Consider the following 115111-nt stretch of genomic DNA (forward strand, 5'->3'; position numbering starts at 1 on the left):
GGCGGCCGGGCTCCGCCCGTCGTGGCCGAGGTAGGCGTGCAGGTGGGCTGCGGGGGCGTTGCGCGGGCTGCCGGAGTCGATCACCAGCACCGAGCGGCGGGCCCGGACCAGGGTCAGTGCTCCGGCGAGCCCGGCGGCTCCGCCGCCGACGACCACCACGTCGAACCGCTCCGTCATCGTGTCCTCCTTCTCGCTGTCCATACCGGCGAGGATCTTCCGGCCCGCCCCGACTTGACAAATGTTGTTGCCGAAGCGGCAAATGGGAACCATGGCCACCGAGAAGCAGGACGAGGAACTCGCCGGCGTGCTCACCGCCGTCGGGCCGCGGCTGCGCGCCCTGCGCCAGGAGCGCGGCACCACCCTGGCCCAGCTCAGCGAGGCCACCGGCATCTCGCTGTCCACCCTGTCCCGGCTCGAGTCCGGACAGCGCAGGCCCACGCTGGAGCTGCTGCTCCCGCTGGCCAAGGCACACCGGGTGGCGCTCGACGAGCTGGTCGGCGCGCCCGAGACCGGGGACCCGCGGATCCGCCCGCGACCCCTCGTCCGCCACGGCACCACCATCCTGCCGCTGACCCGCCACTTCGGCGGGGTGCACGCCTTCAAGCAGGTCTTCCCGGCCGTCGAAGGCACTGCGCCCCTGCCGGAACTGCGCGTCCACGAGGGCTACGAGTGGCTGTACGTGCTGTCCGGGCGCATCCGGCTGCTGCTGGGCGAGCACGACCTGGTCCTCGGCCCCGGGGAGGTCGCCGAGTTCGACACCCGTACCCCGCACGCCTTCTTCAACGCGGGGCCGCACGCGGCGGAGTGCCTCAGCCTCTTCGGGCCGCAGGGCGAGCGGATCCACATCCGCGCCAGGCCCACCACCACCTCACCGGAAGGACGTCCATGAGCGCCACCGACCAGCGCCCCGAAGGCCCCGAACGCCCCGAGCGGGCCGCCCCGCAGCCCAACGCCGTTGTCGGCGTCGGCCTGGTCGTGGTCGGCCGCGACGGCCGGATCCTGCTCGGCCAGGCGCACGACGGCCGCTGGGAGCTGCCCGGCGGCAAGGTCGACCCCGGGGAGGGCTTCGAGCAGGCCGCCGCCCGTGAGCTCATGGAGGAGACCGACCTGCGGGCGGACCCCGAGGGGATCCGGGTGCTGTCCGTGCAGATCGACGCGAAGGCGGGCCTGACCCGGCTGACGGCGGCCGCCGTGACCACGACGGCCCACGGCGTGCCCGCCGTCACCGAGCCGCACAAGATCGTCCGCTGGCAGTGGTTCGCCCCGGCCGACATCCCCACGGCCCTCTACGCCCCGTCCGCGGGCGTGCTGCGCATGTGGCGCCCCGACCTCACCACCCTGCCGCACGCGCCCTCGTACGCCTACCCGACCGCGACCTGACCCGACGCGACCTGACCCGACCCCGACACAGGCCCGACACCGGGAACCCGACCAGCCCCGGACGCCGCCCGCCCCCCGGACCGCCTCAGCTCGTCGCCGCGAAGACCGTCACCGTCGTGACCGCCACCATCGCCGCCTGCATGTCGCGGATGGCGGCCCGCACGCTCTCGGCCGCCCATTGGCCGGCGGCTATCTCCGCCATCCGGGCCGCGACCTGACCGCGCGGCAGGTCGGGGAAGGCCAGCCGGTGCAGCTTGGCCGCGTGCAGCAGGGCCACGAGGCCCGCCGTGCGCTCGTCCGGTTCGGCGCCCCCGATCACCACGGCGGCGAGCCGCTCGCGCAGGGCCCGCTCGACCGTGCCGTCGGCCTCGGGGTAGCGGCGGCGCGGGAACACCCCGAAGACCTTGCTCTCCTCCACCGAGACCACGCCCCGCGCGCACAGCCGCTCCACCGCGGCGCCGACCGCCTTGGCCTGGTCCTTCGTCAGCCAGTCCGTCACCCGGCGCTTGCTGCGCCCGCGCAGCCACGTCCCGATCGACGTGAGACGGCCGTCGAGCAGTTCCTCCCCGGTGGGCGTGTCGTCCGCCGGCTCCAGGTACTTGCCCCTCACCGTCACCCGCTCCGCCAGGACGAGTTCGAGCAGGATTCCGCCCGCGACGGCCCAGCCCACCGCCTGCCGCTGCCTCGCCGCCCCGGACTCGTCGTCCAGGGAGAGCAGCATGATCTCCTCAGCCAGCGTGACGGCCATGAGCGACACCCCCGTTGTCCGTGTTCCCCGCAGAGAAGACGCCCGGCGGCCCCCGGAGGTTCCCGCCGTCCCTCCCGCTCCGCCCCCGGCCTCCTACGCCCGCGCCCGCCCCAGCGGCGCGAAGTTGCCCTCGCCCAGGTCCTCCGCGAGCAGCCGCTTCGCGATCGCGTCCGCCGCCACCCGCAGCTCCGCGCTCCGCGGCCGGCCGCGGTCCTTCTCCAGCTCGTCCCCGAGCCAGCCCGCCCACGCCGTCGAGATGACGTCGGCCTCCCGCTGTCCGCCCGGGGTGAGCGTGAAGAAGTTGCCCTCGCGGCTGAGGTATCCCTCGTCCACCATCCGGTCGAAGACCGGGAGCAGCACCTCCGGCGGCACGGAGCGGCGGCCGGCGATCAGGCCGAGGCTGGCCGCGCCCACCGTCCGGGTCATGAGCTCCACCTGCATCACGGCCCACGCGCCCGCCATGTCCAGCCGGGTGTCCGAGGCCCGCACGATCGAGCGCGCCGTCTCGGGCCCCATGCTCCGTACGAGTTTGCCGACCGCCAGTTCCAGCAGCTTGGCCGAGTTCCCGCTGGCCGTGGCCGGCGAGGCGAAGCCGTCCCCCATGTCCGTGGACCCGGCGCGGGCGCTGTCGCGGAGCTTGACCTGCTTCAGGAACAGGCCGACGACGAACCCGAACACCGCCACCGGCACGGTCCACAGGAACACCGTGTGCAGGGCGTGCGCATAGGCGTCGATGAGGGGCGCCGCGGCCGCCGGATCGAGCCGGTGCACGCCTTCCGGCGTCGAGACGGCCTCGGCCAGTCGCGCCGGGTCCTGGCCGGTGAGCCGCGCCGACTCGGCGATCCCCGCCTTGAGCTCGGGGCCGAGGCTGTTCGCGTAGATCGTGCCGAAGACCGCCGTCCCGAAGGCGCTGCCGAGCGTGCGGAAGAAGGTGACCCCGGAGGTCGCCGTGCCGAGGTCGGCGTAGTCCACGGTGTTCTGCACGGCGATCGTCAGCACCTGCATGGACAGGCCGATGCCGGTGCCGAGCAGGAACATGTACAGGGACTCCAGCAGGGTGCTGGTCCCCGGCTCCATCCGCGACAGCAGGTACAGGCCGAGGCCCATGACGGCGTTGCCGACGATCGGGAAGATCCGGTACCGGCCGGTCTTGCTGGTGACGTTGCCGCTGAAGACCGAGGCGAGCAGCAGGCCGAAGACCATGGGCAGGGTCCGGACGCCCGAGACCGTGGCGGAGTCCCCGTCGACGTACTGGAGGTAGGTCGGCAGGAAGGTCATCGCGCCGAGCATCGCGAAGCCCACGACGAAGCTGAGGGCCGAGCACACGGAGAAGACCGGGTTGCGGAAGAGCCGCATCGGCAGCATCGGCTCCGCGGCCCGCGTCTCGGCCAGGCAGAACAGGGCCAGGGCGACGGCGCCGCCGGCGAACAGGCCGATGATCGTGGCGGAGTTCCAGGCGTACTCGTTGCCGCCCCAGCTGGTGGCCAGGATCAGGGCGCTCGCGCCGACCGCGACGAGGGCGATGCCCAGGTAGTCGATGACCGGCTTGCCCTCGGCCCGTACGGCGGGGATGGTCCGGGCGGCCGCGATGACGACGACGATCGCGATCGGCACGTTGACGTAGAAGCACCACCGCCAGGTCAGCTGGTCGGTGAACAGCCCGCCGAGGAGCGGTCCGATGACGGTGGCGACGCCGAAGACGGCACCGATCAGGCCCTGGTACTTGCCGCGTTCGCGCAGCGGCACCACGTCCGCGATCAGCGCCATCGAGGTGACCATCAGCCCCCCGGCCCCGATGCCCTGGACTCCGCGCCACAGGATCAGGAACGTCATGTTGGGCGACAGGCCGCACAGGAAGGAGCCGGTGATGAAGACGATGGCGGAGATCTGGAAGATCAGTTTTCGGCCGAAGAGGTCGCCGAACTTGCCGACCAGCACCGTCGCCACGGTCTCCGCGAGCAGGTAGGCGGTCACCACCCACGACATGTGGTCGCCGCCGCCGAGGTCCCCCACGATCGTGGGCAGGGCGGTGCCGACGATCGTCTGGTCGAGGGCGGCCAGCAGGACGCCCAGCATGATCGTGCCGAAGATGACATTGCGCCGCCGCCGGTCGATCACGGGCGGCGCGGGGGCCGTGGCGGGGGCAGTGGTCACCCTCGCACTCTCACAGCGCGCCCGCCGCTCCGCATGCGGCACTGGGCCGTACGGGCGAGCCGGAGGCCCCCTCGTGCGCGGCTCCCTCGTACGCGGTCCCGAACGCCGGGCGTCAGCGCAGGTAGGCCAGGCCCGGGTGCGCGGACGCGTACCCCTCGAGCAGCCGCCGGGCCACCGCCACCGAGTCCACGAGCGGGTGCAGGGCGAAGGCCTTCACCGCCGCCGCCCGCGAGCCGCTCGCCGCGGCCGCCAGGACCTCCCGCTCGACGGCCTTGACCGCCGTCACCAGCCCGACCGCGTGCAGCGGCAGCGGGGCGACCCCCACCGGGTGGGCGCCGTTGGCGTCGACCAGGCAGGGCACCTCGATCACGGCCTGCGCGTCGAGGACGGACAGGGCCGATCCGTTGCGCACGTTGAGGATCAGCGTGGCCCGCTCGTCCCGGGCGATGGCCCGCATCAGCGCGAGCGCCACCTTCTCGTAGCCCCCGGACTCCAGGTCGCCCTCGTCCCGCTCGCCGACCCCCGCCGCCTCGCGGTTCTCGGCCATGTACGTGGCCTCGCGCTCGGCCCGGGTCCGGTCCCAGGCGGCCAGCGCCGCCCCGGCCGGCAGCCCGGACCGGCCCGCCTCGGCGTAGAACCCGCGCTGCTGGTCGCGCAGGAAGGCCCCGCGCGTCTGCTTGGCCTCCTGATAGGCGCGTACGGTGTCACGGTTGAAGTAGTAGTAGTGCAGGTACTCGTTCGGGACGGCTCCGAGCGAGCGCAGCCACTCGGCGCCGAAGAGCCGGCCCTCTTCGAACGACTCCAGCGCCTCGGTGTCGGCGAGCAGCCGGGGCAGTTCGTCGCGGCCGTCGACGCGCAGCCCGCGCACCCAGCCCAGGTGGTTGAGGCCGACGTAGTCGATCCAGGCGTCCTGCGGCCGGACCCCGAGCAGCCGGGCGACGCGCCGGCCCAGTCCCACGGGCGAGTCGCAGATGCCGATCACCCGCTCGCCGAGCTCCTCGGCCATCGCCTCGGTCACGAGGCCCGCCGGGTTGGTGAAGTTGATGACCCAGGCGTCCGGAGCGGCACGGGCGATCCTGCGGGCGAGTTCCCGGGCCACCGGCACGGTCCGCAGCCCGTACGCGATCCCGCCCGCGCCCACCGTCTCCTGGCCCAGCACTCCCTCGGCCAGGGCGATCCGCTCGTCGGCGGCCCGCCCCTCGAGCCCGCCGACCCGGATGGCCGAGAACACGAAGTCGGCCCCGCTCAGGGCCTCGTCGAGGTCCCCGGTGGCCGTGACGGCCGGGGCGTCCGGCACCGCGGCGGCGGCCGCCTGGTCAGCGAGGACCCGGGCCATGGCGCCGAGCCGCGCCGGATCCTCGTCGTACAGGGTCACTTCGGTCACCCGGCCCTCGGCGCGGTCGCCGAGGAGTGCTCCGTAGACGAGGGGAACCCGGAACCCGCCCCCGCCGAGGATCGTCAGCCGCACGCCCTTACCGCCCTTCACCGACACCAGTGCCACGATCGGTGACACGGGACCGGCAGGGCACCCGCGGCACGCGACCTACGGGGACAGTCTCCCCCGGCCGCTCACTCCCCCAGCGACGGCACGGCGCGCAGCCGGGCGCCCTGCTGCTGGGCGAGCCCGCCGCCCCGCACGGGGCCCGCCGGCGCGCCCTGCGGCGCCGAGAGGATCAGGGTGATCCGGGTCAGACCCATCCCGTCCAGCATCCGGCTGGTCTCGGCCACCATGCGGCAGCGCACCAGCCCCCGCCGCGGGTCGGGGTGGCGCACGGTCCGCACCGCCCCGTCCTGTTCGGCCGCCTCGGCTCCGCGCATGCTCAGCCAGTGCGGCACGCCGTAGCGGTAGGCCGCCTCCATGAAGGGATCGCGGGCCACCTCCTGGCGGATGCTGGCCAGCCCCTCGTCCTCGGGGGCGGCGGCGAGCGCGGTGGCGAACTGGGCCAGCAGCGGTACGCACCAGGCCGGTTCGTGGTCCTCCAGCACGGCAGCGGCGTCCGGGTGGAACAGCACGAAGCGCAGGAAGTTGTCGTCCGGCAGGGCCGTCGGGTGCGGTCTTACCGACTGGAAGAGCTGGTCGAAGGCGGAGTTGGTGAGCGCGACGTCCCAGCGGTGGTCCACCAGGAAGCTCGGGTAGGGGACGGCCTCCATGAGGGCCGCGTAGTCACACAGGTAGTCGCGCTGCGCGGGGTCCTCGGGCAGCCGGTTCTCCTCGGCCGCCCGCCAGGTGGGCGGGGGGTCACGGTCGACCATGACGCGGAAGAGCCAGAAGCACTGCCGCTCGCTCATCTCCAACGCCTCTGCCAGGGCCAGCAGTTTGCGGTCCGTCCACTCCTTGACCAGGCCGCGTTCCCAATTGCCGTACGCGCGCACGCTGATGCGCAGCCGGGCGGCGAGGTCCTCCTGGCTCAGCCCCAGTTCCTCGCGGCGCTGGCGCAAAATCTCCTTGCGTCGCTCCGACCGCACGGCGCCGCGTGCGGGCTCCTCGCCCGCCAGGCGCTCCTCACCGGCTCGGGCGAGGCCATCGGCCGGGCCCACCGCTGCGAGATGTGGCACCGAGAGCTCCCCCTCCTCACGGTCTGGATCTTCATTTCCGTGTGGCGATCCTGCTACCGACTTCATTCGAGTGTCAACTATTGTGGCAATTCCAGCCTCTTGACAGCTCATTCCCGCCACAGCTGTGGCACGTTCTAGCCCTTCGGTGCGATAGCGGCTAGATTCCAGAAGCCGACCATGTGCCCGTACCGACTTCGTGCGAACTAGGAGAACCCCTGGTGACAGACGGCTTCCCGGCTCCCGTCGCGGTGGCCCACGCACCCCTGGCAGCCACCGTCACGCGCGTCGCCGAACTCGCGGGCAAGATGGGCCGCGACCTGAACCAGGTCTTCGACCTGCGGCGCCTCTCCGAGGCCTCCGGCGTGCCCACGGACGTGGTCAGGATCCTGCTCGACGGCAGGCCCGCCGGCGAACCCGATCTCCAGACCCGCTTCCTCCAGCGCCTCGACCTGCTGCGGCGCACCCGGGTCAAACCCAACGGCCGCCGCTACACGCAGCAGGAGATCGCCGACGGCGCCGGAATGTCCCGGCAGCAGGCCGGAGCCCTGATCAACGGCGACCGCCGCCCCACGATGGAGCACTGCGACGCGATCCAGCGCTTCTTCGGGGTGCACGCCGGATTCCTCACCGCCCACGACGCGGACGCCCTCACCGACGCGCTCCAGCGGACCGAGCAGCAGCTGCTCCAGGACTTCGCGGGCCGCGCCCGGGAAACCGTACCGGCCGCGGCCGCTTCGGCAGGCGATCCGCTGGCAAGACTCCTCCAGAACCACGGTGTGCGGGGCATCGCCTGGAGAGCCGCCCAACTGCCCAGCGACAAGCACCGGGACAAGGTGACCGAATGGCTGGACATGCTCCTCGAAAGCGTCAAACCGAACGAATCCTGACCCAGTCGAACATCTGGGTCTGATCCTTGAGTCCTGATCCGGATCCGCGCCGACGGGGAGAACGGTGAGCATAGGCAGAGAGCAGCGGCGGTTGTGCGGGGAGCTGGTGGCCGGGATCCGGCTGACCGCCCCCGTGGAACCCGTGGACCTCTACGCCGCCCTCTGCGAGGGCATGAGCAGACACCGCGGCCGCCGGGTGGACTTCCGGATGGCCTCGTTCCCGCCGGGGACGGCCAGCGGCCTGTGGCTCGACATGGCGGACCGCGATCTCGTGGTCATCGAGGAGCGCACGGCACCCGACCACCAGTTGGTGATCCTGGGCCACGAGTTGTGGCACATGAAGGCCGGCCACTGCAGCCACCACGTCGACGGCGCCGCCGTCGCCGCCCGGCTGCTGTCCGACGAGGCCGACATCGGCGAGACCGTCCGCCGCGTCGCCGCGCGCACGCGTGCCGACGTACGGGAGGAGAGCGAGGCCGAGACCTTCGGCTTACTGCTGGGGAGCCGGTGCCGGACCTGGCTCGCCGGTTCGGCGAGCCACCGGGCTCCGGCACAGCGCGACCATTTGGCGGGCCGGATCGAGGCCGCGCTGGGCTACCGGGGGCACAGGAACGATCGTTGAACGGCCAGGACTACTACATACCGGCAGCCGCGATGGCGGTCTCGCTCGCCTTCAAACTGCCGGCCCTGCGCCACAACTGGCGCGATCCGCTGCTCCGGTCGGTCTGCGCGCTGCTGCTGCTGGCCGGCGCCGTGTTCGCCTTCGCCGCCCCGCCCACCATCGCGGCGGTCAACCGCTGGACCGGGGTGCCCAACATCTCCGCTCCGCTGGTGTACTGCCTGATCACCGCGTTCAGCGCGTCCTGCCTGGTCCTGGTCGTCAACTGGCGGGGCGGGCCGCCCGAGGAGACCCGCCGCGTCTCGCAGCGCTGGATCCTCGGCTACAGCGTCGTCATCGTGGCCCTGATCGTGCTCTTCGCCCTCGGCGACGCCCCCGAGGAGCGGCTGCGCGACCTGGACACCTACTACGCGAACACCCCGTACATCCGCGAGATGATCGCCCTCTACCTGGTGGCGCACAACGTGGCCGCGGTGGTGATGGTGGCCATGTGCTGGCGCTGGTCCCTCCAGGTGCGCGGCTGGCTGCGGGTAGGCCTGATGATCATCGTCGCGGGCTACATGTTCAACCTCAGCTACGACGCCACCAAGGTGACCGCGGTCATCGCCCGCTGGACCGGCCACGACCTCGACTTCCTCAGCACCCTCGTCGCCCCGCCGCTGGCCTCCGTCGGAGCGCTGATCAGCGCGATCGGATTCGTGCTCCCGCTCGTCTGCCAGCGGATGTCGGACAACTGGCAGACCTGGGCGACGTACCGCAGGCTCGGTCCGCTGTGGCAGGAGGTGCAGATCTCCGCGCCGGCCGGCACCCCGTCCGTGCAGATGGCCTGGTGGTCCGCCGCCGAGCTGCGCGTGATCCAGCGCGAGTCGGACATCCACGACGGGTTCCTGCACCTGGGCCCGTACTTCGACCGGAGCCTGCGCGACCGGGCGTACGAACGCGCCCTCGCGGAGGGGTCGGACGAGGCAGCCGCCCGCGCGGTCGCCGACGCCGCCATGGTCGCGGCCGCCGTACAGGCCCGCTCGGCGGACCCCGAGGGCAAGGTCATCGGCGCCGGCGAGGAGACCGTGCTGGACACCGCGGACGGGCCGCGCGACCTGCTGCGGATCTCCCACGCCCTGCGGCATTCGCCGGTGGTGCAGGCGGTCCGGCAGCAGGCCGCGCTGTCCGGGAGCGGGGCCGCCTGAGCCGCACGGCCGACCTGCGCCGTGCGGCCCGGCGGGGCCCCCGGACGCGGGCTCAGCGCGCGGCGGCCACCGCCGTCGCCGGGAACAGGTCCTGGAAGGGGCCTGCCGAGTCGATCCCGTCCCGCCCGTAGGGCGCGTCGAAACTCCACACCATGAACAGCAGGAACACGATCAGCGCGCTGAACAGCCCGGCCAGCAGCAGCTCCCGCCCGGAGCGGCGGATCTGCAGGGTGAAGATCAGCCCGACCGTGACCACCCCGCCGACCAGCAGTCCGAACCACACCACGCTCGGCAGCGTGGACTCCGAGCTCTGGGTGCGCGAGTGGCGGGCGTCGTCGGCCGCGGCGATGTGGTCCAGCAGCGGCTGGTAGGCCTGCGCCTGGAGTTCGGTGGCGGGGCTCTGGTGGGTGACGTCGCTGCGCAGCTTGCCGAGCAGCTGCCCGCCCTCGGCCGAGGCGCTCTCCCCGGAGGTCAGCAGCGGCCAGTCCACGGCGACCGTGTGGGAGACGTACGCGTCCACCTCGCCGCGGATGCGGTCGCGGACGGCGGCCGGGTAGACGTCGGCGCGCTGGGTGACCTCGTACAGCGCCTGGGCCTCGCGGCGGACGCTGTCCTCGGCGGCGCCGCGGGCCTCCCAGACTCCCGCGATGGCCAGACCCAGCACGATCGCGTAGACCACGCCCACCATCATGGTCATGTACTCGATGACATCGGGGGTTTCGCTGGTGTCCTCGTCGTCGGCGGCCCGGCGGTGCCGGATCAGGGTGATGGTGAGGACGAGGGCGCAGACGAGCGCCATGGCGATGGCCAGGACCAGCCATTCGGACACGTGGATTCTCCCGTGGTGGATCGTGGGCGGATCGGTGGGTGGGGCGGTGGGTGGGGCGCTGTGCGGATCGGTGGACGGTTCGGTTGACGGATCGGCCGTCGGATCGGGCACGCGGACGTGCGGTGCCGGCGGCGGTTGCGGAGGCCGTCAGCCGCGGCTCTTGGAGCGGGGGCGCAGGGCCGCGGCCGCCAGGACGGCCGGGGTCGTGACGACGACCATGAGCATCACCGTGGACATCCCGCCGGGGCCGCGCCGCTGCAGGGCGACAGAGCGGTACGGACGCACGTGGAAGGCGCTCACGGGCGCGGCGGCGGCCCTGGGCCGGGGCGGGGCGGGGGCGTCCGCGCGGACCGGTCCGGGACCGGGCCCGGGATCCGGCGCGGGCACCGGCGGCTGCGTCCCCGCGGCCCGGGCCTCCGCGGAAGGCTCCGCCGGACCCGGCGGCTGCGGCACCCCGGGCGGCGGCGCCGGCTCGGGCCGCTCCGGGGCCGCGGCCACGGGCGGCCCGGGTGGCCGTCCCGGGTGGTGCACGGTGGGCCGCTCGCCGCCGGGTACCCCGGTCCGTACCGAGGGCGGCCGGAACACCGGCCGCCCCGGCTCGCCGCCCGGCACGCACAGGTCGACCCGGGCGCCGCGGCCGTGCCCGTCGCCCGCGACCGCAACGTGGCCGTGCAGCGGGCACAGGGCCGCCACCAGGCCCGCCCCGGCGAGGTACTGCCAAGCGGTCACCGCGTGTCCTCCCGATTCCGCAGCCCGGATGAGCTTCATGAGGTTCATGAGGGTTACGGCTGAAGAAACGATCACGGCCCTGCTTCGACACGCGGCGGACCGGACGAGATCGCCGCCGAGCGGATCGGACCGGGTTCGGCGCGTCACGTCATGAATACGACAATCCGAGCGCAGGATGCTCCCGTGGACACGGACGTCATCACCGTCGGCGCCGAGCCGGCTGCCCAGGGGGCGGTGCCGGCATGAGCACCCCGCGCGAGGACCTGTCGCCGGGGGTGCGCCGGATCGTCCTGGACGCCCGCGGCACCGCCCTGTCCGCCCTGCTCTGCGAACCGGCCGGGGGCCCGCCGCGGGCCACGGTGGTCGCGGTGCACGGGGCGGGCATGAGCGCCGGATACTTCGACAGCCAGGCCCTGCCCGACTTCTCCCTGCTCACGCTGGGCGCCCGCCTCGGGTACACGGTCGTGGCCGTCGACCGGCCGGGCTACGGCCGGTCGGCCGCCGCGCTCCCCGAGGGACAGCCGGTCGCCGAGCAGGCGGCCGCCCTCGCCGCCGCGGTGGGCGACTTCGGCGCCCGGTACCCGACCGGGGCGGGCGTCTTCCTACTGGCCCACTCCTTCGGCGGCAAGGTCGCGCTGCTCACGGCCGCCGACCACGCCCCGCCGGACCTGCTCGGCATGGAGATCTCCGGGTGCGGCCACCGCTACGCGCCGGACGCCTTCAGCGGAACGGGTGCCTCCAGGGGCGGCCGGCGCAGCTGGGGGCCCCTGCGCCTCTATCCGCCGAGCACCTTCGCCACCTGCGGCTCGATCGTCGCCCCCGTCCCGCCCCGCGAGCAGGCGGACATCGTCCGCTGGCCCGAGGCCTTCCGCGCCGTCGCGGGCCGCGTCCGCGTGCCCGTACGGTTCACCTTCGCCGAGCACGAGCCGTGGTGGCGCTACGACCGGGACGCGCTCGCCGAGCTGCGGTCGCGGCTGACCGGAGCCCCCCGGGTGCACATCGACCGGCAGCCGGAGGCGGGCCACAACATCAGCCTGGGCTACGCCGCCCGCGCCTACCACCTGCGCTGCCTCGGCTTCTTCGAGGACTGCCTGGTGCGGGGAGCGGTCTCCTACCCGCCGCTGGACCCCGACGGCGACCAGGAGCTGAAGGCCGTCACCGCCTGACGGGCGGTTCACCCGTCCGGCTCCGTCCGCCACGGCGCCCCCGCCCGCCGCGCCCCATGATCGGAGCACCAGCAGCGGAGGGACGTGGCGGATGGAACGGGATGCCCGAACCAGCCCGGTGAGACCGCCCGGCCGCGGCCCGGCCGCCGGGTTCCCGGGCGGCCTCGCTTCCGGCAGCCGGGAACCACACGGCCCCGACCGCCTCGAGTTCAGGGCCGACGCCCTGATGGACGGACTGCGGGCGGATCTGGAGCGGCTGGCCGCCATCCCGTCGGTCGCCTTTCCCGGTTTCCCGCCCGAGCCGGTCCTGGAGGCGCACGACCTGATCGTCTCCCTGCTGCGCGGGGCGGGCGTGGCCGACATCGAGCGGATCGACCTCCCCGAGACGGCCCCCGTGATCTACGCAAAGATCCCTCCGCCGGGCCCGGACGCCCCCACCGTCCTGCTCTACGCGCACTACGACGTCCAGCCGGCCGGCGACGAGGCCCTCTGGCTCTCCCCGCCCTTCCGCGCCACCCCGGTGCCCGGCGGCGGGCTGCGGGCCCGCGGCGTCGCCGACGACAAGTCGAACGTGATCGCCCTCCTCGGCATGCTGCGGCTCTACGGCGGCCGGCCGCCCGTCGGGATCAAGCTGGTGATCGAGGGGCAGGAGGAGTACGGCAGCCCCTTCGACGACCATCCGCCCTCCGACCCGGGCCGGTTCGCCTGTGACGCCATGGTGATCGCCGACCTCGGCAACCTGCGGCCGGGCACCCCGACGCTGACCACCGGGCTGCGCGGCTCCTGCGAGGTGGTGGTGGAGGTGCGCACCCTCGACGAGCCCCGGCACAGCGGGGCGTTCGGCGGCGCCGCCCCGGACGCCCTGCTCGTCCTCCTGCGGGCCCTGGCCACCCTGCACGACGCCGGCGGGGACGTGGCCGTGCCGGGCCTGCGCCGCGACCCCTGGGACGGGACGGCCTACACCGAGGAGGAGTTCCGCGAGCTCGCCGCCGTCGGCGACGGGCTCCCCCTGATCGGCACCGGCTCGCTGGGCGAACGGCTCTGGAGCGGTCCGGCCGCCACCGTCATCGGCCTCGACGCGCCCGGTGTGGACCACGCCGCGTCGGCGGTGGTCCCGTACGCCCGGGCCAAGGTGAACCTCCGCTTCCACCCGCTCCAGGACCCGTACGAGGCACGGGCCGCGCTGGTGCACCACCTGCGCGCGCAGCGCCCCTTCGGGATCCCCCTCACCGTCACCCCGGGCGACACCGGCCCCGGCTTCGAGGCCCGCACGGGCGGGCCCGCGTACCGCGCCGCGCTCACCGCGCTGAAGGAGGCCTGGGGCACGGAGGCCTCCTTCGTCGCGACGGGCGGCTCGATCCCGCTGGTGAACGGCCTCGCGAAGGCGGCTCCGGACGCCGAGGTGCTGCTCTTCGGGGCGCAGGACGGCAGGTACAACCTGCACGCCCCCAACGAGCGGGTGCTGCTGTCGGAGCTGCGCAACACGGTGGTGGCGATGGCCGCGTTCGTGCGGGAGTACGCGGCGGACTTCGCGGCCGGCCGCGCGGCGGGAGGCCCCCGGTGACGACCGCGCCCCCGGTGCCCGCGCCCGGGGCCGAACCGCCCGCGCCGCCCCGGAAGTTCGCCTTCCCCAGTGCCCTGACGATCCTGGCGGTCGTCACGGTGGCGGTCTGGCTGCTGGCCTTCCTCGTCCCGGCGGGCCAGTACGACCGGGGCGAGAACGGCGCCCCCGTCTCCGGCACCTACCACCGGGTCGACGACACCCAGGGCTTCACGCAGCGCCTGAACGACCTCTTCCTCTCCCCCGTCAACGGCCTGTACGGCATCCAGGACCCCGAGACCGGCGAGGTCGGCCCGAGGTTCGCCGGCGACCTCTACGGCAGCGCGGGCGTCTTCCTCTTCGTCCTCGCCATCGGCGCGTTCATCACCGTGGTCTTCGCCACCGGCGCCCTCGACCGCGGCATCGCCCGGCTCGCCCACCGGCTGCGCGAGCGCGGCGCCCTGCTGATCGCCGCCGTGATGCTGGTGTTCTCCGTCCTCGGCACGGTGGAGGGCTTCGCCGAGGAGACCCTCGGCTTCTACGGCCTGCTGGTGCCGATGATGCTGGCCCTCGGCTACGACCGGCTCGTCGCCGTCGGCGCCTCGATCCTGGGTGCGGGCATCGGCGTGCTGTGCTCGACCGTGAACCCGTTCGCGACCGGGGTGGCCTCCTCGGCCGCCGACATCTCGCTGGGCGACGGCATCGTGCTGCGGTTCGCGATGTGGGCGGTGCTGACGACGGTGACGATCCTCTACGTCGTCCGGTACGCGCGGCGGGTCCAGAGGGACCCGGCCGCCTCCCTGTGCGGCTTCCTCCCGGGCGACCGCGAGCAGAAGGCCACGGGCGCCGACGAGGTGGAACCGGAACTGACCCGCCTGCACCGGACGGTGCTGGTCCTGCTCGTCCTGGTCTTCACCTTCATGATCTTCTCGGTGGTCCCGTGGGCCGGCGCGCTGACGGGCGAGGCGGAGGCGGTCCCGTACTCCTGGGAGCTGGGCTGGTCCTTCCCGGAGCTGTCCGCGCTCTTCCTCTGCGCGGCGGTGCTGGTGGGCCTGGTGGCCCGGATGGGAGAGGCGAAGCTCAGCTCCACGATCATCCAGGGCGCCGCCGACTTCATCTCGCCCGCCCTGGTCATCATGCTGGCGCGCGGGGTCACCGTCATCATGAACAACTCGAAGGTCACGGACACGGTGCTCCACTCCATCGAGGGCGTGGTCAAGGGCACCTCGTCCGGCGTCTTCGCGGTGATCGTCTTCGTGGTCAACCTCCCGCTGGCCTTCCTGATCCCCTCCACCTCGGGCCACGCCACCCTCGCCATGCCGATCCTGGCCCCGCTCGCGGACTTCGCGGGCGTCCCCCGCGCGCTGGTGGTCACGGCCTGGCAGTCGGCCAGCGGCTGGATGAACCTCTGGGTGCCCACCACGGCGGTGACCATCGGCGGCGTGGCGCTGGCCAAGGTGGGCTACGACAAGTACCTGCGCTTCGTCTGGCCGCTGCTGGCCATCCTCTCCGTGCTGATCTGCGGGTTCCTCGTGCTGGGCGCGGCGATGTGAGGTCCGGGCGGCGGCCGCCGGGTACGCCGGAGGGGCGCGACCGCGGTCGGTCGCGCCCCTCCGGTCGTCAGACGGGTGTCAGCCCGCTTCGGTGCCGCCGAACCGCTCGCGGTAGGACTCCAGGTCCTCCTCGGTGACCCGCGCGAAGAGCACCGGCGGCACGGTGAACGGCGTGCCGGCCGGGACCGCGTCCAGGGACCTGGCCCGCTCCGGGGTGATCCAGGCGGCCGTGTCGTCGGCGAGCTCGAAGGAGGAGCGCATGGCGCGCGCCGAGGCCGGGATGAACGGCTCGGAGACCACCGAGTAGAGGTGGATCAGGTTCATGGCGGTGCGCAGGGTGAGCGCCGCGCCCTCCAGGTCGGTCTTGACCTCCAGCCAGGGGGCCTTCTCGTCCAGGTAGGCGTTGCCGGCCGACCACAGGGCGCGCAGCGCGGCCGCCGCCTTGCGGTACTGGAGGGCCTCCATGTGGCCCTCGTACTCGGCCAGCAGCTCGGCGATCTGCTCGCCCAGCTTGGCCTCGACCTCGCCGGCGGGGCTGCCGGCGGGGACCTCGTCGCCGAACTTCTTGCGGGAGAAGGTCAGGACGCGGTTGACGAAGTTGCCGAGGGTGCCGCCGAGGTCCTTGTTGACCGTGGCGGCGAAGTGCTCCCACGTGAAGGACGAGTCGTCGGACTCGGGCGCGTTGGCGATGAGGAAGTAGCGCCAGAAGTCGGCCGGGAGGATCTCCAGCGCCTGGTCGGTGAAGACGCCGCGCTTCTGCGAGGTGGAGAACTTGCCGCCGTAGTACGTCAGCCAGTTGAAGGCCTTGACGTAGTCGACCTTCTTCCACGGCTCGCGGGTGGCCAGTTCGGTGGCGGGGAACATCACCGTGTGGAACGGGACGTTGTCCTTGGCCATGAACTGCGTGTAGCGGACGTCCTCGGCCTCGTACCACCACGACTTGTAGTCGCGGTTCGCCGGGTCCAGGTCCGACCACTCCTTCGTCGCGCCGATGTACTCGATCGGGGCGTCGAACCAGACGTAGAAGACCTTGCCCTCGGCGGCCAGCTCCGGCCAGGTGTCGGCCGGGACGGGGACGCCCCAGTCGAGGTCACGGGTGATGGCGCGGTCGTGCAGGCCCTCGGTCAGCCACTTGCGGGCGATGGAGGAGGCCAGCTGCGGCCACTCCTCCTCGTGCTCCGAGACCCAGGCCTCGACCTCGTGCTGGAGGTTGGACTGGAGGAGGAAGAGGTGCTTGGTCTCGCGGACCTCCAGCTCGGTGGAGCCGGAGATGGCCGAGCGCGGCTCGATCAGGTCCGTGGGGTCGAGGACGCGGGTGCAGTTCTCGCACTGGTCGCCGCGGGCCTTGTCGTAGCCGCAGTGCGGGCAGGTGCCCTCGACGTAGCGGTCCGGCAGGAAGCGGCCGTCGACCGGCGAGTAGACCTGCCGGATCGCGCGCTCCTCGATGAACCCGTTCTCCCGGAGCCTGCGCGCGAAGTGCTGGGTGATCTCCCGGTTCTGCACGGAGGAGCTGCGGCCGAAGTAGTCGAAGGACAGCTCGAAGCCGTCGTAGACCGCCTTCTGGGCGTCGTGGGCCTGCGCGCAGAACTCGGCGACCGAGAGGCCGGCCTCCTTGGCGGCGAGTTCGGCGGGGGTGCCGTGCTCGTCGGTGGCGCAGATGTAGAGGACGTCGTGGCCGCGCTGGCGGAGGTACCGGGAGTACACATCCGCCGGAAGCATCGACCCGACCATGTTGCCCAGGTGCTTGATCCCGTTGATATAGGGAAGCGCGCTGGTGATCAGGTGTCGAGCCATCCTCGGATGCTCCATTTCGTCTGTGCGGTACAACGTGACGTGACGGATTGTGAGTGCGGTTCATCGTATCGAACCGCCGAAAGGCCCCGCGCCGCATTTTGTTCTGGGTGGACGTAACGCAAAAGCGAGGGTGGTGACCTCTGCGTCACGGCCCTCGCAATGGCGCCCATGCTACAGCGGGCCGGCCGCGCGCCCGACCGGCGGGGGCTGCGGGCCGTCGTCGTCACGCGTCGTGCACTGCCATCTGCGACCGGCATATGCATACGCGCTGGTTGAACGCCTGCGTGATCGCCATCGATCACGACTCGATCATCACCGAACGTAATATTTCCAGGTTTCTTCTCTGCGCCCTCCGAGTGCGCCCGCGCTGATTTCCTGGTGCGCGGCACAGGGGATGAGGTGGAACGGTGAGCGATGGCGGACCGGAGGAGTCCGGTGGGGCCGTGGGACTGCCGAGCCGGCGCCGGCGGCCGACGCCCATGAGCCAGTGGGATCCGACGGCGCGCCTGTCGTACTGGGCCTTCCACGCCAACCGGCGGCCGGCGTACATGCGCTTCGCGTACCTGCAGCTGGGTTCCGACGAGGCGGCCGAGGAAGCGGTGGACTCCGCCTTCGACTCGATCATGGGCGAGTGGCTCCGCATGCTCCACATGGACCGGCTCGACGCCTACGCGTGGACCGTGCTCAAACAGTGCCTGGTCGAGCGCCAGCACCAGCGCCGCCCCTGGCACCCTCAGCGGCCCGAGCCGATGGACTTCAGCGCCTTCGAGGCCGCCCTCAAAGAGGCCCACGCCGACCGCTACGAGGTGCTGACCGACGCCATCCGCTTCTACTCGGCCGTCTCCCGGCTGGCCGAGCGGCAGCGCGACGCGATCCTGCTGCGCTACGGACTCCAGTGCTCCCCCGGCGAGGCCGCCGCCGTGATGGGCGTCGACGAGGCCACGGTCCGCTCCTACCTCGGCCAGGCCCACCGGCGGCTCGCCCGGCTGCTCGACACCCCCGTGGACGCCGCCGGCCCAGCCGAATCCGCCGAATCATGAGGCACGACGGACGCCGGCGACCGCAGGACGGCGAACAGACCCCCCGCTCCCTGGCCGAGTTCCTCGCCCGGGCGGGCGTCCGCGACCGCTATCCGCACTACGACCTGGGCGCGGCCGAGGCCCGGCTGCTGCGCGCGACCCCGCACACCCCCGCCGCCGGCCACCGGGCCCGCCGGCGGTCGGTGTTCGGCTGGAGCGACCCCGCGCGGGACTGCCCGCTCGACTCGGAGCGGGCCCGGCGCGACCTCAAGGCCGCCTGCCTGGCCTCCGTGTGCGCGCCGAAGGCCGAGGCGCAGCTCGACTCCTTCCTCTCCAGCGCACACTCCGACCTGGCCGGCGCGGTCGTCTTCGGCTGCCTCCTGCACCTGGCCGGGCTGCGCGAAGGCGCCCGGTTCTGGTGGCAGTTCGCCGCCGGTTCGGGCCGTGCGCGGACCGCCGCGGCCGCGTACTGCCTCTTCCTCGACCACTCCCGGCGCGGCGAGCACCACGACGCCCGGCTGTGGGCGCGCGAACTGGGCCGCCGCGGCTTCCGTCCGGGCGGCCGGCGGGACCTGCGGGAGGTGCGGCTCTGCGCGCAGGCCGCGGTCCTGCGGTACGTGGACCAGTTGGACGACCCCGACCTGGGCCCGGTGCCGCTGCCCAGGGCCGGGCTGCCCGGCGTACTGGCCGCGTTCCGGCCGCCGACGGCCCTGGTCGCCGCCGCCCCGGCCGTCTCTCCCGCCCCGGCCGTCCCTCCCACCACGCCCCCCGCCCGCACCCACGCCCAGGCCGCCGGCTCCGCCCGGCCGGCCGGCCCCACCCCGGCCCCCACCCCGGCCCCCTTCCCGGCGGCCCTGGCCGGACCGGCCCTCGCGGCCGGCCCGCTGCGCCACCCGGCGCTGACCGCCGCGGCCCGCGGGAGCGTCGTGCAGGCCGGGACCGGCGAGGCCCTGGCGGAGGCCCGGCGTGCGCTGGCCGTCGTACGGGTCCTGGAGCAGCACCCCCTGGGCGTGCGGGCCGCCCGGCTCGCGCGGGCGTCCGGCCTCACCGCGCAGGAGCTCGGCCCGCTGCTGTCGATGCTGTGCGAGGAGGAGTACGCGTACCGCCCGGCCGCGGGGGTGTACGCGCGCGGACCGGCCCTGGACCGGCTCGCGGCCCCCGGCGGCCACGGTCTGGCCGGCCAGCTCCAGCGCACCCTGGCCCTGGCCCGGGACAGCGCGGGCGCCGCCGTCTACCTGAGCCGGTACGCGGAGGGCGAGGTCCGGATCACGCAGATGGCCGACGGCCCCGGCACCCCGCCGGTGCGGGAGTGGGTGGACTTCCGCGCCGCCGCCCACGCCAGCGCCGTCGGCAAGTGCCTGCTGACCCAGCTGGACCACGACCGGCGCGCCGACCACGTGGCCCGGCACCGGCCGGCCCGGCTCACCCCGCGGACGATCACGGACAGCCGGGCCCTGTTCAGCGCCCTGGACTCGGTGGCGCCCGGCGCGCCCGTCTTCGACCTGCTCGAGTACTCCCCCGGTGTGGTCTGTTCGGCGATCCCGATCGCCACCGGCGACGCCGCGGGAAGCCTCGCCCTCTCGCTGCCCGCGGCCCATGCGCACAGGCTGGCCCCGGCGACCGCGGCACTGCGCCGCAAGGCCGTGCCGGTGCTGCTCGCGCTGCTGCTGTCGGGCGCGATCCCGCCGGACGCCCCGGCCGACCCGGCCGCCACGCAGGCCCCGGCGGCGGGCGCTGCGGATACTCCGGCCCCTTCCGGCGCGGAGCCGTCGGCCTCGCCGCCCCGGCCCGAGCCGGGCCCGGCCCCGCTCACCCCGGAGACCCTGCGCCACCTGCGGCGGCTGTTCCGCACCCAGCTGACCGGGGCGACCGGCTCCCCCGCGGGCCCCCACCTGGTCAGCGACACCACCTCGGCGGCGGCGTACCTCTTCGAGGCCCTCCCGGACACCGACCGGCCGTGCCTGTCCCTGCCGCACACCTTCACCCAGGTCGCCCCGGGCACTCTGGCCACCCCGACGGGACTGGTGGTCCTGGGCCCGTGATCACGGGCTCCGGCCATCGGCCATCGGCCATCGGCACGACGAATCGGCACAACGAAAAGGACCCCGCCGGAGCGGGGTCCTTCTTTTGTGTCCGAGGGGGGACTTGAACCCCCACGCCCGATAAAGGGCACTAGCACCTCAAGCTAGCGCGTCTGCCATTCCGCCACCCGGACCAGGTGGTCGGCCCCGGTTTCCCGCGGCGACATGGACAACAATAGCAGGGGATCCGCGGGGCTCCGACCACTTATCCGAGCGGCTGCCGTCCGCCACGCCGTGCTGACCTGCACGCATGCACCGGCGGAGCTGGCGAGACGGTACGTCTCGCACAAGGTCACGGGCAGCGGATGACCTGGCCGGCGTAGGAGAGGTTCCCGCCGAAACCGAAGAGGAGCACGGGGGCGCCGGTGGGGATTTCGCCGCGCTGCACCAGCTTGGACAGCGCCATCGGGATGCTGGCGGCCGAGGTGTTGCCCGAGTCGACGACATCGCGGGCGACGACGGCGTTGACGGCGCCGATCCTCGCGGCGAGCGGCTCGATGATCCGCAGGTTCGCCTGGTGCAGGACGACCGCGGCCAGCTCCTCGGGGAGGACCCCGGCCTTCTCGCACACCTTGCGGGCGAGCGGCGGGAGCTGGCTGGTGGTCCAGCGGTAGACGGACTGGCCCTCCTGCGCGAAGACCGGCGGCGAGCCCTCGATGCGGACGGCGTTGCCCATCTCGGGGACCGAGCCCCACAGCACCGGGCCGATGCCCGGCTCCGCGGCGGCCTCGACGACGGCCGCGCCGGCGCCGTCGCCGGTGAGCACGCAGGTCGAGCGGTCGCTCCAGTCGGTGATCTCGGTCATCTTGTCGGCGCCGATGACCAGGGCGCGGGAGGCGGAGCCGGCCCGGATGGCGTGGTCGGCGGTGGCCAGGGCGTGCGTGAAGCCCGAGCAGACGACGTTGATGTCCATCACGGCGGGGCCGCCGCCCATGCCCAGCTTGGCGGCGACGCGCGCGGCCATGTTGGGCGAGCGGTCGATGGCGGTGGAGGTGGCGACCAGTACCAGGTCGATGTCGTCGGGGGTCAGGCCGGCGCCGGCCAGGGCCTTGCCCGCCGCCTGGAAGGCCAGCTCGTCCACCGGTTCGTCCGGACCCGCGACGTGGCGCGTCTTGATGCCCACCCGGGACCGGATCCACTCGTCGGTGGTGTCGACCATGGCCGCGAGGTCCTCGTTGGTGAGCACTTTCGCGGGCTGGTAGTGCCCTAGCGCCACCACGCGTGAACCGGTCATGGGCGGGGTCCCCCCTCGTACGGAAGTCAGGATCACCCAGCTTCGCCTGCTACTGATGGGTACGGGGGCGCGTGACCCGACAGGATTCCGGGGCCGGAATTTGGAGATTCCCGAGGATCCGGCAGCCGGGGGCGGTGCGGGAAGCGGAACCGCGACAATGAGGTTGTCGGACACGGACAGGAACCGAGAGCAAGAACCGAAGGGGTGGGCTGATCGCCATGGGACGGGTCACCGAGCGTCGTCGCGTCGTCCGGATCCGGAACGGCGCGGTGGGGGTCCGTCCGGACACGCTGGTCGCCGAGGAGCCGCTGGAGATACGGCTGAACGGCAAGCCGCTGGCGATCACGATGCGCACGCCGGGGGACGATTTCGCCCTCGCGGTGGGCTTCCTGGCGAGCGAGGGCGTGCTCGCCGGGGCCTCGGACGTGCGGGCCGTCACCTATTGCGAGGGGGCGGCCGAGGACGGGACCAACACGTACAACGTGGTCAACGTGCAGCTGGCGGCCGGGGTTCCGGTGCCCGACATCACGCTGGAGCGCAACGTCTACACCACCTCCTCCTGCGGCCTGTGCGGAAAGGCCAGCCTGGACGCGGTGCGTACGGCGACCCGCTTCCCGGCGGCCGGCGCCGACCCCGTACGGATCTCCGCGGACGTCCTGTGCGCGCTGCCGGACCGGCTGCGCGCGGCCCAGAAGGTCTTCGACCGCACGGGCGGGCTGCACGCGGCCGGCCTGTTCTCGGCGAGCGGGGAGCTGTTGGACCTGCGCGAGGACGTGGGCCGGCACAACGCGGTGGACAAGATCGTCGGAAGGGCGCTCCAGGCGGGCGGCCTCCCGCTGGCCGGCTCGGTCCTGCTGGTGTCGGGCCGGGCCTCCTTCGAACTCGCCCAGAAGGCCGTGATGGCGGGCATCCCGGTCCTGGCGGCGGTCTCGGCCCCGTCCTCCCTGGCGGTGGACCTGGCCCTGGAATCGGGGCTGACCCTGGTCGGCTTCCTGCGGGGGCCGGACATGAACATCTACGCGGGCGAGGAGCGCATCACGATGTGACCGCGGGGCTCGGCGGCCGCCGCCCGCCGCTGCCCCGTGCGCGGCGACGGCCGCCGCCGCGCCGCTGCCCCGTGCGCGCCCGCCGGCGCCTCAACGCCCGCGGCGGGTGCGGCGGGTGGTGCGCGTGGCCGGGGCCGGGGCCGGGGCCGGCGGCGTGATGCGGTGGAGGTCCAGGGTGGGCGGCACCGGCGTGGTGCCGGGGCCGCCCGCTTCGGCCCAGGCGATGATCTCGTCGGTGGCGGTGTCGTCCAGGGCCCAGCCGAACCAGGCCGCGCGGGCTCCGCGGCGGCGGGCCTCGGTGGTCGGCTGGACCACGATCACGTTGGCCTGGGCGCAGGGGCCGAGGCATTCGCTCGTACGGACGGCCAGCCGGCCCCCGGAGGCGGCCGCGGCCTCGCGCAGCCGGGCGAGCTGCCCGGCGTGGTCGGTCCCGGGGTTCTTGCGGGGGTCGCCGCAGCAGCAGCCGCGGCAGACCACCAGGGTGCAGGGGCGTTCGGCGTGGGCGCCGTTCGGGCGTATCCAGGTCACCACCGAACGTTATCGGGCCTGACCCGTGGGCTGTTGAGACGCGGGCGAGACCTCCGCCACACGGTCGGCGCCGGGTTCGGTATCGACCGGGTCGCCGGCGCGGCGGCGGGCGAGGACCGCGCAGACCATCAGCTGCATCTGGTGGAACAGCATCAGCGGGAGCACCGCGAGGCTCGCCTGCGGCCCGAACAGCACGCTGGCCATGGGGAGTCCGGCGGCGAGGCTCTTCTTCGACCCGGCGAACTGGATGGCGATGCGGTCCGCCCGGCCGAACCCCAGGCGCTCGGCCCCGTACCAGGTCGCGAGCAGCATGACGGCGAGGAGGACGGCCTCGACCGCCATCAGGGCGCCCAGGCGCAGCGCGCTCACCTGGTGCCAGATCCCGGCGGCCATGCCCGCGCTGAAGGCGGCGTAGACGACGAGCAGGATCGAGCCGCGGTCGACGTAGCCGAGGACCGGCCGGTGGCGTGCGAGGAGGCCGCCGACCCAGCGGCGCAGGAACTGCCCGAGGAGGAAGGGCAGCAGGAGCTGGAGGACGATCTTGAGGACGGAGTCCGCGGAGAAGCCGCCCGCGGCGTTGCCGAGCAGGCCGGCGGCGAGGAGGGGGGTGAGGAGGATGCCGGCGAGGCTGGAGAAGGAGCCGGCGCAGATCGCGGCCGGGACGTTGCCCCGGGCGATGGAGGTGAAGGCGATGGAGGACTGGACGGTCGAGGGGACCAGGCACAGGAAGAGCAGGCCGCTGTAGAGGGGCGGGGTGAGCACGCCGGGCACCAGCACCCGGGCGGCGAGGCCGAGCAGGGGGAAGAGGAGGAAGGTGCAGGCGAGCACGGTGAGGTGCAGCCGCCAGTGGCGCAGGCCCTCGAGCGCCTCGCGGGTGGACAGCCGGGCGCCGTAGAGGAAGAAGAGCAGGGCCACGGCCGCGGTGGAGGCGCCGCCGGCGACGGTGGCGGCCGGGCCGCGGGCCGGGAACAGCGCGGCGAGGCCGACGGTGCCGAGGAGCGCCAGGACGTACGGGTCCAGGGGCAGCCGGGCGGGGAGGTGCGGGCGGCGCATGTGCGGGGTGCTCACTTGCTCTCGGGGGCGGTCTCCTTCCCCATGGTCGGGGCTGTGCGGTGATCGGGAAACCTGCATACGGCACTCACTGTCATCACGACCCGTGATGACACCGGCTAGGATGGGCGGTATGTACGACCCCGTCCAGCTGCGTACGTTCCTCACGGTGGCGCAGACGCTGAGCTTCACCCAGGCCGCCGGGCGGCTCGGCGTACGGCAGTCCACGGTCAGCCAGCACGTGCGGCGGCTGGAGGAGGCGACGGGCCGGCCGCTGTTCCTGCGCGACACGCACAGCGTGGAGCTGACGGAGGACGGCGAGGCGCTGCTGGGCTTCGCGCGCACGATCCTCGAGGCGCACGAGCGGGCGGCGGCCTTCTTCACGGGGACCCGGCTGCGGGGGCGGCTCCGGTTCGGGGCGTCGGAGGACTTCGTGCTGACGCGTCTGCCGGAGATCCTGGAGGGGTTCCGCCACCAGCATCCCGAGGTGGACCTGGAGCTGTCGGTGGAGCTGTCGGGCACGTTGCACGAGCGGCTGGACGCGGGGCGCCTCGACCTGGTGCTGGCCAAGCGGCGGGGGCCGGGCGACGAGCGCGGCCGGCTGGTGTGGCGGGACCGGATGGTGTGGATCGGGGCGGAGGGCCTGCGGGTGGACGCGGAGCGACCGGTGCCGCTGATCGCCTTCCCGCCGCCGGGGATCACCCGCGCGCGGGCCCTGGAGGCGCTGGAGCGGGAGGGGCGGCCGTGGCGGGTCGCCTGCACGAGCGGGAGCCTGAGCGGGCTGATCGCGGCGGCCCGGGCCGGGCTGGGCGTGATGGCCCACGCCCGGGGGCTGATCCCGCCGGGGCTGGTCCGCGTCGGCGGGCTGCCCGAGCTGGGACCCGTGGAGTTCGCGCTGCTGCGCGGCGCCCGCGTCCCGGCCTCCGCCGGGGCCCTGGCCTCGGCGATCCTCTCGGGGGCGGACCGCCTCAGCCGCACGGCCTGACCCGGGCGCGGAACACCGCTGAGGAGGTCTTGTGGAGGTGTGCGCGGGCTGATCAACTGCCGTCCGGCGTGGGGTACCGTCGCCGCGCCGCACGGAGAGGAGCGGGGCCTTGCGCGAGTTCACCGTCCCACCCGTCATCACGGGCGCGCCCGTCGGCGGCCTGGCCGACACCGTCTTCCAGCATGCTCACGAGGAGCCGGGCCGGGTGGTGCTCGGCCGCAAGACCGGCGGTGTCTGGCGGGACGTGACCTCCGGGGAGCTGGCCGCCGAGGTGCTGGCGCTCGCCAAGGGGCTGCTGGCCCAGGGGGTGCGGTTCGGGGACCGGGTGGCCGTCATGTCCCGCACCCGGTACGAATGGACGCTCTTCGACTTCGCGCTGTGGGCGATCGGCGCCCAGCCGGTGCCGGTCTATCCGACCTCCTCCGCCGAGCAGGTGCAGTGGATCCTGGCCGACTCCCGGTGCACGGCCTGCGTCGTCGAGAACGAGGACCAGGCCATGACGGTGGGCTCGGTCGTCGACCGGCTCCCCGAACTGCGGCTGCTGTGGCAGCTCGACGCGGGGGCCGTGGACGCGCTCGTCGCCGACGGGCGCGGGGTCTCCGAGGACGTGGTGCACCGCCATCGCCGCGCGGTGACCCCGGACGCGGTCGCCACCGTCATCTACACCTCGGGGACCACCGGGCGGCCCAAGGGGTGCGTGCTCACCCACGCCAACTTCATGTTCGAGGCCGACACGATGGTCAGCCGCTGGGAGTCCGTCTTCCAGGCGGGTCCGGGCGAGCAGCCGTCCACCCTGCTCTTCCTGCCGCTGGCGCACGTCTTCGGCCGGATGGTGGAGGTGGCCGCGATCCGGTCGCGGGTCAAGCTGGGGCACCAGCCCGTGCTGACGGCGGCCGAGTTGCTGCCGGACCTCGCGGCGTTCCAACCGACCTTCGTGCTCGGGGTTCCGTACGTCTTCGAGAAGGTCTTCGCGGCCGCCCGCCGCAAGGCGGAGGCCGAGGGGCGCACGGGTCCCTTCGACCGGGCCGTGGAGACGGCCGTCCGGTACGCGGAGGCGCGCGAGCAGAAGGCCTTCGGCATCGGGCCGGGACCCTCCGCGGGGCTGCGGGTGGAGCACCAGGTGTTCGAGAAGCTGGTGTACGCGAAGGTCCGCGCGGCGATGGGCGGCCGGGTGCGGCACGCCATGTCGGGCGGGTCCGCGATGTCGCGCCGCCTCGGGCTGTTCTTCGACGGCGCCGGGATCACGATCTTCGAGGGGTACGGGCTGACCGAGTCGAGCGCGGCGGCCACGGCGAACCCGCCGGGGGCGACCAAGTACGGCACGGTGGGCCTGCCGATCCCGGGCGGCACGGTGCACATCGCCGCCGACGGGGAGGTCTGGCTGCACGGCGGCCACGTCTTCTCCGGGTACCTCAACGACCCGCGCGGGACGGCGGAGGTGCTGCGCGGCGGCTGGCTGGCGACCGGGGACCTGGGGCGGCTGGACGAGGACGGCTACCTCACCATCACGGGCCGCAAGAAGGAGATCCTGGTGACCTCCAACGGCAAGAGCGTGCAGCCGGCGGCGCTGGAGGAGCGGGTCCGCTCGCATCCGCTGGTGGCCCAGTGCGTGCTGGTGGGCAACGACCGGCCGTACATCGCGGCCCTGATCACCCTGGACCCGGAGGGGATGGCGCACTGGCTGTCGATGCGCGGGCTGCCGCAGCGGCCGTCGGCGGAGCTGGTGCACGACCCGGACCTGTCGGCGGAGGTGCGGCGGGCGGTGGTGGCGGCCAACACGCTGGTCTCGCAGGCGGAGGCGATCCGCACCTTCCGGGTGCTGCCCGAGCAGTTCAGCGAGGAGCGGGGGCTGCTGACGCCCTCGCTGAAACTCAAGCGCCGGGCGATCGAGAAGGCGTACGCGATGGAGGTCGCGGCGCTGTACCAGTCGTGAGCAGGCCGGTTCCGGGGCCGCCGCGCCCCCTCCAGCAATTCTGACGGTTCGTCATATCGCTACTGCCGCCGATATTGACGATCCGTCAGGCCGCGCACAGAATGCGGGGATTCCGACCCGAGGGGATCCCCAGATGTTGCGACCGATCCGCACCCTTGCCGCCGCGGCAGCAGCCCTCGCACTCGTCTCCGCCTGCAACTCCGCCTCCACCGACGGAAACGACATCGGCCGGCCCGGCGACATGCCCGGGGACCGCCGCGGGGTGACCGCCGAGTCGATCAAGGTCGGCGGCATCGTGTCGATGACCAGCGCCGGCGGCTACAGCAAGAAGGACACCGATCTCGGCGCCAAGGCGCGGTACATGAGGGCCAACGCCGAGGGAGGCGTCAACGGCCGGAAGATCGACTACCTCGGCGCGGAGGACGACGGCCAGGACCCCGCGAAGAACATGGCGGCCGCCCGCAAACTGGTCCAGCAGGACAAGGTGTTCGCGGTCGCCCCCATGAGCTCGGTGACCTTCTCGGGCGCCGACTTCCTGGAACAGGAGAAGGTCCCCACCTTCGGCTGGGGCACCCTGCCCTCCTTCTGCGGGCCCAAGTACATCTACGGCTTCAACGGCTGCCTGGTCCCCGCCCCCGGGGGCACCATCAACCAGACCTGGCCCGAGGGCATCGGGCAGCTCCTCGGCGGGGCCCGGGGCAAGTCCGTCGCGATCATCGCCAACGACAGCGACGCCGGCAAGTTCGGCATCCGGACCTTCCAGCAGGGCTTCGCCAGCGCCGGGTTCACGGTCTCCTACGCCAAGGCCTCCGTGCCCGCCACCGCCGTGCCGAGCGACTGGTCGGCCTACGTGAAGGAGATCCTCGGGAGCAACGGGGGCAAGGCGCCCGACGCCGTGGTCTCCGTCATGCAGACCCCGAACAACATCGGCCTGTTCACCGCGCTCAAGCGCGGCGGATACAAGGGGCTGCTCTCCGACCCCACCGACTACGACCCGGGCCTGCTCGCCAAGGACGCCACCAGGCAGGCGCTCGACGGGGTGCACGTACTGCTCCAGTTCGAGCCCTTCGAGTCCGACAACCCGAAGATGGCCCGGTTCAAGGCCGACATCAAGGCCGCGGCGGGCGGGCAGGACGTGCCGCTCAACATGCACATGCTGACCGGGTACATGTCGGCCGACCTCTTCGTCTCCATCGCGCAGAAGGCCGGCACGGACCTGACCGTCGAGTCCTTCCAGGACGCCGCGCAGCGCTTCTCCGACACCGGCACGCTGGTCGGCGACCGGGCGGAGCCCAAGGGGCAGAAGGACAGCTTCGGCTGCGGGGCGCTCGTACAGCTGAAGAACGGCGCGTACGAGGTGTCCGTCCCGTTCAAGTGCCACGAGCCCATCCCCTTCAAGTAGGGCCGCGGCATGGGAGATCTGCTCGTCTTCGTACTGAGCGGCCTGGTCTCCGGGGCCCTGTACGCACTGCTCGCCACCGGGCTGGTGCTGTCCTACTCGGCGTCCGGGCTGTTCAACTTCGCGCACGGGGCCACCGCCTACCTGTGCGCCCTCACCTTCTACGAGCTGCACTCCGGCCTGGGCTGGCCGGCGGTCCCCACGGCGCTGCTGGTGGTGCTCGTCCTGGCCCCCGGCCTCGGCTGGGGGCTGGACCGGCTGATGTTCCGGCGGCTCGCGCGGGTCGGCGAGACGGCGCAGATCGTGGCGACCATCGGGCTGCTGGTCGCGCTGCCGGCGGCCGGACTGTGGGCCGTGGAGCTGCTGGCGGACGCGGGGGCGCCGGTGAAGCCCGCCGAGAACCAGTTCGGGCTGCCGGGGGTCGGGCCGAGCCCGGCGAAGTCCTGGCAGCTCACCGAGGGCGTCGGCATCGACTCCGACCAGCTGATCACCTGGGTGGTGACGGCGGTGGTGGCGGTGGCCCTGTGGGTGCTGATGCGGCACACGCGGCTCGGGCTGCTGCTGCGGGCCGCCGTGGACAACCGCGCGCTGACCGAACTGCGCGGGATCAGCGCCGACCGGCTCTCCTCGGTGGCCTGGATGATCGCCTCGGCGCTGGCCGGGCTGGCGGGCGTGCTCGCGACGCCGCTGCTGGGGCTGTCCGCCCACGACTTCACCCTGTTCCTGTTCGTCTCGGCGACGGCGGCGGTCATCGGAAGGTTCGCGTCCGTGCCGCTCGCCTTCGCGGGCGGGCTGGGACTCGGGGTGCTGCAGAACCTGGTGGCCGGATACGCCTCCTTCGCCGAGAGCATCACCGGCTTCCGCACGGCGGTGCCGTTCCTGATCCTCTTCGCGGGCCTGCTGGTGCTGACGCGCAGGGCGCGGACGGCGGGGGTCGCGGCCGTGGACGCGCCGCCGGTCGACCATCTGGCCGGGGCTCCGTGGGGGCGGCGGTGGGGGGTGTGGGCGACGGGCGCGGTGGCGCTGGGCCTCGCCTTCTACACCGTGACCAGCCCGTTCTGGAGCGGGCTGCTGGCCCAAGGGCTCGCCATCGGGCTGGTGTTCATGTCCTTCACCGTGGTGACCGGGCTGGGGGCGATGGTCTCGCTGGCCCAGGGCACCTTCGTGACCGGGGCCGCGCTGGTGGCCGGACTGCTGATGAGCCGGGGCTGGCCCTTCGTGGCGGCGCTGGCGGTCGGAACCTGCGCGGCCGCGGTGCTGGGGGCGCTGGTCGCCCTGCCGGCGCTGCGGCTGGGCGGGAGATCGCTGGCACTGGCGACCCTGGCGCTGGCCTTCCTCGCCGACCAGGTGCTGTTCCAGCTGCGGTGGCTGCGCAACGGGGACTCAGGGTGGCCGGTCCCGCGGCCGGTGTTCGGGCCGGTGGACCTGTCCGACGACCGGGCGCTGGGAGTGGCCCTGGTGGTCCTGGTCGCCGTGGTGGCCGCCGGGCTGAGCGCGCTGCGGGGCTCGCCGTCGGGCCGGGCGATGCTGGCCGTGCGGTCGGCGCCCGCGGCGGCGATGGCCTCGGGGGTGTCCGTCCTGCGGACGAAGCTGCTGCTGTTCACGCTGTCGGCGGGGCTGGCCGGGTTCGGCGGCGTGATGTACGCGTCGTTCAACACCCGGATCACGGCCACGGACTTCACGGCGATGACGGGGCTGGTGTGGCTGGCGGTGGTGGTGGCGGCGGGTGTGCGGCGGCCGCAGTACGCGGTGGTCGCGGGGCTGGTGTTCGCCGTTGCTCCGCGGGTGCTGGCGGACTATGTGACTCCGTCCGCGCATCTCCCGGTGATCCTGTTCGGCCTCGCGGGGCTGGCCTTGGCCAATGACCCGGACGGGTACTGCGCGGCGATCCCGGTCCGGCTCGCGAAGCGGCGGGCCTCGCGGGTCCCTGCGGGGCTCTCCCCCACCCCGCCCCTTCCCGAAACCGGTCTCCGCCCGGACCCGTCGGGGGCTGCGCCCCCGGCCCCCCGCGCCTCCATCGCCGGCGAGGCTGATCTTCCATCCCCTCGGGCATTTGAGGAGCGGGGTCCGGGGCGGAGCCCCGGGAGCCCCGCAGGGGCTCCGCCGCCCGCGCTGGAGCTGCGTGGCGCAACGGCCGGGTACGACGGGGGCCTCGTCCTCCACGGAGTGGACCTGGCCGTGCGCGCCGGGGAGATCCTCGCCGTGCTCGGGCCCAACGGCGCCGGCAAGAGCACCGCCTGCCGAGTCGCCGCCGGCGCCCTGCGCCCCGCCGGCGGCGCGGTCCTCGTGGGCGGCCGCGACGCGACCCGCGAGGACTCCGTGCGCCGGGCCCGGTCCGGAGTGGTGCTCGCCCCCGAGGGGCGGGGGATCTTCCCCGCGCTCACCATCGAGGAGAACCTGGCCCTGTACCTGCGGGACCCCGCCGCCCGCGCCGCCGTGTACGACCGCTTCCCGCGGCTCGCGGAACGCCGCGGGGTGGCCGCCGGGGCCCTGTCCGGCGGGGAGCAGCAGATGCTGGCCCTGGCCCCGCTGCTGCAGCGCCCGCCCGAGGTGCTGATCGCCGACGAGCCCTCGCTCGGGCTCGCCCCGCGCGTGGTGGAGGAGGTGTACGCGCTGCTCACCGAACTGCGCGACGCCGGGACCGCGCTGCTCCTGGTGGAGGAGAAGGCGGCGGAGATCCTGGGGATCGCCGACACCGTGGCCTACCTCTCCCAGGGCCGGGTCTCGTGGTGCGGGCCGCGCGCCGACGTGGAGGCGGACCGGCTCACCGAGGCCTACCTGGGGATGGCGACATGAGCGGCTACGTACTGGAGGCCCGGGGGGTCGGCGTGCGCTTCGGCGGGGTCCGGGCGCTGACCGGCGTGGACCTCGGCGTCCGCGCGGGCGAGGTGTGCGGACTGATCGGGCCGAACGGTGCCGGGAAGACCACCCTGTTCGACGTGCTCTCCGGGATCCGGCGGCCCGACCAGGGGCGGATGCTGCTGGACGGGGTGGACATCACCCGCCGCTCCCCCGTCTGGCGGGCCCGGCACGGCATGCGCCGGACCTTCCAGCGCCAGCAGTTGTTCGGCCAGCTCAGCGTGGCCGACAACCTCCTGGTCGCGCAGGAGTGGCGGGGCGGCGGGGGCGGACTCGCCGCCGACCTGGTCGCCTTCCCGGCCCGGCGGGCCCGGGAGCGGGCGCGCCGGGAGCGGGGCGAGCGGGTGCTGGCCGGCTGCGGGATCGGCGCGCTGGGGGCCTCGTACGCCGGCGGGCTGCCCGTCGGGCAGGCCCGGATGGTGGAGCTGGCGCGGGCGGTGGCCGATCCGCCGAGGGTGCTGCTGCTAGACGAGCCGGCGTCCGGGATGTCGGCCCCGGAGCGCGAGCGGCTGGCGGCGGTGGTCCGGCGCCTGGCGCGGGAGGAGGGCTGCGCGGTGCTGCTGGTCGAGCACAACGTGGCCTTCGTGATGGACCTGTGCGCGCGGGTGGTCGTCCTGGACCTCGGGGCGGTGCTCGCCGAGGGTCCGCCGGGAGAGGTGCGGGCGGACCCGCTGGTGCGGGAGGCGTACCTCGGGACGGCGTGACCCGTTCGGGGATGGCGGGAATACGTCGTACGGGGGGCCGGTTGTCGCCCCTCGTACGACGCCGCCCATCGACCCGAGGGAACGACCAGACGTGAACCAGGTCCCCACCGTCAAGCTCAACAACGGCACGCTGATGCCCCAGCTCGGCTTCGGCGTCTGGCAGGTGCCGGACGCGGAGGCGGAGCGGGCCGTCGCGACCGCGCTGGAGGCGGGCTACCGCAGCATCGACACGGCGGCCGTCTACGGCAACGAGGCAGGCACCGGACGGGGCCTGGCCGCCTCGGGGGTGGCGCGCGAGGAGCTGTTCGTCACCACGAAGCTGTGGAACGGCCCGAAGCGGCCCTGGAACCGGGACGCGGTGCTGCGCGCCTTCGACGACTCGCTCGCCAAGCTGGGACTCGACCACGTCGACCTGTACCTGATCCACTGGCCGCGCCCGATGCGCGACGACTTCCTCTCCATCTGGCAGGCGTTCGAGGAGATCGCGGCGAGCGGCCGGGCCGGGGCGGTCGGCGTGTCGAACTTCCGCCCCGCCGACCTGGACCGGCTGGCCGGGGCGAGCGGGCTGGTGCCGGCCGTGAACCAGATCGAGCTGCACCCGCTGTTCCCGCAGGACGAGCTGCGCGCGCTGCACGCCGAGCGCGGCATCACCACCGAGGCCTGGTCGCCGCTGGGCCAGGGCAAGGAGCTGCTGACGCTCCCGGCGGTGGCCGCGATCGCCGCCAAGCACGGCCGCAGCGCCGCGCAGGTGGTGCTGCGCTGGCACCTCGGGCACGGGCACGTCGCGATCCCGAAGTCCGTGACACCGGCCCGGATCCGGGAGAACCTGGACGTGTTCGGCTTCGAGCTGGACGCCGGCGACGTCGCCGCGCTGGACGCCCTGGGCGCGGGCCCGGCGGCCCGGCGGATCGGTCCGGACCCGGCCGTCTTCGACGTGTGAGCGGGGCCCGCGTGAACCTTTCCGAGGGGCTCTACCGGATCCGCAACGTGGACAGCGGCCTGGTGCTCCAGCTGGAGGGCGCCTCCCGGGTACGGGTCGGCCCCGACGGGCCTCCCGCACCGGAGGCGGCCCGCCGGTGGCGGATCTCGCCGGTGCACAGCGGCGGCGGGATCTACCACGTGGTGAGCGAGGACAACGAGCGCCGCCTGGACGTCGCGAACGCCTCCACGGACAGCGGAGCCCGGGTGCAGGTGTGGCGGGCCAACGCCTTCGGCGCCCAGGAGTGGATCGTCGAGGAGCACCTCGACGATCCGGGCGTGGTCTCCCTGATCGCGTGCATCAGCGACCTCGTCCTGGAGGCCGACGACCAGGGCCGCGCCCGCCAGGGCGAGGACACCGACTCCCCGTCCCAGTGGTGGCGCCTGGAACCGGCCTGACCGCACCGGCACGGCCGACGACGTCGAAAGCCCCGGCGAACGCCGGGCTTTCGCGTCACAGGTGCGTCACGTCTCACACGGCGCCTCCCCGGCCCGGCGACCATGGGCCGATGCGCACACACCGCACCATCGCCCTGCTGGCCCTGGCCGGCGGCCTCGCCCTCACGGGCTGCCAGGAGGCGCAGGACCCCGCCGGCGGGCCGCCCGCGGCACCGGCCACGGCGTCCGCTCCTTCCCCACCTCCCGGGAGCACTGCCCCCAGGACCGCGACCCTCCCCGACCTGGTGGGCAAGGGCCTCCAAGCCGCGCAGGACGAGGCCCAGGCCGCCGGATTCCGCACGCTGAAGTCCCACGACGCCCTGGGCCGCGGACGACTCCAGGCCATGGACCGGAACTGGAAGGTGTGTTCGCAGGAGCCGAGGGGCGCAGCCGCCGTCTCCACGGACACGTCCGTCGACTTCGGCGCGGTGAAGCTGGAGGAGACCTGTCCCGCTCAGGACGCGACCGCTCCGCCCGCGGCCGGCGGGAGCATGCCGGACTTCGCCGGGAAGTCGCTCAAGGCGGCCCGGGGGGCCCTGCCCCCGAACTCCGGCATCTCGGTGAAGGACGCCGCCCAGGGGCGGATGGTGCTCCAGGAGTCGAACTGGAAGGTGTGCACGCAGAGCCCGGCCGCCGGAACCCCGCTCACCGGTCAGCCCGTCGCGTTCACCGCGGTGAAGTTCGAGGAGACCTGCCCCTGAGCCGCGGGGCGGGCTTCACGGAGCCGCGTACCGGACCTCGGCCGAGGTCCGGCAGGCGGTGCGCCGTCAGCTCGCGCCGTGGGCCGGGGCGAGGGATTCGACGCGCTCGGCGAGCGTGAAGTCGTTCGCCGTCACCACGCCGCCCGCGTCGTGGCTGTTCACCGACAGGCGGACGGTGTTGTAGCCGAGCGTCAGGTCGGAGTGGTGGTTCAACTCCTCCTGCACCGAGGCGATGTGCGCGACCAGGGCGCTCGCCGCGAAGTGCGTGCCCAGCCGGTAGGTGCGGAAGATCCGGTCGTCCTCGAAGGCCCAGCCGGGGAGTTCCCGCAGCCGGTCCTCGATCTCCTTCTGTGACAGCGGTTCACTCGGCATCCACCGGCTCCTCTTCCCGTGACGTGGAGTCAAGGTTCCCACAGTGCGCGCCGGAGCGACCCTTTCGCGCCATAGTGCGCTCGGGTACTTTCCGAGCCTTCCGCGCCCCACCCGGCCCCCCTATGCTCCTGCGCCGGACGTGACCGTTACCACCGGTAACAAGGGGACGAGGGGGCAGCACCTCGATGGTGAGCACAGGAAGTTCCAGACGTACGTTCATCGCGGGCACCGCGGCGGCGACGGCAGGCGGCGCCCTGGCGGCGGGCCTGGCCGCCGCACCGGCGGCGGCCGCGCCGGGGACGGGCGCCGGGGCCGCGCCGAACGGCCGGCGCGTGGCCGTCCTCGGCGGCGGGGTGGCGGGGCTGACCGCGGCGCACGAACTGGCCGAACGCGGCTACGCCGTCACCGTGTACGAACGCCGCGCGCTCGGCGGCAAGGCCCGCAGCATGGACGTGCCCGGCAGCGCCCGGGGCAGCCGCCGGCCGCTGCCCGCCGAGCACGGCTTCCGCTTCATCCCCGGCATCTACCACAACCTGCCCGACACCATGCGGCGCATCCCCTTCCCCGGGAACGCGAACGGGGTGTGGGACAACCTCGTCGCCCCGCGCGAGATGATGTTCGCCCGGGCGGGCGGCCGCGAGGACCTGCGCGGACCCATCCCCTGGCCGGAGCACTCCCCCGCCGAGCTGACCCCCGAGGAGATCCGGCGGGCCCTCACCGGCATCCTGCAGTCGCTGGTGCGCCTCCCGCTCCACGAGACGGCGTACTTCGTCAACCGCGTGCTGGTCTTCCTCACCAGCTGCGACGAGCGCCGCAACGAGGTCTGGGAGCACACCCCCTGGTGGGACTTCGTCCGCGCGGCGCGGATGTCCAACGAGTACCAGCGGATCCTCGCGGTCGGCATCACCCGCAACATCGTCGCCACCAAGGCGGAGGAGGCCTCCACCCGCACCGTGGGCACCCTCGGCGAGGCCTTCGTCTTCAACCTGCTGGGCCGCGGCGCGGACGGCCCGCCGGACCGGATCCTCAACCTGCCCACCAACGAGGCGTGGATCGACCCCTGGGAGGCGCACCTGCGCGCGCTCGGCGTGGAGTTCAAGATCGGCTGGACCGTGCGGGAGGTGCAGTACGGGAACGGCCGGGTGAGCGGGGTCACCGCCTCGGACCCGTCCGGCGCGCGGCAGACCGTCACCGCCGACCACTACGTCTCGGCCCTGCCCGTCGAGCACGCCCGGCGCACCTGGAGCGCCGCGCTGCGGGCCGCCGATCCGATGCTGGGGCGCTGCGACAGGCTGGAGACCGACTGGATGACGGGGATCCAGTTCTACCTGACCGAGCGGGCACCGCTGGTGCACGGCCACCTCAACTGCATCGACTCGCCCTGGTCGTTGACGGCGATCCAGCAGGCCGAGCACTGGCCCGCCCGGAACTTCCCCGCCGACTACGGCGACGGCGCCGCGGTGGACTGCCTGTCGGTGGACATCTCGGAGTGGGACAAGCCCGGGCTCCTCTACGGGAAGACGGCCAAGCAGTGCACCCGCGAGGAGGTGGCGCGCGAGGTGTGGGCCCAGCTGAAGGCCTCCCTCAACGACACCGGCAAGACGCTGCTGAGCGACTCCGCGCTGCACTCGTGGTTCCTGGATCCGGGCGTGGACGGACTGGGCACCCCGAACCCGACGAACGAGGACGAGCTGCTGATCCACCCGACCGGGACCTTCCACAACCGTCCGAGCGCGGGAACCCGCATCCCGAACTTCTTCCTCAGCGGGGACTACGTGGCGGTCGACATCGACCTGGCGACGATGGAGGGGGCCAACGCCTCCGCCCGGGCCGCCGTCAACTCCCTTTTGGACCGCGATGGTTCAGCGGCCGCACGGTGCACGGTCCGGCCGCTGTACCGGGCCCCGGAGGTCGAGCCCGCCAAGCGGCACGACCTGTGGCGCTACCGCATGGGGCTGCGGAACGCCTTCGATCTGGGCTGACCCGGGCGGCGTCCGGCACGCTCGGCTACCGTCGGGGCATGACCACCACGAGGCCCGCGGTCGGCGCCCTGCTCCGTACGTGGCGGGAGCGGCGCGGCATCAGCCAGCTGGAGCTGGCGGGCCGCGCCGACTCCTCGTCCCGGCACATCAGCTTCATCGAGACCGGGCGGTCCCGGCCGAGCGAGGAGATGGTGCTGAGGCTCGCGGACCGCCTGGAGGTGCCGGTGCGCGAGCGCAACGCCCTGCTGCTGGCGGCCGGTTACGCTCCGCACTACGCGCAGACCGCTCTGGACCACCCGTCCATGGAGGCGCTGCGCGAGGGGATCGAGCGGCTGCTGACCGGGTACGAGCCCTACCCGGCACTGGTGGTGGACGCCACCTACGACGTCGTCGCCGCCAACCGGGGCGTCCTGATGCTGCTGGAGGGCCTGGCGGAGCACCTGCTGGTCCCGCCGCTGAACGCCATGCGGATCACCCTGCACCCCGAAGGGCTGGCCCCGAGGATCCGCAACCTCGCGGCGTGGCGCGGGCACCTGCTGGAGCAGATGCGGCGGCAGATCGCGCTGGTCCGGTCCGAGCCGCTGCGCGCGCTGTACGAGGAGGTCTCGGCCTACCCGGCTCCCGAGCGCCCGGGCGACGACGCCGCCGGACCGCAGGAGCCCGTCCCGTACATCGCGCTCCCCCTCGTCATCGAGCACGACGGCCACGTGCTGTCCTTCGTGTCGTCGATCGCGACCTTCAACACGCCGATGGACGTGACCGTCGCCGAGCTGGCGATCGAGACGATGCTCCCGGCCGACCCGGCGACGGTGAAGTACCTGCGCTCACTGGGCGGCTGAACGCAGGGCGAGCTGCTGGAGCAGGGCGAAGCCGGCGACGACGAGGCCCTGCACCGGGATCCACACGGCCCCCGCGGCGGTCGGCGAGAACCAGAGGGCGAGCGAGGCCAGGCTCAGGGCCGCCCAGGCGTAGTTGGTCTCGATCACCAGCTTGACCGGCAGGACGGGCGGCCGCCCGCGCGAGGCCAGCAGGCCCACGGCGGCGCCGTACGCGACGAGCAGGATCCCGAGCCCCAGCAGCAGCCCCTGCCCGACCCCGAGCAGCCGGCCCAGCGGGGCCGAGAAGGCGGCGTACGCCAGGCCGTTGCCGGTGGTGACCACGGAGTCGAGGGCGAGGAAGCGGCGCAGTGCGGCCTGCGGCCGGGCGGTGCGGGCGATGCCGCCGATCAGGGTTGCGGACATGGGGATCAGCCTCCGTCGAATGCGCTGACGCGGATGGGGGATACGGGCCCCGGAGCCGAGTGCGCGGCCCCGGAACCCGACGCCCACCACCTTGCCGCCCGGCCCGGACGGGGTCGATTACCCGGGAGGTAAGGGCGGTCCCGGGCGGTCCGTTCGGCGCGTCGAAGGGCTTACCGATCAGTAGCTTTGGGTGGGTTGGGCGCGACTCGGGCCAACAGGTGCCTCCGTGACCGAAATGAGATGTCATTCCGCTTCCTGGAATCGATCACTTCGCACGCTTGGTGCCGATTTTTGATCTTGTAGGGGCGGCTACTTTCAAGCCAGTGATCGCTTGCGACGTGCAGGGCGGTCGAATCGTCATCCCCTGGGGGGATCTTGCGTTACCGAAGAAGACCGGACGGGCCCGTGGGGCGCGTCCGTTCGTCGTTCAGGGCACCGGCCGGGCTGAGCGCCACGGCCGCCGCGCTGGCTGTCGTGATGACCGTGTCGACGATCTACGGAGCCGAGGCCGCCCTCGCCGCTCCCGCGGCCGACAAGGCGCAGCAGGCCAAGGAGACCGCGCAGTCCGCGGCGGACATACCGTCCGCCCGGGTGGCCGCGCGTCTGTACAAGCACCGCGTCGAGGCGCTCTCCGAGCGGTCCGAGACCTCGACGACCTGGGTGAACCAGGACGGATCGCTGACCACCGAGGTCGCGGCCGGCCCGATCCGCTTCAAGGACGCCGCCACGGGCGAGTGGCGCGACGTCGATGTGAACCTCACGGCCGCGCCCGACGGTTCGGTCTCCTCCAAGGCCCACCCGCTTGGGCTGCGGCTGTCCGGGAAGACCGCCGAGAAGGTGTCCTTCCTGAAGGGCGCTCCGCCGGCCGAGGCCACCGACCTGGTGACGCTGGGCACCGGCGACGAGGCGATCACGCTCCAGTGGCGCGGCGGCCTGCCGGCCCCGAAGCTGGACGGCACCCGGGCCACGTACCCGGGCGCGGTGCCGGGCGCGGACGTGATCGTCGAGGCCACCCGTACCGGCTTCGAGCAGTTCGTCGAGGTCAAGGCCAGGCCCGAGGCGGGCTTCGGCTACACGCTGCCGCTGAGGACCAAGGGCCTGAAGGTCGAGCAGCAGCCGGACGGCAGCGTGCTGTTCACCGACAGGAAGTCGAAGAAGACCGCGACCATGCCGGCCCCGGTCATGTGGGACGCCACCGTCGACGCCGCCTCCGGTGAGCACACCCGGCGGGCGAAGGTCGGCATGAAGGTCGTCAAGACCAAGGACGGCGTCGACCTCGTCATCACCCCCGACGCGGCCTTCCTCGCGGACCCCGCGACGAAGTACCCGGTCACCGTCGACCCCTCGACCTCCTCCCTGGGCAACCTCTTCGACACCTACGTCCAGCAGGGCGAGACCGTCGACTGGTCCAACGACACCGAGCTGGACCTCGGCAACCCCGGCACGAAGAACGCCGACGGCACCTGGCGCACCGCGCGTTCCTTCATCACCTGGAACACCGCCCCGGTCGCCGACGCGCTGATCTCGGACGCGAAGCTGTCGCTGTGGAACTTCCACGCCGGCAACACCGACTGCACCGCCCAGCCCTGGGAGGTGTGGACCGCCAACAACGCCTCCACCGCCTCCCGCTGGACCAACCAGCCGGCCATGGTCACCAAGATGGCCACCTCCACCGAGACCAAGGGCAACCCGGGCTGCGCCTCGCAGCCCGACGGCTGGATCAACGCGGACGTCACGAGCCTGGTCCAGCACTGGTCCAACAACAAGTGGGCGGTCTCGGGCATGGGCCTGCGGGCCACGGACGAGAACAACACCAAGCAGTGGAAGCGGGTGAACTCCTCCAACGCCGCCTCCAACGTCCCCAAGCTGACGGTGACCTACAACTACCGTCCGCGGACGGGCACCAAGCAGGAGGCGGGCCCGCCGTTCTTCTCCTACGGCGGCGCCTACACGGTCAACACCCTGACCCCGACGCTGCGCGACACCTTCGTGGACGCCAACGGCGACCAGGTCAACGGCACGTTCCAGATCTTCGACTCGGCCACGGACACCCAGGTCGGCAACGTCATCGTGTCGCCGTTCGTCGCCTCCGGCGAGGCGGCCTCGGTCACCGTTCCGGCGGGCGTGCTGACCAACGGCAAGACGTACAAGTTCCGTTCCAACCCCTACGACGGAACCCACTACAACACCGGGTGGTCGGCCTGGAAGACGTTCACCGTCGACACCACCGCCCCCTCCGCCCCCACCGGGCTGACCTCGACCGACTACCCGTCCAACGCCTGGGTCAAGGGCGCCGGCCAGGCCGGCGGCTTCACCGTCTCCCCGCCCTCCGGCACGGACCACCAGTGGCTCGAGTGGTCCCTGGACGGCGCCGAGTGGACGCGCGTGCCCACCAACGGCACCGCCGGCACCCGGACCCTGTCCGTCGCCCCGCCCTCGGACGGGACCCACACCCTTCAGGTGCGCACCGTCGACAAGGCCGACAACGAGTCCGAGAGCGTCGAGTACGCCTTCCACGCCGGCCCGGGCGGCTTCGTCCAGCCCGAGGACGGCGAGCGGACGGCCCGACGGCTCCCGCTGACCGCCGAGGCCGACGGCGCCGCCTTCAACGCCGCGTCCTTCTCCTGGCGCCGCTCCGAGGCCGACCCCTGGGTGCAGATCCCGGCGGGTCACGTCACGAACGGCGGCACGGCCCTGACGGCGTGGCCCGTGGCGATGACCGCGGGGCGCACCCCCGCGCTGGTCTGGAACGCCACCGACACCGTCGACCCGGACGGCAGCGTCCAGATCAAGGCGGACTTCACCGGCCCCGGCGGCGCGACCGGCGCCACGCAGCCCCTCGCCGTGGTCGTCGACCGCAACGCGAGCGGGGCCGCCACCACCCCGGTCGGCCCGGGCACGCTGAACCTGCTCACCGGCGACTACGAGGTGACGGCCACCGACGTGTCCGCCTTCGGCATGTCCGTCTCCCGCACCACGTCCTCGCGCGACCCGCACAAGGGGGCCGAGCAGGAGGGCCAGGCCGCGATCTTCGGCCAGGAGTGGGCCTCCGGCACCGCGGCCGAGATCGTCCAGTCCGACTACTCGCACGTCGCGAGGATCTCGGACACGGCCGTGGACGTCGTGACCACCTCGGGTGACGCGCTGCACTTCACCGCCAACGCGGCCCGCACCGGCTGGGTCTCCGAGCCCGGCGCCGGCACCATGACCCTGACCGGCGCCGTCACCGGCTCGTTCACGCTCACCGACGACAGCGGCATGGTCACGGAGTTCACCCGGGCCGACCCGGCGATGACCACCTGGCAGGTCTCCGGCAACCTGGTCAGCGGAGTCGAGAACTCGACCACCACCGTGGTCTCGGAGACGGTCACCGTCGACACCAAGAAGCTGGCCCGCCCCAAGCGGGTCGTCGCCCCGACCTCCGCCGCGAGCGCCTCGGCCTGCGCCACCACCCCGCAGACCAAGGGATGCCGCTCGCTGGAGTTCGTCTACGCGTCGGCCACCACCGCCACCGGGTACAGCGCCTCCGCCGACTTCGGCGACTTCGCCGGCCAGGTGAAGGAGATCCGGCTGTGGTCCACGGCGCCCGGCGCCGCCAACGCCACCTCGAAGGCGGTCTCCACCTACCGCTACGACGCCGGCGGCAACCTCCGCCAGCAGTGGGACCCCAACCTGGCGCAGAGCACCCAGGCGCAGTACGCCTACAACGCCGCGGACCGCATCGACTGGCTGCAGACCAAGTCCGAGCTGCCCTGGTCGTTCACGTACGGCCAGGCGGGATCCTCGCCCACGGCCGGTGACGGCATGCTGCTCAAGGCCTCCCGGGCCGGCCTGAAGCCGGGCACGGCGGGCGAGGAGCAGGGCACCGCGGCCACCAGCATCGTCTACGGCGTCCCGCTGAGCGGCGGCACGGCCCCGTACCCGATGGGCTCGGCCGACGTGAAGGCGTGGGGGCAGACCAGCGCGCCCACCGACGCGACCGCCGTGTTCCCCGCCGACGCGGTCCCCTCGTCCCACTCCGGTGCGTCACTGGCGGCCTCGGCCTACGCCCGGGCGTCCCTCACCTACCTGGGAGCCTCCGGACGGCCCGTCAACAGCGCGGCGCCCGGCGGACACATCACCACCACCGAGTACGACCGGTACGGGAACACCGTCCGCGAGCTCTCGGCCCCCAACCGCGCCCTGGCCCTGGGCACGGGCCCCGCGGACCAGGCCGCACAGGCCAACCTGGGCATCGGCCAGCTCACCAGTGCCGAACGCGCCCACCAGCTGAGCTCCTCGACCGTGTACGACGCGGCCGGAGTGCGAGTGCTGGCCAAGTTCGGACCGCTGCGCCGCGTCGACCTGACCGCCGACCTGAAGAACGGAGCGGCCCTGCTGGTTGCGGCCGGCACCTCGGTGACGGCCCGCGACTGGTCGGTCCTCGAATACGACGCCGGGCGGCCCACCAACGGCACCGCCAGGGTCAAGGACCAGGTCACCAAGGCCACCGTCGGCGCCCAGGTCCGCGAGCACCCGACGGTGCTCGGCGAGCCCCGCGCCACCGAGACCGTGTACGACTGGGCCAGGGGCCTGCCGACCCGGACCGTCAGGGACCCGGGCGGCCTGGCCATCACGGAGACCACCGAGTACGACGCCAAGAACCGGGTCTCCAAGCAGCTCCTCCCCGGCGCGAACGGCAGCGACGCCACCACCCGCGTCACCACGTACTGGTCGGCGACCGGTACCGGCACCTGCCAGGGCCGCCCCGAGTGGGCCGACCTGGTCTGCACGGTCGGGCCGGCCGGCGACATCACGGGAGGCGGCTCGAACCCGTCCAAGCTGCCGACCACCACCACCGAGTACGACTGGTGGGGCAACCCGGCCAAGCGGATCGAGACGGTGAACGGGTCCACGCGGACCACCACCACCGAGTACGACGCGGCCGGACGGACGACCAAGGTCACGACGGCGGGCGGCTCCGGCCAGGCCGCCCCGGAGGCCACCACCGAGTACGACGCGGTGACCGGCCGGGCCGTCAAGAACACCTCGCCCACCGGCGGGACCATCGTCAAGCAGTTCGACAAGCTCGGCCGGCCGATCTCCTACACCGATGCCGACGGCGGTGTCACCACCACCGAGTACGACCTGCTCGACCGGCCGACCAAGATCACGGACAACGTCCCGTCGACCGTCACCTTCACCTACGACCACACCGCCGAGCCCCGCGGCCTTCCGACGAAGACCACCGACTCGGTCGCCGGCGAGTACCGTCCGTCGTTCGACGCGGCGGGAGCCGTCCGCAGCGAGAAGCTGCCCGGCGGGTACACGCTCGACATCAGCACCGACCCGGGCGGTGACGCCACCAAGCGCAGCTACGTGCGCGACAGCGACTCGGCCGTCGTCTACAGCGACACCGTGAACGAATCCGTCCACGGCCAGATCACCACCCACTCCGGTCTCTCCGACCAGCGCTTCCGCTACGACACGGCGGGCCGCCTGGCCTCCGTGGAGGACACGGCGGACACCGTCTGCACCCGTCGCAGCTACACCTTCGACGGGCGTTCGAACCGCACCGCCCTGACCACGGCGGCCGGCGCCCCCGGCGCGGACTGCCCGGCCACCGGCGGAACCACCACCACCCACACCTACGACAGCGCCGACCGGCTCGTCGACAGCGGTTACGCCTACGACGAGTTCGGGCGCACCACCGCCGTCCCGGGCCACGGGACCGTCGCCTACTACAACACCGACCGCACCCGCCAGCAGACCCTGTCCAACCAGCGGCAGACCTGGGGCCTCGACGCCGCCCAGCGCTACCGCGGGTGGACGAAGGAGTCGTACAACGGCTCGGTCTGGACCCAGACCGCGTCCCGCGTCAACCACTACGGCGACGACGCGGACAACCCGCGCTGGATCGTCGAGGACACCACGACGGGTGCGGTGACCCGCAACGTCGCCACCGCGGGCGGCCTGACCACCACCGGCAAGACCGGGGACGTCGTCCTGCACCTGACGACGATCTCGGGCTCCGTCGCCGTCCAGCTCCCGCTGAACGTCGCGCAGGCACCGGTGGCCCTGGACGCCGACGAGTACGGCAACCCCCGCGCGGGGCAGGCCTCGGCCCGCTACGGCTGGCTCGGCGGCCACCAGCGCTCCAGCGAGACGCCGAGCGGTCTGACCCTGATGGGCGCCCGTCTCTACAACCCGTCCACCGGCCGCTTCCTGTCCGCGGACCCGGTCTACGGCGGCAGCGCGAACGCGTACGAGTACGCCAACGCCGACCCGGTCAACCAGCAGGACCTCGACGGCCGGATCTCCAAGTCCTGGCGTAAGAAGATCATCGAGGCCAACGCCTGCATGTCGCTCGGATGGCGCGGCTGCGCCCTCGCCTCGGCGATCTCGGGCGCGCTGCTCGCGACCTTCCGCAAGGGCCGGGTCAACAACGCGATCCGGCACTTCATGTGGCAGGCCAGCCTGACCTTCTTCTTCGGCGCGCGAGCGGCCAAGCGGCTGGGAGACGCACACGAGTGGGGCCAGACCGGTGACGACACCAAGATCGACCAGCACAACAACAACGTCGCCCGGCACTTCGCCGTGCGGAACGCGTGGAGCATGCTGAGGTGGTACTTCTCGGGCTGGTTCTGGACGAACCTGCTCCTCTACGCGATCCACTACATCAACAAGGGCTACCTGAAGACGAAATGGTGAACCCTGTGACACCGGCACAATCATCGCGCCGCGGGCTGTATCTGGGCCTGGCCGCCACCCTCGGCCTCGTCCTGCTGGCCGGGTCGCTGTACGCGCTCTTCTACGGGTCGGAGGGCTCGTGCACGGAGCCCAAGGCGGTCGAGCGCATGGCCCAGGTCTCGGCCGCGGCGCCCGCCGCCCCGGCCGGCGCCACGCCCGTGGCGGAACGGGGCGGCACGGAGTGCATGGACGACAGCGGCGATCCCTGGGTCGCCTCGGACACCGCCTACACCCACGACCTGGACGCCGAGTCACTGGCCGCCCACTACTGGGACACCGCGGGCAAGGAGGGATGGAAGCCTGTCGGCACCCGGGCGCAGGCCCCGGACAGGCTCCGGAGCGGCTTCGGCATGTGCTTCCAGAAGAAGGTGGCCGGCGAGCCGGCTCTGCTCCGGGTGGGGTCCGACGGGCCCAAGGAGTACGTGGTGACCGTGGAATCCGCTCTGGACGGGACCACGATCCCCTGCTGAACCGCTGACAGCGCACCGAGGCGCCCGGCGGGCCGACGGCCCGCCGGGCGCCTCTTGCGCGCACCGGTCCCAACTCCACCGCGATCCCAACCTTTTTTGAGCCGTACGGCAGGAAATGTTGCGTTACCGCTGGTTCGGTGGAGGGCGGACGGCTAGGCTTCACGCAGCTCAGCCCCCTCGAACGTCTTGTCGACTTACGGAGAAGCAGCCGGTGCGAGCCGCCGCCCGACCCGATCTCGCCGCGCTCTGGCGGCGGGTGGAGGAACTGTCGGAACGGTGCGGGCAGGACCCGGCCCATGTCCTCGCCGCTGCGCGGCTCAGCCACCTCTCCGGGGTCGAACCCGCCCGGATACCGGCGGTGATCGCGGGGAGGGCCTGCGAACTCCCCTTAGAGCAGAGGGTCCACCAGCGCTTCCTGCGGCTGCGCGCCACCCGCCGGGACAAGCACGGCCGGGAGTGGCCGCTCGCCGCGATCGCCGACGACTTCCATGCGCCCGGAGCCTCCCTGGGTCCCCTCAACGCGGGGACCGGACTCCCCCGGCTGGGCCACGCGGCCGGTGTGCAGCGCTTCTTCGGGGTGTACGCCGGCTTCCTGCTGGCCGACGGCAAGAGCGCGGTGGAACGGGCCCTCGCCCTCACCCCGGAGGGGCGCGACGACCTGGATCACCTCTCCCACCTCACCGGCATCACCCCGCGGGACATCCGGCTCACCCTCGACGGCACGCCGCCCCGGCTCCCGTTGAAGGAGCAGGTGCGCGAGCGGTTCGAGCACCTGCGACGGACCCGCGTGCGGGAGGACGGGCAGCACCATTCGCTGGCGGCCATCGCCAAGTCCTTCGACGCCTCGGGCCAGTCACTGACCCGCCTCGCCCAGGGCGAGGGCCTGCCGAACCTCGCCGCGGCCGCCGGGATACAGCGGTTCTTCGGCGTGGAGGGCGGTTTCCTGCTCGCCGAGGACACCGAGGCGCTCGGCACCGCCCTCGCCTGCCTGGCGCGCGAACTGGAGCGCACGGAACGGCAGCAGGAGAACCCGATGCTCGCCGTGCTGCGCGCGCACGACGTACGCAGCATCGTCACCCGGGCCGGCCGGCTCTCTCCGCGGGGCTGGAAGTCCCTCGCCGACCACCTGGACGACCTGCTCGCCCGGGAGGGCCAGCTCGGCCGCCCGCCGGGCGGCGACACCGGCCGGCCCGCACCGGCCGCGGACCCGGCGCCCGAAGGCCCGGCCGTCGAAGGCCCGGCCCCCGAAGGGGGAACGCGATGAGGACCACGCGGGCGATGCGCGCCCTCGCCGGGGATCTGCTCGCGGACGCCCGGCTGTCGCCCCCGGCCGGAGCCGACGAGATCATCGGGCGGCTGTGCACCGCCTACGCCCGTCGCCGCGGCGGCCGGAAGGTCGATGTCCGTTTCGCCTCCTTCCCGCCCGACACCGCCAGCGGGCTGTGGCTGGAGATGGCCGAGCGCGACCTGCTCGTGGTCGAGGAGCGCACCCGCCCCGAGCACCAGCTCGTCATCGCCTGCCACGAGCTGTGGCACATCGACGAGGGAACCTGCGACAGCCACGGGCCGGGCATGGCGGTCGCCGCGCGACTGACGGGGCGCCACGGCGGCCTCGCCGAACTGCTGTACTCCGACGCCGGTCTGACCGAGGTGATCCGGCAGGCCGCGGCCCGGGCCGACCACGGGGATCCGGCGGAGATCCGCGCCGAGATCTTCGGCCTGCACCTCGGCAAACTCCTCAGGCCCCATCTGCCTCCACCCCGGGAAGAGCAGTTCCCCGAGGCGATCGAGCGCATCAAGACCTCGCTCGGCTGGGGGAGCCCCGTGTCACGACGGTGACCGGTGCCCGCCCCCGGCCCGCACCCCTCGCGCCGATGCCCTCGGCACGGCCCCGACAGAGAGCACGACACGATGACCCAGTCTTCCCCGCCCCGCCACGCCGTCGTCATCGGCGGCAGTCTGGCCGGCCTGCTCGCGGCCGCCGTCCTCGCCGAGTACGCGACGGTCACCGTCGTCGACGCGGACCCGCTGCCCGAGGGCCCGGCGCCGCGGCGCGGACTCCCGCAGGCCCGGCACACCCACCTCCTGTGGTCCGGCGGCGCCCGCGCGATCGAGGGGATCCTGCCCGGCATCACCGAAGACTGGACCGGCGCGGGCGCCATCCGCCGCAGCCTGCCCACCGACCTCGTCACCAAGACCGCGCAAGGCTGGATCCCGCGCTGCGGGGAGAAGCAGTTCAACATCTCCTGCAGCCGCGACCTCCTCGACTCGGTGGTCCGCTCCCGGGTGACCGGCCTCAAGGGCGTCTCCACGCTCCAGCAGGCCCGCGTCCGGGCGCTGGAGGGGACGGCGGCACGGGTCACCGGTGTCCGGGTCGACACTCCGGAGGAGCAGGGCCTCCTGCTGTCCGCCGACCTCGTGGTCGACGCGAGCGGACGCGGCTCGCGCGCCCGGACCTGGCTCCAGGCCCTGGGGGTGACCGGGATCCGGCAGGCGGAGGTCGACTCCGGCCTGGTCTACGCGACGAGGATCTTCGAAGCCCCGGCCGGAGCTCACGAGATGGGCTTCCCCATCGTCAACGTGCAGTCGGACCCCCGGGTGCCCGTCCCCGGGCAGACGGCCACGATCGTGCCCATCGAGAACGGCCAGTGGCAGGCCACCCTCTCCGGCACCCGCGGCGGCCAGCCGACCGGCGATCCCGAGCGCTTCATCCCCTTCGCCAAGAGCATCCGGGACCCGATCGTCGGCGAACTCCTCGAGGGCAGGAAGCCCTTGACGGACGTCGCGGTCACCCAGGGCACCGCCAACCGCCGCATCTACTTCGAGAAGGCCGAACTGCCCGACGGGTTCTTCGCCGTCGGCGACTCGGTGGCCACCTTCAACCCGCTCTACGGCCAGGGCATGACGGTCGCCGCGCAGGGCCTGCTGGCCGTGCGCACCCTGCTGCGGCAGAAGGGGCTCGCCCACCCCGGCTTCGGCCGCGAGGCGCAGCGCGCCATCGCCCCCCAGGTCAGCACCGCCTGGGAGCTGGCCACCTCGCAGGACATCCTGTATCCGGGGGCCACCGGCATGAAGCCGCGGGCCGGAACCGGGCTGCTCAACGCCTACGTCAACCGGCTGATGACGGGCGCCACCACCCACGAGGCGCTCACCGCCGCCCTGTTCAAGGTGCTGACCATGAGCAGCGGGCCCGGCCACTGGCTGCACCCGAGCGTGGTCTGGCACGTCCTGCGCGCGTCGGAGCGGGGGGCGCTCAAGGCGCCGCCGCTCACCGCCGCCGAGCGGGCCGTCGCGGGGCTCGGCCCGGTGCCCGGCACGCCCGGCCCGGGGAGGCCCGGCCCGGTCGGCCCGGCGGGCCCGGTGGACCCGGTCGGCCCGGCGGACCCCGTCGGACAGGCCCGGTGAGCGAGGGGATCCTGCGCTTCCTGCCCGGATCGGTCATGATCCTGGCGCTGCTGATCAAGGCGCCCGCGCTGCGCCGGGGGTGGGACCAGCCCCTGAACCGGGCCGCGTGCGCGCTGCTCGTCGTGGGCGCCCCCCTCACGTTCCTGGCGTCGCCGTCGACGATCTCCACGGTCAACCGGCTCACCGGCGTGGTCAACTTCTCCGCGCCGCTGGTGTTCGGACTGATCACCGTCTTCTCGGGGACGTGCGTCGTCCTGGTCCTGCAGTGGGGCGGCGGCCCGCCCGCGGCCGTGCGGCGGGCGACCCGGCTGACCGTGGCCGTGTTCGGTGCGGTGACGGTGGCGATCGTGGTGCTGTTCGTGATCGGCGACGCCCCGGTGGAACGGCTCCGGGACCTGGACACCTACTACGCGACGACGCCGTGGATCCGCGAGATGATCGTCTGCTTCCTGCTGGCCCACACCGTCGGGACCTCGGCGCTGACCGTGCTGTGCGGGAAGTGGCTGCGCCGTGCGGACCCGTCGCTGCGCCCGCTGCGCACCGGGCTGGCGCTGATCGTGTGCGGCGGGCTGCTGGACCTGGCCTACCTCGCCGGGAAGTGGGCCTCGGTGGCGGCCCGCTGGGCCGGCCGGGACTGGGTGGTCTCGGCGGACGCGGCCCTGGGGCTGGCCTACGGGGCGGCCCTGCTGATCGGTACGGGGTTCGTCGTGCCGCTGGCCGGCGGATCGGCGGCCTGGCAGGACTTCGGCCGCTACCGGCGGCTGCGTCCGCTGTGGAAGGCGCTGCGCGGGTGCGCCGCCGCCCGGGTCCGGACGGTACCGCTGGCCTGGTGGTCGCCGGTCGGGATCCGCCTGGTCCACCGCGAGTCCGTCATCGACGACGGCATCCTGGCCCTGGCCCCGTGGTTCGACCCGGCCGTACGGGACACCGCGTACGCCGTGGCGCGCGGGCAGGGGCTGCCCGAGGCGCGGGCCGCCGTGGTCGCGGACGCGGCCATGCTCGCCGCGGCCTGCCGGCTCCGGGCGGCCGCCGGCGCGGCGGGCGGGCACCCGGACCCGTACCGGCTGGACAGCGGGCCGCTGGACGCCCTGGCCCGGGAGTTCCGCACCTCCCCCATCGTCGCCGCGGCGCGGGACGCGGCCACCGCGGGGACCTGAGCGGCGGGGCGGGGGGCGGCGCGGGGGCCGGCGGCGGGAGGATCAGGCGGGCGTCAGCGCCGGCCGCGCGACGACGGCGGCGGCCGCCTCCCCGGTGAGGACCCTCAGGCGCCGGGTGAAGTAGACCATCACCGCGCCCGCCGCGATCACCATGGCGCCCTGCCACAGGAAGTTGAGGCTCTGGCCGATCACCGCGTCCAGCCGCGGCAGCTGCGCCCCGATGGCGTCGCCGGTGGCGGCGGCGAGGAACCACACGCCCATCATCTGGTTGGTGAAGGCTCGCGGCGCGAGCTTGGTGGTGACCGACAGGCCCACGGGGCTCAGGCACATCTCGCCCATGACCTGGATGACGTACACGCCCACCAGCCACATCAGCGAGACCTTCACGCCCTTGGAGGCGATGGCCGCCGCTCCCGACATGACCACGAAGGAGGCGCCGGTCAGCAGCAGGGCCAGGCCGAACTTGAGCGGTGTGCTCATCCGCCGGCCCCGCCGCACCCAGAAGGCGGCGAAGAGCGGCGCGAGGACGATCACGAACAGCGCCGGCAGGGACTGGGTCCAGCTGGCCGGGATGTGCCGGCCGAGCAGGGACAGGTCGGTCTTCTGGGCGGCGAACATGTTCAGCTCGCTGCCCATCTGGTCGTAGACCAGCCAGAACAGCGTCGCGGCCAGGAAGAGCCAGACGTAGGCGCGCAGCCTGGTCCTCTCCACCTGGGTGACCTTGGGGCTGCGGTACATCGAGAACAGCACCCCGGCGGGGACGACGAGGGCGACCACGGTGAGCGTGAAGGTGATGCCGTCGATGCTCAGGGCGTGCGCGGCGGCGAGCAGGGTGATCAGCACGGCCGTGAAGACCAGCCCGTACGAGGACGTGCGCCGGACCTTGGCCCGCTCGGCGGGTGTCAGCCGGACCACGGGCTCCTCGCGCAGCTGCCGGGCGAGCCTGCGCCCGCCGAGGACGTACTGGACCAGACCGAGGGCCATGCCGACGGCGGCGGCGCCGAAGCCGAGGTGCCAGTCGACCTCCTCGCCGAGGTAGCCGACGACGAGCGGGGCGATGACCGCGCCGAGGTTGATGCCCATGTAGAAGATCGAGTAGCCGGCGTCGCGCCGCTGGTCGTCGTCGGCGGCGTAGAGGCGGCCGACGAGCGCGGAGATGTTGGGCTTGAGCAGGCCGGTGCCGATGACGATGAGGACCAGGCCGGGCCAGACGACGGCGGGCTGCGGGAAGGCCATGAGGACGTGTCCGGCCATGATGACCACACCGCCCCACAGGACGGCCCGGCGGGCTCCGAGGAAGCGGTCGGCGATCCAGCCGCCGGGCAGCGCCAGCAGCGAGATCATGGCCATGTAGACCCCCTCCACCGCCTCCGCGGTGCCCTCGTGGAGGCCCATGCCGCCGTGGCCGCGGGAGGCCGCGAGGAAGTGCACGAGGATCGCGACCATGCCGTAGAGGCTGAAGCGCTCCCACAGCTCGGCGAGGACGAGGGTGGCGAGCCCGCGCGGATGCCGCTTCGGGTGCCGGGGTGCTTGCGTCTGCGTGTCCTTCGGTCCGTTCACCTGTCCAGTGCAGCGCCGGGGGCGGAGTGCCGGGATCGGTCCTTCGGCCCGTTACCGGGGGAAACGCGACGCCCCGGGCCGAAGGGCCCGGGGCGTTCCGCGTGCCGCAGGGGGCGCGGAGGGGGTCAGAGGTCCGCGAGGTCCAGCCCGGCCTGCGCGGCGGCGGCCCGCACGGTCTGCTCGAGGAGCACGGCGATGGTCATCGGGCCGACCCCGCCCGGTACCGGCGTGATCAGCGAGGCGCGGGCGGCGGCGGACTCGAAGTGCACGTCGCCGACGTTGCCCTCGTTGTACCCGGCGTCCAGGACCACGGCGCCCGGCTTGATGTCCTCGCCGCGGATGAACTCGGCCCTGCCGACTGCGGCGACCAGCACGTCGGCCTGGCGCACGATCGAGGGGAGGTCCCGGGTGCGGGAGTGGCAGTAGGTGACGGTGGCGTTCTGTTCCAGCAGCAGCATCCCGGCGGGCTTGCCCAGGATCGCGCTGCGGCCGACGACCACGGCGTGCTTGCCGGTGAGGTCCACGTCGTAGGCGGCGAGCAGGCGCATGATGCCGCCGGGGGTGCAGGAGACGAAGCCGGGCAGTCCGAAGCCCATGGCGGCGAAGGAGTGCATGGTGACCCCGTCGACGTCCTTGCCGGGGGCGATGGCCTCGAAGGCGGCGCGCTCGTCGATGTGGTGCGGGACGGGGTGCTGGAGCAGGATGCCGCTGATCTCCGGGTCCTCGGAGAGCGCGGTCAGGGTGGCGACCAGCTCCTCCGTGGTGGTCTCGGCCGGCAGCTCCACGTGGCGGGAGGTGATCCCGGCCTTGGCGCAACGGTTCTGCTTCATCCGTACGTAGGTGACGGAGGCGGGGTCCTCGCCGACCAGGACGGTCGCGAGACAGGGCGCGGTGCCGGTGCGCTCGGTGATCTTCGCCGCGAGGGCGGCGGTCTCCTCCGAGATGCGGCGGGCGAGGGCGGTGCCGTCCATCAGCTGGGCAGTGGCAGTCGTCACGGGGTCTCCTGAACGTCGCTGCGGATCGCGGTTCGCCCAGGCGCGCGGCAGTCGGCGTACGCCACGTACGCCGGGCCGCTCCCCGGTGGTGATCCACCCGAACGCCAGTCACGGCCCGCGGGCCACTCTAGTCGACATATCCGGTGGATGACGGGCGCCCGACCTGGGACGATCCAGACATGACGCGCACTTTCGACCACCTTGTCGCCGAAGCCGACGCGGTCTCCGTGGACGGCTGGGACTTCTCCTGGCTCGACGGCCGGGCCACCGAGGAGCGCCCGTCCTGGGGCTACCAGGGGCTGCTCAAGGAGCGCCTGGCCACGGTCCGGTCCGCCCTGGACATCCAGACCGGCGGCGGCGAGGTGCTGGCCGGCGCGGGCCCGCTGCCGCCGCTGACGGCGGCCACCGAGTCCTGGCCGCCGAACATCGACCGGGCCACCCGGCTGCTGCACCCGCTGGGCGCGGTGGTGGTCGCCGACGCCGACGAGCCGCCGCTCCCCTTCGGCGACGGGGCCTTCGAGCTGGTCGCCAGCCGGCACCCGGTCACCGTCTGGTGGGACGAGATCGCACGGGTCCTGCGGCCCGGCGGCACCTACCTGTCCCAGCAGGTCGGTCCGGCGAGCGTCTTCGAGCTGGTCGAGTACTTCCTCGGCCCGCAGCCGGAGGAGGTCCGGCGCGCCCGGCACCCCGACGACGCCGTGACCGACGCCACCAGGGCGGGCCTGGAAGTCGTCGACCTGCGCTCGGAACGGCTGCGCACGGAGTTCCACGACATCGGAGCCGTGATCTACTTTCTCCGGAAGGTGATCTGGATGGTGCCCGGCTTCACGGTCGGGCAGTACCGGGACCGGTTGCGCGAGCTGCACGAACAGATCGAACGCGAAGGCCCGTTCGTCGCGCACACCGCCCGCTTCCTCGTCGAAGCCCGCACAACGGGCTGACGATCGGGGCGGACGGATCCGCACCGGAAAGGGTTGCGCGGCCACAGCGTGGCGCAGGTCACTCAATTCAGCGCGTAACGAATCGACTCGGGCATGCGATGAACCGACAGGTGTCCTCGCGCGGCCCCGGAATACAGACCCCCCTCGGGTCTGTTTCCCGAGTTCGCGCGATGATGTCCCGCCCACCCCATATCTGTTCGCAACGAGAGGCTCCTTGTGTCGCTCAGCCCGTCCCGTACGTTCCCTCCGGAGATCGCCGAATCCGAGGCCCTCGTCGCGCTCGTCGAGCGCGGCCGCGAGCAGGGTCACATCAACGGTGACGACGTGCGCCAGGCCTTCGAGGCCGGCCGCATCCCGGTGGACCAGTGGAAGCGGGTCCTGCGCAGCCTGAACCAGGTCCTGGACGAGGAGGGTGTCGCCCTCCACGTCAGCGCCGCACCCGCCACGAAGGCTGCCGCCAAGAAGCCCCGCAAGGCAGCCGCCGCGCCGGCCCGTACCGTGGCCAAGAAGGCGACCGCGGCGCCGCGCCCCATCGGCGCGCGCAAGACCTCGGCCGCCGCGCCCCCGGCCACCGCTGCGGCGATATCCGCTCCGTCGGCCTCCGCCACCGAGGACGAGGCGACGGCCGAGGCCGCCGCCGAGCCGAAGAAGCGGACGGTCAAGAAGACCGCGACCGCCGCGAAGAAGACCGCCACCAAGAAGACGGCGGCGAAGAAGACCAGCGCCAAGGACGCCGACGAGGGCGAGACCCCCGTGGCGGAGGGCGAGGACTGGGCGGCCGAGGACCTCGCCGACGAGGCCGAGGAGGAGGCCCCCAAGACCGGCGGCACCCAGGGCTTCGTCCTGTCCGACGACGACGAGGACGACGCCCCGGCGCAGACGGTCATGGTGGCCGGCGCCACCGCCGACCCCGTCAAGGACTACCTCAAGCTCATCGGCAAGGTGCCGCTGCTCAACGCCGAGCAGGAGGTCGAGCTCGCCAAGCGCATCGAGGCGGGTCTCTTCTCCGAGTACAAGCTCGAGGAGGAGGACGACCACAAGCCGGCCTTCAAGCGCGAGCTGGAGATCCTGGTCGAGGACGGCCGCCGGGCGAAGAACCACCTGCTGGAGGCCAACCTCCGCCTCGTGGTCTCCCTCGCCAAGCGCTACACCGGCCGCGGCATGCTCTTCCTGGACCTGATCCAGGAGGGCAACGTCGGCCTGATCCGCGCCGTGGAGAAGTTCGACTACACCAAGGGCTTCAAGTTCTCCACGTACGCGACCTGGTGGATCCGGCAGGCGATCACGCGCGCCATGGCCGACCAGTCGCGCACCATCCGCATCCCCGTGCACATGGTCGAGATCATCAACAAGCTCGCCCGCGTGCAGCGCCAGATGCTCCAGGACCTGGGCCGCGAGCCCACCCCGGAGGAGCTGGGCAAGGAACTCGACATGACCCCCGAGAAGGTCATCGAGGTCCAGAAGTACGGCCGCGAGCCGATCTCCCTGCACACCCCCCTGGGTGAGGAGGGCGACAGCGAGTTCGGTGACCTCATCGAGGACTCCGAGGCGGTCGTGCCCGCGGACGCGGTGTCCTTCACCTTCCTCCAGGAGCAGCTCCAGTCGATCCTGGGCACGCTCTCGGAACGCGAGGCGGGCGTGGTCTCCATGCGCTACGGCCTCAACGACGGCCAGCCCAAGACCCTGGACGAGATCGGCCGCGTGTACGGGGTCACCCGTGAGCGCATCCGCCAGATCGAGTCCAAGACCATGTCGAAGCTGCGCCACCCGTCGCGTTCGCAGGTGCTGCGCGACTACCTCGACTAGGCCCGAGGGACTCAGGCCGGTCGGAAGACGGGCCGCTCGGGGGTGAACGGCAGGGAGGCACCCTGCGGAACCGGACAGGCGTGCGCGCGCCGGATCCGCAGGGTGTCGCACCATCCGTCCGTGATCGGCGTTCAGGCCGCGCCGGTGCCGGAGCGGGCCCCCGCAGCGGGCCCGCCGCAGGGGGCCGCCGGGATCAGCTCGCGGAGTGCTCCAGCAGGTGCTTGAGCTTCTCCTCGCCCCGGGGCATCTCCTTGCGCATCATGGGCTTGACCAGGAGCGGGACCAGCGCCCGGCCCATGCCGTGGCCCTCGAAGTCGACGGACAGGGTGACGCGTGAGCGGGCCCCGTCGTCGAGCGGTTCGATGTAGCCCCGGACGTCCGGCCGCACGGGCCCGTCGACGCCGTGGACATGCCAGCTCCTCGGCGGGTCCAGTGCCGTGTACTCCATGGTCGTGGGGACCCGGCGCCTGCCGATCCGCCCGGTGACGAGGACCGTCGAGCCGACGTGGACCGGGAGGTCGCCCAGGGGGACGGCGGTCACGGCGCTGTCCTGCCACTCCGGCAGGTGCGTGGGGTCGGTGACGTAGGAGTAGACGTCCTCGGGCGTGCGGTCGATGTCGATGCTCTTGCTGATCGCGGACATGGCGACCCCTCGGAGCCCCCCTGGCTGCGCTCTCCTCCCAAATTACTCCGCGGGCTGGACGGTCGCGCGCCGCCTGCGGGCGGCCATCACGGCGTAGACCGCGACGCCCGCGAAGAGGAACAGCACCCCCTGGTAGACGGCGGCGTATCCGGATCCCGCCACCAGCCACATCGAGAAGGCGAAGGCGAGGGCGGCCAGGACGCCGTCGCGTACCAGGCGCCCCCGGTGGACCCGCTCGGACTGGCCCGAGAGCAGGAAGTACAGCTGCGCCGCGGTGGAGAGCAGGTACGGGACGGTCGCGGTGAAGGTGGTGACCAGCACCAGGACCTCGAAGACGCCCTCGGAGCCGGCGGTGTAGTTGTAGACGGTCAGGGCGGAGGCGAGGACGACCGTGACGAGCACGCCGACCACCGGCACTCCGCGCTGCTTCGTCTCGAAGACCTTCGGGAAGAGCCCGTCCTTGGCGGCGGCGTACGGGGTCTGCGCGCTGAGCAGGGTCCAGCCGTTGAGGGCGCCGACCATCGAGACCACGGCCGCGCAGGCGACCGCCGTGCCGCCCCAGGTGCCGCCGAACATGGCGTTGACGGCGTCCGTGAAGGGGGCCTGGGAGGACACGAGGGTGTCGTGGGCGACCAGGCCGAACACGGCGAGGGTCCCCAGCAGGTAGACGGTGGCCGCGCCGACGGTGCCGAGGATGGTGGCCCGGCCGACGTTGCGGGCGGGGTCGCGGACCTCTCCGGCGCTGACGGCGGCGGACTCGACGCCCAGGTAGCTGAAGAGCAGGATCGCGGCGGAGGCGGAGACGGCTCCGATCGCGGTCTGGTCGGTGGCCCGGAAGGGGCCGAGGTTGGCCGGGTCGAAGAACAGGAGGCCGCCCACGGCGACGAGCAGCAGCGGGGCGAACTTCAGCACGGTGCCGACGAGCTGGACGGCGCCGACGTACCGGGTGCCGGCCAGGTTGGCGAGCGCCGGCAGCCACTGCACGGTGAGGGCGGCCAGGCACATGGACCACTTGTGCGCGCCGACGGCGGGGAAGAGCACGCCGAGGTAGCCGACGGCCGCCACCGCGAGGGCCGCGTTGGAGACCCAGGTGGTGATCCAGTAGCTCCAGGCGGCGAGGAAGCCGGCGAAGTCGCCGAACGCGGCACGGGCGTAGACGTACGGGCCGCCGGTCTGCGGGTGCCGCTGGGCGAGGCGGCCGAAGACGAGGGCGAGGGCGACCGCGCCGAGGGTGAGCACGGCGAAGGCGACGAGGCTGATGGTGCCGAAGGGTGCCACCGACGCGGGCAGGAGGAAGATCCCGCCGCCGATGATGTTGCCCATGACCAGGCAGGTGGCGACGGGCAGGCCGAACCGCCGGTCGCCCTGCGGGCGGGGCTCCGCCGTCCTGGAAGTTGCGGTGGGCGGGGCTGCGGTGCTGGTCATCGGTGGTGCGCCTCGGGGTGTCTCACATGGTGGGCAGGTCCCCACATGGTTGACCACGGTCAAGGCGGTACCAAATCACCGGGTTTCGTCCGGCACGGGACGCCCCGCGGAAGGAAACGTTCCGTCCTGGGCGCGCCACGGCCGGGGATTCTCCTCCGGCTCCGGATCCGCCTGCATGGCGGCGCGGGGCCGGGCGTCCGCCAGGGGGCGGGGGCCTGAATCCGCGGCGGGACGGGGCCCTGCGTCCGCGGCGGGGCAGGGCCCTGCGTCCGCGACGGCGCGGGGGCCTGAATCCGCGGCGGGATGGGGGCCTGCGTCCGCGAAGGCGCGGGGGCCTGCGTCCGCGGCGGTGCGGGCGTCCGGCCGGGGGTGCACCGGGACCTGCGGGCCGTCCGCCTCCCGCAGCCAGCGCCGCAGGACGCCGTGCACCGCCTCTGCGCCCACCAGCTCGCCGCCCGGGTCCGACAGCTCCGTCGGCCACATCAGGAACGGGTGCCCCTGCTCCCCGCCCAGGCCCCCGTGCGAGCCGATCTGCTCCTCGAAGGCGTGCACCGCGCCCGTCCGGGGGTCGTAGGCCGAGTTCACCATCACGTCGGCCACGTGCGGGAAGGTGTCGGTCCGGCGCACGGCCGCGGCCGCTCCGGGGCCGAACGGAGCCAGCAGCTCCTCCGCCTCCCCGGGCACGTCCAGCCGCGCCACCGCCCCGCCGGGGCCCAGCACCACGCCGTCCACGAGGACGAAGCCCACGCCGGGATGGTTCGCCAGGGTCGCCAGCAGGGCCGGGTGTGTGCGCTCGATGCGCGCGCGGGAGGCCCGGCCGGGGACGTCCGGGAAGGAGATCAGCCCGAGGTTGCCGGAGGCGGGCACCACCGGGTCGGACCCCCGCCCCGGATGGGCCTCCTCGCCCTCCTCCACCGGCCGGTGGAGCGCCGCCAGGACGGCCGCCCGCGCCTCGGCTCCGCTGCGGGTGCGGCCGGCCCGGCGCGGGACGGGCAGTCCGCAGCCCGCCCGGACCAGGTCCTTGAGGGTGAGCCCGTACCGCCCGAGGAAGGTCTCCCCCGGGCTCTGCCCGTGGTCGGACAGCAGCACGATCCGGTAGGCGCGCGGCGCGTGCTCGGCGACCCGGGCGATCAGCGCGAGGCTGCGGTCCAGGCGCGCCAGTACCTGCTCGGCGTCCCGGCCGTGCGGGCCGGAGTGGTGCGCGACCTCGTCATAGGCGACCAGGTCGGCGTAGACCGCGGCGCGCCCGGCCAGCATGTCGCCGATCACGGCGGCCACGACCACGTCCCGTTCGACCACGGTCGCGAAGGCCCGGATCAGCGGGTACAGCCCGCCGCGCGCGACGCGCGGCCGGTCCCCCCGGATCCGCGCGCGCAGCGACTGGCCGATCTCCCTGGCCACTTCGGCGACGAAGGACAGGGCGGTGCGGACGGCGTTGGCCGGATCGGAGAAGTACGCGAAGTAGCCGGCGCGGGACCGGTTGGCCCGGCCCCGGCGGGCGGACACCGAGAGCACCAGCGCCAGCTGGTCCGCGCCCCCGCTGAACAGGTTGCCGCGGCTGGCCCCGTCGAGGGTGAGCAGGCCGCCGTCCGCGGTCCGCTCGACGGCGCGCCGCTGGAGCTCGGCCGCGCTGGTGGGCCGGTTGCAGACGACGACCTCGCCGGTGTCCTTCTCGTACCAGCGGAACGCGGGCACGTCGAAGGTGGAGCCGTGCAGGATGCCGAGCTGGCTGGCGCCGGTCTGGCTCGACCAGTCGGTGCGCCAGGACCCGAGGCGGTGGCTGCCCTCCAGCCAGCCGGCGACGGTCGGCATCAGGCCGTCGGCCGAGGCCCGGCGCAGCGTCTCGTACCCGACCCCGTCGAGCTGGAGGAAGACCAGCCCGGGCGCGGACTCGTCCGCCCCGGGCGCCCCCGCCCTCTTCTGCCGGCGCCGGCGCCGGTCGGCGAGGCGGTAGAGGCGCCGCCGGTAGGCCTCGTCGTCGCGCACGGCGAGCGCCGTCGAGGTCGCGGAGGCCACGGCCGACATCACGGCGGCCACCACCACGGCCGTGTCGGGGGCCACTTGGCCGCGTCCCGCCGGGATCAGGCTGAGGGCTATCAGCAGCAGGGAGCCGTTGAGGAAGAAGACGAGCAGTCCGAGCACCAGGGCGGGCACCAGCAGCAGGGCCCGTACGAGCACCGGCCAGACCAGCGCGCTCAGCAGGCCGAAGGCGCCGGCGCCCCAAGCCGCCGTCAGCCCGATCTGGGTGGGGCTGTCGTCGTCCCCGGACTGGAGCCGGAAGTCCGGCAGGATGCCGGCCAGCGCGAGCATGGTCAGGGTGGACGCCGCCCAGACCAGGACCACCCGCACCAGAGCACCGCCGGCGGTCCGCCACCGTCCTCGCCACACTCCGAACCTCCCGCGAGCCCGTCCCGCCTTCCAGGCTCGCACAGCCCGGCTCACCCGGCCGGGCGACACGGACGGCGCACTGATGTGCAGGCCCGGCAGGATCCGAAGGAGGCGGCCTAGGTGCCGTCGTAGCCCGCGGTCGGCATGGACAGCCGGCGGTGCACCTCGGCCTTCATCGCCGAGCTGTACGCGGGCTCCTGGTGTCCGGCGGTCTCCAGGCGCACCCCGCGCCGCTCGCACTCGGCGCTGAACTCCTCGACGGAGCCCAGCGCGCGGGCCAGCACCCGGTGGTTGGCGGCGACGAAGAGGTCGACCCGCCCGGCGTCGACGTCGGACCACAGCCCGCAGTGGTCGGCGCGCAGCCCGTAGACGAGCAGTTCCCGTGTGACGACGTACCCGCGGTCGGCGGCCCAGCGCGCGCACACGGCGTGCTGGGTGCGGGTGTCCACGGCGAAGGGGTCGGCGTCGAGTTCCTCGAGCGGGGCCAGGCTGGCGATCGCGGCCACGCGCAGCTCTTCCATGCCGCCCGACCCTACTCCGATCCACCGCCGGGGAGGAGGGGGCGGCGGCCTCCGGGTTCCGGGCGGATCCGCGGGGCAGCCTCTAGGGTCGTGGGAGCCGTGCGGAGCCCGTGCGGCGCTGTGAGGGAGGGAGGCCGGTGCCGGTGGAGATCACCTGGTGGGGCCATGCCACGTGCACGGTCGAGGACTCCGGGGTGCGGCTGCTGACGGATCCGCTGTTCGCCCGGCGGCTGGCCCATCTGCGGCGGCGGCGCGGGGCGGTGCCCCCGCCCGAGGCCGCGCGGGCGGACGTGGTGCTGGTCTCGCACCTGCACGCCGACCACCTGCACCTGCCCTCGCTGGCCCTGCTGGCACCCGGCACCCGGCTGCTGGTGCCGCGCGGTGCGCGCCGGGCCGTGCCGGGGCTGGCCCGGACGGCCGGGGCGGCCGGGCTGGCGGTGACGGAGGTGGCGCCGGGCGAGGAGGTGCCCGTGGGAAGCGGCGTACGGGTACGGGTGGTCAGCGCCCTGCACGACGGCCGGCGGCTGCCGTTCGGGCCGCAGCGCGCGCCCGCTCTCGGGTACGTGGTCGAGGGCGCGGCCCGGACCTACTTCGCCGGGGACACCGGCCTGTTCGCGACGATGGCCGAGGAGGTCGGGCCGGTGGACGTGGCCCTGCTGCCGGTGGGCGGCTGGGGTCCGTACCTGGGTCCGGGGCACCTGGACGCGGGACGGGCGGCGGCGGCGCTGGCCGAACTGGCGCCGGCGGCGGCCGTGCCGGTGCACTACGGGACGTACTGGCCGATCGGGATGGACGCGGTGCGCCCGCACGAGTTCCACGCGCCGGGCGAGGAGTTCGCGTTCCGCGCGGCGCGCCTCGCGCCGAAGGTGACGGTACGGGTCCCCGCGCACGGCGAGCGGGTGCGGCTTCCGTGACCTGGCACGCGATCGCGGCGGCGGCCGGCCAGATTCCACCGGAGACCACCCGGCAGGCGGTGGGATACCCGGCGCTGTTCGTGCTGGTGGCGCTCGGTGCGCTGGTGCCGGTGATCCCGACGGGGGCGCTGGTGAGTACGGCGGCGGTGGTGGCGTTCCATCAGGAGTCGCTGCCCTTCGCGGTGTTGCTGGTGTTCGCGGTGTCGGCGCTGGCCGCGTTCACCGGGGACATCGCGCTGTACTGGCTCGGGCGGCGCGGGGTGCGCTCGCGCAATGGCTCGCGCTGGCTCGAGGCGCTGCGCGGCCGGGCCACGCCGGAGCGGCTGGAGCAGGCGCAGGCGAAGCTGGACGAGCACGGGGTGCTGGTCCTGGTGGTCTCCCGGCTGGTTCCGGCGGGCCGGATCCCGGTGATGCTGGCCTGCCTGCTGGCGGAGCTGCCCCTGCGCCGCTTCGCGCGCGGTGACGGTCCGGCCTGTCTCGCGTGGGCGGCGACGTACGGCCTGATCGGCATCCTGGGCGGCTCCCTCTTCTCGGAGCCGTGGAAGGGCGTCGCCCTGGCGGTGGGCGTGACCTTGCTGATCAGCGCGGGCCCGGCGGTGTGGCGGCGGATCCGCCCGGGCCGGGGCTAGGCCGGTCCGAGGGTGCGGGAGGCGCCGATCGGGAGGTCCCAGAGGTCCTCGCGGGGCAGGGACGCCCGTGCCCAGGCTGCCCTGACGCGGTGCAGGGGCTCCATGACCGGTTCGGCGGAGAGGACGAAGGCGGCCCAGTGCATGGGGGCCATCCGCCGGGCGCCGAGGTCGAGGAAGGCCCGTACGGCCTCCTCGGGGTCGGCGTGGACGTCGCCGAGCCACCAGCGCGGGGCGTAGGCGCCGATGGGCAGCAGAGCGAGGTCGATGCCGGGGTGGCGGCGGCCGATCTCCCCGAACCAGTGGCCGTAGCCGGTGTCGCCGGCGAAGTAGAGCGTGCGCGGGGCGGGGCTGCGGGTGTCGGTGAGGATCCAGCCGCCCCACAAGGACCGGCAGGTGTCGAGCAGCGAGCGCTTGGACCAGTGGTGGGCCGGTACGAACTCGAAGCGCACGCCGTCCAGTTCGGCAGACTCCCACCAGTCCAGCTCCGTGACCCGGGTGAAGCCGCGGCGGCGGAACCAGCGGGCCAGGCCGGCCGGGACGAAGACGGCGGTGTGCCGCGGCAGCCGCTTGAGGGTGGGCGCGTCGAGGTGGTCGTAGTGGTTGTGGCTGATGACCACCGCGTCCACCGGGGGCAGGTCCTCCCAGCGCACTCCGACGGGCGTCATCCGGGATGGGGTGCCGAGGATCCGCCGGGACCAGACGGGGTCGGTCAGCACGGTCAGCCCGCCGGTGCGCAGCACCCAGCTGGCGTGCCCGGCCCAGGTGGCGCACACCGAGCCGGGGCCCGCCGGGGGCAGCGGGGCCGGCTCGTAGGGCAGGTCGGGGATCCCGCGCAGCCCGGCCGGCCCGGGCCGGAAGCCGCCCTCCCGCGCGAGCCGTGCGAAGCCCCGGACACCGGGGAGCGGGGTGGTGAGCCGGTCCGCGAAGGAACGGGGCCACCGCCGGTGCTCCCCGATCGGCCGCGGGGCCGACGCCCCCGCCGACCGGTCGACAGCCCCGCTCCGCCCGGCGGCGCCGGCCGACCCCGGGTCGGACACCGGCGGCGCGGAGGCGGGGGCGGGCCCGGCAGCGGCCTCGGGTACGGAGGCGGAATCAGCGGCAGCAGCGGTGGTCTCGGTGGGCGGGGTGGGCGGGGGGTGGGGCATCGGGCGGGCTCCGTTCACCGGGGCGGGCATCAGGTCAGGCCGGCCAGGACCGAGCCGAGGAGGTCCAGGGAGCGCCGTACGTGGGGCAGCTCCAGCGGGTCGCGGGCGGTGAGGGCGGCCAGCCGCTCCTCCGGGGTGGCGCCCAGCAGCGGCCCGGTCGACAGCCGTACGCGCAGGGCCACCGGTTCGTCCGCGAACCGCTGCCCGCCCGGGGTGGGCGCGCCCAGCCGCGCGCCGAGCCAGTCCTCCAGTTCCATGGCGTCGCCGACCCCGTGCCGGGCCAGGCCCTCCCGCAGCGGGGTCAGGTCCGCGTAGAGGTGCCGGCCGGCCTCCGGGGGCCGGGCCAGCGCCCCCACGGCGAGGAGTTCGCGGTGTGCGGCGGCGGCGACGGCCCCGTGCAGCGCGGCGGCCGCGTAGGCCCGTCCGGTGACGGCGTCGGGCTCGTCGAGGGCGTACGCGGCGGCCCCGGCGACCGGGCCCGCGACCAGCGCGCCGGTGGCGGTCAGGACGTCGAGGGTGCGGGCGCGCAGCCAGGTACCGCGCGGGGTGTCGGGGAAGCGGACCACGGCGGCGGGCCAGCCGGCGGGCAGCAGCGCCCCGGAGAGGTCGAGGAGGACGGCCGCCCGGTCGGGGAGCATCTCGGCGGGGCTCAGGACCAGGGTGTCGTGCGGACGGTGGACGGTGTCGCGCCAGCTCTCGTCGCTGACCACGAAGAGTCCGGCGGACTCGGCGGCCTCGCAGGCCTCGCGCAGTATCTCGGGGGGCGGCACGGTCGCGGTCGGGTCGTCGGCGACCGACAGGAGCAGCACCCGCGGGTCGCCGCCCTCGGCGCGGACCCTGCGTACGGTCTCCAGCAGGGCGTACGGGTCCGGGATGCCGCCGCATTCGGCGGGCGTCGGCACGTGGTAGGCCCGCCGTCCCAGCAGCCGGACCTGCGGGGTCCACCAGGCGGGACAGGGCCGGGGCAGCATCACGTCGCCCCCGTACGCCCCGAGCAGCGCGAGCAGCAGCGCGGGGGCTCCGGGGCCGGCGGCCACGTCCTGCGGGGCGGTGATCAGCCCGCGGCGCCCCCAGTGGCGGCAGGCGGCCTCCCGCACGGACTCCCCGCCGCCGGGGGGTTCGGGGGCCGAGCGCCCCGCGGCCGCGGCCAGCACGCCGAGGAGTCCGGGCAGCACGGGCAGGCCGGGCTCGGGCGCGGGCGGGCCGTACCGGACCGGGCCGCGGCCCTCCGCCGTGGTGCGCTGCATCCCCTCCACCGTCGCCCGCCTCCCGCGCTCGTCCCGCTCCGCTCCTCCAACCCTGCCTTTATACGATTAATTGAGGCGTTACGCCCGGTTTCACCCTCGGGGCCGACCGGGGCTCAGCCCCGCCTCCCCAGCAGTCCCAGCAGCCTCGTCTGCGCGTTCGCCCCGGCCGGCACCTCGAGCGGAGCGGCGTACATCCCGCTCGCCGCGAGCCCGTCGGCGTACGGCATGACCTCCTTGATGGAGAACTCGACGAGGCCGTCCGGCAGCCGGTCGTCCGCGCCGACGGCCCTCGACAGGTCCCAGGTGTGCACGACGCAGTCGGCGGTCAGCTCCGAGCAGTACGCCGAGCCCAGCGCGGGCCCGTAGGAGAGCCTGACGGTCCGGTCGAGCGCCCCGGGGGCGGCGAAGGCGGCGTGCGCGGCGGCCGAGGCGCGCTCCCAGGCGGCCGCCGGGTCCTCGCCCAGCACGTCGCCGGAGAACGCGTCGCCCATCTCCCCGACCGTGCGGCCCTCGGAGACCAGCGGCGGGACCCACAGCTGCTCCCCGGCCACGTGGTTGACGAGGTCCCGCACGCTCCAGTCCGTGCACGGCGTCGGCGCGTCCCACTGGTCGTCCGCGACGGCGCGCAGGCGCTCGCCGAAGAGCCTCAGGGCCTGCGCGTGCCGCTCCAGCAGCGATTCCGGCATGGCTCCCACCGTCCTTGTGCGACCGGTCCCCGGGCCCCACTCTCCTCGCCCCGGCGAGGCCCTGCCAGCCGGACCGCGCGGACGGCCCGGGTGCGGGGGCGGCGGGCCGGCGGGGGCGCCGTCGGCCGGGCCAGGGGCCCATCGGATCATTTCGGCATGTCACTCGCTTCCCGTCGCAACGTCCTGGCCGTCCTCGCTTCCGCGGCCGCGGCCGTCCCACTCGGCTCCATGACCGCCGCGGCCTCGCCCAGAGCCGCCGCGCCGACCGCCGCGCCGACCGCGCTCGCCGGCGCGTCCCTGCCGCCGTCCCTCACCTCTCCGCGGTCCTCGGTCACCATGCCGCCGCTGGATCCCTCCTACTTCGCCCAGGTGTCCCTCGGCCCGCTGGCCGCGAAGGTGCTGCCGGGCACGCCGGAGCGGACGGAGATCACCTCCGGGGGCACCCGGGTGGCCGTGCTGACCAAGGGGGCGCGCACCGTCGTCGTGACGGGCCCCGAGCGGACCTTCACGGAGAACAAGCAGCCCTTCGCCGACGACTTCCAGCGCACCCTGCCCGACCCGGCACTGCCGGCCGCGGACCGGAAGTACTGGGGCACCTCCCCCGGCGGCGGCAGCTGGTCCACGCTCGGGCCGGCCGACACCGACTACTCGGTGGTTCCGGGCAGCGCCGTCATCGCGCTCACCACCGACTACGCCAGCCGCCACGCCACCCTGCGGGACGACGAGATCACCGACGTCGACGTCCGTGCGGTGGCCAGGTTCGACAAGGTGCCCACCGGCCAGGCCTGTTCGTACGCCCTGTCCTTCGGCTACCAGGACACGCACAACAACTACCGGGCCCGGCTGTCCTTCCTGACCTCCGGAGCGGTCGAACTGCGCGTGGAGAAGGAGGTCGCCGACACCGTCACGCAGCTGGCCGCGGCCGCCACCCTGGCCACCGGCGTCGCGGCGGGCACGAACTGGACGATCCGCGTGCGCCGCGAAGGCGCCCGCATCCAGGTCAAGGCCTGGCGCACCGACTCCGCCGAGCCCGCCGCGTGGGCCGTGGACACCACCGACGCGACCTTCGCCAAGGGGCGCGTGGGCCTGCGCGCGCTGGCCAACCAGGGCTGCGCGAACCTCCCGGTCAAGCTGGTGGTCAGCCGCTTCCAGGTGGACGCCGCGACCTGGCAGCAGCCTCCGGCCGTCACCCACACCGGCTGGGTACGGGTCCTGCCCGAGCCCTTCGACGGGACCTGGACCCCGGAGCTGGAGCAGACCGTGCGCGGCTGGGCCGCCTCCACCGGCCCGGACGTCCTCGCGTACGCGGCCATGTACCTCGCCGGGGCCCCGGCCGTGACCGCCGGAGCGGGCCCGGCCGCGGGCAAGCGGGTCCTGGGCGAGGCCGGATACGGCTACCTGGACCCGCAGGGCTTGCGCTACGAGGGCGCCGACTTCCACGAGTACATGAACCTCGGCTGGACCTTCCCCGACGGCACCCACACCGGGCCCTCGAGCAAGCAGGTCGGCAACCTGGACTGCTCGGGCTACACGCGGATGGTCTACGGCTACCACATGGGCGTCCCCCTGGCCGCCGGCGAGGACGCCTCCAAGACCCGCATCCCCCGCAAGTCCCGCCACATGGTGGACTACGCCCCCGGTGCGCGGATCGACCAGACGAACGGTACGGCCCCGCCCGCCGCGCAGCAGCTCCAGCCCGGCGACCTGCTCCTGTTCAACGCCGACTCCGGTGACGACACGGTCACCGCCACCGTCGACCACGTGGGCATCTACCTCGGCACGGACACCGCCGGCAAGCGCCGCTTCCTCTCCAGCCGCAAGACCGGCAACGGACCGACCATGTCCGACCTGGGCGGCGCCTCGCTCCTCGACGGCACCGGCACGTACGCGCAGAAGCTGCACACCGTGCACCGCGTCTGACGGCGGGGCGGCGCCCGTCAGCCCGACGGGCGCATGCGGAAGTCGTAACGGTCCGGGAGGGGGCGGCCGGTGAGCACCGACCAGATTTCGCCGAGGGTTTCCTCCCCCTCCCGCAGGTCCGCGACCTCGAAGCCGTCCTCGAACACCCGCCGGGCGGCCGCCACATGGCCCTCCGCCGCCAGCAGGCGGGCGGCGAGGAGCCGGAAGCGGCCCCGCTCGCGCAGGGCGGGCCGCAGCCGGTCCCAGACCCGGCGCGCCTCGGGCAGGCGGCCGACGGCCAGCAGGGCCGCCATCGCCTCCTGCCCGAGCGCGGACTCCGCGGCCGTCCACGGCTCGCCGCCACGGCTCTCGGCGGCCAGGTCGTCGAAGGCGGCCGCGTACCCGTCGGCCGCCCTCGCCAGGTCCCCGGCCAGCGCGTCCGCCAGCGCCAGGCAGCGCAGCAGCGGCCACCGCGAGGGCGCCAGGGCCAGGCCGCGCTCCCAGCTGCGCACCGCCTGCGCCACGTCTCCGGCGTGCCACTGGGCCACGCCCAGGTGGTACTCGGTCAGCGGCTGCGCCGGGGCCGTCTCCAGCATGTCCCGCCAGTGGGCGGCGACCAGGCTCGGCCCCGGCGGCGCCGCCCGGCCCGGGGGCGGGAAGACGCCCGTGCGCCACAGCCGGAGCCACGGCTCCTGGTCCTCGCCGAGCGTGGACTCCGCGAAGGGGGTGCCGGGCAGCTTGAAGCCGCCGCACAGCACCTCCAGCGCCCCCCAGCCGGAGCCCGCGGCCAGCCGCTCCCCCGGTTCGGTGTCGGCGACGGCGCGCCAGGCCTCGTAGGCCGCGTCCACCCGCTCGCGGGGCAGTACGGCGTCCAGCGCGTCCTGCGCCGCGCCGCGGGCCGCCGCCCAGTCGGAGCCGTGCACGGCCCGGGCCGGGGCGGCCAGCGGACCGTACGCCTCCAGCCAGCTGAACTCCGCCCCGGCTTCGAGCCGTACGTGCTCCAGCTGGGTGCGGGCCAGCCCGGCCTGGATCTCCGCGTATCCGCCGGTGCCCGGCTCGGTCAGCCACTCCTGCCAGCGCCGGCCGCCGCCGCCGGCGCCCCAGACGAACAGCTTGCGCCCGCGCAGCCGCGCGGTGGAGGTCTGCACCAGCCCGTGCCCGTCGGCGCCGAGGGAGGCGATCCAGGGGCGGGCCCCGTCCGGGACCTCGTAGAAGAAGTCGGCCGGGTACGCGCTGCGCAGCGGGTAGGTGCGGTCGGCTCCCTCCCACTGCGGTACGGGGATCCGGCGCAGCGAGCGCTCGTAGCCGAAGTGCCAGGCCTCGTCGGCGGGGGCCAGCACGCGGGTGCCCGCGTCCTCCGGGACCGCGATGTTGGACCACCAGTAGACGGGCGCGGGCCGCTCGTGCGGATTGCGCACGCGGACGCCGACGTAGAGGAACTCCGAGTCCCCGGGCAGCCACAGGTCCACCTGGAAGGGCAGGTCGCGCAGCCGCTCCCACTCCCACAGCCGGACCATCACCCCGCCGTCCGGGGCGGGGACGAGCGCGGCGTGCAGCGGGGCGCAGGAGAGGGTGGTGTGGCCGGTGGCGCCGGTGTTCCACTCGATGCCGCCGGAGAACCAGGCGCCGTTGAGGGCGAAGTTGGCGGGCTGGAACACCGGGTTGCGGTAGAGCAGTTCGCGGCCGGTGGGCAGGTGCACCAGGGAGTGGACGCGCCCGCCGAGCTCCGGGAGCACGGTGACCCGCAGGTGCTCGTTCTCGATGACGACCGACGCGAACTCCCGCTCCGAGCGCTCGCGTCCGTAGCCGTCCCGGATCCGGACCGGCAGCAGCGAGCGCAGCGGCTCGTACCCGATCTGCCGCGCCATGTCGCGCGGCAGGCCGTCGCGCGACCGCTCGTCCAGCTCGTGGACCCCGTCGGGTGCGCGCAGGGCGGGCAGCGGGTTCTCGGGCCCCAACGGGGCTGCGGGCAGGGTCAGTACGGCGCGTCTGACGGTGGTGGCCATGAGGAAATGGAACACGCAGCGGGGGACTCTGCACAGGGGTTCCGCGGATCACCGCCGGTCAGGATTGGGCAAAGGCCCCGGGGCCGCGGCTAGCGGAAGGCGCCCGCGACGAGGTCGGCGAGCAGGGCGCCCGCCCGGCCGTCCGGGTCCAGGTCCGGGTCGTAGATCGTGACGTTGATCCCGACGCAGCGTGGCGAGCTCACCAACACGCCCAGGAGTTCGGCGAGTTCGTCGGGAAGCAGGCCGCCGGGGTCCGGGCTGTCCACGGCCGGCATCACGCTCGGGTCCAGGACGTCGGCGTCCAGGTGCACCCAGAACCCGGCGGCCTCGGGCGGGTGCAGCCCGTTCAGCGCCGCCCGGGCCGCCGGTCCGGCGCCGCGCTCGCGGATCTCCCCGACGGTGGCCACGCGGATCCCGGCCGCGCGCAGCTCCGCGAGGTCGTCGTCGCCGTCGCGGATCCCGAAGAGCCGTACGTCCTCGTCCCGCAGGTACGGGGAGCGGCCCTCCAGGTCGGCGAGGGCGGCTTGCCCGCGGCCCGTCGCGAGGGCGAGCTCCTCCCCGCCGGCGGCGCCGACCGGCCCGTTCACGTCCTCGTTGCCGGGGTGGCGGAAGTCGGCGGAGCCGTCGATGGCGGCCAGCCCGTACCGGCCGAGCCTGCGCATGGCCAGCGAGGCGCCCAGCTGGATCGAGCAGTCGCCGCCGAGGACGACGGGGAACTCCCCGGCCCGCAGGTGCCGTTCGATCCGGTCGGCGAGGGTGAGCGTGTACGCGGCGAGGGCTTCGGCGTGGAACACGCCGTCGCCCTCCTGCCAGTCCCCGCGGTCGTAGCGCGGCGGGACCACCACCCCGCCCTCGCGGGCGCCGAGCCGGGCCAGCAGGCCCTGTTCCCGCAGTGCTCCGGCCAGCTTGTAGACGCCCGGCACGGTGCCGGGCGCGGGCGGGCGCAGGCCCAGATTGGACGGGGCGTCGAGGAGCACGAGGGATCGCATGGCCCCATCCTGGCCGACGGAGCCGTCAGGGGAGCGGCATTTCGGCGGTGACGGCCCAGCGCTCGTGGTCGCGCCAGGCTCCGTCGACGTGGAGGAAGTCCGGGGAGAGCCCCTCCCGTCGGAAGCCGGCGCCGCGGACGAGTGCGATCGAGGCGGTGTTGCCCGGCTGGATGTTGGCCTCCAGGCGGTGCAGGCCGAGTCCGCCCGCGCCGGCCGGGGCGAAGGCGTGCGCGAGGACCAGGCGCAGCGCCTCGTGGAACAGTCCCCGCCCGGCGGCGTGCGCGAAGGCCCCGTAGCCGAGGGCTCCGCACTGGAAGGCGCCCCGCACGATGTTGTTGACGTTGACGAAGCCCGCCAGGGCGCCGGTCCCGAGTTCGCAGACGAGGAACCCGGCGCGGCCGTCGCCCTCGGCCAGCCGGGTCGCGTAGGGCTCGTACTCCTCGATGGTCGCGGGCGGGAACAGCCAGGGGCGGTGGAGCTCCCGGCTCTCGTGCGCGCGCGTGGTGAACTCGGGCCCGTCGGCGAGCCGGAAGGGCCGCAGGCCCACGCGGGCACCCTGCCGCAGGTACGTGGAAAAGGTCATCCGCCCAGGTTAGGAGGTGTGGCAGGATCATCGGCGTGATCATCACCCCTGACGTGGACGAACTCCTGCGCGCGGCGGCACGCGACAACGCCGAGTGGTGCGACGCGGTCGCGCGCGGCCACGGGCCGGCCGGGGCGTTCGCCCCGGACGCGTGGACCACCGCGCGCCGGACCCCGCCGCTCTACCCGGACGCCGTGACCCTCGCCCCGGGCGCCTCGGCGCCGGCGCTGCTGGCCGGGATCGACACCGAGGGCCCCGGCTGCTCGGTCAAGGACAGCTTCGCCGACCTGGACCTGGCCGGCGAGGGCTTCGAGGTGCTGTTCGAGGCCCAATGGATCCACCGCCCGGCCGCGGCGCCCGCCCCGGCCGCCGGCTCCCGCCTGGAGTGGTCCGCGGTCACCGGCCCCGGCGAACTGGAGCGGTGGGAGGCCGCCTGGGACGGCGGGGAGGGCACGGGCCTGTTCCATCCGGCCCTGCCGGACCGCGACCTCGTCTTCCTCGCGGGCCGCGCCGGGGGCCGGATCGTGGCCGGGGGCGTCGCGCACCGGGGCAGTGGCGCGGTCGTCGGCCTGTCCAACCTGTTCGCGCACGACGAGGCCGACACCGACGCCGCCTGGGCGGGCGCGCTCACCGCGATCGCCGCCCGCTGGCCGGGTCTGCCGGTGGTCGGCTACGAGTCGGGGGACGACCTCGGGGCCGCCGTACGCGCCGGGTTCACCCCGATCGGCCCGCTCCGCGTCTGGCTGCACACGGCCTGAGCCGTGCCGGCACGCGCCCCTAGAGTTCCAGCCTCAGCTCCAGCCGCGGAACGTCGGTGCGTTCGATCCCGAACACCTGGGCGTACAGGGACAGTTCGGCCTCCAGGGCCCGGACCATGGTGTCCGCGCGCCGGAAGCCGTGCCCCTCGCCCGCGAAGGCCAGGTAGGCGTGCGGCACCGGGCGCCCCCGCAGGGCGGCGAGCAGGCGCTCGGCCTGGGCGGGCGGGCAGACCGGGTCCTCCAGCCCCTGGAGCAGGACGAACGGCGCGGTGATCCGGTCGGCGCGGGCCACCGGCGAGCGCTCGCGGCAGCGGACGGCGAGGGTCTGCGGCGGTCCGGCCAGGCCCTCCACGTAGCGGGACTCCAGGTCGTGGGTCTCCTCGGCGAAGCGCAGCAGGTCCAGGACCGGGTAGATGACCGCCGCGCAGGCGTACAGGTCGGTGGCGGCCAGCGAGGCCGCGGCGGTCCAGCCGCCCGCGCTGGCGCCGCGGATGGCGAGCCGGGCCGGGTCGGCGGTCCCCTCGGCGGCCAGCGCCCGGGCCACCGCCGCGCAGTCCTCGACGTCCACGACGCCCCACTGTTCGCGCAGCCGCTCCCGGTAGGCGCGGCCGTAGCCGGTGGAGCCCCCGTAGTTCACCTCGACCACGCCGATGCCGCGGGAGGTGAAGTAGGCGATGTGCAGGTCGAGTACGGGCGGTACGTGGTCGGTGGGGCCCCCGTGCGCCCACACCACGTACGGGGGCAGTTCGTCGGCGGCGGCCCGGCAGGCCGGGTGGTGCGGCGGGTAGACGTGCGCGTGGATCTCCCGGTTGTCGGGGCCGAGGAAGGTCCGGCTCTGCGGCTCCGGGTAGTGGGCGGGGTCCACCGGGTCCACCCCCTGCGCGCCGACCACCCGGGCGTGCCCGGTGGCGGTGTCCAGCTCGACCACCTCGTACGCGCTGCGCGGGCTGGCGGCGACCCCGTACACGCGGGTGCCGCTCACGGCGAGGGTCGGCTGCCAGGCCGTCCACGGGCCGGCGGCGTCCACGAGGTCCCCGCTCTCCGGGTCGAGGATGCCGAGCACGGAGGAGCCCTGGCCGTGCAGGACGGCGACCAGCCCTTCGGGCAGCGGGGCGAGCCAGCGCAGCCCGGGCTTCCAGAGCGGGCCGCCGAACTCCTCTTCCCTGGGGCACAGGTTGACCGCGTCGCCCGTCTCCGGGTCCACCCGGTACGGGTTCCACCAGCCGCTGCGGTCGCTCACCGCGAGGAGGGCTCCGCCGGCCGTCCAGTCGGCCTGGGCGACGGCCTCGGCAGGGCCGCCCAGTACGGTGCGGGCCCGCTCGAGCCGGCCGTCCCCGGTGACCTCGGCCACGCGCAGTTCGGTGCCGTCCCAGGGCATCCGCGGGTGGTCCCACACCAGCCAGGCCGCGTGCCGCCCGTCCGGGGAGAGCCGGGGGCCGGTGGTGAACCGGTACCGGTCGTCGGTCAGTTCGCGTACGGCGGCCCGGTCCCCGGCCGCCGACCCGTCCAGCGGTACGGCGGCCGCCACCCGGCGCACGTCCGTCGGCGCGGGTCCGGTGAACTCCTCCAGCACGCACCAGACCTCAGAGCCGCGCAGCACCGGGTCGGCCCAGCGCAGTCCGCCGCCGACGGCGGAGACGGGGGTGAGGGGCCGCGGCCGCGCGGCGTCGCCGGGGGCGTCCGGCTCGTACGCGTACAGCCGCTGGTCGGCGAAGTGGACGAAGACCAGCAGCGGGCCGCCTTCGGCCCGTTCGGCTCCGGCCCAGGGCAGGCCGCCGTACTCGGTGACCCGGCTGCGCACGTCCCAGGGTGCGGGCAGGGCGGTGACGCCCTCGCCCGCCGGGCCGGCGACGGCGGGGCGGCGCACCAGGGCGCGGCGGCCGCCCTCCCGCGGACGGGGCTCGGTCCACCACACCTCGGCGCCGACCGTGCCCACGTACTCGGGGCGCCCGTCGTGGGAGGCGGCCAGTTCGGCGGCGATGGGTGAGGGCCAGCTGCCGTAGGGCCGGGTCGCCGCCGTCATCACCGGGTCTCCCTCACAGCGTCCGCAGCGCGTGGTCGAGGACGCGGACGCCGAAGTGCAGTGCGTCGACGGGGACCCGCTCGTCCACGCCGTGGAACAGGGACCAGTAGTCGAAGCCGGGCGGCAGCTTCAGGGGGGAGAACCCGTAACCGGTGATGCCCAGGCGGGAGAACTGCTTGGCGTCGGTGCCGCCCGCCATGCAGAACGGCACCACGTGCCCTTCCGGGTCGAACCGCTCGACGGACTCGCGCAGGATCCCGTAGGTCCGCCCGTCCACTGGGGCTTGGAGCGCGACCTCGCGGTGGTGGAACTCCCACCGCACGTCGGGGCCGGTGAGCGCGTCCAGGGTGGCGATGAACTCGGCCTCGCCGCCCGGCAGCATCCGGCCGTCGACGTAGGCGGTGGCCTGGCCGGGGATCACGTTGAGCTTGTAACCGGCGCTGAACATGGTCGGGTTGGCACTGTTGCGCACGGTCGCGTCGACCAGGGCGGCGGCCGGTCCGAGGCTGCCGAGGACCCCGTCGAGGTCGAAGCCGGGGGCCCGCGGGTCCACCGACAGGCCCTGGAGGGCGGCGAGTTCGGTGATGCACGCGACGACGGTGTCGGTGAGGCGGACGGGCCACTCGTACGCGCCGATCCGGGCGACGGCGGCGGCGAGCCGGGTCACGGCGTTGGCCTTGTTGGGCTTGGAGCCATGTCCGGCGGTGCCGTGCGCGGTCAGCTTCAGCCACGCGGTGCCGCGCTCGCCGGCGGCGATCGGGTAGAGGGCCCGGCCGTTGCCGGGGTGCACGGTGAAGGCCCCGGATTCGCCGATGCCCTCGGTGCAGCCCTCGAAGAGGTGCGGGTGCCGGTCGGCGAGGAACCCGGCACCGTCGACCGCGCTGTCCTCCTCGTCGGCGGTGAAGGCGATCACGATGTCCCGGCGCGGCTGCACGCCGGCCCGCGCCCAGGCCCGTACGACGGCCAGCACCATCGCGTCCGTGTTCTTCATGTCGACGGCGCCGCGGCCCCAGACCACCCCGTCGCGGACCTCCCCCGAGAAGGGGTCGACGCTCCACTCGGCGGGCTCGGCCGGTACCACGTCGAGGTGGCCGTGGACGAGGAGCGCCTCGGCGGACGGGTCCGAGCCGGCGATCCGGGCCACCACGTTGGTGCGGCCCGGGGTGCGCTCCAGCAGGGCCGGCTCCAGCCCGGCGGCGGCGAGCCGCTCGGCGGCGTACTCGGCGGCGGGGCGCTCGCGGCAGTCCCCGCCGCCGCGGTTGGCGGTGTCGATCCTGATGAGGCCGCAGGTGAACTCGACCGCCTCGTCGAGGGCGGTCTGGTCCACGGCGTCGGCCGGGGCGCGGTCCTGCGCCTGGGCCGGGACCTCGGCGGTGACTACGGGCATGTCAGCCATACTGCTCCTCCACGGCCGCGGAGACGACCGTCGTGACCGCCTTGAACGTGCGGATCCCCTCGTACATGGTCTCGCTGCTGTACGCGATCCTGCGCTCGCCGCTGCGTTCGACGCCCGGCACCACCGTGGCCGCCAGGGCCAGGTGCTCGGCGTCGAACTCCACTTCCACGGTGTGGGGGCCGCCGCCGGGCACGGGTTCGCGGCGGACCGCGAGTGCGGTGGCCTCCTTGGCCGCCGCTCGGATGTCGGCGGCGGTGCGGGCCGGGGTCCGGCACACGGCGGCGTAGCGCGAGACGTGGTCCTTCACGGCGACGGTCACCGCGTCCGGGGCGTATCCGGCGGCGTCGGCGCAGGTCAGGTCATCGCCGGTGACCAGGATGACGGGCACCCCGTACTCGGCGACGACGTGCGCGTTGAGCAGCCCCTCGCTGGCCCGGGTGCCGTTGAGCCAGACACCGGTGATGGAGTTGGCGAGGTAGGTGTGGGCGAGGACGCCTTCGGCGCCGGCTCCCGTGTGGTAGCCGACGAAGGCGACCCCGTCGACGTCCCCGTGCTGGACGCCCTCGACCATGGAGAGCGACTTGTGCCGGCCGGTGAGCATCTCGGCGCGGGCGTCCAGCTTCTCCAGGAGCAGGTTGCGCATGGTCCAGTGGGCCTCGTTGATGAGGACCTGGTCGGCGCCGCCGTCGTAGAAGCCGAGCACGGCCGCGTTCACGTCCGAGGTGAACAGGCCCCGGCAGCGCTCCCACTGGGAGGCTCCGGGCAGCACGTCCTCGGGCCAGGTGACGCCGGTGGCGCCCTCCATGTCGGCGGAGATGAGGATCTTCATCGGGCCCCCGGTCGGTTGCGGAGACCCAGCCTAGCTCTCGGACCCCGTCCGGCCCGGGCGGCCACGCCCGGGTCGCGGCGGCTCACCGGGGCCGGGAAGTCCACCCGATCCGGTGAGCCGCCCCGCGGCGCGGCGCGCCCGGGGTCAGGCCTCGACTTCGGCGGCCAGGTTGGCCAGCACGGTGTCGTAGATGCGGCCGAGGCCCTTGGGGGCGAAGGTGCGCTCGAAGAAGCCGCCGATGCCGCCGGCGCCGTCCCACACGGTGGTGACCACGGCCTTGGACCTGCCCTCGCCGGCGGGGGTGACCACCCAGGTGGTCACCATGGAGGAGTTGCGGTCCTTCTCGACCAGCTGACCGTCGTTGGGCTCGCTGACCTCCAGCAGGCAGTCGCGCACGCGCTTGCTGGTGGCCTGGAGCTTCCAGTGCACCAGGGTCCCCTCGCCGTCGCCGCCCTCGCGCACCTCGTACTCACTGAAGTGTTCGGGCAGCAGCTTCCCGCGGGTCCCGGTGTAGTCCGCCAGCGCGTCGAACACGGTCTCCGCGTCGGCCGCGATGATCCGCTCCGTGGTGGCCTCGACCTGCGCCATAGCTGTTCCTCCAGCAGTTGTGATCGCTCGTCACGCCGAAGCCAACCACCTCGGGGGCGGTCGCCCAAATCCGCCGCTGGGAAGGGCCTCGCCGCCCGCTCGAGGCCGCCTCCCGCACGATCATGGGAACGTTTGTTCTATTCTCGGTGCGACACCGAGGAGGCGCCATGCGCTGGGAGAATCTGACCGGGGGCTCTGGCGGCCCCGCCGCGCTCTTCGGGGCCGACGCGGTCGTGACGCGCACCATCGACACCCCCGAGTTCCGCGGGATCACCTTCCACGAGGTCCGGGCCCGCTCGATCGTCAACCGGGTGCCGGGGGCCTCGCGCATGCCGTTCGAATGGACGGTCAACCCCTACCGCGGGTGCAGCCACGCCTGCGTCTACTGCTTCGCCCGCAAGACCCACGGCTATCTGGACCTCGACACCGGCCTCGGCTTCGACTCACAGATCGTCGTCAAGACCAACGCCCCCGAGCTGGTACGCCGCGAGCTCGGCGCGCGCCGCTGGACCGGCGCGCACATCGCCATGGGCACCAACGTCGACTGCTACCAGCGCGCCGAGGGCCGCTACCGGCTGATGCCCGGGATCATCGAGGCGCTGCGGGACCGCGCGAACCCCTTCTCGATCCTCACCAAGGGCACGCTGATCCTGCGCGACCTGCCGCTGCTGCGGGAGGCGGCCGAGGTCACCGAGGTCGGCATCTCCGTCTCCGTCGGCTTCACGGACGCCGCCCTGTGGCGGACCGTCGAGCCCGGCACGCCCTCCCCCGCCGCCCGGTTGAACGCCGTACGGACGCTGACCGACGCCGGGATCGAGTGCGGGGTCCTGATGGCCCCGGTCATCCCCTTCCTCGGCGACGCGCCGGAGCAGCTGCGGGACACCGTCCGCGCCATCGCCGCCTCCGGGGCCACCTCGGTGACACCCCTGGTACTCCATCTGCGGCCCGGGGCGCGCGAGTGGTTCACGGCATGGCTGGGCGAGCACCACCCGCACCTGGTGGAGCGCTACGAGCGGATGTACGCGGGCGGCTCGTACGCGCCCACCTGGTACCAGCGGCAGATCACCCGCCAAGTCCACGAGCTGGCGGCGGAATTCGGCATCGGCCCGAACGGGCGCGGGCCGGCCCGCCGGACCGCCCTGCCCGAGCGGCCGGTGCCCGCCGGGCCCGCCCAGCTCACCCTCCTCTGAGGCCCCGGCGCGGCCCCGCACCCACGAAAGGTCATCACATCGGGCCAATAGGCATCCCAATCCCGCTTTCCGGGCGCGGTTTCCGGGACGATTCCGCCCAGAACCCTCGGCTGGGAGGCCCCATGCTGCACCCCTTGAAGAAGCGCGCCGCTGTCCTGCTGTCGATCTCCACCGCGGCCGCCGTCGCCTCCGTCCTGGCGAGCCCGGTCTCGGCCACTTCGGCGGCCCCGGCCGCCGCGGCGCCGAAGCAGGCCGCGAAGCAGGCTGCGCTGCGCTGGAGCGGCTGCGCGACCCCCCGCTACCCGACGCTCCAGTGCGCCTCCCTCAAGGTCCCCCTCGACCACGCCCGGCCCGCCGGCCGCCAGATCTCCCTCGCCCTCACCCGGGTCCCGCACACCGCCGCGACCTCGGCCGGCCCGCTGCTGGTCAACCCCGGCGGCCCGGGCGGCAGCGGGCGCGCGCTGGCCGGCTTCGTCGCCTCCGCCCTGCCCAAGGACGTGGCCGGCCGGTACGACGTGATCGGTTTCGACCCGCGGGGCGTCGGCAGGAGCGAGCCGGCCCTGGACTGCGGGGCGGGCCACTTCAGCCCGGTGCGGCCCGACTCCGTACCGCGCGACGCGGCGACCGAGCGGGCCAACCTGGAGCGGGTGCGGTCCTTCGCCGAGTCCTGCCGGACCCGGCACGCGGACGTGCTCCCGCACATCGACACCGTCTCCGCCGCCCGCGACATCGAGGTGCTGCGCACCGCCCTCGGCGCGGAGCGGATCAGCTACTTCGGCTACTCCTACGGGACCTACCTGGGCGCGGTGTACGCCAAGCTCCACCCGCGGCGGGTGGACCGGCTCGTCCTGGACTCCGTGGTCGACCCGGGCGGGGTCTGGTACGAGGACAACCTCGCGCAGGACCGGGCCTTCGACGCCCGCCACAAGGCCTTCCTCGCCTGGGTGGCGGAGCACGACGCCGCCTACGGGCTCGGCACCGGCGCGGCCGGGGTCGAGGAGCGCTGGTACGCGATGCGCGAGGAGCTGCGCCGGACGGCCGCGGGCGGCAAGGTGGGCCCCTCCGAGCTGGAGGACACCTACATGCCGGGCGGCTACTTCAACGGCTACTGGCCCAGCCTCGCCGAGGCCTTCTCGGCGTACTCCGTGAAGAGGGACCCGAAACCGCTGGTGGCGGCGTACGAGCGGTTCGGCGCGGTGGAGCCCTCCGCGGGCAACGGCTACAGCGTCTACACCGCCGTGCAGTGCCGGGACTCGGCCTGGCCGAAGGACTGGAACCAGTGGCGCGCCGACATGTGGCGCACGCACGCCGCGGCGCCGTTCATGACCTGGAACAACGCCTGGTACAACGCCCCGTGCGCGTTCTGGCCGACGGAGCCGCTGCAGGCCCCGGACGTGACCAACGCGGACCTGCCGCCCGCCCTCCTGCTCCAGGCGACGGAGGACGCGGCGACCCCGTTCCAGGGGGCGCTCAGCATGCGGGACAAGCTGAAGGGCTCGGCCCTGGTGGTCGAGGAGGGCGGCGGGAACCACGGCATCTCGCTCAGCGGCAACAAGTGCCTGGACGAGAAGGTCGCGGCCTATCTGAAGACGGGCCGGGCGGCGGACGCCACGTGCCCCGCCCAGGCGGCCCCGAAGCCGACCACGGCGACCCGCGCGGTCCCGCCCTCGGCGGGCGGCGCGGCCCTGCACGGGCTGCTCGGCTTCCGGGGCTGACGCTCAGCCGGCCGGCAGCACCGCGAAGGCCTCCACCTCCAGGAGCAGTTCCGGCCGGAACAGGGCGGCGACCTGGACGGCCGAGGACGCGGGCAGCCGGTCGGCGGGGATGACGGCGTCGCGCGCCTCCCGCACCGCCGGCAGGTGCGCCACGTCCGTCACGAAGTACGTCAGCTTCACGACGTCGTCGAAGGTCGCCCCGGCCGCCGCCAGGCAGCGCCGCAGGTTCTCGAAGACCTGGCGGGCCTGGGCGGCGGGGTCGCCCTCGCCGACGACCGCGCCCTGCTCGTCGAGGGCGCACTGCCCGGAGACGGCGACGAACCGCCCGGTGCCGATGACGACGTGGGCGTAGCCGGCGGCGGGGGCGACCCCCTCGGGCGCGGGTATGCGGGCGAGGTGGCCGGTCTCGTGATCAGTCATGGGCCGATCCTGTCAGCTCCGGGCTCCGGGCTCCGGTCGGCTCGGGTCGGGTCGGCTCGGGTCGGGTCGGCTCGGGTCGGGTCGGCTCCGGTCAGGTCGGCTCCGGTCGGCTCCGGTCAGCCGAGCGCCCGCAGCGCCGCCGTGGCCGCCACCGCGAGGCGGGGGTGGGCCTGGGCCCGGGTCAGCAGCTCGCGCGATCGCGGGTCGCCGAGGGCGCCGAGGCCCTCCACACAGGCCAGCGCCACCCGCCAGTAGGGGTCGTGCGGTGACAGCAGCCGGGACAGGGTCGTCATCAGGGCCGGGGCCGACTCGGGGGCGCGCAGGGCGGTGAGCAGCCGGACGGGCTGCAGGGCGTAGGCCGTGCGCAGGCCGTTGGTGGCGAGGGCGGCCGCGGCGCGGGCGGTGCGCGGGTCGCCGAGCACCGCCAGTGCCTCGGCGGCGGCCGCGCAGCGCGGCGGGTCGCGGTGGTTGAGCAGCAGCACCAGGGACTCGAAGGAGCGGGGGTCCCCCGCCAGCCCCAGCCGGTACGCGGCCATTTCGCGGGCCCACAGGGGCAGCCCGGCCGAGGTCAGGGCGGCCGCCAGCTCGTCGGGGCCGGCGGTGAGCAGCGCCTCGTAGCGCGGGCGGTCCGGAGAACCGGTGGCTTCCGCCCGCAGGCGTTCCAGCACGTCGTTCACGCGGCCACCCTAGGCGGCCGCGGCCGCCCCCGAGGCCCGTTCTCGCCGATTGATGATCGATGATCGATGATCGGTACATTTGGGCGGTACAGGTCACATCTCCGCGCTCTGGCGCAGCAGTTACCGGCGAGTTACTGTCGCTTCAACACGTACGAGGGCGGCCTGGTGACGCAGCCGCCCCGTGCCGGTCGGTTCAGCACGACATCACGGCGTGGCCCCGGGACAGGGCGCCGCCGCTTCCGCCCTCCGGGCCCCCGCTCCTGCCGGGTTCCCGCCGTCGGGCTCCACCACACGGCATTTCACGCCCTCCTCCCCGCGGCCCGTCGCGCACGGGGACACGGCATCCGCGCGCGCTGTGCGGCGCGCGCCCTCTCAGTCGTCACCCTCTTCCACTGGAGTCCCTCGATGGACCGTCAGTCCAGTCACCCCACCCTCCAGACCATCGCCGTCGTCGGACTCGGCACGATGGGCACCGGCATCGCCGAGGTCCTCGCCCGGGCCGGCCGGGAGGTCATCGGCATCGACGTCAGCGAGACCGCCGCCCGGCGGGCCGCGGCCGCGCTCTCGGCGGCCACCGCGCGCTCCGTCACCCGGGAGCGCCTCACCGAGCAGGAGCGGGCGGACGTGCTCGCCCGCTTCCGCACCTTCACCGAACTGGGCGCCGCCGCCGAGGCCGATCTCGTCATCGAGGTCGTGCCGGAGTCGTACGAGCTCAAGCAGCAGGTGTTCCGCGAGCTCGACGCGATCGTGCGGCCCGACACGATCCTCGCCACCGGCACCAACGCCCTGTCGGTGACCCGGCTCGCCGCCGAGTCGCAGCGCCCCGAGCGGGTGCTGGGCCTGCACTTCTTCAACCCGGCCCCGGCGATGAAGCTGGTCGAGGTCGTCTCCAGCGTGCTGACGGCCCCGCCGGCCGTCGAGGCGGTCACCGGCCTGGCCCGCGAGCTGGGCAAGGAGCCGGTACCGGTCGGCGACCGCCCCGGGTTCGTCGCCGACGGCCTGCTCTTCGGCTACCTCAACCAGGCCGCCGCCATGTACGAGGCGAAGTACGCCTCCCGCGAGGACATCGACGCGGCGATGCGGCTCGGCTGCGGCCTGCCCATGGGTCCGCTGGCGCTGCTCGACCTGATCGGCGTGGACACCGCGCGCACCGTCCTGGAGGCCATGTACGCCTCCTCCGGCGACCGGCTGCACGCCCCCGCCCCGATCCTGGGCCAGCTCGCGGAGGCCGGGCTGACCGGGCAGAAGGCCGGGCGCGGCTTCTACACGTACGAGGGTCCGGGCAGCTCCGCGGTGGTCCGCGACCAGCAAACCCCGCCGCAGGAGTACCGGCTCGGCGCGGGCCGTCCCGTCGCCTCGGTCGGCGTGGCCGGCTCGGGCACCATGGCGAGCGGGATCGCGCAGGTCTTCGCGCAGTCCGGGTTCGACGTGGTGCTGGCCGCCCGCAGCCAGGAGAAGGCGGCGGCCGCGAAGGCCGCGATCGGCAAGTCCTTGGGCCGTGCGGTGTCCAAGGGCCGGCTGACCGAGGAGGCCGCCGCGCAGACCCTGGGCCGGATCACCCCGGCCGGTTCGCTGGACGCCTTCGCCGAGGTGGACCTGGCCGTGGAGGCCGTGGCCGAGGACCTCGCCGTCAAGCAGGAGCTGTTCGCGGCCCTGGACAAGGTCTGCAAGCCGGGCGCCGTGCTGGCGACGACCACCTCCTCGCTGCCGGTGATCGCGGTGGCCCGCGTGACCTCGCGCCCGCAGGACGTGATCGGCATGCACTTCTTCAACCCGGCCCCGGCGATGAAGCTGGTCGAGGTGGTCCGCACGGTCCTGACGGCCGACGACGTGCACGCCACGGTCCGCGAGATCTGCGTCAAGGTGCGCAAGCACCCGGTGGACTGCGGGGACCGGGCCGGCTTCATCGTGAACGCCCTGCTGTTCCCGTACCTCAACAACGCGATCAAGATGGTCGAGCAGCACTACGCGACCCTCGACCAGATCGACGCGGCGATGAAGCTGGGCGGCGGGTACCCGATGGGGCCCTTCGAGCTCCTCGACGTGGTCGGCCTCGACGTCTCGCTCGCCATCGAGAAGGTCCTCCACAAGGAGTTCCGCGACCCGGGCCTGGCCCCGTCCCCGTTGCTGGAGCACCTGGTGGCGGCGGGCTGCCTGGGCCGGAAGACCGGCCGCGGATTCCGTGAGTACGCCCGCCGGTAACCCCCGGCCGGGCCACGAGCCGGATGCGTGGGGAGGGCTCCTCGGGCCCGCCGGACCCTCACGGTGGGCGAACCCTCCCGACGAGCACTGTGTGCCCAGTGCCGGCCCTCCCCCGCATCCACCCCCCTCCCACCCCCCTCGGGCGCGCCCCGGCGCGCGGATGAAGTACGTTCGCTCTATGTCCCAGCCCGCCAAGACCTCGTCCCGCGCCGCCGCGGCCTCCGACACGCCGGAGAGCACCGCCGGCACCAAGGCGGCCGCCCAGCGGCTCAAGATGCGCCGCGAGCTCGCCGCGGCCGCCATGGAGCTCTTCGCGACCAAGGGGTACGAGGCGACGACGGTCGACGAGATCGCGGCGACCGCCGGGGTGGCGCGCCGGACCTTCTTCCGGCACTTCCGGTCCAAGGAAGAGGCGATCTTCCCGGACCACGACGACACCCTGACCCGCGCCGAGGCCGTCCTCGACGTGGCCCCGGCCCACGAGCACCCGCTCGACACGGTCTGCCGCGGGATCAAGGAAGTCATGAAGATGTACGCCGCCTCGCCCGCGGTGTCGGTGGAGCGCTACCGGCTGACCCGCGAGGTGCCGGCGCTGCGGGAGCGGGAGATCGCCTCCGTGGCCCGCTACGAGCGGCTGTTCACCCGCTACCTGCTCGCCCACTTCGACGAGCAGGACCACCACGACGGCAACGACGACCCGCTGCTGGCCGAGGTGGCCGCCTCCGCGGTGGTGACCGCCCACAACCACGTGCTGCGGCGCTGGCTGCGGGCGGGCGGCCAGGGGGACGTGGAGGCGCAGCTGGACCACGCCTTCTCGATCGTGCGCAAGACCTTCGGCTCGGGGATCGGCGCCGGCCGCACCCTGACCAGCACGGCGCCGGCCGCGCCGGCCGCCGTCCGCACCCAGGGCGAGGTACTGGTCGCGGTGGCCCGGACCGACGCCCCGCTGGACGAGGTCATGCGAACCATCGAAGAGGCGCTGCGCACCACGTAGCCCCACCAGCAGCACGCGCGATCCTCGTCACACAGGGCCGCCCCCGTTCCGGGGGCGGCCTTGTTCGTATGTCCGGCTTGCCCCTACTCGCGGGTAACTCTGATCGATCATCGCTCATCCGTGCAGGTCAATCGGCAAATGAGAGAAAGTTTTGGCACGCGGTGCCTTGCCGGGTGACACGGGGTGCCATACGTTGAATCTCGTCCGGATGTCCCCGCGGCCCACGCCCACTCGGCACGGAACGCGCCCCGGATGCCTGCGTCACCAGGCACCGCACGCCCCATCACAGGCGTCGCCAGCACCAACGCACCAGCCGGACCGACGGCACACCCGCACCCGCTCCACGCACCCCGTTTACCTCAGCGCACCCTCATCAGCGCTAGCCGGAGGCTCTACCGTGAAGGACATCCTGGACGCGATTCAGTCGCAGTCCGCCACCGCCGCAGACTTCGCAGCCCTGCCGCTCCCCGACTCGTACCGCGCGATCACCGTGCACAAGGACGAGGCGGAGATGTTCGCCGGGCTCACCACCCGCGAGAAGGACCCGCGCAAGTCCCTGCACCTGGACCAGGTCCCGGTGCCGGAACTCGGCCCGGGCGAGGCCCTGGTGGCCGTCATGGCCTCCTCGGTCAACTACAACTCGGTGTGGACCTCGATCTTCGAGCCGGTGTCCACCTTCAGCTTCCTCGAGCGCTACGGGCGCCTGTCGGAGCTCACCAAGCGCCACGACCTCCCGTACCACGTCATCGGCTCCGACCTCGCGGGCGTCGTCCTGCGCACCGGCCCGGGCGTCAACGCCTGGAACCCCGGTGACGAGGTCGTCGCGCACTGCCTCTCGGTCGAGCTGGAGTCCTCGGACGGCCACAACGACACGATGCTCGACCCCGAGCAGCGCATCTGGGGCTTCGAGACCAACTTCGGCGGCCTCGCCGAGATCGCGCTGGTCAAGTCGAACCAGCTGATGCCCAAGCCCGGCCACCTGAGCTGGGAGGAGGCCGCCTCCCCCGGCCTGGTGAACTCCACCGCCTACCGCCAGCTGGTCTCCCGCAACGGCGCCGGCATGAAGCAGGGCGACAACGTCCTCATCTGGGGCGCCAGCGGCGGACTCGGCTCCTACGCCACGCAGTTCGCGCTGGCCGGCGGCGCCAACCCGATCTGCGTGGTCTCCAGCGCGCAGAAGGCGGACATCTGCCGCGCGATGGGCGCGACCGCGATCATCGACCGCAGCGCCGAGGGCTACAAGTTCTGGAAGGACGAGCACACCCAGGACCCGAAGGAGTGGAAGCGCTTCGGCAAGCGCATCCGCGAGCTGACCGGCGGCGAGGACATCGACATCGTCTTCGAGCACCCCGGCCGCGAGACCTTCGGCGCGAGCGTCTACGTCACCCGCAAGGGCGGCACCATCACCACCTGCGCCTCGACCTCGGGCTACATGCACGAGTACGACAACCGCTACCTGTGGATGTCGCTCAAGCGCATCATCGGCTCGCACTTCGCGAACTACCGCGAGGCCTGGGAGGCCAACCGCCTGATCTCGAAGGGCAAGATCCACCCCACCCTCTCGAAGGTCTACTCGCTGGAGGAGACCGGCCAGGCGGCGTACGACGTCCACCGCAACCTGCACCAGGGCAAGGTCGGCGTGCTCGCGCTGGCCCCCGAGGAGGGCCTGGGCGTCCGCGACCACGAGCTCCGCGCCACGCACCTCGACGCCATCAACCGCTTCCGCAACATCTAAGGGCCAGAGGGAACGCCTGAGATGACAGAGCGCCAGAAGGACCGTCCGTGGCTCATGCGGACGTACGCCGGCCACTCCACGGCCGAGGCGTCCAACGAGCTGTACCGCCGCAACCTCGCCAAGGGCCAGACCGGCCTGTCGGTCGCCTTCGACCTGCCGACGCAGACCGGCTACGACCCCGACCACATCCTCGCCCGCGGCGAGGTGGGCCGGGTCGGGGTCCCGGTCTCCCATCTGGGCGACATGCGACGGCTGTTCCAGGACATACCCCTGGAGCAGATGAACACCTCGATGACGATCAACGCCACCGCCATGTGGCTGCTGGCGCTCTACCAGGTGGCCGCCGAGGAGCAGGGGGCGGACGTCTCCAAGCTCCAGGGCACCACCCAGAACGACATCGTCAAGGAGTACCTCTCGCGCGGGACGCACGTCTTCCCGCCGGGACCCTCGCTCCGCCTGACGACGGACATGATCGCGTACACGGTCAACCACATCCCGAAGTGGAACCCGATCAACATCTGCAGCTACCACCTGCAGGAGGCGGGAGCCACCCCGGTCCAGGAGATCTCGTACGCGATGTCCACCGCGATCGCGGTGCTGGACTCGGTGCGCGACTCGGGGCAGGTGCCCGAGGAGCGCTTCGGGGAGGTGGTCGCCCGTATCTCCTTCTTCGTGAACGCGGGCGTCCGCTTCATCGAGGAGATGTGCAAGATGCGCGCCTTCGGCCGCATCTGGGACCAGGTCACCCGTGAGCGCTACGGCATCGAGAACGAGAAGCAGCGCCGCTTCCGCTACGGGGTCCAGGTCAACTCCCTGGGCCTGACGGAGGCGCAGCCGGAGAACAACGTCCAGCGCATCGTCCTGGAGATGCTGGCCGTCACCCTCTCCAAGGACGCCCGCGCCCGCGCGGTGCAGCTGCCCGCCTGGAACGAGGCGCTGGGCCTGCCCCGGCCCTGGGACCAGCAGTGGTCGCTGCGCATCCAGCAGGTCCTGGCGCACGAGAGCGACCTGCTGGAGTACGAGGACATCTTCGCGGGCTCGCACGTCATCGAGAACAAGGTCGAGTCCCTGGTGGCCGAGTGCCTGGCCGAGATCGAGCGGATCCAGGAGATGGGCGGCGCGATGGCCGCCGTCGAGTCGGGGTACCTGAAGTCCCAGCTGGTCTCCTCGCACGCCGAGCGGCGGGCGCGGATCGAGGCCGGCGAGGACAAGATCGTCGGCGTCAACTGCTTCCAGCAGACGGAGGAGAACCCGCTCACCGCCGACCTGGACGGCGCCATCATGACGGTGGACGGGGCCGTGGAGGCGCTGACCGTCGAGCGGATCGTCCGGTGGCGCGCCGAGCGCGAGGAGTCCTCGGAGCGGCAGGGCGGCGGCGACCCGTTCGTCTTCCCCACCACCCGGCAGGCCCTGGAGCGCCTCAAGGAGGCCGCGGCGGGCACCGAGAACCTGATGGACGCCACCCTGGAGTGCGCCCGGGCGGGTGTCACCACCGGCGAGTGGGCGAGCGCCCTGCGCGAGGTGTTCGGCGAGTTCCGCGCCCCGACCGGGGTCTCCTCGGCCCCCGTGGCGGTCACCGCCGAGCCCGGCACGCCGATGCACGAGGTCCGCGAGAAGGTGACCCGTACGGCCGAGGAGCTCGGCACGGGGCGGCTGCGCCTGCTGGTCGGCAAGCCCGGCCTGGACGGGCACTCCAACGGCGCCGAGCAGATCGCCGTCCGGGCCCGCGACGCCGGCTTCGAGGTGGTCTACCAGGGCATCCGGCTGACGCCCGAGGAGATCTCCTCCGCGGCGCTGGCCGAGGACGTGCACTGCGTGGGACTGTCCATCCTGTCCGGGTCCCACTGCGCACTGGTCCCGGACGTCCTGGAGCGGCTGCGCGCGGCGGGGGCGGGCGACATTCCCGTCATCGTCGGAGGCATCATTCCGAACGCGGATGCCGTGACGCTGAAGGCAGCCGGTGTGGCCGCCGTGTTCACGCCGAAGGACTTCGGCATCACGGAGATCATCGGACGTATCGTCGACGAGATCCGCACAGCCAACAAACTCGCCCCTCTCGAAATCCTTGCCAGCACGGAGGTCCCCGCATGACCACGCCAGTCCACCCGGTGAACCGTCTTCGCCCGCGTCGCTCCTGCCTCGCGGTGCCGGGTTCGAACCCGCGCTTCCTGGAGAAGGCCCAGGGCCTGCCGGCCGACCAGGTCTTCCTGGACCTGGAGGACGCCTGCGCGCCGCTCGCCAAGGAAGGCGCGCGCCACACGATCGTGGACGCGCTGAACAACGGTGACTGGACGGGCAAGACCCGGGTCGTGCGCGTCAACGACTGGACGACGCACTGGACGTACCGCGATGTCATCACGGTGGTCGAGGGCGCCGGCCAGAACCTCGACTGCATCATGCTGCCGAAGGTCCAGGACGCCCAGCAGGTGGTGGCGCTCGACCTGCTGCTGACGCAGATCGAGAAGACCATGGGCTTCGAGGTCGGCAAGATCGGCATCGAGGCGCAGATCGAGAACGCCAAGGGCCTGGTGAACGTCGACGAGATCGCCGCCGCCTCCCCCCGGCTGGAGACCATCATCTTCGGCCCGGCCGACTTCATGGCCTCGATCAACATGAAGTCGCTGGTCGTGGGCATGCAGCCGCCCGGCTACGGCGCGGACGCCTACCACTACATCCTCATGCGCATCCTGATGGCCGCCCGCACGCACAACCTGCAGGCGATCGACGGCCCCTTCCTCCAGATCCGCGACGTGGACGCCTACCGCGAGGTGGCCGGACGGGCGGCGGCGCTGGGCTTCGACGGCAAGTGGGTGCTGCACCCGGGCCAGGTCGACGCGGCCAACGAGGTCTTCTCCCCCTCGCAGGAGGACTACGACCACGCCGAGCTGATCCTCGACGCGTACGACTGGTGCACCTCGGAGGCCGGCGGCAAGAAGGGCTCCGCGATGCTCGGCGACGAGATGATCGACGAGGCCAGCCGCAAGATGGCCCTGGTCATCGCGGGCAAGGGGCGCGCCGCGGGCATGCAGCGCACCAGCAAGTTCGAGATCCCGGAGGCCTGATCCCCATGCAGTTCGGACGCACGTACGAAGAGTTCGAGGTCGGGGCGGTCTACAAGCACTGGCCCGGGAAGACGGTCACCGAGTACGACGACCACCTCTTCTGTCTGCTGACCATGAACCACCACCCGCTCCACATGGACAGCAACTACGCGGAGAACACGACCGACTTCGGCAAGAACGTGGTCGTGGGCAACTACATCTACTCGCTGCTGCTCGGCATGTCCGTGCCGGACGTCTCCGGGAAGGCCATCGCCAACCTGGAGATCGAGTCCCTGCGGCACGTGGCGCCGACCTTCCACGGCGACACCGTCTACGGCGAGACCACGGTCCTCGACAAGACCCCGTCGAAGTCGAAGAACGACCGCGGCATCGTCTACGTCGAGACCAAGGGCTACAAGCAGGACGGCACCCTCGTCTGCGTCTTCCGGCGCAAGGTGATGGTCCCGACCGAGACGTACATCAAGGAGCGCGGCGGCGAGCAGCCCGGCCGCCCGCAGCTGAAGGAACAGGGGAAGTAGCCATGGCCCGACTCGCCCAGACCGCCGGGCTGACCGACGTCCAGCGGGAGATCCTCAAGACCGTCCGGGAGTTCGTCGACAAGGAGATCATCCCGGTCGCGACCGAGCTCGAACACCGTGACGAGTACCCGCAGGCGATCGTCGACGGGCTCAAGGAGCTCGGCCTCTTCGGCCTGATGATCCCGGAGGAGTACGGCGGCCTGGGTGAGTCGCTGCTCACCTACGCGCTGTGCGTCGAGGAGATAGCGCGCGGCTGGATGTCCGTCTCGGGCATCATCAACACGCACTTCATCGTGGCGTACATGCTCAAGCAGCACGGCACGCAGGAGCAGAAGGACCACTTCCTCCCGCGCATGGCGCTGGGCGAGGTGCGCGGCGCGTTCTCGATGTCCGAGCCGGCGCTGGGCTCCGATGTGTCGGCCATCACGTCCAAGGCGGTGAAGGACGGCGACGAGTACGTCCTGAACGGCCAGAAGATGTGGCTGACGAACGGCGGCAGCTCCACCCTGGTGGCCGTTCTGGTGCGAAGTGACGAAGGACACCCCGAGGGCACGGCGCCGCACAAGTCGATGACGACCTTCCTCGTCGAGAAGGAGCCGGGCTTCGGCGAGGTCCGTCCGGGCCTGACCATCCCCGGCAAGATCGACAAGATGGGCTACAAGGGCGTCGACACGACCGAGCTCATCATGGACGGACTGCGCATTCCGGCCAATCGGGTCCTCGGGGGCCAGACGGGCCGAGGGTTTTACCAAATGATGGACGGGGTCGAGGTCGGGCGCGTCAACGTGGCGGCGCGTGGCTGCGGTGTCGCTCAGCGTGCTTTCGAACTGGGTGTCTCCTATGCCCAGCAACGTCACACTTTCGGCAAGCCGATCGCCGAACACCAGGCCATCCAGTTCAAGCTGGCCGAGATGGCTACCAAGGTCGAAGCCGCCCATGCGATGATGGTTAATGCAGCACGCAAAAAGGACTCCGGGGAACGAAACGACCTCGAAGCAGGGATGGCGAAGTACCTCGCCTCCGAGTACTGCAAGGAGGTGGTGGAGGACGCCTTCCGTATCCATGGCGGCTACGGGTTCTCCAAGGAGTACGAGATCGAGCGCCTCTACCGGGAGGCCCCGATGCTGCTCATCGGTGAAGGTACCGCCGAGATCCAGAAAATGATCATCGGGCGACGCCTGCTCGAGGAGTACCGACTCCAGGGCTGAAAGTCCCTTTTGCGGCGGATCATCCAGTGATTCGCCGCGAAAGAGTCACTGCCAGTCACTGGCTGACGGACATCGACTCGGCTTCTGGCTTGCCCAGTTGTTGCGCGCAACCGATAGCATTCCAGTAAAGCCGCCGTCCCGTCCCCCCGTTTGCGGCGCGGCAATCACCCGCTACGAAGGTCATCCATGCCCCACAGCCAAACCTCTGCACCTCGCGACAGCCTCCTTGGCGTACGCCTCGCGCGCGGAGCATCGCCGTGGCTTCTGCCGACCCTCGCCACCGCGGCGCTCAGCCTCTCCCGGGCTCGCAAGTCCGGGCGCTGGGCCGCGGCGGCCGTGCCCACCACCGCGCTCGCGGCGGGCATGCTGTGGTTCTTCCGCGACCCCGAGCGCGAGATCGCCCAAGGCCGTGTCATCTCGCCCGCCGACGGTGTGGTGCAGAGCATCATGCCGTGGAAGGACGGGCGGACCCGCGTCGCGATCTTCATGAGCCCGCTGAACGTCCACGTCAACCGCGCGCCCCTCGCGGGCACGGTGACGTCCGTGGAGCACATCCCCGGCGGGTTCGTCCCGGCGTTCAACAAGGAGAGCGAGAACAACGAGCGCGTTGTCTGGCACTTCGACACCGAGCTCGGTGACATCGAGATGGTGCAGATCGCCGGCGCAGTCGCCCGGCGCATCGTTCCGTACCTGCCGGCCGGCACCAAGGTCGAGCAGGGCGAGCGCATCGGTCTGATCCGCTTCGGCTCCCGCGTCGACATCTACCTCCCCGAGGGCGTCGAGGTCGCGGTCGAGGTCGGTCAGGCCACCACCGCGGGGGTGACACGAATTGACCGTGACTGACCCTGAGACTCCGGCAGCCGGCTGGGTGCCCGAGCCCGCCGAGGAGGAGTCCGCCGAGGACGACATGCCGCTCTCGCTGCGGCTGTCGATAGCGGACACCCTCACCCTCGGCAACGCGACGTGCGGATTCATGGCGGTGTACTTCACCACCACCGGGATCCTCATTCCGCACCTCACCGGCAGTGGCGAGTCGGGCATGGCCCGCAACAGCGCCGCGACGGCAGTGATACTGATGCTGCTCGCCGCGGTCTTCGACCTGTTCGACGGCATCGTGGCCCGCAAGCTGCGCAGCTCGCCGATGGGCGCCGAGCTGGACAACCTGTCCGACCTGATCAGCTTCGGCCTTGCTCCCGCGTACTTCGTCCTCGTCTACGGCATGGTCGCCGACGACGCGGTGCAGAAGATGTCGGCGCTGGCCGCGATCGTGGTGCTGCTGGCCGTGGTGCTCAGACTCGCGAGATTCAGCTGCGTGACGATGAAGGACGGCATGTTCCAGGGCATGCCGAGCCCCTTCGGCGCGCTGACGGTCGTCTCGATCGTGCTGCTGGAGCTGCCGTTCGTGCCGACGCTGCTCGCGATCATCGGGGTGGCCTGGCTGATGGTGAGCCGGGTCGAGTACCCCAAGCCGCGGGGTGTCCTCGCGGTGGCGATGCTCTGCTGGATCATCGGTGCGATGGGGCTGCTGGCGGCCTGGGCGTTCGACGCCCCCGGCGGGCAGCTGCTGCTCCAGACCGGCTGCGCCCTGCAGATCGCGATGGCGGCGACGATTCCGCTGTTCGCGACGACCCGGCGGGCGAACACCTTCCGGCACAACCGTCGCGAGGCCCGCGCCACGACGCTGCGCTGAGCTCGACCTGTGAGAGGGCCCCGGATGCCGATGGCATCCGGGGCCCTCTCGTCGTGTGCGGCCGGTCAGCCGGCCGGGGTGAAGGACTGGGCCGCGGGGGCCACGGCGGCTTCCTTGACCACCTTCAGGCCGCCCGGGACCTGCCCGTCCGGCTTCATGATCACGCTGTGCCGGGTGGAGGGGGCCTTCGGGTCCGAGAAGTCGTGGGTGATCCCGAAGCCGCTGTCGTAGGCCTTCAGGGTGAGCAGGGCCTTGCCGACGCCCTCCCGGGTGAGGTCCTTGTCCGCGCAGGCCTTCTTCAGGGCCTCCCCGTAGACCGCGGCGGCCGTGAAGCCGGCCACCACCCCGTTGTCGAGCCCCGCGTCCGGATAGGCCTCCTTGTAGGCCGTGGCCAGGGCCGCCGGGGCCGCCTCCGGGGAGCCGATGGGGAGGCTGGACGCCGCGACGTAGTAGTCCTTCTGCAGGGCCGCGCCCGCCGGGGTGGCGAGCAGCTGGGGGGAGAAGGCCGAGTTGTTGCCGACCACGGGCACGTTCCAGCCGCCGGCCGCCGCGACCCCGACCAGCGAGGCCGCCTGCCGGGGCCCGGCGCTGATCACCACGGCCTTGACCCCCGCCTGCTTGAGCGCGGCCACCTGCGCGGACATGTCGTTGTCGGTGGGCTTGATCTTCTGCTCCACGACGGTGAGCCCGGCCTCCTTGGCCGCGTGCTTGGCCCCGGCCAGGGCGTTCTCGCCGTAGTCCCCCTCGAAGTACACGTGCCCGATCTTGTCCCCGGAGGCGATGCGCTTCTGGTCGAGGAGGTAGCCGATGGCGTTGACCGTCTCGATGTCGTAGGTGGCGCCCACCGTACGGATGGCCGGGCTGCCCAGCAGCGAGGCCGACCAGGCCTGCGGGATGACCAGGCCCTTGTCCTGGCCGTCGATGCGGTCCTTGACGGCGGCGACGAACGGGGAGCCGATGAACTGGGCGAAGCCCAGCACCTCGGGCTCCAGCTCGGTGTAGCCCGCCAGGGCCTTCTGCGGGTCGTAGCCGTGGTCGCGGACCGTCAGCTCCAGCTGCCGGCCGCAGATGCCGCCCGCGGCGTTGGCCTGCTTGACCCAGAGCTGCTGGGCCTGGGTGACGCTCTTGCCGAGCGAGGCGTAGACGCCGGTCATGTCGGTGAGGGCGCCGAGCCGGATGGCGGTGGCGGTGACGCCCTTGCCGGTCTTGACCCCGCCCTCGGACTGCTTGTCCTCGGTGCCGGTGCCGGCCTTCCCGCTGCATCCGGCGGCGCCGGCCAGCAGGAGCGCGGCCGCGAGGGCCGCCGTACCGAGTCGCGCTCGCTTGTCCGTACCGGGTCTGATCACGCTGACTCCTTCGGAGGTCGGATCCGGGCGAGGCCGCCCGGGAGGAACAGGACGACGGCGACGACGGCCGCGCCGTACAGGTAGCGCGACGCCTCTCCCGGGGAGACCCCGCCGGCGCCGGGGGCGGCGACGAGGGGGAGGGCGTCGCTGTATCGGGTGAGCAGCTGGGGCAGCAGGGAGACGAACGCGGCGCCGATGACGGCGCCCGCCACCGTGCCGAGCCCGCCGATCACGATCATGGCGAGGTACTCGAGGGACAGGACCATGCCGAAGTAGTCGGGCACGGTGCGCTGGAAGACCAGCGCGAGCAGGACCCCCGCCAGGCCCGCGTACATGGAGGACAGGACGAAGACGGCGGCGCGGTAGCGGGCCACGGGCACGCCCATGACCCCGGCGGCGATGGTGTGGTCGCGGATGGCGTTCATGGCGCGGCCCGGCCGCCCGCGCAGGATGCCGCGCGCGAAGAGGGCGCAGGCCAGGAGCGCTGCGAGGGCGACGTACCAGAGCTTCTCGGCGGACTGGAAGGGGACGGCGGCGATCACGGTCTCGGTGTCGTCGAAGGTGATCCCGAGGAGGGAGAGCGGTTCGACGGCGCGGCCGTTGAAACCGCCGGTGAGGGGGGTGGCGTTGAACAGGACGTGCTGCCCGATGAAGATCAGCGCGAGGGTGGCGATGCCCAGGTAGGCGCCGCGCAGCCGGCCTGCGATGGGGCTGAAGAGCCCGCCGGCGGCTCCGGCGAGGGCGACGGCGAGCACGGCCGCCAGCCAGCTGGGCAGGCCGAGGCCGACGAGCTCGTGGCCGCCGGAGCGGCCGCCGTCCCCGGCCAGTGCGCAGTAGCCGTACGCGCCGACGGCGAGGAAGAAGGCGTGCCCCATGGACAGCTGGCCGGTGGCGCCGGTGAGCAGGTTGAGGCCGATGGCCCCGATGCCCGCGGCGATGGCGAACAGTCCGGCCTGGAGCCAGAACCGCTCGAGGTAGAAGGGCAGCGCGAGGAGCACGGCGGCCCCGGCGGTCCACAGGACCAGGCGCACCGGGGCCGGGCGCCGCAGGGCCAGGCGCGCGGGAGCGGGGCGCCGCAGGATCGGGCGGGGGGTGTCAGACACGGGCGGGCTCCTTCGTGCCGAAGAGGCCCGCCGGGCGCAGCAGCAGCACCACGACCATGACCAGGTAGGGGGCGAGGTCTCCGATGCCGCGGCCGAGAAAGGCGAGCTGGCCCTGGTAGCCGGTGGCCATGGCCTCGGTGACGCCGACGATCAGGCCCCCGGCGAGGGCTCCGGTGGTGGAGTCGAGGCCTCCGAGGATGGCCGCCGGGAAGGCCTTGAGGGCGGCCAGCGAGGTGGCCCGTTCCAGACCGGGGGTGGGGAAGACGGTGAGGAAGAGGGCGGCCACGGCGGCCAGCGCCCCGGCGACCGCCCATGCCGCCAGGGAGACCCGGCCCAGCCGGACGCCCATCAGCGCGGCGGTCTCCGGCTTCTCGGCGGCGGCGCGCATGGCCACCCCCCAGGCCGTGTACCGGAAGAGCAGCAGGAACGCGCCGATCAGGAGGGCGGCGGAGACGAAGGCCGCGATCCGGGTCTGCGGGAGGGTGACCGGGCCGAGGTGGACCACGGCGTCGCCCCACGGGTCGCCGAGGGCGAGTACGTCCGTACCGATGCGGCGGGTGAGGTCGGTGGTGATCAGGATGTCCACGCCGATGGTGACGATGGCCAGGACGCTCTGGTCCTGGCCGCGGTAGCGGCGCATGACCAGGAACTCGACCCCGGCGCCGACCGCGGCGGCGGCGCCGACTCCGACGGCGAGCGCGGGCCAGAAGCCGATGTCCTCGTGCAGGACGGCGGTGACCCAGCCGCCCGCGAGGAGGAGCGAGGCGTGGGCGAAGTTGACGACTTCGGTGGCCTTGAAGATCACCACGAAGCCGAGTGCGATCAGGGCGTACACGGAGCCCATGGACAGGCCGCCGAGCAGCAGTTCCAGGAAGGTGGTCACGCGGCCGGGTCCTCCTCGCCGAGGTAGGCGCGCACGACCGCGGGGTCGCTCTGCACCTGGGCGGGGGTCCCGCCGCCGATCCGTCTGCCGAAGTCGAGTACGGTCACCGCGTCCGCGAGCCGCATCACCACCCCCATGTCGTGTTCGACCAGCACGATCGATATGCCGAGGCCGTCGCGGACGCCGGCGATGACGGCGGCGGTGCGCTGCCGTTCGTCGGCCGTCATCCCCGCGACGGGTTCGTCGAGGAGCAGCAGCCGGGGCTCCATGCACAGGGCCCGGGCCAGCTCGACGAGTTTCTGTTTGCCGTACGGGAGGGAGCCCGCGGGCGCGGCGAGGTCGGCCTCCAGACCGACGAAGGCGGCGATCTCGCGGACCCGTTCGCGGTGCCGGCGGTCCTCGCGGACGGCGGCGGGCAGCCGCAGCCCGGCCGCGAGGAAGCCGGAGCGCATCAGCCGGTGGCGGCCGAGCAGCAGGCTGTCGGCGACCGTGGTGTGCGGCGGCAGGGCCAGGTTCTGGAAGGTGCGGGCGATGCCGAGCGCGGCGACGGCGTGCGGGGCCAGGCCGGTCAGCTCGGAGGCGCCGAAGCGGACGCTGCCCGCCGCGGCGCGGTAGACCCCGGAGAGCACGTTGAAGCAGGTGGACTTGCCGGCGCCGTTGGGGCCGATGACGGCGTGCAGGCTGCCGGGCTCGACGGTGAAGGAGACTGCGTCGAGGGCCGTGAGGCCGGCGAACCGCACGGTGACGTCGGTGACGGTGAGCGGGGGCGTGTCCGTCATGCGGACCACCTGCGCAGGGTGGGGGCCGCATGCACGGGCGGGGCGTCCTCGTCGGTGATGCCGAGGTAGCGGCGGCGCACCTCGTCCGAGGCGGCCAGGTCGGCGGCCGGGCCGGACAGGGTGACCTCGCCGACCTCCAGGACGTACGCGTGGGAGGCCAGCCGGAGCGCGAGGGCCGCGTTCTGCTCCACCAGCAGCACCGAGGTGCCCGAGGCGTTGATCTCGGTGATGGTCGCGGCGATCGTCGCGGCCATCTTCGGGGCGAGGCCCAGGGAGGGCTCGTCGAGGAGCAGCAGCCGGGGGCGGGCCATCAGGGCGCGGCCGAGGGCCAGCATCTGCTGCTCTCCGCCGGAGAGCAGGCCGGCCCGCTGCCGGGAGCGTTTGGCGAGGACCGGGAAGAGCTCGTGGACGCGGGCCAGCGAGCGGGCGGTGTCGGCGCGGGAGCCGGCCCGGGCCCCGAGGGTGCCGGCCCGCAGGTTGTCCGCGACGCTCATCCGGGCGAACACCTGCCGCCCCTCGGGGACTTGGACCACACCGGCGGCCACCGCCCGGGCGGGCGCGAGTCCGTCCAGCGGCGTGCCGTCGAAGGTCACCCCGCCCCCGGTGACGGCGCCGCGGTGAAAGGAGAGCGTGCGGGACACCGCCCGCAGCAGGGTCGTCTTTCCCGCGCCGTTCCCGCCGAGGACGACGACCACGGCGCCTTCGGGTACGTCGAGCGACACGGCGCGCAGCGCCCGGACCGGCCCGTAGCCGACGGACAGCTCGCGCACTTGGAGCGAGGCCACTACTTCCCCTTCCACTGCCAGGCCCTGTTCGGGCGTTGTGCTGGCGCACAGACCAGCACCGGGCGGGGGCGGGCGTCCACGGCCCGAAGCGGAATCGCTGCCGATGACCAGCCGGGGGTGGGGTCCGGTTGTGCAGTGGCACAGACCTGGGTACGGGGCCCCTTACGCCGGTGGGCCGCGGGTGACATCCTCTGCGGCCATGGGCGGACGCAGGGCGCGGACGGAAGCGGAGTGGTCGGTGCTGCTGACGGCTGTCGACGTGCTGCTGGGTCGCATCCCGGAGCTGACCGAGCAGCTGATCGGCGATCTGGCGCTGCACTCGCCGCTGTACGACCTGGTGGTGCCGCGGGACGAGCACTGGCAGCAGATCAGCGAGGCCATGCGGTACGGCATCGAGGCCTTCGCCGCACGCCGCTCGGACGCGCGCAAGGATCTGGTGTACGCGGAGGAGCTGGGGCGGCGCCGGGCCGAACAGGGGCTGCCGCTGGACCTGTTGCTGTATGCGTACCGCCGCGCGGGTCGGCTGACCTGGGACGCGCTGCTGGACATCGTCACCGAGGAGGACCCGGACGCCCTGCCGGTGCTGGCGCGGACGGCCGGGGCCATGTGGGCCGGCATCGAGCAGCAGGCCGCGACGACGGCGGAGGCCTACCGGGCGGGCGAGCGGGAGATGCGCCGGCGCAGCGACGAGCGGGTGCAGGCCCTGCTGGACGCGCTGCTCCAGGGGGACGCGGCGCCTGGCCTGGCGGCGCGGGCGGCGGCGGGCCTGGACCTGCCGGAGCAGGGGCGGTACGCGGTGGTCGTGCTCCCCGTGGACCGGCGGGACTCGGTGCACCGGGTGGCGGCGGTGGGCGGGATGCGGCTGTTCTGGCGGATGCGGGCGGAGCAGGAGCTGGCGGTGGTGGCCCTGGGGTCGTGCTCGCCGGAGGAGCTGGCGGCGGAACTGGCCGACCGCTGCCACGGCCCCGGCGGGATCAGCCCGGTGGTGGACGGGCTGGCGGAGCTGAGCCGGGCGCGGCGGCTGGCGGAGACGGCCCTGGCCACCTGCGGTGCGGAGGAGCGGTCGCTGGTGCGGCTGTCGCAGCGGCTGCCGGCGGCGCTGGTGGTGGGGCAGCCCGAGCTGGCGGGCGAGCTGGTCCAGGCGGTCCTGGGGCCCCTGCTGGAGCTGGACCCGGCGGACCGGGCGGTGCTGCTGGAGACGCTCGACGCCTGGCTCGCGGCGGAGGGCTCCGCCGGGCGGGCCGCGACCCGGCTGTACTGCCACCGCAACACGGTGTTCAACCGGCTGCGGAGGCTCGAGCACCTGACCTCCCGCTCCCTGTCGCGCCCGCACGACCTGGTGGCCCTCACCCTGGCCCGGGACGCCCACCGCCTCTCGGCCCCGACGAGCCCCTGACCGGCCCGCGCGTCACCGGCCGCCGGGCAGGGGCCGGGGGGCTCGTTCGGGGCGGCCCGGTGCAGGCGGCGTAGGCTTGGTGTCGGAAAACCGCCAGCCTCGCGGCGGCCGGAGCCTGATCCTGGAGTCATGCACACCGACACCGAGCGATGCGTAAGGGCCGTGCAGTCGAAGGACGCCAGATTCGACGGCTGGTTCTTCACCGCCGTCCTGACCACGCGGATCTACTGCCGGCCCAGTTGCCCCGCCGTGCCCCCGAAGGTCGAGAACATGACCTTCCTGCCCAGCGCGGCCGCCTGCCAGCAGGCCGGCTTCCGGGCCTGCAAGCGGTGCCGGCCGGACACCAGCCCCGGCTCCCCCGAGTGGAACGCCCGCGCCGACGCCGTCGCCCGCGCCGTGCGCCTGATCCAGGACGGGGTGGTGGACCGCGAGGGGGTGCCGGGGCTCGCCACCCGGCTCGGCTACTCCACCCGGCAGGTCGAGCGGCAGCTCAGCGCCGAGCTCGGCGCCGGCCCCCTGGCCCTCGCCCGGGCCCAGCGCGCCCAGACCGCCCGGCTGCTCATCGAGACCTCCGAGCTCCCGATGGCCGACGTCGCCTTCGCCGCCGGCTTCTCCTCCATCCGCACCTTCAACGACACCGTCCGCGAGGTCTTCGCCCTCTCCCCCAGCGAGCTGCGGCAGCGCTCCGGCAAGGCCGATGCCCGTCTGCCCCGGATCCCCGGGACGATCAGCCTCCGGCTGCCGTTCCGGGCCCCCCTCACCCCCGACAACCTCTTCGGGCACCTGGCCGCGACCGCGGTCCCCGGCGTGGAGGAGTGGCGCGACGGCGCCTACCGCCGCACGCTGCGCCTGCCCTACGGCACCGGGGTCGTCGCCCTGACCCCGCAGCCCGACCACATCGGCTGCCGCCTCGCCCTGACCGACCTGCGCGACCTGACCATCGCCATCAGCCGCTGCCGCTGGATGCTCGACCTCGACGCCGATCCCGAGGCGGTGGACGAGCAGTTGCGCTCCGACCCGCTGCTGGCCCCGCTCGTGGACAAGTCCCCCGGGCGCCGGGTTCCGCGTACGGTCGACGCGGCGGAGTTCGCCGTACGGGCGGTCCTCGGCCAGCAGGTGTCCACCGCGGCGGCGCGCACGCACGCGGCCCGGCTGGTCACCGCGCACGGTGAGCCCGTGGAGGACCCGCTGGGCGGGCTGACCCACCTGTTCCCGTCCCCGCAGGCCCTCGCCGCGCTGGACCCGGAGTCGCTGGCCATGCCGCGCACCCGGCGCACCACCTTCACCACCCTGGTCGCGGCGCTCGCCGACGGCTCGCTGCCGCTCGGCATCGACAGCGACTGGGAGGCGGCGCGCGCGCAGCTGTCCGCGCTGCCCGGTTTCGGCCCGTGGACCACCGAGATCATCGCGATGCGGGCGCTCGGCGACCCGGACGCCTTCCTGCCGTCCGACCTGGGCGTCCGGCGGGCGGCGCAGGGGCTCGGGCTGCCGTCCACGCCCTCGGCGCTGACCGCCCGGGCGGCCGCCTGGCGGCCCTGGCGCGCGTACGCCGTCCAGTACTTGTGGGCCACCGACGACCACGCCATCAACCACCTGCCCGCCTGAGGAGCACACCGTGAACAGCACCGGCAAGCAGCACACCGTCGTCGAGAGCCCCTACGGCCCGCTCACCCTGGTCGCCACGGACGGCGTCCTGAGCGGCCTGTACATGACCGGGCAGCGCCACCGCCCGGCCGAGGAGTCCTTCGGGGAGCGGGTCGCCGCCGCCGAGGAGCCCTTCCCCGAAGCGGTGCGGCAGCTGTCCGCGTACTTCGCCGGGGAGCTCACCGCGTTCGACCTGCCGCTGCGGCTGGAGGGCACCGACTTCCAGCGCAGCGTGTGGGACCAGCTGGTACGGATCCCCTACGGCGAGACCTGGTCGTACGGGAAACTCGCGGCCGAGCTGGGCAAGCCGAACGCCTCGCGCGCCGTGGGCCTCGCCAACGGGAAGAACCCGATCGGCATCATCGTGCCCTGCCACCGCGTGATCGGCGCCTCGGGCGGCATGACCGGCTACGGCGGCGGCCTCGAACGCAAGGTCCGGCTCCTCGACTTCGAGGCCGCGGCCCGCCGGCTCTAGGAGGCGCCCCGCCGGGGGTCAGACCACGAGCAGCGGCACCAGCAGGGCGAAGGCCGCGCCCGCCTCGACCGCGTAGCCGTACAGCGAGGGGTGCTGGACCGGGGCCGCGAGCAGGACCACGCTCTGCTGCGCGGCGGCCGCCGCCACCCAGTCGGCGTCCGCGCCGAGGTTGCCCTGGTACCAGCCTTCACAGGAGCCGGGGCCGCTGACCGCGAGCAGGTCGTCCTCGCGGCGGTAGAAGGCCTGCCACTGGGCGGCGGGCACGGACCAGCCGTCGAAGTCGGTGAACGGGGACCAGCCCCCGTCGCGGATCGCGGTGTCGAAGAGCCAGACGGGCATCCCCTCCGGGGTCACCTCGCCGGCGGACTGCTGGTCGGTGGTGAAGTGGACCATGGGGAGGGCGTCGGGCCCGTCAGCGGTGCTGGGCCAGGCGTACATCGTGATCATCAGCTGATTCTGTCCTGCTCGGAGTAAGTCCGGGGTTACGGGACACCCCCTACGGGGCGAGGGCCGGGCGGCCGTTCTCCAGCTCCGCGGCGCCCTCGCCCGACTCCAGGACCCGGTAGGCCTCTTGGACGCGCAGGCCGAGCGATCCGGGGAGGTAGGCGGCGAGTTCGGCCGGGTCGACCAGCCGCCAGGAGATCAGCTCCTCGTCCTGGAGCGTGATCGAGGCGAGCTGCCCGGCGTCGAGCACCCCGCCGTCGTAGAGGTAGGCGACCAGCGGCGGGCGGTCCGCGCCGAGGTTCCAGTCCACGGCGAGCAGCCGCCCGAGCGGCACGTCGATGCCGATCTCCTCGGCGCTCTCGCGGCGGGCGGCGGTGCGCGGCGACTCGCCCTGGTCCGACTCGACGGTGCCGCCCGGCAGCGCCCAGCCCTCGCGGTAGTTGGGCTCGACGAGCAGGACCCGGCCCTCGGCGTCCCGGTAGAGGGCGGCCGCGCCGGCCAGCACCCGGGGCAGGCTCGCGATGTAGGTGGCGTAGTCATCCGTGGTGGTCACTTCGCCACCCTACCCAGACATCCGCTACGGGGAGCCCGGCCCGTCCTCGCGGTCGCGGCCCCTGGACTCGGCGACGCGCCGCAGGCGCGGGTGGCGGGCCGGGCCCTGCTCGGTGATGGCGTCGCCGACCATGGCGCGCACCGCGTCGCGCAGTCCGTGCAGCGCGTGGTGGCGGGCCGGTCCGGCCCCGGGGTCCTCGCGCAGCTCCTTCACCAGGGCCCAGCACAGCAGGAGCATGACGATGGCGAAGGGCAGCGCGACCAGGATGGTCGCGGTCTGCAAGGACTTCAGGCCCCCGGCGACGAGGAGCACGGCGGCGACCGCCGCCATCAGCACGCCCCAGGTGACGACGAGCCAGGTCGGCGGGTGGAGGGAGCCGCGGCTGGTGAGCGAGCCCATCACCAGGGAGGCCGAGTCCGCGCTGGTGACGAAGTAGGTCATGACCAGGAGCATGGCCACCCACGAGGTGGCCGTGGACAGCGGCAGGGCGTCCAGCATCGCGAAGAGCGAGGCCTCCGTACCGTCCTTGATCTTGGCGGCGAAGTCCACCGCGCCGGTGGAGTCGAGGCGGATGGCGGTGCCGCCCATCACGCAGAACCAGACAACGGTGGCGCCGCTGGGGACGAGCAGGACGCCCACGAGGAACTCGCGGATGGTGCGGCCGCGCGAGATCCGGGCGATGAAGGTGCCGACGAACGGCGCCCAGGAGAGCCACCACGCCCAGTAGAAGATGGTCCACGCGCCGAGCCACGCGGAGTCGGTGAAGGCGCCGGTGCGGCTGGCCATCGGCAGCAGCTGCTGCAGGTAGCCGCCGACGCTGGAGGGGATCACGTCGAGGACGTAGACGGTGGGACCGAGCACGAAGACGAAGAGCATCAGGGTCGCGGCGAGCACGATGTTGGCGGTGCTGAGCCACTTCACGCCCTTGTGCAGGCCGGAGAAGGCGGACAGCACGAAGGCGCCCGAGAGGGAGCCGATGATGATCAGCTCGACGGTGGTGGAGTCCTCGATGCCGGTGGTCAGGCCGAGCCCCTTGGACACCTGGAGCGCGCCGAGTCCGAGGCTGGTCGCGGTGCCGAAGACGGTGGCGAAGACGGCGAGCAGGTCGATGCACTTGCCGGGCCACCCGTCGGCCCGCTCCGCGCCGATGAGGGGGACGAAGGCGGAGCTGAGGCGGTTGCCGCGGCCCTTGCGGAAGGTCGCGTAGGCGAGGGCGAGGCCGGCGATGCCGTAGATCGCCCAGGGGGTGAGGGTCCAGTGGAAGAAGGAGTACTCCATGGCCGCCAGGGCGGAGGCGCCGGTGGCGGGGGCCGCGCCGGAGGCGGGCGGCGGGTTCAGGTAGTGGGTGAGCGGCTCCCCGACCCCGTAGAACATCAGGCCGATGCCCATGCCGGCGCTGAACATCATCGCGATCCACGCGAGGTTGGTGAACTCGGGCTCCGAGTCGTCGGCGCCTAGGCGGATCCGGCCGAAGCGGCTGACGGCGAGCACGACGCACATCACCAGGAAGGCATCGGCTGCGATCACGAACAGCCAGGCGAAGTTCTCCAGGACCCAGGCGAGCGCGGTGCCCGAAGCGGTGTCGAAGGAGTCCTTGCCGAGCGCCGCCCAGCCGACCACCGCCAGCACGGCGATCACGCCCACGATGACGACCGCGCGGTCGGGGGTGTCGTCCGCCGGGCCGCCGGGCCGGTCACCCGGGGTATCCGGACGTGGCTGTTCCAGTGAATCCGCGCTCATGCGGCCACACTATGCAGGCATATGTCCCTCTTTAGGCGTAGGGCGCGCCGGGTGTGGCCCAGGCCACTCATGGGCATAGGAGGATCCTCCGGATAAGCTCATGGCGGCGCGACTGCACTGTTCGATAGCAAGGGAATAGCAAGGTGACGGACGGAGCAGTAACTGAGGCCGCGCGCGTGCTCATCGCCGCGGACAAATTCAAGGGCTCGCTCACGGCCGTTCAGGTCGCGGAGCGGGTGACGGCGGGCCTCCGCAAGGCCGTACCGGGCGTGGAGATCGAGACCCTCCCCGTCGCGGACGGCGGCGACGGCACGGTCGCGGCCGCGGTGGCGGCCGGTTTCGAACGCCGGGAGGTACGGGTGACCGGGCCCCTCGGCGACCAGGTCACGGCCGCCTTCGCGCTGCGCGAGGGCACCGCGGTGGTCGAGATGGCGGAGGCCTCCGGGCTGCAGCTGCTGCCGGCGGGCACCTTCGCCCCGCTGACGGCCACCACCTACGGCTCGGGCGAGCTGCTGAAGGCCGCGCTGGACGCGGGCGCGCGCTCCATCGTGTTCGGCGTGGGCGGCAGCGCCACCACCGACGGCGGCGCCGGCATGCTGGCGGCGCTGGGCGCGGTGTTCCTGGATGCGAACGGCGAACCGGTCGGCCCGGGCGGCGGCGCGCTGGCCGCGCTGGCCTCGGCCGACCTGTCAGGGGTCGACCCGCGCTTCGCCGAGGTCGACTTCGTCCTGGCCAGCGACGTGGACAACCCGCTGACCGGCCCGAAGGGCTGCGCGGCGGTCTACGGCCCGCAGAAGGGCGCGACACCCGAGGACGTGGCGACGCTCGACGCGGCGCTCGCGCACTTCGCCCAGGTCCTCGAGAAGTCCATCGGTGCCAAGGCCGCCGAGTGCGCGGTGCTGCCGGGCGCCGGCGGCGCGGGCGGCATCGGCTACGGGGCGCTGCTGCTCGGCGCCACGTTCCGGCCCGGCATCGAGCTGATGCTGGAGGTGCTGGGCTTCGCGCCGGCCCTGGAGCGCGCCACGCTGGTCATCACCGGTGAGGGCTCGCTCGACGAGCAGACCCTGCACGGCAAGGCCCCGGCGGGTGTCGCGGCGGCGGCCCGGGCGGCCGGCAAGCCCGTCGTGGCGGTGTGCGGGCGGCTGCTGCTGACCCAGGAGGCCCTCGAGGCCGCCGGGATCCGCAAGGCCTACCCGCTGACGGACCTGGAGCCCGACCCGGCGAAGTCCATCCCGAACGCCGGCCCCCTGCTGGAGCAGGTGGCGGCCGCCATCGCCGCCGACGTCCTCTGAGCCCTACCGGCCGCTGAGGCCCGGTCCCCCGAGCGGGGGCCGGGCCTTCGCCGTTGCACCGCCGGCCCCCGGCCGGCGGTGCCGCGGCGGCCGCCACCGCGCGGCCGCCCCCAAACCCCCGGGACAGTGTTAGAAAGGGCTCATGACCGGACGTTTTGGTCGCCAGCCGACCGGATGGGGCCCGCGCCTGTTCGCGCGCCTGTCGCTGGGGGCCCGCAGCGTCGCCGGTCAGGTCTTCGCCCTCCAGGCGGTGATCGTGCTGCTGCTGATCGCCGCGGCCGCGGCGGCCCTGGTCCTGCAGTCCCGGTACGACAGCGAGCGCGACGCCCGCAACCGCTCGCTGGCTGCCGCCGAGTCCTTCGCGCACGCCCCCGGCCTCCCGGCGGCGCTGAGGGCGCCGAATCCGACCGCCGTGCTCCAGCCGCTGGCCGACGCCGCCCGCAAGGCCTCCGGCGTCGACTTCATCGCCGTGATGAGCACCGACGGGGTCCGGTACACCGACTCGCGTCCCGAGCTGATCGGCCGGCGTGCCACGGGCGACCTCTCCCGCGCCGTGGCCGGGCAGTCCTTCACCGAGACCTTCACCGGCGAGCCCAGCGACGCGGTCCGGGCCGTCGTACCGGTACGGGACGCCCGGGGCGACGTGGTGGGCCTGGTCGGCACCGGCATCGAGGTGGCGAACGTGTCGGACGTGGTCGAGGGCCAGGTCCCGCTGCTGATCGGCGCCGCGGCCGGCGCCCTGCTGCTGGGCACGGGCGGCGCCTTCCTGGTGAGCCGACGGCTGCGCCGCCAGACCCACGGGCTGCGCGCGGACGAGATGGCCCGGATGAACGAGCACCACGAGGCGGTGCTGCACGCCGTCCGCGAGGGCGTCCTCATCATCGGGACCGACCACCGGCTGGTCCTCGCCAACGACGAGGCCCGGCGCCTGCTGGGCCTGGCGCTCGACGCCGAGGGCCGGCACGTCGCCGATCTCGGACTGGACGCGGGCACCACCGAACTGCTCGTCTCGGGCCGGATCGCGACGGACGAGGTGCACCTGGCGGGCGACCGGCTGCTCGCGGTCAACGTCCGGCCCGCGAAGCCGTACGGAGGCCAGTCCTCCGGCACCGTCATGACCCTGCGCGACTCCACCGAGCTGGCGGCGCTCTCCGGCCGGGCCGAGGTGGCCCGCGAACGGCTCCAGCTGCTCTACGACGCCGGGGTGCGGATCGGCACCACCCTCGACGTGGTGCGGACCGCGGAGGAGCTGTCGGAGGTCGCCGTCCCCCGCTTCGCGGACTTCGTCACCGTGGAGCTGCTCGAACCGGTGCTGCGCGGTGACGAGCCCTCGTCGGCCGCCGGGGTGTACACGGAGATGCGGCGGGCGGCCATGAGCGGTGTCCGCGGCGACCAGCCGCTCCAGCCGGTCGGCGACATCATCCGGTTCATCGTCCCGACGGCCCCGATGGCCGCCGCCCTGGACGCGGGCGAGGCGGTGCTCGCGCCGGACCTGCACGCCGCCATGGGCTGGCGGGCCCAGGATGCGCAAGGGACCCGTGAGGCCCTGGACTACGGACTGCACTCCCTGATCAGCGTTCCCCTCCAGGCGCGCGGCGTGGTCCTCGGCATGGCCAACTTCTGGCGGGCGGCGGACACCCCGGAGGCCTTCGACGAGGAGGACCGTTCCTTCGCGATGGAGCTCGCGGCGCGCGCGGCCGTCTCGATCGACAACGCCCGCCGCTTCACCCGCGAGCACGCGACGGCCGTGGCCCTCCAGCGCAGCCTGCTCCCCCGCGTGCTGCCCGAGCTGACCGCCGTGGACGTCGCCTTCCGCTACCTGCCCGCCAAGGCCGGGGTGGGCGGCGACTGGTTCGACGTGATCCCGCTGCCCGGCGCACGGGTGGCGCTGGTCGTCGGCGACGTCGTCGGCCACGGGGTGCACGCCGCGGCCACGATGGGCCGGCTGCGCACCGCCGTGCACAACTTCTCCACCCTGGACCTGCCGCCCGACGAACTGCTCGGGCACCTGGACGAGCTGATCAGCCGGATCGACCAGAGCGACACCGGCGGCGGTGGGGGCGAGGGGGACGACGAGGCCGGGGAGAGCGGGGACGAGCCCGCCGCGATCACGGGGGCCACCTGCCTGTACGCGGTCTACGACCCGGTGTCGGGCCGGTGCGTGATGGCCAGCGCCGGGCACCCCGGGCCCGCGCTGATCCGCCCCGACGGGGACGTGGAGTTCCCCGAACTGCCCGCCGGGCTGCCGCTCGGCGTCGGCGGCATGCCGTTCGAGGCGACCGGGTTCCGGCTGCCCGAGGGGAGCCGGCTGGTGTTGTTCACCGACGGCCTGGTGGAGGACCGCCGGCGCGACTTCGACACCGGCCTGGGGCTGCTGCGGGACACGCTGTCCCGGCCGGGCCGCAGCCCCGAGCAGGCCTGCGCGGACGTGCTGGCCGCCCTGCTCTCCCCGGTGCCGGGCGACGACATCGCCCTGCTGATCGCCGACACCCGGCGCCTGGACGCCGACCGCATCGCCGAGTGGGAGGTGCCCGGCGAGGCGGCGGCCGTCTCCCGTGTGCGCAACGCCGGGGCGGCGCAGCTCGCCGCCTGGGGCCTGGAGGACGTCTCCTTCACCACCGAGCTGATCCTCAGCGAGCTGATCACCAACGCCATCCGCTACGGTTCCGCGCCCGTGCGGGTCCGCCTGCTGCGCGACCGCACCCTGATCTGCGAGGTCTCCGACGGCAGCAGCACCTCCCCGCACCTGCGGTACGCGGCCACCACCGACGAGGGCGGGCGGGGTCTGTTCCTCGTCGCGCAGTACGCCGACCGGTGGGGCGTCCGGTACACGGACCGGGGCAAGGTCATCTGGGCGGAACTGCCGCTGACCGCGCGCGCGGAGCCGCCGGCCCCGGCGCCGCTGGACCTGGACGCGCTGGAGGACCTGGCCTGGTGACGGCCGGACGCCGCGGGCCGGCGCCCGACTCCTGACCCGGGGCCCCCGGGTCAGGAGGGACCCGGCGTCATCCCGCGGGTCCTCCGACCGGGCGGGTCCGGGCCAGGAGCACCGCGACGTCGTCCTGCGGATCGCACGGCAGCAGCTGCTCCAGGATCCCGTCGCACAGCTCCTCGAGCGGCTGCCGCGCACCCTCCAGCGCCCGGGCCAGCTGGTCCATGCCCTCGTCGAGGTCCCGGTCGCGGGCCTCGATCAGGCCGTCGGTGTAGAGCACGAGCAGGCTCCCCGGGGGCAGCGGCACCTCTTCCGTGCGGAAGTCCTGCCCGCCGGTGCCCAGCGGGGTGCCGGGCGGGCCGTGCAGGAAGGTGATGGTCCCGTCGGCTCCGGCCACGGCCGGCGGCGGGTGGCCGGCGCGGGCGACCACGCAGCCGCCGGAGGCCGGGTCGTGGACGGCGTACACGCAGGTGGCCATCTCGTCCTCGCCCAGATCGGCGACCACGGCGTCGAGCGAGCGGAGCATCTGCTCCGGGGGCACGTCCAGCCGCGCGAGGGTCCGTACGGCCGTGCGCAGCTGGCCCATGACGGCCGCCGCGTGGATTCCGTGACCCATCACGTCGCCGATGACCAGTCCGGTCCGGCCGCCGGGCAGCTGGATCACGTCGAACCAGTCCCCGCCGACGTCGTGGTCGCTGGCGGGCAGGTAGCGCCCGGTCAGTTCGAGGCCGGTGACCTGGGGGAGCTCGCTGTTGGTGAGGCTGCGCTGGAGGGTCAGCGCGGCCTGCCGCTGGCGGGTGTACATCCGGGCGTTGTCGATGTTGAGGGCGGCGCGGGCGACCAGTTCGTCGACGAGGACGCGGTCCTCGTCGTCGAAGGGCTCGCGCTCGCGCAGCCGGGTCACCGCGACCGCGCCCAGCACCTGCCCGCGCGCGACCAGCGGGACCATCCGGGCGGAGCCGAGGGTGGCGAGGTAGGCGCGCAGGGCGTCGGCGCGCGGGTCGGTGATCAGGGCGGGGATGTCGGGGGTGTAGAGGTCCATCGGCCGGCCCTCGGTGATGACCCGCTCGTAGACGCTGTCCGCGGGGATCTGGAAGGTCTGCCCGGTCTGGAGCTTCGCGGTGGGCGCGTCCGGGTCGGGGAAGACGGCCGCGAGCCGGCGCATCAGGCCGCGGGTGGAGGCCGCGGCGGCCGGGCTCTCGTCCGGGCCCAGGACGGATTCGAGGAGCTGTACGTCGGCCGAGTCCGCGAGCTGCGGTACCAGGAGGTCCACGATCTCCTGGGCGGTCTGGCGCAGGTCCAGGGTGGTGCCGATGCCGGTGCCGGCCTCGGCCAGCAGGGCGAACCGGTGCCGGGCCCGTTCGGCCTCGGCCTGGGCGCGCTGGCCGTCGGTGATGTCGATGAGGGAGGCGATCAGGCCCAGGGGCCGTCCCGAGCCGTCGAGCAGCGGGGCGTAGGAGCAGGACCACGTCCGGTCGTGGTCGGGGTCGGCTGCGGTGCGTCCGGTGCGGCGGACGTCGACGACGGCCGTGCCGCGTTCGAGGACCTGGCGCATGGTGGCCTCGAGGTCGGCGGCGTTGACCCCCGGCACCACCTCGGTGAGCCGTCTGCCCAGGTGCGCGGCGGCGGGCATGCCGTTCATCCGGGCGAGGGCGTCGTTGACCCGCAGGAAACGCAGGTCGGTGCCGAGGGTGGCCAGGCCGATCGGCGACTGCGTGAACAGGCTCTGGAGGGCGGCGAGGGAATCGCGCATGTGGAGCACCTCGGAGGTCTCCACGGCGATGAGCATGGCGCCCGTACGCCCCTGCGGGTCGGCCGCGGGGACGATCCACATCTCCATGACGACGCGGTGGCCGTCGCGGTGGCGCACGGGCAGGGTGCCGACGACGGTCTCGCCCGCCTGGACGCGGCGGGTCAGGTCGTCGGCGAGCCCGCGGTTGGCCTCGGGGACGAGGACGGCGGCGCCGGGCCGGCCGAGGATGTCCTCGGGGCGGTGTCCGAGCAGGTCCTGGGCGGCGAGCGACCATTCGACGATGCGGCCGTCCGCGTCCTCGCGCCACAGGGCGATCGGGAGCAGCTCGCGCAGTACGCCCGCGTACCCGACGGCTGCGTCCGGCGGATCCGGCACTTCGCTCGTCGACTGGTAAGTGTCCACCGCACCGACCTCACCCCGGGGGGCCTCGTTCCTACCGATTCACCCTATCCGAGGGTCAGCCGGGCGGCTCTGTGTCCGTCACCCCCGGAACGAATCGGGCGCACCACGGCTCTTGACTAGGGCGAAATAGGGAGGACACTCATCAATACACCGGAAAACCGGAAAAGAGCCGCACCTCCCTCCGGAGACGTCCAGAGGCCCGCGTGACCCTTGTCCAGGCTCTGGCCAGGCCCCCGGCAGTACGCGCGCTCCACGGGAGCCATCGGCGACGGCGGATGGCTCATGGAAGCGGCGGAACTGCCGGGGACTGTCTTGTGTTCCGGCCCTGCCCTGCCCCCTGTGTCCGCTCGGCGTGTCCGTCAGCGCGCGAGGCCCTCGAGCGGCTGCGGCGCGCGGCCCGTGTCCTGCTGCGCCGCGTCCAGTACGGCGGCCACTGCCTGGGCGAGCCGCGGGATCCGGTGTCCGGCGATCCCCGCGATGTTGATCCGCCCCGAGGTGGTGCCGTAGACGGCGTGGCTCCGGCGCAGTTCGAGCATCTGGCCGGCGCTGAGCGGAAGCATCGAGAACATGCCCTTCTGCCGGTCGAGCGCCCGCGCCCGGGCTCCGTGGCCCAGAGCGCCCAAGTGGGTCGCCAGGTCGGCCCGGTTGGCGGTGATCCGGCCCCGCATCGCCTCCAGTTCCGCCCGCCAGGCGGCCCGCAGCCCGTCGTCCCCGAGGATCGTCGCCACGATGGCGGCGCCGTGCTCGGGCGGCATGGAGTACAGGGTCCGGGCCGCGTTCTGCAGGGCCGTCTCGGCGTGGCCGAGCGCCCGGGCGGACGTACCGAGGACCATGGCGCAGCCGGTGCGGTCGCTGTAGAGCCCGAAGTTCTTCGAACAGCTGACGGCGATCAGCATCTCGGGCACCCGCGCGGCCAGGATGCGCGTGGGCAGCAGGTCGGCCTCCAGGCCGTCGCCGAGCCCGTGGTAGGCGAGGTCGACGAACGGCACCCAGCCCTCGCGCACGGCGAGTTCGGCCAGCGCCTCCCACGCGTCCAGCGTGGGGTCGGCGCCCGTCGGGTTGTGGCAGCAGCCCTGGAGCAGGACGACGTCGTCGCGTCGCGCCGCGCCCAGTTCCCGCAGCACGCCCTCCGCGTCGAAGGCGCCGTCGGCGTCGCGCCAGCCGAACGGACGGACCTGCAGCCCGGCGGCCTCCAGGATGGGCCGGTGGTTGACGTACGCCGGGTCGCTGATCCACACCGTGGTGCCCGGGCGGGTCCGGCCCACCAGGTCGGCGAGCAGCCGCAGCGCTCCGGACCCGGCGACGGTCTGGACGGTCACGGCCCGGTCGGCCGGCGTCTCGGCCCCCAGGACCATGCCCTGCATCGCGCGGTTGAAGGCGGTGTTGCCGGAGAGCCCCCGGTACTCCTTGGACTCCGCCTGCTCGGCCAGGCGGATCTCCGCCTCGCGCACGGCCGCCATGACGGGGGTGCGGCCCGTGTGGTCGCGGTAGACGCCGAGGACGAGGTTCAGGCGCTCGGGCCGCCGGTCCGCGGCGAATTCGGCGGTCAGGTCCCACAGCGGGTCGGTGGGCGGCGACGGGAGGAGCTCAAGCATCTGCGGGAACCTCGGGTCGTGGGCGTCGGTTGGCGAGGACGACGCCGGCGGTGATGACGGGGACGCCGATGAGCACGGCGGGGGTCGGGGTCTCGCCGAGCAGGGGAATGGCCAGCAGGACGACGGCCACGGGGCTGAGGCTGCCGCCGACGGAGCTGCGCTCCGCGCCGAGCCTGCGGATGGCGACCGCGTACAGCAGGCCGGCGCAGAGGCCGACTCCGAGCCCCTGGACGACGAGGAACAGGGCGATGTCGCCGCCCGCGGCGTGCGCGAGGCCGGTCGGCAGGACGCCGGCCAGGACCAGGACCCCGATGATCGCGAAGGAGGGCAGGCAGAGCAGGCCGATCGACCCGACGGGGTCGAGGGCCACGTCCCGCAGGCCCACCGTGTACAGGGCCCACAGGCCGCTGGCCACCAGGAGGGTGCCGGCCCCCTCCAGGACGTCCGCGTCCACGGGGACGACGTAGCGCCAGACCAGGGCGGCCACGCCGGCCGCGATCAGCGCGAGCCCGGCCGCCTGTGTTCCGCGCGGGGCGCCGCGGCCGCGCAGCACCATCAGCGCGGAGACGAACAGCGGGACCATGCCGGGGACGATCGAGCCCACGAAGGCCGCCGAGGTCAGCGAGCCGCCGTGCATGGCCGCCAGGAAGAACGGCACCCCGGCACCGCAGACGATCTTCAGGGCGGGTCCCGGCCGGACCGCCGCGATGCTGTGGCGGCGCCGCCACAGCGCGGGGAGCAGGACGGCCAGCGGGACGCCGAAGCGCAGCAGGGCCGCGTCGGCCGGCAGGAGGGTCGAGGCGCCGAGCGCCCGGGCGCTGAGCGCGAAGGCGGCCCAGATCGACACGGTCACGGCCAGGGCGAGGACGCCCTCGGTCCGCGGGGAGAGCCCGCGCCGGCCGGGGGTCCCCCCGGCGGTGGCCGGGGGAGGGTTTGCGTCGGGCGGACCTCCCGTGTGGGGAGGCGCGGTCGCCCCGGTGATGTGCGTTGCGACCACGGTCGTTGCTCCAGCCTTACCGGGAACGGACCGGTCTGGCCCGTTCCCGGGCAACGCTAGGGCTTCGGCCGGGGCAGCCGATTGCCAGTTCTGCCGCTCGGACATACGTTTGGGGCAGGATCTGCCAAGAACCGCCGACGATCCGCCGAGGAGTGGCCATGGACTCAGTCGATCTGCAGATCATCCGGGAATTGCAGGCCGACGGACGCCTGTCCAACCAGGACCTGGCCGACCGCGTCCGGCTCTCCCCGTCGCCCTGTCTGCGCCGGGTCCGCAGGCTCGAGGAGGCGGGGCTGATCCGCGGCTACACCGCCATGGTCGACCAGGTGGCCTTCGGGCTCCCGGTCACCGTCTTCGTCCGGATCAGGTTGGAGCGCCACACGGCCGAGGCGGTCCGGCTCTTCGAGGAGCACGTCGCGGTCATCGAGCACATCCAGGACTGCTACCTGATGGCGGGCAGCAGCGACTACCTGCTGCGCGTGGTCATCGAGGACCTGGAGGCGTACGAGGCCCTGGTGCGCCACCGCGTCCACGCCATCCCCGGCATCGCCTCGATCGAGTCGAGCTTCGCGTACGGCAGCGTCAAGCAGTCCCGTACGTACCCCCGCCCCTCCCCCGGCGCCTCAGCCCAGCGCTGAGCCCGACGGCACGACGACTCCGTACAGGTCGGCGATCGTCGCGAGCGCGGCCTGGTGGACCTGCTCGGCGGACAGCTCGGCGACCGCCGTCCCCAGGGGCCGGGTAGCGCAGGCGTCGGCGACCACGGTGGGCTGGTTGCCGCGCAGGTACGCGCCTTCCACGGTGTAGGCCACGCACATGTGGGTCATAAACCCGATGACGATGACGTTCTTGTTGCCGGCGGCGTCGAGGTGTTCGCCCAGGCCGGTCCCGACGAAGGCGTTGGGGGCGGCCGTCTTGACCACGACGGTCTCGCCCTCGACGGGGGCCACGGCGGGGTGGATCCTGCCGATGTCGGTGCGGATGTCGTACGGGGTTCCCGGGCCGCCGTCGTGCTGGACGTGGATGACCTTCGCGCCCGCCTCGCGGGCCCTGGCCAGCAGCGCGGCGGCGGAGTCGAGGGCGGAGCGCCAGCCCGCCAGCTCCAGCACGCCGCGGGTGTAGGTGTTCTGGTAGTCGACCAGGATCAGCGTCGCGTCGGCCGGCGAAGCCGGGGTCGGGTCGAAGCCGTTGAGCTCGCGCAGGGTGGTGGCAGACATGGAAGTACCGTCCTCGGAAGTGGCGTTGACAGGGGGCCCGCCGCTGCTCGGCGGCCGTGTATGGAACGCTATGACCCGCCAGGAGTGTCGGCAATGTCATCCGACTTGCAGATACGGACATCGGGTGCGAGCCCCGCCGAACGGAGACCAGTTGAGCACCGTCAGCCGCCTCGTCGTCATCGTCCTCTTCGACGGCGTCGACCTGCTGGACGTCACCGGGCCGCCCGAGGTGTTCTCCCTGCTGCGGCGCGAGGTGGGCGACGCGGCGGGCTACCGCGTGGTCCTGGCCGCCGAGACCATGGATCCCGTCACGACCTCCGCCGGGGTGCGCGTCCTTCCCGACACCACCTTCCGCGAGGTGGCCTCGGGGCGGAGCATCGACACCCTCCTGGTGCCCGGCTCGGTCGAACTCGACGACCGGGGACGGGTGCACGCCGTGAGCGACCCCGCCGTGGTCACCCGGGTGAAGGCGCTCGCCGGCCGGGCCCGGCGCATCGCGTCCGTCTGCGTGGGCGCCCACATCCTCGCGGACGCCGGGCTGCTGGACGGCAAGCGCGCCACGACCCACTGGTCGACGGCGCGGCAGCTCGCCGCCGAGCACCCCGCCATCGAGGTCGACGCCGACCCGATCTTCATCCGCGACCAGGACGTGTGGACCGGCGCGGGCATCAGCGCCTGCCTCGACCTGTCACTGGCCCTGGTCGCCGACGACTTCGGCGAGGCCGTCGCCCTGCGCATCGCCCGGCAGCTGGTGATGTACCTGAAGCGGCCGGGCGGGCAGAGCCAGTTCAGCGTCCCGCTCGAACCCGTCTCGACGACGCGCCGCGTGGAGGACCTGCGCCACCACATCACGCGCAACATCGCCGCGCCGCTCACCGTCACCGACCTCGCCGCCCACGCCCACGTGAGCGAACGGCAGCTGACCCGGATCTTCAAGACGGAACTGGGCATGACCCCGGCGGCCTACGTCGAGTCGGCCCGCGTCGAAGTGGCGCGCAACCAGCTCGAGTCCACGGACGCCACCCTCGAACGCGTCGCGTCCGCCTGCGGCTTCCACACGACGGACACCCTGATCCGCGCCTTCCGCCGCCGGCTCGACACGACCCCGACGGAGTACCGCAACCGCTTCCGGTCCGCCCCGTAGGGCCTGCTACCGGGCGGCCTCGACGGCCGCCGTGAAGGCCGCGTGGGCCTTGTCGTCGAAGAGGACGAAGCGGACCTCCTCGACCTCGGTCCGGGCCGCCCGTACGGTCTGCACGGCGATCCGCGCGCCGTCGTCCAGGGGCCACCCGTAGATCCCGGTGGAGATGGCCGGGAAGGCGACCGTACGGGCCCCCAGCCCGTCGGCGACCCGCAGGGATTCCCGGTAGCAGGAGGCCAGCAGCTCCGAGCGGTCCTCCTCGCGCGACCAGACCGGGCCGACGGTGTGGATCACGTGCTCCGCCGGCAGCCGGCCGGCGGTGGTGGCCACCGCGCGGCCCGTCGGCAGGCCCTTGCCGTAGTGCGAGCGGCGCAGGTCCTCGCACGCGGCGAGGATCTCCGGGCCGCCGCGCCGGTGGATGGCGCCGTCGACCCCGCCGCCGCCGAGCAGGGAGGAGTTGGCGGCGTTGACGATGGCGTCGGCCCGCTCGGCGGTGATGTCGCCGCGGACCAGGGTGATGCGCGGCATCAGGAGTCCTTTCGCAGGTGGCGCCACACGGCCTTGGCCGCGTTGTGGCCGGACATCCCGTGCACGCCCGGGCCGGGAGGCGTCGCCGAGGAGCACAGGAAGACCGCCGGGTTGGCCGTCGTGTACGGGGAGAGGCTGAGCTTGGGGCGCAGCAGGAGCTGGAGCCCCGAGGCCGCGCCGCAGGCGATGTCCCCGCCGACGTAGTTGGGGTTGCGGGCGGCCAGCTCGGGCGGGCCGGCCGTGGCGCGGGCCAGGACCAGGTCGCGGAAGCCCGGTGCGAAGCGCTCCAGCTGGCGCTCGACGGCGTCGGTGAGGTCGCCCTGCCAGCCCTTGGGCACGTGGCCGTACGCCCAGAAGACGTGCTTGCCCTCGGGTGCGCGGCCGGGGTCGACCAGGCTGGGCTGGGCGGTGATGAGGAAGGGCGTGCGCGGGGCCCGGCCGCCGGAGGCCAGCTGCAGGGCCGCGTCGATGTCACGGGTGCGCGGGCCGATCTGGACGGTCCCCGCCCGGCGCGGCTCCTCGGCGGTCCACGGGACCGGCCCGTCGAGCGCGTAGTCGATCTTGTAAACGGCGGCTCCGTACCGGTAGCCGTCGTAGGCGCGGCCCAGGCGGGCGATGCGGGCCAGCGCGGTCGGCGAGGTGTCGAACACGTAGGCGCGGGCGGGCGGGAGGTCGTCGAGCCGCTTGACCTCGAAGCCGGTGTGGACGGAGCCGCCGAGGTCGCGCAGGTACGCGGCGAGGGCGTCGGAGACGGCCTGCGAGCCGCCGCGCGGCATCGGCCAGCCGTTGGCGTGCGCGGCCAGCGCGAAGACGAGGCCCACGGCGCTGGTGGCGATCCCGTCGAGCGGGGCGATGACGTGCGCCACCAGCCCGGCGAACAGGGCGCGGGCCCGCTCGTCGCGGAAGCGGCGCAGCAGCCAGGTGGCGGGCGGCAGCCCGGTGAGCCCGAAGCGGGCGAGGGTGAGGGGGTCGCGGGGCAGCGCGGTGCCGGGCAGCGACATGAAGTCCCGGGCCAGGGTGTCCCACCTGCCGAGGAACGGCTCGACGAGGCGCCGGTAGGCGCCGGCGTCGCGCGGCCCGAAGGACGCCGCCGTCTCGGCGACCGAGCGGGACAGGACGGCCGCCGTGCCGTCGTCGAAGGGGTGCGCCATCGGCAGCGGCGGGTGCAGCCACTCCAGGCCGTACCGCTTCAGCGGCATCGTCGCGAAGACCGGCGAGCCCGCGCCGAGCGGGTGTACGGCCGAGCAGGGGTCGTGGCGGAAGCCCGGGAG

General features: G+C 73.5%; 96 protein-coding genes, 1 tRNA gene and 1 riboswitch (2 of these 98 running past the window's edge). Of the genes, 51 read left to right on the top strand and 46 right to left on the bottom strand.

Annotated elements, in window-relative coordinates; genetic code table 11:
- Nucleotides 1-201, bottom strand: partial view of an NAD(P)/FAD-dependent oxidoreductase gene (locus AB0D66_RS10015; protein ID WP_362299473.1) — the start only. 792 nt of this gene lie to the left of the window's left edge; only the first 201 of its 993 coding nucleotides appear in the window; it begins with the start codon at nt 199-201; the stop codon falls past the left edge of the window.
- Between the two features lie 67 nt (nt 202-268).
- On the opposite strand from AB0D66_RS10015, the gene AB0D66_RS10020 reads away from it, so the two are divergent.
- Entirely contained in the window at nt 269-889 is a 621-nt protein-coding gene (locus tag AB0D66_RS10020; RefSeq protein ID WP_362299476.1) for a helix-turn-helix transcriptional regulator, read from the top strand.
- The gene (locus tag AB0D66_RS10025; protein ID WP_362299479.1) at nt 886-1380 is read left to right on the top strand and encodes an NUDIX domain-containing protein; all 495 of its coding nucleotides are present in this window, start codon (nt 886-888) and stop codon (nt 1378-1380) included. The genes AB0D66_RS10020 and AB0D66_RS10025 overlap by 4 nt, the downstream gene beginning before the upstream one ends.
- Before the next feature lie 85 nt (nt 1381-1465).
- Here AB0D66_RS10025 and AB0D66_RS10030 read toward each other — a convergent pair whose 3' ends face one another.
- The 4 genes from AB0D66_RS10030 to AB0D66_RS10045 all read right to left on the bottom strand — a co-directional run bounded on the left by AB0D66_RS10030 (nt 1466) and on the right by AB0D66_RS10045 (nt 6838).
- Nucleotides 1466-2128, bottom strand: a complete 663-nt coding sequence (locus AB0D66_RS10030; protein WP_362299482.1) for a GPP34 family phosphoprotein — start codon at nt 2126-2128, stop codon at nt 1466-1468.
- Between the two features lie 93 nt (nt 2129-2221).
- Nucleotides 2222-4204 carry an MDR family MFS transporter gene (locus AB0D66_RS10035; RefSeq protein ID WP_362299819.1) on the bottom strand — a complete coding sequence of 661 codons (1983 nt, stop codon included), beginning with the start codon at nt 4202-4204 and terminating at the stop codon, nt 2222-2224.
- Nucleotides 4205-4394: 190 nt separating this feature from the next.
- Nucleotides 4395-5750 (bottom strand): 6-phospho-beta-glucosidase, encoded by a 1356-nt coding sequence (locus AB0D66_RS10040; RefSeq protein WP_362299822.1) that lies wholly within the window; start codon nt 5748-5750, stop codon nt 4395-4397.
- 101 nt (nt 5751-5851) lie between these two features.
- Nucleotides 5852-6838: a helix-turn-helix domain-containing protein gene (locus AB0D66_RS10045; protein WP_362299485.1), complete on the bottom strand. Its 987-nt coding sequence runs from the start codon at nt 6836-6838 to the stop codon at nt 5852-5854.
- A 218-nt stretch (nt 6839-7056) separates the two neighbouring features.
- Here AB0D66_RS10045 and AB0D66_RS10050 point away from each other — a divergent pair, with 218 nt between their 5' ends.
- The 3 genes from AB0D66_RS10050 (at nt 7057) to AB0D66_RS10060 (ending at nt 9531) form a co-directional block, all read left to right on the top strand.
- Nucleotides 7057-7725 carry a helix-turn-helix transcriptional regulator gene (locus AB0D66_RS10050; RefSeq protein WP_328928675.1) on the top strand — a complete coding sequence of 223 codons (669 nt, stop codon included), beginning with the start codon at nt 7057-7059 and terminating at the stop codon, nt 7723-7725.
- 64 nt (nt 7726-7789) lie between these two features.
- Nucleotides 7790-8347: a toxin-antitoxin system, toxin component gene (locus AB0D66_RS10055; RefSeq protein WP_361752715.1), complete on the top strand. Its 558-nt coding sequence runs from the start codon at nt 7790-7792 to the stop codon at nt 8345-8347.
- Nucleotides 8344-9531 (top strand): MAB_1171c family putative transporter, encoded by a 1188-nt coding sequence (locus tag AB0D66_RS10060; RefSeq protein ID WP_362299489.1) that lies wholly within the window; start codon nt 8344-8346, stop codon nt 9529-9531. The genes AB0D66_RS10055 and AB0D66_RS10060 overlap by 4 nt, the downstream gene beginning before the upstream one ends.
- Before the next feature lie 52 nt (nt 9532-9583).
- Here AB0D66_RS10060 and AB0D66_RS10065 read toward each other — a convergent pair whose 3' ends face one another.
- Both AB0D66_RS10065 and AB0D66_RS10070 read right to left on the bottom strand, forming a co-directional pair.
- Nucleotides 9584-10360 (bottom strand): hypothetical protein, encoded by a 777-nt coding sequence (locus tag AB0D66_RS10065; RefSeq protein WP_362299491.1) that lies wholly within the window; start codon nt 10358-10360, stop codon nt 9584-9586.
- Nucleotides 10361-10507: 147 nt separating this feature from the next.
- Nucleotides 10508-11089 carry a hypothetical protein gene (locus AB0D66_RS10070; RefSeq protein ID WP_362299494.1) on the bottom strand — a complete coding sequence of 194 codons (582 nt, stop codon included), beginning with the start codon at nt 11087-11089 and terminating at the stop codon, nt 10508-10510.
- 242 nt (nt 11090-11331) lie between these two features.
- Here AB0D66_RS10070 and AB0D66_RS10075 point away from each other — a divergent pair, with 242 nt between their 5' ends.
- The 3 genes from AB0D66_RS10075 (at nt 11332) to AB0D66_RS10085 (ending at nt 15348) form a co-directional block, all read left to right on the top strand.
- Complete coding sequence (locus AB0D66_RS10075) at nt 11332-12255, top strand: alpha/beta fold hydrolase (protein ID WP_362299497.1); 924 nt, start codon at nt 11332-11334, stop codon at nt 12253-12255.
- 226 nt (nt 12256-12481) lie between these two features.
- Nucleotides 12482-13819 carry a M20/M25/M40 family metallo-hydrolase gene (locus tag AB0D66_RS10080; protein ID WP_362299500.1) on the top strand — a complete coding sequence of 446 codons (1338 nt, stop codon included), beginning with the start codon at nt 12482-12484 and terminating at the stop codon, nt 13817-13819.
- Nucleotides 13816-15348: a YfcC family protein gene (locus AB0D66_RS10085; RefSeq protein ID WP_362299503.1), complete on the top strand. Its 1533-nt coding sequence runs from the start codon at nt 13816-13818 to the stop codon at nt 15346-15348. The genes AB0D66_RS10080 and AB0D66_RS10085 overlap by 4 nt, the downstream gene beginning before the upstream one ends.
- 78 nt (nt 15349-15426) lie before the next feature.
- Here the strand turns inward: AB0D66_RS10085 and metG are convergent, their stop codons facing one another.
- Entirely contained in the window at nt 15427-17142 is a 1716-nt protein-coding gene (gene metG, locus AB0D66_RS10090; RefSeq protein ID WP_362299506.1) for a methionine--tRNA ligase, read from the bottom strand.
- 443 nt (nt 17143-17585) lie between these two features.
- Between metG and AB0D66_RS10095 the strand changes: the two genes are divergently transcribed.
- A complete protein-coding gene (locus AB0D66_RS10095; protein ID WP_362299509.1) occupies nt 17586-18182 on the top strand; it encodes a sigma factor-like helix-turn-helix DNA-binding protein in 597 nt (198 codons plus the stop codon).
- Complete coding sequence (locus AB0D66_RS10100; RefSeq protein WP_362299513.1) at nt 18179-20203, top strand: IclR family transcriptional regulator C-terminal domain-containing protein; 2025 nt, start codon at nt 18179-18181, stop codon at nt 20201-20203. Before AB0D66_RS10095 ends, AB0D66_RS10100 begins: the two co-directional genes overlap by 4 nt.
- An 88-nt stretch (nt 20204-20291) precedes the next feature.
- Here the strand turns inward: AB0D66_RS10100 and AB0D66_RS10105 are convergent.
- Nucleotides 20292-20376: transfer RNA gene (locus AB0D66_RS10105), tRNA-Leu, on the bottom strand.
- A 158-nt stretch (nt 20377-20534) separates the two neighbouring features.
- Nucleotides 20535-21476, bottom strand: coding sequence for a beta-ketoacyl-ACP synthase III (locus tag AB0D66_RS10110; protein WP_362299516.1), 942 nt, complete (start codon nt 21474-21476; stop codon nt 20535-20537).
- A 218-nt stretch (nt 21477-21694) separates the two neighbouring features.
- Between AB0D66_RS10110 and fdhD the strand changes: the two genes are divergently transcribed.
- On the top strand, nt 21695-22522 hold the full coding sequence (gene fdhD / locus AB0D66_RS10115) for a formate dehydrogenase accessory sulfurtransferase FdhD (RefSeq protein WP_362299519.1): 828 nt from the start codon (nt 21695-21697) through the stop codon (nt 22520-22522).
- Nucleotides 22523-22612: 90 nt separating this feature from the next.
- Here the strand turns inward: fdhD and AB0D66_RS10120 are convergent, their stop codons facing one another.
- Nucleotides 22613-23050, bottom strand: coding sequence for a (2Fe-2S) ferredoxin domain-containing protein (locus AB0D66_RS10120; protein ID WP_362299522.1), 438 nt, complete (start codon nt 23048-23050; stop codon nt 22613-22615).
- Between the two features lie 9 nt (nt 23051-23059).
- Nucleotides 23060-24103 (bottom strand): bile acid:sodium symporter family protein, encoded by a 1044-nt coding sequence (locus AB0D66_RS10125; protein ID WP_362299825.1) that lies wholly within the window; start codon nt 24101-24103, stop codon nt 23060-23062.
- 130 nt (nt 24104-24233) lie between these two features.
- Between AB0D66_RS10125 and AB0D66_RS10130 the strand changes: the two genes are divergently transcribed.
- The 8 genes from AB0D66_RS10130 (at nt 24234) to AB0D66_RS10165 (ending at nt 34097) form a co-directional block, all read left to right on the top strand.
- Nucleotides 24234-25085 carry a LysR substrate-binding domain-containing protein gene (locus AB0D66_RS10130; RefSeq protein ID WP_362299525.1) on the top strand — a complete coding sequence of 284 codons (852 nt, stop codon included), beginning with the start codon at nt 24234-24236 and terminating at the stop codon, nt 25083-25085.
- A 109-nt stretch (nt 25086-25194) separates the two neighbouring features.
- Nucleotides 25195-27018 carry a long-chain fatty acid--CoA ligase gene (locus AB0D66_RS10135; RefSeq protein ID WP_362299528.1) on the top strand — a complete coding sequence of 608 codons (1824 nt, stop codon included), beginning with the start codon at nt 25195-25197 and terminating at the stop codon, nt 27016-27018.
- 133 nt (nt 27019-27151) lie between these two features.
- Nucleotides 27152-28420, top strand: a complete 1269-nt coding sequence (locus AB0D66_RS10140) for an ABC transporter substrate-binding protein (protein ID WP_362299531.1) — start codon at nt 27152-27154, stop codon at nt 28418-28420.
- Between the two features lie 9 nt (nt 28421-28429).
- Nucleotides 28430-31213 carry an ATP-binding cassette domain-containing protein gene (locus AB0D66_RS10145; RefSeq protein WP_362299534.1) on the top strand — a complete coding sequence of 928 codons (2784 nt, stop codon included), beginning with the start codon at nt 28430-28432 and terminating at the stop codon, nt 31211-31213.
- Nucleotides 31210-31980, top strand: a complete 771-nt coding sequence (locus AB0D66_RS10150) for an ABC transporter ATP-binding protein (RefSeq protein ID WP_362299537.1) — start codon at nt 31210-31212, stop codon at nt 31978-31980. The genes AB0D66_RS10145 and AB0D66_RS10150 overlap by 4 nt, the downstream gene beginning before the upstream one ends.
- Before the next feature lie 91 nt (nt 31981-32071).
- Nucleotides 32072-32920 carry an aldo/keto reductase gene (locus tag AB0D66_RS10155; RefSeq protein ID WP_362299539.1) on the top strand — a complete coding sequence of 283 codons (849 nt, stop codon included), beginning with the start codon at nt 32072-32074 and terminating at the stop codon, nt 32918-32920.
- A gap of 11 nt (nt 32921-32931) precedes the next feature.
- Nucleotides 32932-33357 carry an RICIN domain-containing protein gene (locus tag AB0D66_RS10160; RefSeq protein ID WP_362299542.1) on the top strand — a complete coding sequence of 142 codons (426 nt, stop codon included), beginning with the start codon at nt 32932-32934 and terminating at the stop codon, nt 33355-33357.
- Nucleotides 33358-33467: 110 nt separating this feature from the next.
- Nucleotides 33468-34097 (top strand): hypothetical protein, encoded by a 630-nt coding sequence (locus AB0D66_RS10165; protein ID WP_362299544.1) that lies wholly within the window; start codon nt 33468-33470, stop codon nt 34095-34097.
- Between the two features lie 66 nt (nt 34098-34163).
- On the opposite strand, the gene AB0D66_RS10170 is transcribed toward AB0D66_RS10165, so the two are convergent.
- On the bottom strand, nt 34164-34469 hold the full coding sequence (locus AB0D66_RS10170) for a 4a-hydroxytetrahydrobiopterin dehydratase (RefSeq protein WP_362299547.1): 306 nt from the start codon (nt 34467-34469) through the stop codon (nt 34164-34166).
- Between the two features lie 185 nt (nt 34470-34654).
- Here AB0D66_RS10170 and AB0D66_RS10175 point away from each other — a divergent pair, with 185 nt between their 5' ends.
- Nucleotides 34655-36451 (top strand): FAD-dependent oxidoreductase, encoded by a 1797-nt coding sequence (locus tag AB0D66_RS10175; RefSeq protein ID WP_362299550.1) that lies wholly within the window; start codon nt 34655-34657, stop codon nt 36449-36451.
- Nucleotides 36452-36489: 38 nt separating this feature from the next.
- Nucleotides 36490-37290 (top strand): helix-turn-helix transcriptional regulator, encoded by an 801-nt coding sequence (locus tag AB0D66_RS10180; RefSeq protein WP_362299552.1) that lies wholly within the window; start codon nt 36490-36492, stop codon nt 37288-37290.
- On the opposite strand, the gene AB0D66_RS10185 is transcribed toward AB0D66_RS10180, so the two are convergent.
- A complete protein-coding gene (locus tag AB0D66_RS10185) occupies nt 37276-37692 on the bottom strand; it encodes a hypothetical protein (protein ID WP_362299555.1) in 417 nt (138 codons plus the stop codon). The genes AB0D66_RS10180 and AB0D66_RS10185 overlap by 15 nt on opposite strands.
- Nucleotides 37693-38169: 477 nt before the next feature.
- Here AB0D66_RS10185 and AB0D66_RS10190 point away from each other — a divergent pair, with 477 nt between their 5' ends.
- The 6 genes from AB0D66_RS10190 to AB0D66_RS10215 all read left to right on the top strand — a co-directional run bounded on the left by AB0D66_RS10190 (nt 38170) and on the right by AB0D66_RS10215 (nt 49453).
- Complete coding sequence (locus tag AB0D66_RS10190; protein ID WP_362299828.1) at nt 38170-44382, top strand: DNRLRE domain-containing protein; 6213 nt, start codon at nt 38170-38172, stop codon at nt 44380-44382.
- Nucleotides 44383-44387: 5 nt separating this feature from the next.
- On the top strand, nt 44388-44891 hold the full coding sequence (locus AB0D66_RS10195; protein ID WP_362299558.1) for a hypothetical protein: 504 nt from the start codon (nt 44388-44390) through the stop codon (nt 44889-44891).
- 211 nt (nt 44892-45102) lie between these two features.
- Nucleotides 45103-46155, top strand: a complete 1053-nt coding sequence (locus AB0D66_RS10200; protein ID WP_362299561.1) for a hypothetical protein — start codon at nt 45103-45105, stop codon at nt 46153-46155.
- The gene (locus AB0D66_RS10205) at nt 46152-46730 is read left to right on the top strand and encodes a toxin-antitoxin system, toxin component (protein WP_362299563.1); all 579 of its coding nucleotides are present in this window, start codon (nt 46152-46154) and stop codon (nt 46728-46730) included. Before AB0D66_RS10200 ends, AB0D66_RS10205 begins: the two co-directional genes overlap by 4 nt.
- 72 nt (nt 46731-46802) lie before the next feature.
- Complete coding sequence (locus tag AB0D66_RS10210; RefSeq protein WP_362299566.1) at nt 46803-48296, top strand: pyridine nucleotide-disulfide oxidoreductase; 1494 nt, start codon at nt 46803-46805, stop codon at nt 48294-48296.
- Nucleotides 48293-49453, top strand: coding sequence for an MAB_1171c family putative transporter (locus AB0D66_RS10215; RefSeq protein ID WP_362299569.1), 1161 nt, complete (start codon nt 48293-48295; stop codon nt 49451-49453). Before AB0D66_RS10210 ends, AB0D66_RS10215 begins: the two co-directional genes overlap by 4 nt.
- 42 nt (nt 49454-49495) lie before the next feature.
- Here AB0D66_RS10215 and AB0D66_RS10220 read toward each other — a convergent pair whose 3' ends face one another.
- Together AB0D66_RS10220 and AB0D66_RS10225 are read right to left on the bottom strand one after the other, a co-directional pair.
- A complete protein-coding gene (locus AB0D66_RS10220) occupies nt 49496-51013 on the bottom strand; it encodes a peptide MFS transporter (protein WP_362299572.1) in 1518 nt (505 codons plus the stop codon).
- 125 nt (nt 51014-51138) lie between these two features.
- Entirely contained in the window at nt 51139-51984 is an 846-nt protein-coding gene (locus AB0D66_RS10225) for a bifunctional 5,10-methylenetetrahydrofolate dehydrogenase/5,10-methenyltetrahydrofolate cyclohydrolase (RefSeq protein WP_362299831.1), read from the bottom strand.
- Nucleotides 51985-52035: 51 nt separating this feature from the next.
- A riboswitch (ZMP/ZTP riboswitch) is annotated at nt 52036-52130 on the bottom strand.
- A 57-nt stretch (nt 52131-52187) separates the two neighbouring features.
- Here AB0D66_RS10225 and AB0D66_RS10230 point away from each other — a divergent pair.
- Together AB0D66_RS10230 and AB0D66_RS10235 are read left to right on the top strand one after the other, a co-directional pair.
- Complete coding sequence (locus tag AB0D66_RS10230) at nt 52188-52949, top strand: class I SAM-dependent methyltransferase (RefSeq protein ID WP_362299575.1); 762 nt, start codon at nt 52188-52190, stop codon at nt 52947-52949.
- A gap of 216 nt (nt 52950-53165) precedes the next feature.
- Entirely contained in the window at nt 53166-54755 is a 1590-nt protein-coding gene (locus AB0D66_RS10235; RefSeq protein WP_362299578.1) for an RNA polymerase sigma factor, read from the top strand.
- A gap of 193 nt (nt 54756-54948) precedes the next feature.
- Here the strand turns inward: AB0D66_RS10235 and AB0D66_RS10240 are convergent, their stop codons facing one another.
- From AB0D66_RS10240 to AB0D66_RS10255, 4 genes are all read right to left on the bottom strand, one after another.
- Nucleotides 54949-55398 carry an SRPBCC family protein gene (locus tag AB0D66_RS10240; protein WP_362299581.1) on the bottom strand — a complete coding sequence of 150 codons (450 nt, stop codon included), beginning with the start codon at nt 55396-55398 and terminating at the stop codon, nt 54949-54951.
- 42 nt (nt 55399-55440) lie between these two features.
- Complete coding sequence (locus AB0D66_RS10245; RefSeq protein WP_362299584.1) at nt 55441-56823, bottom strand: amino acid permease; 1383 nt, start codon at nt 56821-56823, stop codon at nt 55441-55443.
- A gap of 75 nt (nt 56824-56898) precedes the next feature.
- On the bottom strand, nt 56899-59211 hold the full coding sequence (locus AB0D66_RS10250; RefSeq protein WP_362299587.1) for a phage holin family protein: 2313 nt from the start codon (nt 59209-59211) through the stop codon (nt 56899-56901).
- Between the two features lie 116 nt (nt 59212-59327).
- Nucleotides 59328-59732, bottom strand: coding sequence for a hypothetical protein (locus AB0D66_RS10255; RefSeq protein ID WP_362299590.1), 405 nt, complete (start codon nt 59730-59732; stop codon nt 59328-59330).
- A gap of 137 nt (nt 59733-59869) precedes the next feature.
- Here AB0D66_RS10255 and AB0D66_RS10260 point away from each other — a divergent pair, with 137 nt between their 5' ends.
- Nucleotides 59870-60646: an MBL fold metallo-hydrolase gene (locus AB0D66_RS10260; protein ID WP_362299592.1), complete on the top strand. Its 777-nt coding sequence runs from the start codon at nt 59870-59872 to the stop codon at nt 60644-60646.
- Entirely contained in the window at nt 60643-61275 is a 633-nt protein-coding gene (locus AB0D66_RS10265; RefSeq protein ID WP_362299595.1) for a VTT domain-containing protein, read from the top strand. The genes AB0D66_RS10260 and AB0D66_RS10265 overlap by 4 nt, the downstream gene beginning before the upstream one ends.
- On the opposite strand, the gene AB0D66_RS10270 is transcribed toward AB0D66_RS10265, so the two are convergent.
- The 3 genes from AB0D66_RS10270 to AB0D66_RS10280 all read right to left on the bottom strand — a co-directional run bounded on the left by AB0D66_RS10270 (nt 61272) and on the right by AB0D66_RS10280 (nt 64353).
- Complete coding sequence (locus AB0D66_RS10270) at nt 61272-62420, bottom strand: MBL fold metallo-hydrolase (protein WP_362299597.1); 1149 nt, start codon at nt 62418-62420, stop codon at nt 61272-61274. The two genes, AB0D66_RS10265 and AB0D66_RS10270, sit on opposite strands and share 4 nt — an antisense overlap.
- Nucleotides 62421-62449: 29 nt before the next feature.
- The gene (locus AB0D66_RS10275; RefSeq protein ID WP_362299600.1) at nt 62450-63667 is read right to left on the bottom strand and encodes an aminotransferase class I/II-fold pyridoxal phosphate-dependent enzyme; all 1218 of its coding nucleotides are present in this window, start codon (nt 63665-63667) and stop codon (nt 62450-62452) included.
- Between the two features lie 113 nt (nt 63668-63780).
- A complete protein-coding gene (locus AB0D66_RS10280) occupies nt 63781-64353 on the bottom strand; it encodes a TIGR03086 family metal-binding protein (RefSeq protein WP_362299603.1) in 573 nt (190 codons plus the stop codon).
- Nucleotides 64354-64509: 156 nt separating this feature from the next.
- Here AB0D66_RS10280 and AB0D66_RS10285 point away from each other — a divergent pair, with 156 nt between their 5' ends.
- On the top strand, nt 64510-66273 hold the full coding sequence (locus tag AB0D66_RS10285) for an NlpC/P60 family protein (RefSeq protein WP_362299606.1): 1764 nt from the start codon (nt 64510-64512) through the stop codon (nt 66271-66273).
- Between the two features lie 17 nt (nt 66274-66290).
- Here AB0D66_RS10285 and AB0D66_RS10290 read toward each other — a convergent pair whose 3' ends face one another.
- The 3 genes from AB0D66_RS10290 to AB0D66_RS10300 all read right to left on the bottom strand — a co-directional run bounded on the left by AB0D66_RS10290 (nt 66291) and on the right by AB0D66_RS10300 (nt 69830).
- Nucleotides 66291-68258 (bottom strand): DUF5107 domain-containing protein, encoded by a 1968-nt coding sequence (locus AB0D66_RS10290; RefSeq protein ID WP_362299609.1) that lies wholly within the window; start codon nt 68256-68258, stop codon nt 66291-66293.
- 89 nt (nt 68259-68347) lie between these two features.
- A complete protein-coding gene (locus AB0D66_RS10295; protein ID WP_362299612.1) occupies nt 68348-69247 on the bottom strand; it encodes an arginase family protein in 900 nt (299 codons plus the stop codon).
- A gap of 25 nt (nt 69248-69272) precedes the next feature.
- Nucleotides 69273-69830: a GNAT family protein gene (locus AB0D66_RS10300; protein ID WP_362299615.1), complete on the bottom strand. Its 558-nt coding sequence runs from the start codon at nt 69828-69830 to the stop codon at nt 69273-69275.
- Nucleotides 69831-69865: 35 nt separating this feature from the next.
- Here AB0D66_RS10300 and AB0D66_RS10305 point away from each other — a divergent pair, with 35 nt between their 5' ends.
- A complete protein-coding gene (locus tag AB0D66_RS10305; RefSeq protein ID WP_362299617.1) occupies nt 69866-70588 on the top strand; it encodes a hypothetical protein in 723 nt (240 codons plus the stop codon).
- Nucleotides 70589-70607: 19 nt separating this feature from the next.
- Here the strand turns inward: AB0D66_RS10305 and AB0D66_RS10310 are convergent, their stop codons facing one another.
- The 4 genes from AB0D66_RS10310 to AB0D66_RS10325 all read right to left on the bottom strand — a co-directional run bounded on the left by AB0D66_RS10310 (nt 70608) and on the right by AB0D66_RS10325 (nt 75424).
- Nucleotides 70608-72611 carry a prolyl oligopeptidase family serine peptidase gene (locus AB0D66_RS10310; protein ID WP_362299620.1) on the bottom strand — a complete coding sequence of 668 codons (2004 nt, stop codon included), beginning with the start codon at nt 72609-72611 and terminating at the stop codon, nt 70608-70610.
- A gap of 13 nt (nt 72612-72624) precedes the next feature.
- The gene (locus tag AB0D66_RS10315; protein WP_362299623.1) at nt 72625-73998 is read right to left on the bottom strand and encodes a M20/M25/M40 family metallo-hydrolase; all 1374 of its coding nucleotides are present in this window, start codon (nt 73996-73998) and stop codon (nt 72625-72627) included.
- A 1-nt stretch (nt 73999) separates the two neighbouring features.
- Entirely contained in the window at nt 74000-74836 is an 837-nt protein-coding gene (locus AB0D66_RS10320; RefSeq protein WP_362299626.1) for a M55 family metallopeptidase, read from the bottom strand.
- 144 nt (nt 74837-74980) lie between these two features.
- Nucleotides 74981-75424, bottom strand: a complete 444-nt coding sequence (locus tag AB0D66_RS10325; RefSeq protein WP_362299629.1) for an SRPBCC family protein — start codon at nt 75422-75424, stop codon at nt 74981-74983.
- A 167-nt stretch (nt 75425-75591) separates the two neighbouring features.
- Between AB0D66_RS10325 and AB0D66_RS10330 the strand changes: the two genes are divergently transcribed.
- Both AB0D66_RS10330 and AB0D66_RS10335 read left to right on the top strand, forming a co-directional pair.
- A complete protein-coding gene (locus AB0D66_RS10330) occupies nt 75592-76614 on the top strand; it encodes an Rv2578c family radical SAM protein (RefSeq protein ID WP_362299632.1) in 1023 nt (340 codons plus the stop codon).
- 122 nt (nt 76615-76736) lie between these two features.
- Nucleotides 76737-78329 carry an alpha/beta hydrolase gene (locus AB0D66_RS10335; protein WP_362299635.1) on the top strand — a complete coding sequence of 531 codons (1593 nt, stop codon included), beginning with the start codon at nt 76737-76739 and terminating at the stop codon, nt 78327-78329.
- Nucleotides 78330-78332: 3 nt separating this feature from the next.
- Here AB0D66_RS10335 and AB0D66_RS10340 read toward each other — a convergent pair whose 3' ends face one another.
- Nucleotides 78333-78749: a RidA family protein gene (locus AB0D66_RS10340; RefSeq protein ID WP_362299639.1), complete on the bottom strand. Its 417-nt coding sequence runs from the start codon at nt 78747-78749 to the stop codon at nt 78333-78335.
- Between the two features lie 116 nt (nt 78750-78865).
- Nucleotides 78866-79426 carry an adenylosuccinate lyase gene (locus tag AB0D66_RS10345; RefSeq protein ID WP_362299641.1) on the bottom strand — a complete coding sequence of 187 codons (561 nt, stop codon included), beginning with the start codon at nt 79424-79426 and terminating at the stop codon, nt 78866-78868.
- Between the two features lie 405 nt (nt 79427-79831).
- Here AB0D66_RS10345 and AB0D66_RS10350 point away from each other — a divergent pair, with 405 nt between their 5' ends.
- From AB0D66_RS10350 to pssA, 9 genes are all read left to right on the top strand, one after another.
- Complete coding sequence (locus AB0D66_RS10350; RefSeq protein ID WP_362299644.1) at nt 79832-81628, top strand: 3-hydroxybutyryl-CoA dehydrogenase; 1797 nt, start codon at nt 79832-79834, stop codon at nt 81626-81628.
- 178 nt (nt 81629-81806) lie between these two features.
- A complete protein-coding gene (locus tag AB0D66_RS10355; protein WP_362299646.1) occupies nt 81807-82622 on the top strand; it encodes a TetR family transcriptional regulator in 816 nt (271 codons plus the stop codon).
- 397 nt (nt 82623-83019) lie between these two features.
- Nucleotides 83020-84357: a crotonyl-CoA carboxylase/reductase gene (gene ccrA / locus AB0D66_RS10360; protein WP_362299650.1), complete on the top strand. Its 1338-nt coding sequence runs from the start codon at nt 83020-83022 to the stop codon at nt 84355-84357.
- Nucleotides 84358-84378: 21 nt separating this feature from the next.
- Nucleotides 84379-86448 (top strand): protein meaA, encoded by a 2070-nt coding sequence (locus AB0D66_RS10365; protein WP_362299653.1) that lies wholly within the window; start codon nt 84379-84381, stop codon nt 86446-86448.
- Nucleotides 86445-87419 (top strand): CoA ester lyase, encoded by a 975-nt coding sequence (locus AB0D66_RS10370; protein WP_069922631.1) that lies wholly within the window; start codon nt 86445-86447, stop codon nt 87417-87419. The genes AB0D66_RS10365 and AB0D66_RS10370 overlap by 4 nt, the downstream gene beginning before the upstream one ends.
- Before the next feature lie 5 nt (nt 87420-87424).
- Nucleotides 87425-87937: a MaoC family dehydratase gene (locus AB0D66_RS10375; RefSeq protein WP_362299656.1), complete on the top strand. Its 513-nt coding sequence runs from the start codon at nt 87425-87427 to the stop codon at nt 87935-87937.
- Nucleotides 87938-87939: 2 nt separating this feature from the next.
- Complete coding sequence (locus AB0D66_RS10380) at nt 87940-89145, top strand: acyl-CoA dehydrogenase family protein (protein WP_362299657.1); 1206 nt, start codon at nt 87940-87942, stop codon at nt 89143-89145.
- 186 nt (nt 89146-89331) lie between these two features.
- Nucleotides 89332-89988 (top strand): phosphatidylserine decarboxylase, encoded by a 657-nt coding sequence (locus tag AB0D66_RS10385; protein WP_362299660.1) that lies wholly within the window; start codon nt 89332-89334, stop codon nt 89986-89988.
- A complete protein-coding gene (gene pssA / locus AB0D66_RS10390) occupies nt 89981-90835 on the top strand; it encodes a CDP-diacylglycerol--serine O-phosphatidyltransferase (RefSeq protein WP_361767767.1) in 855 nt (284 codons plus the stop codon). Before AB0D66_RS10385 ends, pssA begins: the two co-directional genes overlap by 8 nt.
- 65 nt (nt 90836-90900) lie before the next feature.
- Here the strand turns inward: pssA and AB0D66_RS10395 are convergent, their stop codons facing one another.
- The 5 genes from AB0D66_RS10395 to AB0D66_RS10415 are packed head-to-tail and all read right to left on the bottom strand — an operon-like array spanning nt 90901 to nt 95731.
- Nucleotides 90901-92118 (bottom strand): ABC transporter substrate-binding protein, encoded by a 1218-nt coding sequence (locus AB0D66_RS10395; protein WP_362299834.1) that lies wholly within the window; start codon nt 92116-92118, stop codon nt 90901-90903.
- A gap of 59 nt (nt 92119-92177) precedes the next feature.
- Nucleotides 92178-93236, bottom strand: coding sequence for a branched-chain amino acid ABC transporter permease (locus tag AB0D66_RS10400; RefSeq protein WP_362299837.1), 1059 nt, complete (start codon nt 93234-93236; stop codon nt 92178-92180).
- Between the two features lie 40 nt (nt 93237-93276).
- The gene (locus tag AB0D66_RS10405) at nt 93277-94167 is read right to left on the bottom strand and encodes a branched-chain amino acid ABC transporter permease (protein ID WP_362299663.1); all 891 of its coding nucleotides are present in this window, start codon (nt 94165-94167) and stop codon (nt 93277-93279) included.
- Entirely contained in the window at nt 94164-94946 is a 783-nt protein-coding gene (locus AB0D66_RS10410) for an ABC transporter ATP-binding protein (RefSeq protein ID WP_362299665.1), read from the bottom strand. The genes AB0D66_RS10405 and AB0D66_RS10410 overlap by 4 nt, the downstream gene beginning before the upstream one ends.
- Nucleotides 94943-95731: an ABC transporter ATP-binding protein gene (locus tag AB0D66_RS10415; RefSeq protein WP_362299668.1), complete on the bottom strand. Its 789-nt coding sequence runs from the start codon at nt 95729-95731 to the stop codon at nt 94943-94945. The genes AB0D66_RS10410 and AB0D66_RS10415 overlap by 4 nt, the downstream gene beginning before the upstream one ends.
- Nucleotides 95732-95930: 199 nt before the next feature.
- Here AB0D66_RS10415 and AB0D66_RS10420 point away from each other — a divergent pair, with 199 nt between their 5' ends.
- The 3 genes from AB0D66_RS10420 (at nt 95931) to AB0D66_RS10430 (ending at nt 99246) form a co-directional block, all read left to right on the top strand.
- The gene (locus AB0D66_RS10420; RefSeq protein ID WP_362299671.1) at nt 95931-97127 is read left to right on the top strand and encodes a helix-turn-helix domain-containing protein; all 1197 of its coding nucleotides are present in this window, start codon (nt 95931-95933) and stop codon (nt 97125-97127) included.
- A 129-nt stretch (nt 97128-97256) separates the two neighbouring features.
- On the top strand, nt 97257-98732 hold the full coding sequence (locus tag AB0D66_RS10425; protein WP_362299673.1) for an AlkA N-terminal domain-containing protein: 1476 nt from the start codon (nt 97257-97259) through the stop codon (nt 98730-98732).
- Between the two features lie 10 nt (nt 98733-98742).
- Nucleotides 98743-99246 (top strand): methylated-DNA--[protein]-cysteine S-methyltransferase, encoded by a 504-nt coding sequence (locus tag AB0D66_RS10430; protein WP_362299676.1) that lies wholly within the window; start codon nt 98743-98745, stop codon nt 99244-99246.
- An 18-nt stretch (nt 99247-99264) separates the two neighbouring features.
- Here AB0D66_RS10430 and AB0D66_RS10435 read toward each other — a convergent pair whose 3' ends face one another.
- The 3 genes from AB0D66_RS10435 to AB0D66_RS10445 are packed head-to-tail and all read right to left on the bottom strand — an operon-like array spanning nt 99265 to nt 101983.
- Nucleotides 99265-99693, bottom strand: coding sequence for a hypothetical protein (locus tag AB0D66_RS10435; protein ID WP_362299679.1), 429 nt, complete (start codon nt 99691-99693; stop codon nt 99265-99267).
- Between the two features lie 49 nt (nt 99694-99742).
- Nucleotides 99743-100243, bottom strand: coding sequence for an NUDIX hydrolase (locus AB0D66_RS10440; protein ID WP_362299682.1), 501 nt, complete (start codon nt 100241-100243; stop codon nt 99743-99745).
- Nucleotides 100244-100267: 24 nt separating this feature from the next.
- On the bottom strand, nt 100268-101983 hold the full coding sequence (locus AB0D66_RS10445; RefSeq protein ID WP_362299685.1) for a BCCT family transporter: 1716 nt from the start codon (nt 101981-101983) through the stop codon (nt 100268-100270).
- 143 nt (nt 101984-102126) lie between these two features.
- Between AB0D66_RS10445 and AB0D66_RS10450 the strand changes: the two genes are divergently transcribed.
- Both AB0D66_RS10450 and AB0D66_RS10455 read left to right on the top strand, forming a co-directional pair.
- The gene (locus AB0D66_RS10450) at nt 102127-103275 is read left to right on the top strand and encodes a glycerate kinase (protein ID WP_362299687.1); all 1149 of its coding nucleotides are present in this window, start codon (nt 102127-102129) and stop codon (nt 103273-103275) included.
- Between the two features lie 142 nt (nt 103276-103417).
- Nucleotides 103418-106213, top strand: coding sequence for a SpoIIE family protein phosphatase (locus AB0D66_RS10455; RefSeq protein WP_362299690.1), 2796 nt, complete (start codon nt 103418-103420; stop codon nt 106211-106213).
- Nucleotides 106214-106280: 67 nt separating this feature from the next.
- Here AB0D66_RS10455 and AB0D66_RS10460 read toward each other — a convergent pair whose 3' ends face one another.
- The 3 genes from AB0D66_RS10460 to AB0D66_RS10470 all read right to left on the bottom strand — a co-directional run bounded on the left by AB0D66_RS10460 (nt 106281) and on the right by AB0D66_RS10470 (nt 110954).
- Nucleotides 106281-108362, bottom strand: coding sequence for a SpoIIE family protein phosphatase (locus AB0D66_RS10460; protein ID WP_362299692.1), 2082 nt, complete (start codon nt 108360-108362; stop codon nt 106281-106283).
- 359 nt (nt 108363-108721) lie between these two features.
- Nucleotides 108722-109957 (bottom strand): aromatic amino acid transaminase, encoded by a 1236-nt coding sequence (locus tag AB0D66_RS10465; protein ID WP_362299695.1) that lies wholly within the window; start codon nt 109955-109957, stop codon nt 108722-108724.
- Complete coding sequence (locus AB0D66_RS10470) at nt 109950-110954, bottom strand: DMT family transporter (RefSeq protein ID WP_362299699.1); 1005 nt, start codon at nt 110952-110954, stop codon at nt 109950-109952. Before AB0D66_RS10470 ends, AB0D66_RS10465 begins: the two co-directional genes overlap by 8 nt.
- A gap of 158 nt (nt 110955-111112) precedes the next feature.
- Between AB0D66_RS10470 and AB0D66_RS10475 the strand changes: the two genes are divergently transcribed.
- Entirely contained in the window at nt 111113-111592 is a 480-nt protein-coding gene (locus AB0D66_RS10475; protein WP_362299702.1) for an Lrp/AsnC family transcriptional regulator, read from the top strand.
- On the opposite strand, the gene AB0D66_RS10480 is transcribed toward AB0D66_RS10475, so the two are convergent.
- Nucleotides 111578-112171 (bottom strand): isochorismatase family protein, encoded by a 594-nt coding sequence (locus AB0D66_RS10480; protein WP_362299705.1) that lies wholly within the window; start codon nt 112169-112171, stop codon nt 111578-111580. The genes AB0D66_RS10475 and AB0D66_RS10480 overlap by 15 nt on opposite strands.
- 151 nt (nt 112172-112322) lie before the next feature.
- On the opposite strand from AB0D66_RS10480, the gene AB0D66_RS10485 reads away from it, so the two are divergent.
- Nucleotides 112323-113315 carry a DJ-1/PfpI family protein gene (locus AB0D66_RS10485; protein WP_362299708.1) on the top strand — a complete coding sequence of 331 codons (993 nt, stop codon included), beginning with the start codon at nt 112323-112325 and terminating at the stop codon, nt 113313-113315.
- Nucleotides 113316-113321: 6 nt separating this feature from the next.
- Here AB0D66_RS10485 and AB0D66_RS10490 read toward each other — a convergent pair whose 3' ends face one another.
- Both AB0D66_RS10490 and AB0D66_RS10495 read right to left on the bottom strand, forming a co-directional pair.
- A complete protein-coding gene (locus tag AB0D66_RS10490) occupies nt 113322-113840 on the bottom strand; it encodes an O-acetyl-ADP-ribose deacetylase (protein ID WP_362299710.1) in 519 nt (172 codons plus the stop codon).
- Nucleotides 113840-115111: the 3' portion of an NAD(P)/FAD-dependent oxidoreductase gene (locus AB0D66_RS10495; RefSeq protein WP_362299712.1), read on the bottom strand. It continues 147 nt past the right edge of the window; the window shows 1272 of its 1419 coding nt (coding positions 148-1419); its start codon lies beyond the right edge, outside the window — the gene reads right to left on this strand; it ends in the stop codon at nt 113840-113842. The genes AB0D66_RS10490 and AB0D66_RS10495 overlap by 1 nt, the downstream gene beginning before the upstream one ends.

Source organism: Streptomyces sp. NPDC048270, assembly GCF_040652335.1.
Classification (GTDB): domain Bacteria; phylum Actinomycetota; class Actinomycetes; order Streptomycetales; family Streptomycetaceae; genus Streptomyces.

Bases quoted from the DNA above. Each gene is read 5' to 3' on its own strand.
- AB0D66_RS10020 (WP_362299476.1), top strand. From the start codon at position 269: ATGGCCACCGAGAAGCAGGACGAGGAACTCGCCGGCGTGCTCACCGCC.
- AB0D66_RS10025 (WP_362299479.1), top strand. From the start codon at position 886: ATGAGCGCCACCGACCAGCGCCCCGAAGGCCCCGAACGCCCCGAGCGG.
- AB0D66_RS10030 (WP_362299482.1), bottom strand. From the start codon at position 2,128: ATGGCCGTCACGCTGGCTGAGGAGATCATGCTGCTCTCCCTGGACGAC.
- AB0D66_RS10035 (WP_362299819.1), bottom strand. From the start codon at position 4,204: ATGCTGGGCGTCCTGCTGGCCGCCCTCGACCAGACGATCGTCGGCACC.
- AB0D66_RS10075 (WP_362299497.1), top strand. From the start codon at position 11,332: ATGAGCACCCCGCGCGAGGACCTGTCGCCGGGGGTGCGCCGGATCGTC.
- AB0D66_RS10080 (WP_362299500.1), top strand. From the start codon at position 12,482: ATGGACGGACTGCGGGCGGATCTGGAGCGGCTGGCCGCCATCCCGTCG.
- metG (WP_362299506.1), bottom strand. From the start codon at position 17,142: ATGGCTCGACACCTGATCACCAGCGCGCTTCCCTATATCAACGGGATC.
- AB0D66_RS10100 (WP_362299513.1), top strand. From the start codon at position 18,179: ATGAGGCACGACGGACGCCGGCGACCGCAGGACGGCGAACAGACCCCC.
- AB0D66_RS10110 (WP_362299516.1), bottom strand. From the start codon at position 21,476: ATGACCGGTTCACGCGTGGTGGCGCTAGGGCACTACCAGCCCGCGAAA.
- fdhD (WP_362299519.1), top strand. From the start codon at position 21,695: ATGGGACGGGTCACCGAGCGTCGTCGCGTCGTCCGGATCCGGAACGGC.
- AB0D66_RS10125 (WP_362299825.1), bottom strand. From the start codon at position 24,103: ATGCGCCGCCCGCACCTCCCCGCCCGGCTGCCCCTGGACCCGTACGTC.
- AB0D66_RS10130 (WP_362299525.1), top strand. From the start codon at position 24,234: ATGTACGACCCCGTCCAGCTGCGTACGTTCCTCACGGTGGCGCAGACG.
- AB0D66_RS10140 (WP_362299531.1), top strand. From the start codon at position 27,152: ATGTTGCGACCGATCCGCACCCTTGCCGCCGCGGCAGCAGCCCTCGCA.
- AB0D66_RS10145 (WP_362299534.1), top strand. From the start codon at position 28,430: ATGGGAGATCTGCTCGTCTTCGTACTGAGCGGCCTGGTCTCCGGGGCC.
- AB0D66_RS10150 (WP_362299537.1), top strand. From the start codon at position 31,210: ATGAGCGGCTACGTACTGGAGGCCCGGGGGGTCGGCGTGCGCTTCGGC.
- AB0D66_RS10165 (WP_362299544.1), top strand. From the start codon at position 33,468: ATGCGCACACACCGCACCATCGCCCTGCTGGCCCTGGCCGGCGGCCTC.
- AB0D66_RS10170 (WP_362299547.1), bottom strand. From the start codon at position 34,469: ATGCCGAGTGAACCGCTGTCACAGAAGGAGATCGAGGACCGGCTGCGG.
- AB0D66_RS10175 (WP_362299550.1), top strand. From the start codon at position 34,655: ATGGTGAGCACAGGAAGTTCCAGACGTACGTTCATCGCGGGCACCGCG.
- AB0D66_RS10180 (WP_362299552.1), top strand. From the start codon at position 36,490: ATGACCACCACGAGGCCCGCGGTCGGCGCCCTGCTCCGTACGTGGCGG.
- AB0D66_RS10185 (WP_362299555.1), bottom strand. From the start codon at position 37,692: ATGTCCGCAACCCTGATCGGCGGCATCGCCCGCACCGCCCGGCCGCAG.
- AB0D66_RS10190 (WP_362299828.1), top strand. From the start codon at position 38,170: ATGACCGTGTCGACGATCTACGGAGCCGAGGCCGCCCTCGCCGCTCCC.
- AB0D66_RS10205 (WP_362299563.1), top strand. From the start codon at position 46,152: ATGAGGACCACGCGGGCGATGCGCGCCCTCGCCGGGGATCTGCTCGCG.
- AB0D66_RS10210 (WP_362299566.1), top strand. From the start codon at position 46,803: ATGACCCAGTCTTCCCCGCCCCGCCACGCCGTCGTCATCGGCGGCAGT.
- AB0D66_RS10225 (WP_362299831.1), bottom strand. From the start codon at position 51,984: ATGGACGGCACCGCCCTCGCCCGCCGCATCTCGGAGGAGACCGCCGCC.
- AB0D66_RS10230 (WP_362299575.1), top strand. From the start codon at position 52,188: ATGACGCGCACTTTCGACCACCTTGTCGCCGAAGCCGACGCGGTCTCC.
- AB0D66_RS10240 (WP_362299581.1), bottom strand. From the start codon at position 55,398: ATGTCCGCGATCAGCAAGAGCATCGACATCGACCGCACGCCCGAGGAC.
- AB0D66_RS10245 (WP_362299584.1), bottom strand. From the start codon at position 56,823: ATGACCAGCACCGCAGCCCCGCCCACCGCAACTTCCAGGACGGCGGAG.
- AB0D66_RS10255 (WP_362299590.1), bottom strand. From the start codon at position 59,732: ATGGAAGAGCTGCGCGTGGCCGCGATCGCCAGCCTGGCCCCGCTCGAG.
- AB0D66_RS10270 (WP_362299597.1), bottom strand. From the start codon at position 62,420: ATGCCCCACCCCCCGCCCACCCCGCCCACCGAGACCACCGCTGCTGCC.
- AB0D66_RS10275 (WP_362299600.1), bottom strand. From the start codon at position 63,667: ATGCAGCGCACCACGGCGGAGGGCCGCGGCCCGGTCCGGTACGGCCCG.
- AB0D66_RS10280 (WP_362299603.1), bottom strand. From the start codon at position 64,353: ATGCCGGAATCGCTGCTGGAGCGGCACGCGCAGGCCCTGAGGCTCTTC.
- AB0D66_RS10285 (WP_362299606.1), top strand. From the start codon at position 64,510: ATGTCACTCGCTTCCCGTCGCAACGTCCTGGCCGTCCTCGCTTCCGCG.
- AB0D66_RS10290 (WP_362299609.1), bottom strand. From the start codon at position 68,258: ATGGCCACCACCGTCAGACGCGCCGTACTGACCCTGCCCGCAGCCCCG.
- AB0D66_RS10295 (WP_362299612.1), bottom strand. From the start codon at position 69,247: ATGCGATCCCTCGTGCTCCTCGACGCCCCGTCCAATCTGGGCCTGCGC.
- AB0D66_RS10300 (WP_362299615.1), bottom strand. From the start codon at position 69,830: ATGACCTTTTCCACGTACCTGCGGCAGGGTGCCCGCGTGGGCCTGCGG.
- AB0D66_RS10310 (WP_362299620.1), bottom strand. From the start codon at position 72,611: ATGACGGCGGCGACCCGGCCCTACGGCAGCTGGCCCTCACCCATCGCC.
- AB0D66_RS10315 (WP_362299623.1), bottom strand. From the start codon at position 73,998: ATGCCCGTAGTCACCGCCGAGGTCCCGGCCCAGGCGCAGGACCGCGCC.
- AB0D66_RS10320 (WP_362299626.1), bottom strand. From the start codon at position 74,836: ATGAAGATCCTCATCTCCGCCGACATGGAGGGCGCCACCGGCGTCACC.
- AB0D66_RS10325 (WP_362299629.1), bottom strand. From the start codon at position 75,424: ATGGCGCAGGTCGAGGCCACCACGGAGCGGATCATCGCGGCCGACGCG.
- AB0D66_RS10330 (WP_362299632.1), top strand. From the start codon at position 75,592: ATGCGCTGGGAGAATCTGACCGGGGGCTCTGGCGGCCCCGCCGCGCTC.
- AB0D66_RS10335 (WP_362299635.1), top strand. From the start codon at position 76,737: ATGCTGCACCCCTTGAAGAAGCGCGCCGCTGTCCTGCTGTCGATCTCC.
- AB0D66_RS10340 (WP_362299639.1), bottom strand. From the start codon at position 78,749: ATGACTGATCACGAGACCGGCCACCTCGCCCGCATACCCGCGCCCGAG.
- AB0D66_RS10350 (WP_362299644.1), top strand. From the start codon at position 79,832: ATGGACCGTCAGTCCAGTCACCCCACCCTCCAGACCATCGCCGTCGTC.
- AB0D66_RS10355 (WP_362299646.1), top strand. From the start codon at position 81,807: ATGTCCCAGCCCGCCAAGACCTCGTCCCGCGCCGCCGCGGCCTCCGAC.
- AB0D66_RS10365 (WP_362299653.1), top strand. From the start codon at position 84,379: ATGACAGAGCGCCAGAAGGACCGTCCGTGGCTCATGCGGACGTACGCC.
- AB0D66_RS10370 (WP_069922631.1), top strand. From the start codon at position 86,445: ATGACCACGCCAGTCCACCCGGTGAACCGTCTTCGCCCGCGTCGCTCC.
- AB0D66_RS10375 (WP_362299656.1), top strand. From the start codon at position 87,425: ATGCAGTTCGGACGCACGTACGAAGAGTTCGAGGTCGGGGCGGTCTAC.
- AB0D66_RS10380 (WP_362299657.1), top strand. From the start codon at position 87,940: ATGGCCCGACTCGCCCAGACCGCCGGGCTGACCGACGTCCAGCGGGAG.
- AB0D66_RS10385 (WP_362299660.1), top strand. From the start codon at position 89,332: ATGCCCCACAGCCAAACCTCTGCACCTCGCGACAGCCTCCTTGGCGTA.
- AB0D66_RS10410 (WP_362299665.1), bottom strand. From the start codon at position 94,946: ATGACGGACACGCCCCCGCTCACCGTCACCGACGTCACCGTGCGGTTC.
- AB0D66_RS10420 (WP_362299671.1), top strand. From the start codon at position 95,931: ATGGGCGGACGCAGGGCGCGGACGGAAGCGGAGTGGTCGGTGCTGCTG.
- AB0D66_RS10425 (WP_362299673.1), top strand. From the start codon at position 97,257: ATGCACACCGACACCGAGCGATGCGTAAGGGCCGTGCAGTCGAAGGAC.
- AB0D66_RS10435 (WP_362299679.1), bottom strand. From the start codon at position 99,693: ATGATCACGATGTACGCCTGGCCCAGCACCGCTGACGGGCCCGACGCC.
- AB0D66_RS10445 (WP_362299685.1), bottom strand. From the start codon at position 101,983: ATGAGCGCGGATTCACTGGAACAGCCACGTCCGGATACCCCGGGTGAC.
- AB0D66_RS10455 (WP_362299690.1), top strand. From the start codon at position 103,418: ATGACCGGACGTTTTGGTCGCCAGCCGACCGGATGGGGCCCGCGCCTG.
- AB0D66_RS10465 (WP_362299695.1), bottom strand. From the start codon at position 109,957: ATGCTTGAGCTCCTCCCGTCGCCGCCCACCGACCCGCTGTGGGACCTG.
- AB0D66_RS10475 (WP_362299702.1), top strand. From the start codon at position 111,113: ATGGACTCAGTCGATCTGCAGATCATCCGGGAATTGCAGGCCGACGGA.
- AB0D66_RS10480 (WP_362299705.1), bottom strand. From the start codon at position 112,171: ATGTCTGCCACCACCCTGCGCGAGCTCAACGGCTTCGACCCGACCCCG.
- AB0D66_RS10490 (WP_362299710.1), bottom strand. From the start codon at position 113,840: ATGCCGCGCATCACCCTGGTCCGCGGCGACATCACCGCCGAGCGGGCC.